The sequence below is a fragment of the Enterococcus sp. DIV0187 genome, assembly GCF_051713785.1.
GTDB classification, from domain to species: domain Bacteria; phylum Bacillota; class Bacilli; order Lactobacillales; family Enterococcaceae; genus Enterococcus_A; species Enterococcus_A avium.
Genome location: NZ_JBIOQO010000001.1, coordinates 1,797,672 through 1,913,014 on the forward strand (window position 1 = coordinate 1,797,672; position 115,343 = coordinate 1,913,014).

General features: G+C 39.8%; 114 protein-coding genes, 1 pseudogene, 2 riboswitches and 1 other annotated feature (2 of these 118 cut by a window edge). Of the genes and pseudogenes, 25 read left to right on the plus strand and 90 right to left on the minus strand.

Annotated features, from left to right (window positions below):
- The 3 genes from IGI52_RS08770 to spxA form a co-directional block, all read right to left on the minus strand.
- A protein-coding gene (locus IGI52_RS08770; protein ID WP_311893693.1) for a competence protein CoiA crosses the window boundary here: on the minus strand, nt 1–172 show its start. The gene continues 827 nt to the left of window position 1, outside the view; the window shows 172 of its 999 coding nt (coding positions 1–172); it begins with the start codon at nt 170–172; the stop codon falls past the left edge of the window.
- A gap of 107 nt (nt 173–279) precedes the next feature.
- Nucleotides 280–924 carry an adaptor protein MecA gene (locus IGI52_RS08775; protein WP_016181497.1) on the minus strand — a complete coding sequence of 215 codons (645 nt, stop codon included), beginning with the start codon at nt 922–924 and terminating at the stop codon, nt 280–282.
- A gap of 236 nt (nt 925–1,160) precedes the next feature.
- Nucleotides 1,161–1,559 carry a transcriptional regulator SpxA gene (gene spxA, locus IGI52_RS08780; RefSeq protein WP_010739854.1) on the minus strand — a complete coding sequence of 133 codons (399 nt, stop codon included), beginning with the start codon at nt 1,557–1,559 and terminating at the stop codon, nt 1,161–1,163.
- Nucleotides 1,560–2,340: 781 nt separating this feature from the next.
- On the opposite strand from spxA, the gene IGI52_RS08785 reads away from it, so the two are divergent.
- Complete coding sequence (locus IGI52_RS08785; protein WP_438781077.1) at nt 2,341–3,060, plus strand: HAD family hydrolase; 720 nt, start codon at nt 2,341–2,343, stop codon at nt 3,058–3,060.
- A gap of 27 nt (nt 3,061–3,087) precedes the next feature.
- Here IGI52_RS08785 and IGI52_RS08790 read toward each other — a convergent pair whose 3' ends face one another.
- The 4 genes from IGI52_RS08790 to IGI52_RS08805 all read right to left on the minus strand — a co-directional run bounded on the left by IGI52_RS08790 (nt 3,088) and on the right by IGI52_RS08805 (nt 11,377).
- On the minus strand, nt 3,088–6,267 hold the full coding sequence (locus IGI52_RS08790; RefSeq protein ID WP_438781079.1) for an SNF2 helicase associated domain-containing protein: 3,180 nt from the start codon (nt 6,265–6,267) through the stop codon (nt 3,088–3,090).
- Nucleotides 6,268–9,390, minus strand: coding sequence for an AAA family ATPase (locus IGI52_RS08795; protein WP_438781080.1), 3,123 nt, complete (start codon nt 9,388–9,390; stop codon nt 6,268–6,270).
- Nucleotides 9,390–10,523 (minus strand): exonuclease SbcCD subunit D, encoded by a 1,134-nt coding sequence (locus IGI52_RS08800; RefSeq protein ID WP_438781081.1) that lies wholly within the window; start codon nt 10,521–10,523, stop codon nt 9,390–9,392. Before IGI52_RS08800 ends, IGI52_RS08795 begins: the two co-directional genes overlap by 1 nt.
- A gap of 224 nt (nt 10,524–10,747) precedes the next feature.
- On the minus strand, nt 10,748–11,377 hold the full coding sequence (locus IGI52_RS08805; protein ID WP_438781083.1) for a lysophospholipid acyltransferase family protein: 630 nt from the start codon (nt 11,375–11,377) through the stop codon (nt 10,748–10,750).
- A 75-nt stretch (nt 11,378–11,452) separates the two neighbouring features.
- Between IGI52_RS08805 and IGI52_RS08810 the strand changes: the two genes are divergently transcribed.
- Together IGI52_RS08810 and IGI52_RS08815 are read left to right on the plus strand one after the other, a co-directional pair.
- A complete protein-coding gene (locus tag IGI52_RS08810; protein WP_438782242.1) occupies nt 11,453–12,187 on the plus strand; it encodes a tRNA1(Val) (adenine(37)-N6)-methyltransferase in 735 nt (244 codons plus the stop codon).
- A complete protein-coding gene (locus IGI52_RS08815) occupies nt 12,177–12,452 on the plus strand; it encodes a GIY-YIG nuclease family protein (protein WP_016181490.1) in 276 nt (91 codons plus the stop codon). The genes IGI52_RS08810 and IGI52_RS08815 overlap by 11 nt, the downstream gene beginning before the upstream one ends.
- Nucleotides 12,453–12,485: 33 nt before the next feature.
- Here IGI52_RS08815 and IGI52_RS08820 read toward each other — a convergent pair whose 3' ends face one another.
- The 4 genes from IGI52_RS08820 to hisS all read right to left on the minus strand — a co-directional run bounded on the left by IGI52_RS08820 (nt 12,486) and on the right by hisS (nt 18,838).
- The gene (locus IGI52_RS08820) at nt 12,486–14,357 is read right to left on the minus strand and encodes an acyltransferase family protein (RefSeq protein ID WP_438781085.1); all 1,872 of its coding nucleotides are present in this window, start codon (nt 14,355–14,357) and stop codon (nt 12,486–12,488) included.
- Nucleotides 14,358–14,675: 318 nt separating this feature from the next.
- Nucleotides 14,676–15,554 (minus strand): YitT family protein, encoded by an 879-nt coding sequence (locus IGI52_RS08825; protein WP_034876875.1) that lies wholly within the window; start codon nt 15,552–15,554, stop codon nt 14,676–14,678.
- A gap of 155 nt (nt 15,555–15,709) precedes the next feature.
- Nucleotides 15,710–17,482, minus strand: a complete 1,773-nt coding sequence (gene aspS, locus IGI52_RS08830; RefSeq protein ID WP_438781087.1) for an aspartate--tRNA ligase — start codon at nt 17,480–17,482, stop codon at nt 15,710–15,712.
- 57 nt (nt 17,483–17,539) lie between these two features.
- Nucleotides 17,540–18,838 (minus strand): histidine--tRNA ligase, encoded by a 1,299-nt coding sequence (hisS, locus tag IGI52_RS08835; protein ID WP_438781089.1) that lies wholly within the window; start codon nt 18,836–18,838, stop codon nt 17,540–17,542.
- 1,028 nt (nt 18,839–19,866) lie between these two features.
- Between hisS and IGI52_RS08840 the strand changes: the two genes are divergently transcribed.
- Nucleotides 19,867–20,802, plus strand: a complete 936-nt coding sequence (locus tag IGI52_RS08840) for an aldo/keto reductase (RefSeq protein WP_438781091.1) — start codon at nt 19,867–19,869, stop codon at nt 20,800–20,802.
- 25 nt (nt 20,803–20,827) lie between these two features.
- Here the strand turns inward: IGI52_RS08840 and IGI52_RS08845 are convergent, their stop codons facing one another.
- The 3 genes from IGI52_RS08845 to IGI52_RS08855 all read right to left on the minus strand — a co-directional run bounded on the left by IGI52_RS08845 (nt 20,828) and on the right by IGI52_RS08855 (nt 25,004).
- Nucleotides 20,828–21,799 (minus strand): D-2-hydroxyacid dehydrogenase, encoded by a 972-nt coding sequence (locus tag IGI52_RS08845; RefSeq protein ID WP_438781092.1) that lies wholly within the window; start codon nt 21,797–21,799, stop codon nt 20,828–20,830.
- A gap of 594 nt (nt 21,800–22,393) precedes the next feature.
- Nucleotides 22,394–23,833, minus strand: coding sequence for a proline--tRNA ligase (proS, locus tag IGI52_RS08850; protein WP_176675008.1), 1,440 nt, complete (start codon nt 23,831–23,833; stop codon nt 22,394–22,396).
- 319 nt (nt 23,834–24,152) lie between these two features.
- Nucleotides 24,153–25,004 (minus strand): DUF368 domain-containing protein, encoded by an 852-nt coding sequence (locus IGI52_RS08855; protein ID WP_438781095.1) that lies wholly within the window; start codon nt 25,002–25,004, stop codon nt 24,153–24,155.
- Between the two features lie 289 nt (nt 25,005–25,293).
- Between IGI52_RS08855 and mgrA the strand changes: the two genes are divergently transcribed.
- Nucleotides 25,294–26,295, plus strand: coding sequence for an L-glyceraldehyde 3-phosphate reductase (gene mgrA, locus IGI52_RS08860; protein WP_438781097.1), 1,002 nt, complete (start codon nt 25,294–25,296; stop codon nt 26,293–26,295).
- Nucleotides 26,296–26,341: 46 nt separating this feature from the next.
- On the opposite strand, the gene IGI52_RS08865 is transcribed toward mgrA, so the two are convergent.
- Nucleotides 26,342–26,908, minus strand: coding sequence for an NAD(P)H-dependent oxidoreductase (locus tag IGI52_RS08865; protein WP_049219775.1), 567 nt, complete (start codon nt 26,906–26,908; stop codon nt 26,342–26,344).
- Between the two features lie 215 nt (nt 26,909–27,123).
- Between IGI52_RS08865 and IGI52_RS08870 the strand changes: the two genes are divergently transcribed.
- The 5 genes from IGI52_RS08870 (at nt 27,124) to IGI52_RS08890 (ending at nt 31,610) form a co-directional block, all read left to right on the plus strand.
- Nucleotides 27,124–27,651 carry a CDP-alcohol phosphatidyltransferase family protein gene (locus IGI52_RS08870; protein ID WP_438781098.1) on the plus strand — a complete coding sequence of 176 codons (528 nt, stop codon included), beginning with the start codon at nt 27,124–27,126 and terminating at the stop codon, nt 27,649–27,651.
- A gap of 100 nt (nt 27,652–27,751) precedes the next feature.
- Nucleotides 27,752–28,228 carry an MGMT family protein gene (locus IGI52_RS08875; protein ID WP_127979467.1) on the plus strand — a complete coding sequence of 159 codons (477 nt, stop codon included), beginning with the start codon at nt 27,752–27,754 and terminating at the stop codon, nt 28,226–28,228.
- A gap of 245 nt (nt 28,229–28,473) precedes the next feature.
- Nucleotides 28,474–29,688, plus strand: coding sequence for a phosphotransferase (locus tag IGI52_RS08880; RefSeq protein WP_438781100.1), 1,215 nt, complete (start codon nt 28,474–28,476; stop codon nt 29,686–29,688).
- Between the two features lie 18 nt (nt 29,689–29,706).
- The gene (locus IGI52_RS08885; RefSeq protein ID WP_438781101.1) at nt 29,707–31,053 is read left to right on the plus strand and encodes a 4Fe-4S dicluster domain-containing protein; all 1,347 of its coding nucleotides are present in this window, start codon (nt 29,707–29,709) and stop codon (nt 31,051–31,053) included.
- Nucleotides 31,053–31,610 (plus strand): BMC domain-containing protein, encoded by a 558-nt coding sequence (locus tag IGI52_RS08890; RefSeq protein ID WP_016181475.1) that lies wholly within the window; start codon nt 31,053–31,055, stop codon nt 31,608–31,610. Before IGI52_RS08885 ends, IGI52_RS08890 begins: the two co-directional genes overlap by 1 nt.
- 61 nt (nt 31,611–31,671) lie before the next feature.
- Here the strand turns inward: IGI52_RS08890 and IGI52_RS08895 are convergent, their stop codons facing one another.
- The 21 genes from IGI52_RS08895 to IGI52_RS08995 form a co-directional block, all read right to left on the minus strand.
- The gene (locus IGI52_RS08895; RefSeq protein WP_016181474.1) at nt 31,672–31,812 is read right to left on the minus strand and encodes a 50S ribosomal protein L35; all 141 of its coding nucleotides are present in this window, start codon (nt 31,810–31,812) and stop codon (nt 31,672–31,674) included.
- Entirely contained in the window at nt 31,805–32,377 is a 573-nt protein-coding gene (locus IGI52_RS08900) for a DUF1062 domain-containing protein (protein WP_016181473.1), read from the minus strand. The genes IGI52_RS08895 and IGI52_RS08900 overlap by 8 nt, the downstream gene beginning before the upstream one ends.
- 169 nt (nt 32,378–32,546) lie before the next feature.
- A complete protein-coding gene (locus IGI52_RS08905) occupies nt 32,547–33,377 on the minus strand; it encodes an AraC family transcriptional regulator (protein WP_016181472.1) in 831 nt (276 codons plus the stop codon).
- Nucleotides 33,378–33,558: 181 nt separating this feature from the next.
- On the minus strand, nt 33,559–34,743 hold the full coding sequence (locus IGI52_RS08910; RefSeq protein ID WP_102871548.1) for an acetate/propionate family kinase: 1,185 nt from the start codon (nt 34,741–34,743) through the stop codon (nt 33,559–33,561).
- 80 nt (nt 34,744–34,823) lie between these two features.
- On the minus strand, nt 34,824–35,540 hold the full coding sequence (locus IGI52_RS08915) for an MIP/aquaporin family protein (RefSeq protein WP_016181470.1): 717 nt from the start codon (nt 35,538–35,540) through the stop codon (nt 34,824–34,826).
- A 117-nt stretch (nt 35,541–35,657) separates the two neighbouring features.
- Nucleotides 35,658–36,776, minus strand: a complete 1,119-nt coding sequence (locus tag IGI52_RS08920) for a 1-propanol dehydrogenase PduQ (RefSeq protein WP_049219783.1) — start codon at nt 36,774–36,776, stop codon at nt 35,658–35,660.
- 14 nt (nt 36,777–36,790) lie between these two features.
- Nucleotides 36,791–38,176: an aldehyde dehydrogenase family protein gene (locus IGI52_RS08925; RefSeq protein WP_016181468.1), complete on the minus strand. Its 1,386-nt coding sequence runs from the start codon at nt 38,174–38,176 to the stop codon at nt 36,791–36,793.
- Nucleotide 38,177: 1 nt separating this feature from the next.
- Nucleotides 38,178–39,170, minus strand: a complete 993-nt coding sequence (locus tag IGI52_RS08930) for a cob(I)yrinic acid a,c-diamide adenosyltransferase (protein ID WP_438781105.1) — start codon at nt 39,168–39,170, stop codon at nt 38,178–38,180.
- 17 nt (nt 39,171–39,187) lie between these two features.
- On the minus strand, nt 39,188–39,451 hold the full coding sequence (locus tag IGI52_RS08935; protein WP_016181466.1) for a EutN/CcmL family microcompartment protein: 264 nt from the start codon (nt 39,449–39,451) through the stop codon (nt 39,188–39,190).
- Entirely contained in the window at nt 39,402–39,938 is a 537-nt protein-coding gene (pduM, locus tag IGI52_RS08940; RefSeq protein ID WP_438781106.1) for a PduM family microcompartment protein, read from the minus strand. Before pduM ends, IGI52_RS08935 begins: the two co-directional genes overlap by 50 nt.
- 67 nt (nt 39,939–40,005) lie before the next feature.
- Nucleotides 40,006–40,845, minus strand: a complete 840-nt coding sequence (gene eutJ / locus IGI52_RS08945) for an ethanolamine utilization protein EutJ (protein ID WP_016181464.1) — start codon at nt 40,843–40,845, stop codon at nt 40,006–40,008.
- 15 nt (nt 40,846–40,860) lie between these two features.
- Nucleotides 40,861–41,493, minus strand: a complete 633-nt coding sequence (locus IGI52_RS08950; RefSeq protein WP_137439790.1) for a phosphate propanoyltransferase — start codon at nt 41,491–41,493, stop codon at nt 40,861–40,863.
- Nucleotides 41,486–41,770: a BMC domain-containing protein gene (locus IGI52_RS08955; RefSeq protein WP_016181462.1), complete on the minus strand. Its 285-nt coding sequence runs from the start codon at nt 41,768–41,770 to the stop codon at nt 41,486–41,488. Before IGI52_RS08955 ends, IGI52_RS08950 begins: the two co-directional genes overlap by 8 nt.
- Before the next feature lie 130 nt (nt 41,771–41,900).
- Nucleotides 41,901–42,464: a BMC domain-containing protein gene (locus tag IGI52_RS08960; RefSeq protein WP_438781108.1), complete on the minus strand. Its 564-nt coding sequence runs from the start codon at nt 42,462–42,464 to the stop codon at nt 41,901–41,903.
- Nucleotides 42,461–42,838: a glycerol dehydratase reactivase beta/small subunit family protein gene (locus tag IGI52_RS08965; RefSeq protein WP_438781109.1), complete on the minus strand. Its 378-nt coding sequence runs from the start codon at nt 42,836–42,838 to the stop codon at nt 42,461–42,463. Before IGI52_RS08965 ends, IGI52_RS08960 begins: the two co-directional genes overlap by 4 nt.
- Nucleotides 42,828–44,663, minus strand: a complete 1,836-nt coding sequence (locus IGI52_RS08970) for a diol dehydratase reactivase subunit alpha (RefSeq protein WP_438781110.1) — start codon at nt 44,661–44,663, stop codon at nt 42,828–42,830. Before IGI52_RS08970 ends, IGI52_RS08965 begins: the two co-directional genes overlap by 11 nt.
- 38 nt (nt 44,664–44,701) lie before the next feature.
- Nucleotides 44,702–45,214, minus strand: a complete 513-nt coding sequence (locus IGI52_RS08975) for a diol dehydratase small subunit (protein WP_016181458.1) — start codon at nt 45,212–45,214, stop codon at nt 44,702–44,704.
- Nucleotides 45,215–45,227: 13 nt separating this feature from the next.
- The gene (locus IGI52_RS08980) at nt 45,228–45,896 is read right to left on the minus strand and encodes a propanediol/glycerol family dehydratase medium subunit (RefSeq protein ID WP_016181457.1); all 669 of its coding nucleotides are present in this window, start codon (nt 45,894–45,896) and stop codon (nt 45,228–45,230) included.
- Nucleotides 45,897–45,908: 12 nt separating this feature from the next.
- Nucleotides 45,909–47,570, minus strand: coding sequence for a propanediol/glycerol family dehydratase large subunit (locus IGI52_RS08985; protein ID WP_016181456.1), 1,662 nt, complete (start codon nt 47,568–47,570; stop codon nt 45,909–45,911).
- Nucleotides 47,571–47,589: 19 nt separating this feature from the next.
- Nucleotides 47,590–48,399, minus strand: coding sequence for a propanediol utilization microcompartment protein PduB (gene pduB, locus IGI52_RS08990; protein ID WP_016181455.1), 810 nt, complete (start codon nt 48,397–48,399; stop codon nt 47,590–47,592).
- Nucleotides 48,400–48,416: 17 nt separating this feature from the next.
- Entirely contained in the window at nt 48,417–48,695 is a 279-nt protein-coding gene (locus IGI52_RS08995) for a BMC domain-containing protein (protein ID WP_016181454.1), read from the minus strand.
- A 283-nt stretch (nt 48,696–48,978) separates the two neighbouring features.
- Here IGI52_RS08995 and IGI52_RS09000 point away from each other — a divergent pair, with 283 nt between their 5' ends.
- Nucleotides 48,979–49,875 (plus strand): PocR ligand-binding domain-containing protein, encoded by an 897-nt coding sequence (locus IGI52_RS09000; protein WP_016181453.1) that lies wholly within the window; start codon nt 48,979–48,981, stop codon nt 49,873–49,875.
- A 269-nt stretch (nt 49,876–50,144) separates the two neighbouring features.
- A riboswitch (cobalamin riboswitch) is annotated at nt 50,145–50,321 on the minus strand.
- 16 nt (nt 50,322–50,337) lie between these two features.
- On the opposite strand, the gene IGI52_RS09005 is transcribed toward IGI52_RS09000, so the two are convergent.
- The 16 genes from IGI52_RS09005 to IGI52_RS09080 all read right to left on the minus strand — a co-directional run bounded on the left by IGI52_RS09005 (nt 50,338) and on the right by IGI52_RS09080 (nt 61,865).
- Nucleotides 50,338–50,778: a EutP/PduV family microcompartment system protein gene (locus IGI52_RS09005; RefSeq protein ID WP_137440467.1), complete on the minus strand. Its 441-nt coding sequence runs from the start codon at nt 50,776–50,778 to the stop codon at nt 50,338–50,340.
- Nucleotides 50,779–50,780: 2 nt separating this feature from the next.
- Nucleotides 50,781–51,131, minus strand: coding sequence for a BMC domain-containing protein (locus IGI52_RS09010; protein ID WP_016181451.1), 351 nt, complete (start codon nt 51,129–51,131; stop codon nt 50,781–50,783).
- A gap of 172 nt (nt 51,132–51,303) precedes the next feature.
- Nucleotides 51,304–52,500 (minus strand): acetate kinase, encoded by a 1,197-nt coding sequence (locus IGI52_RS09015; protein WP_016181450.1) that lies wholly within the window; start codon nt 52,498–52,500, stop codon nt 51,304–51,306.
- A 47-nt stretch (nt 52,501–52,547) separates the two neighbouring features.
- The gene (locus IGI52_RS09020; RefSeq protein ID WP_438781111.1) at nt 52,548–53,555 is read right to left on the minus strand and encodes a class I SAM-dependent methyltransferase; all 1,008 of its coding nucleotides are present in this window, start codon (nt 53,553–53,555) and stop codon (nt 52,548–52,550) included.
- Between the two features lie 165 nt (nt 53,556–53,720).
- Nucleotides 53,721–54,101 carry a competence type IV pilus minor pilin ComGG gene (gene comGG / locus IGI52_RS09025; protein ID WP_367604396.1) on the minus strand — a complete coding sequence of 127 codons (381 nt, stop codon included), beginning with the start codon at nt 54,099–54,101 and terminating at the stop codon, nt 53,721–53,723.
- On the minus strand, nt 54,034–54,459 hold the full coding sequence (gene comGF, locus IGI52_RS09030) for a competence type IV pilus minor pilin ComGF (RefSeq protein ID WP_048718834.1): 426 nt from the start codon (nt 54,457–54,459) through the stop codon (nt 54,034–54,036). Before comGF ends, comGG begins: the two co-directional genes overlap by 68 nt.
- Complete coding sequence (gene comGE / locus IGI52_RS09035; protein ID WP_225844328.1) at nt 54,446–54,727, minus strand: competence type IV pilus minor pilin ComGE; 282 nt, start codon at nt 54,725–54,727, stop codon at nt 54,446–54,448. The genes comGF and comGE overlap by 14 nt, the downstream gene beginning before the upstream one ends.
- The gene (gene comGD, locus IGI52_RS09040; protein WP_127979479.1) at nt 54,705–55,160 is read right to left on the minus strand and encodes a competence type IV pilus minor pilin ComGD; all 456 of its coding nucleotides are present in this window, start codon (nt 55,158–55,160) and stop codon (nt 54,705–54,707) included. Before comGD ends, comGE begins: the two co-directional genes overlap by 23 nt.
- On the minus strand, nt 55,144–55,410 hold the full coding sequence (gene comGC / locus IGI52_RS09045) for a competence type IV pilus major pilin ComGC (RefSeq protein WP_438781112.1): 267 nt from the start codon (nt 55,408–55,410) through the stop codon (nt 55,144–55,146). Before comGC ends, comGD begins: the two co-directional genes overlap by 17 nt.
- Entirely contained in the window at nt 55,407–56,420 is a 1,014-nt protein-coding gene (comGB, locus tag IGI52_RS09050) for a competence type IV pilus assembly protein ComGB (protein WP_049219792.1), read from the minus strand. The genes comGC and comGB overlap by 4 nt, the downstream gene beginning before the upstream one ends.
- Nucleotides 56,380–57,330, minus strand: coding sequence for a competence type IV pilus ATPase ComGA (gene comGA, locus IGI52_RS09055; RefSeq protein WP_438781114.1), 951 nt, complete (start codon nt 57,328–57,330; stop codon nt 56,380–56,382). The genes comGB and comGA overlap by 41 nt, the downstream gene beginning before the upstream one ends.
- Nucleotides 57,331–57,421: 91 nt before the next feature.
- Nucleotides 57,422–58,072, minus strand: a complete 651-nt coding sequence (gene trmB, locus IGI52_RS09060; protein WP_016181441.1) for a tRNA (guanosine(46)-N7)-methyltransferase TrmB — start codon at nt 58,070–58,072, stop codon at nt 57,422–57,424.
- Nucleotides 58,073–58,181: 109 nt separating this feature from the next.
- The gene (locus IGI52_RS09065) at nt 58,182–58,964 is read right to left on the minus strand and encodes a phosphotransferase family protein (RefSeq protein ID WP_016181440.1); all 783 of its coding nucleotides are present in this window, start codon (nt 58,962–58,964) and stop codon (nt 58,182–58,184) included.
- An 89-nt stretch (nt 58,965–59,053) separates the two neighbouring features.
- Nucleotides 59,054–59,923 carry a D-amino-acid transaminase gene (gene dat, locus IGI52_RS09070; RefSeq protein WP_311893719.1) on the minus strand — a complete coding sequence of 290 codons (870 nt, stop codon included), beginning with the start codon at nt 59,921–59,923 and terminating at the stop codon, nt 59,054–59,056.
- A 3-nt stretch (nt 59,924–59,926) separates the two neighbouring features.
- Nucleotides 59,927–61,135, minus strand: coding sequence for an ABC transporter permease (locus tag IGI52_RS09075; protein ID WP_311893721.1), 1,209 nt, complete (start codon nt 61,133–61,135; stop codon nt 59,927–59,929).
- Entirely contained in the window at nt 61,128–61,865 is a 738-nt protein-coding gene (locus tag IGI52_RS09080; RefSeq protein WP_048720145.1) for an ABC transporter ATP-binding protein, read from the minus strand. Before IGI52_RS09080 ends, IGI52_RS09075 begins: the two co-directional genes overlap by 8 nt.
- A gap of 277 nt (nt 61,866–62,142) precedes the next feature.
- On the opposite strand from IGI52_RS09080, the gene IGI52_RS09085 reads away from it, so the two are divergent.
- From IGI52_RS09085 to IGI52_RS09105, 5 genes are all read left to right on the plus strand, one after another.
- Nucleotides 62,143–62,568, plus strand: coding sequence for an HIT family protein (locus tag IGI52_RS09085; protein WP_438781115.1), 426 nt, complete (start codon nt 62,143–62,145; stop codon nt 62,566–62,568).
- Complete coding sequence (locus IGI52_RS09090) at nt 62,569–62,949, plus strand: YtxH domain-containing protein (RefSeq protein WP_048720148.1); 381 nt, start codon at nt 62,569–62,571, stop codon at nt 62,947–62,949.
- A gap of 160 nt (nt 62,950–63,109) precedes the next feature.
- Nucleotides 63,110–64,039: a peptidylprolyl isomerase gene (locus IGI52_RS09095; RefSeq protein ID WP_016181434.1), complete on the plus strand. Its 930-nt coding sequence runs from the start codon at nt 63,110–63,112 to the stop codon at nt 64,037–64,039.
- A gap of 100 nt (nt 64,040–64,139) precedes the next feature.
- Nucleotides 64,140–64,967 (plus strand): NUDIX hydrolase, encoded by an 828-nt coding sequence (locus tag IGI52_RS09100; protein WP_048720149.1) that lies wholly within the window; start codon nt 64,140–64,142, stop codon nt 64,965–64,967.
- Nucleotides 64,968–65,148: 181 nt separating this feature from the next.
- Entirely contained in the window at nt 65,149–65,628 is a 480-nt protein-coding gene (locus IGI52_RS09105) for a hypothetical protein (protein ID WP_016181432.1), read from the plus strand.
- Nucleotides 65,629–65,654: 26 nt separating this feature from the next.
- Here the strand turns inward: IGI52_RS09105 and IGI52_RS09110 are convergent, their stop codons facing one another.
- From IGI52_RS09110 to IGI52_RS09130, 5 genes are all read right to left on the minus strand, one after another.
- Entirely contained in the window at nt 65,655–66,059 is a 405-nt protein-coding gene (locus IGI52_RS09110) for a hypothetical protein (RefSeq protein WP_048720150.1), read from the minus strand.
- 54 nt (nt 66,060–66,113) lie between these two features.
- Nucleotides 66,114–66,929 carry a prenyltransferase gene (locus tag IGI52_RS09115; protein WP_438781116.1) on the minus strand — a complete coding sequence of 272 codons (816 nt, stop codon included), beginning with the start codon at nt 66,927–66,929 and terminating at the stop codon, nt 66,114–66,116.
- Nucleotides 66,930–67,211: 282 nt separating this feature from the next.
- Nucleotides 67,212–68,279 (minus strand): 23S rRNA (adenine(2503)-C(2))-methyltransferase RlmN, encoded by a 1,068-nt coding sequence (rlmN, locus tag IGI52_RS09120; protein WP_049219802.1) that lies wholly within the window; start codon nt 68,277–68,279, stop codon nt 67,212–67,214.
- A 173-nt stretch (nt 68,280–68,452) separates the two neighbouring features.
- A complete protein-coding gene (locus IGI52_RS09125) occupies nt 68,453–69,235 on the minus strand; it encodes a glycyl-radical enzyme activating protein (RefSeq protein WP_438781117.1) in 783 nt (260 codons plus the stop codon).
- Nucleotides 69,236–69,250: 15 nt separating this feature from the next.
- Entirely contained in the window at nt 69,251–71,599 is a 2,349-nt protein-coding gene (locus IGI52_RS09130) for a formate C-acetyltransferase (protein ID WP_438781118.1), read from the minus strand.
- Between the two features lie 174 nt (nt 71,600–71,773).
- Between IGI52_RS09130 and IGI52_RS09135 the strand changes: the two genes are divergently transcribed.
- On the plus strand, nt 71,774–72,532 hold the full coding sequence (locus IGI52_RS09135; protein WP_438781119.1) for a DeoR/GlpR family DNA-binding transcription regulator: 759 nt from the start codon (nt 71,774–71,776) through the stop codon (nt 72,530–72,532).
- Nucleotides 72,533–72,567: 35 nt separating this feature from the next.
- Here IGI52_RS09135 and IGI52_RS09140 read toward each other — a convergent pair whose 3' ends face one another.
- The 19 genes and pseudogenes from IGI52_RS09140 to IGI52_RS09230 all read right to left on the minus strand — a co-directional run bounded on the left by IGI52_RS09140 (nt 72,568) and on the right by IGI52_RS09230 (nt 94,365).
- Nucleotides 72,568–73,659 (minus strand): PTS fructose transporter subunit EIIC, encoded by a 1,092-nt coding sequence (locus IGI52_RS09140; RefSeq protein WP_311893727.1) that lies wholly within the window; start codon nt 73,657–73,659, stop codon nt 72,568–72,570.
- Between the two features lie 124 nt (nt 73,660–73,783).
- Entirely contained in the window at nt 73,784–74,095 is a 312-nt protein-coding gene (locus tag IGI52_RS09145) for a PTS fructose-like transporter subunit IIB (RefSeq protein ID WP_438781120.1), read from the minus strand.
- A 24-nt stretch (nt 74,096–74,119) separates the two neighbouring features.
- On the minus strand, nt 74,120–74,581 hold the full coding sequence (locus IGI52_RS09150; protein ID WP_127979495.1) for a PTS sugar transporter subunit IIA: 462 nt from the start codon (nt 74,579–74,581) through the stop codon (nt 74,120–74,122).
- A gap of 4 nt (nt 74,582–74,585) precedes the next feature.
- Nucleotides 74,586–76,532 (minus strand): BglG family transcription antiterminator, encoded by a 1,947-nt coding sequence (locus IGI52_RS09155; RefSeq protein ID WP_438781121.1) that lies wholly within the window; start codon nt 76,530–76,532, stop codon nt 74,586–74,588.
- Nucleotides 76,533–76,829: 297 nt separating this feature from the next.
- On the minus strand, nt 76,830–79,241 hold the full coding sequence (locus tag IGI52_RS09160) for a DNA translocase FtsK (RefSeq protein WP_438781122.1): 2,412 nt from the start codon (nt 79,239–79,241) through the stop codon (nt 76,830–76,832).
- A 106-nt stretch (nt 79,242–79,347) separates the two neighbouring features.
- Nucleotides 79,348–80,175: a transporter substrate-binding domain-containing protein gene (locus IGI52_RS09165; RefSeq protein WP_016181427.1), complete on the minus strand. Its 828-nt coding sequence runs from the start codon at nt 80,173–80,175 to the stop codon at nt 79,348–79,350.
- 23 nt (nt 80,176–80,198) lie between these two features.
- A complete protein-coding gene (locus IGI52_RS09170; RefSeq protein WP_016181426.1) occupies nt 80,199–80,834 on the minus strand; it encodes an amino acid ABC transporter ATP-binding protein in 636 nt (211 codons plus the stop codon).
- A gap of 13 nt (nt 80,835–80,847) precedes the next feature.
- Nucleotides 80,848–81,489 (minus strand): amino acid ABC transporter permease, encoded by a 642-nt coding sequence (locus IGI52_RS09175; RefSeq protein WP_016181425.1) that lies wholly within the window; start codon nt 81,487–81,489, stop codon nt 80,848–80,850.
- A 199-nt stretch (nt 81,490–81,688) separates the two neighbouring features.
- Nucleotides 81,689–81,914, minus strand: a binding site (T-box leader).
- An 80-nt stretch (nt 81,915–81,994) separates the two neighbouring features.
- Nucleotides 81,995–83,086: a DUF871 domain-containing protein gene (locus IGI52_RS09180; RefSeq protein WP_016181424.1), complete on the minus strand. Its 1,092-nt coding sequence runs from the start codon at nt 83,084–83,086 to the stop codon at nt 81,995–81,997.
- Nucleotides 83,087–83,105: 19 nt separating this feature from the next.
- Complete coding sequence (locus tag IGI52_RS09185) at nt 83,106–84,494, minus strand: glycoside hydrolase family 1 protein (protein ID WP_438781123.1); 1,389 nt, start codon at nt 84,492–84,494, stop codon at nt 83,106–83,108.
- 90 nt (nt 84,495–84,584) lie between these two features.
- A complete protein-coding gene (locus IGI52_RS09190) occupies nt 84,585–85,847 on the minus strand; it encodes a PTS sugar transporter subunit IIC (RefSeq protein ID WP_016181422.1) in 1,263 nt (420 codons plus the stop codon).
- A gap of 18 nt (nt 85,848–85,865) precedes the next feature.
- Nucleotides 85,866–87,008 (minus strand): GNAT family N-acetyltransferase, encoded by a 1,143-nt coding sequence (locus IGI52_RS09195; protein ID WP_016181421.1) that lies wholly within the window; start codon nt 87,006–87,008, stop codon nt 85,866–85,868.
- A gap of 11 nt (nt 87,009–87,019) precedes the next feature.
- Nucleotides 87,020–87,349 carry a PTS lactose/cellobiose transporter subunit IIA gene (locus tag IGI52_RS09200; protein ID WP_204371491.1) on the minus strand — a complete coding sequence of 110 codons (330 nt, stop codon included), beginning with the start codon at nt 87,347–87,349 and terminating at the stop codon, nt 87,020–87,022.
- A 23-nt stretch (nt 87,350–87,372) separates the two neighbouring features.
- Complete coding sequence (locus IGI52_RS09205; protein WP_016181419.1) at nt 87,373–87,690, minus strand: PTS sugar transporter subunit IIB; 318 nt, start codon at nt 87,688–87,690, stop codon at nt 87,373–87,375.
- A gap of 120 nt (nt 87,691–87,810) precedes the next feature.
- A complete protein-coding gene (locus tag IGI52_RS09210; protein ID WP_438781124.1) occupies nt 87,811–90,489 on the minus strand; it encodes a sigma 54-interacting transcriptional regulator in 2,679 nt (892 codons plus the stop codon).
- 92 nt (nt 90,490–90,581) lie between these two features.
- Nucleotides 90,582–91,076 carry a TetR/AcrR family transcriptional regulator gene (locus IGI52_RS09215; RefSeq protein ID WP_438781125.1) on the minus strand — a complete coding sequence of 165 codons (495 nt, stop codon included), beginning with the start codon at nt 91,074–91,076 and terminating at the stop codon, nt 90,582–90,584.
- Nucleotides 91,077–91,427: 351 nt separating this feature from the next.
- A pseudogene (tnpA, locus tag IGI52_RS09220) lies at nt 91,428–91,751 on the minus strand (IS200/IS605 family transposase); the annotation flags it as partial.
- Nucleotides 91,752–91,979: 228 nt separating this feature from the next.
- Complete coding sequence (locus IGI52_RS09225) at nt 91,980–94,055, minus strand: DNA topoisomerase III (protein WP_438781126.1); 2,076 nt, start codon at nt 94,053–94,055, stop codon at nt 91,980–91,982.
- Entirely contained in the window at nt 93,994–94,365 is a 372-nt protein-coding gene (locus IGI52_RS09230; RefSeq protein ID WP_016181415.1) for a DUF1033 family protein, read from the minus strand. The genes IGI52_RS09225 and IGI52_RS09230 overlap by 62 nt, the downstream gene beginning before the upstream one ends.
- Before the next feature lie 360 nt (nt 94,366–94,725).
- Here IGI52_RS09230 and IGI52_RS09235 point away from each other — a divergent pair, with 360 nt between their 5' ends.
- Together IGI52_RS09235 and IGI52_RS09240 are read left to right on the plus strand one after the other, a co-directional pair.
- A complete protein-coding gene (locus IGI52_RS09235) occupies nt 94,726–95,973 on the plus strand; it encodes a multidrug efflux MFS transporter (protein ID WP_137439769.1) in 1,248 nt (415 codons plus the stop codon).
- Nucleotides 95,974–96,041: 68 nt separating this feature from the next.
- A complete protein-coding gene (locus tag IGI52_RS09240; RefSeq protein ID WP_225844329.1) occupies nt 96,042–96,290 on the plus strand; it encodes a hypothetical protein in 249 nt (82 codons plus the stop codon).
- A 159-nt stretch (nt 96,291–96,449) separates the two neighbouring features.
- On the opposite strand, the gene mnmA is transcribed toward IGI52_RS09240, so the two are convergent.
- A complete protein-coding gene (gene mnmA, locus IGI52_RS09245) occupies nt 96,450–97,568 on the minus strand; it encodes a tRNA 2-thiouridine(34) synthase MnmA (RefSeq protein WP_034876776.1) in 1,119 nt (372 codons plus the stop codon).
- A 182-nt stretch (nt 97,569–97,750) separates the two neighbouring features.
- Here mnmA and IGI52_RS09250 point away from each other — a divergent pair, with 182 nt between their 5' ends.
- The 3 genes from IGI52_RS09250 to IGI52_RS09260 are packed head-to-tail and all read left to right on the plus strand — an operon-like array spanning nt 97,751 to nt 99,502.
- Nucleotides 97,751–98,125: a GntR family transcriptional regulator gene (locus tag IGI52_RS09250; RefSeq protein WP_049221065.1), complete on the plus strand. Its 375-nt coding sequence runs from the start codon at nt 97,751–97,753 to the stop codon at nt 98,123–98,125.
- Nucleotides 98,125–99,009, plus strand: coding sequence for a hypothetical protein (locus IGI52_RS09255; RefSeq protein WP_438781127.1), 885 nt, complete (start codon nt 98,125–98,127; stop codon nt 99,007–99,009). The genes IGI52_RS09250 and IGI52_RS09255 overlap by 1 nt, the downstream gene beginning before the upstream one ends.
- Complete coding sequence (locus IGI52_RS09260) at nt 98,999–99,502, plus strand: PH domain-containing protein (RefSeq protein WP_438781128.1); 504 nt, start codon at nt 98,999–99,001, stop codon at nt 99,500–99,502. Before IGI52_RS09255 ends, IGI52_RS09260 begins: the two co-directional genes overlap by 11 nt.
- Before the next feature lie 45 nt (nt 99,503–99,547).
- Here the strand turns inward: IGI52_RS09260 and lepB are convergent, their stop codons facing one another.
- The 7 genes from lepB to IGI52_RS09295 form a co-directional block, all read right to left on the minus strand.
- Nucleotides 99,548–100,090, minus strand: a complete 543-nt coding sequence (lepB, locus tag IGI52_RS09265) for a signal peptidase I (RefSeq protein WP_016181409.1) — start codon at nt 100,088–100,090, stop codon at nt 99,548–99,550.
- A gap of 152 nt (nt 100,091–100,242) precedes the next feature.
- Nucleotides 100,243–100,848 carry a metallophosphoesterase gene (locus tag IGI52_RS09270; RefSeq protein WP_216453508.1) on the minus strand — a complete coding sequence of 202 codons (606 nt, stop codon included), beginning with the start codon at nt 100,846–100,848 and terminating at the stop codon, nt 100,243–100,245.
- A gap of 441 nt (nt 100,849–101,289) precedes the next feature.
- Entirely contained in the window at nt 101,290–101,934 is a 645-nt protein-coding gene (locus IGI52_RS09275; protein WP_016181406.1) for a hypothetical protein, read from the minus strand.
- A 349-nt stretch (nt 101,935–102,283) separates the two neighbouring features.
- Complete coding sequence (locus IGI52_RS09280) at nt 102,284–102,631, minus strand: DUF1831 domain-containing protein (protein ID WP_016181405.1); 348 nt, start codon at nt 102,629–102,631, stop codon at nt 102,284–102,286.
- Between the two features lie 66 nt (nt 102,632–102,697).
- Nucleotides 102,698–103,849, minus strand: coding sequence for a cysteine desulfurase family protein (locus IGI52_RS09285; protein ID WP_207486910.1), 1,152 nt, complete (start codon nt 103,847–103,849; stop codon nt 102,698–102,700).
- A 70-nt stretch (nt 103,850–103,919) separates the two neighbouring features.
- Nucleotides 103,920–104,891, minus strand: coding sequence for a ribose-phosphate diphosphokinase (locus tag IGI52_RS09290; RefSeq protein ID WP_016181403.1), 972 nt, complete (start codon nt 104,889–104,891; stop codon nt 103,920–103,922).
- A 122-nt stretch (nt 104,892–105,013) separates the two neighbouring features.
- Entirely contained in the window at nt 105,014–105,565 is a 552-nt protein-coding gene (locus IGI52_RS09295; RefSeq protein WP_127979509.1) for a hypothetical protein, read from the minus strand.
- 99 nt (nt 105,566–105,664) lie between these two features.
- Between IGI52_RS09295 and IGI52_RS09300 the strand changes: the two genes are divergently transcribed.
- Entirely contained in the window at nt 105,665–107,572 is a 1,908-nt protein-coding gene (locus IGI52_RS09300; RefSeq protein ID WP_438781129.1) for a M13 family metallopeptidase, read from the plus strand.
- 92 nt (nt 107,573–107,664) lie between these two features.
- Here IGI52_RS09300 and IGI52_RS09305 read toward each other — a convergent pair whose 3' ends face one another.
- Nucleotides 107,665–108,402: a hypothetical protein gene (locus IGI52_RS09305; RefSeq protein WP_438781130.1), complete on the minus strand. Its 738-nt coding sequence runs from the start codon at nt 108,400–108,402 to the stop codon at nt 107,665–107,667.
- A 22-nt stretch (nt 108,403–108,424) separates the two neighbouring features.
- Nucleotides 108,425–109,150, minus strand: a complete 726-nt coding sequence (locus tag IGI52_RS09310) for a hypothetical protein (RefSeq protein ID WP_438781131.1) — start codon at nt 109,148–109,150, stop codon at nt 108,425–108,427.
- A gap of 179 nt (nt 109,151–109,329) precedes the next feature.
- Nucleotides 109,330–109,426, plus strand: a riboswitch (THF riboswitch).
- Between the two features lie 35 nt (nt 109,427–109,461).
- Between IGI52_RS09310 and IGI52_RS09315 the strand changes: the two genes are divergently transcribed.
- Nucleotides 109,462–109,992, plus strand: a complete 531-nt coding sequence (locus IGI52_RS09315; RefSeq protein ID WP_016181398.1) for a folate family ECF transporter S component — start codon at nt 109,462–109,464, stop codon at nt 109,990–109,992.
- 184 nt (nt 109,993–110,176) lie between these two features.
- Nucleotides 110,177–111,076, plus strand: a complete 900-nt coding sequence (locus IGI52_RS09320) for an oligosaccharide biosynthesis protein Alg14 (RefSeq protein WP_438781133.1) — start codon at nt 110,177–110,179, stop codon at nt 111,074–111,076.
- 267 nt (nt 111,077–111,343) lie between these two features.
- Here the strand turns inward: IGI52_RS09320 and aroD are convergent, their stop codons facing one another.
- The 4 genes in view from aroD to IGI52_RS09340 are tightly spaced (at most 34 nt apart) and all read right to left on the minus strand, a layout consistent with a single transcriptional unit that may run on beyond the window.
- Nucleotides 111,344–112,090, minus strand: a complete 747-nt coding sequence (gene aroD, locus IGI52_RS09325) for a type I 3-dehydroquinate dehydratase (RefSeq protein ID WP_438781135.1) — start codon at nt 112,088–112,090, stop codon at nt 111,344–111,346.
- A gap of 34 nt (nt 112,091–112,124) precedes the next feature.
- Entirely contained in the window at nt 112,125–114,182 is a 2,058-nt protein-coding gene (locus IGI52_RS09330) for an FAD-dependent oxidoreductase (RefSeq protein ID WP_438781136.1), read from the minus strand.
- Between the two features lie 23 nt (nt 114,183–114,205).
- A complete protein-coding gene (locus IGI52_RS09335; protein ID WP_438781137.1) occupies nt 114,206–114,850 on the minus strand; it encodes a hypothetical protein in 645 nt (214 codons plus the stop codon).
- Nucleotides 114,828–115,343, minus strand: the final stretch of a protein-coding gene (locus IGI52_RS09340) for a hydantoinase/oxoprolinase family protein (RefSeq protein WP_438781139.1). The gene runs 1,608 nt beyond the window's last position; 516 of the gene's 2,124 nt are visible here — the last part of the coding sequence; the start codon falls outside the window, past its right edge — the gene reads right to left on this strand; it ends in the stop codon at nt 114,828–114,830. Before IGI52_RS09340 ends, IGI52_RS09335 begins: the two co-directional genes overlap by 23 nt.

Here is a 115,343-nt window from a genome sequence, read left to right on the forward strand (position 1 = left end):
CTTCACTTAACCCATAGCATTCTGTATTCTGACTATGTGCAAAGTGAGGAATCTTGATTTTTCCTGCTTTACGAATTAATTCCTCACCGCAGTCTGGACAAAAAAACTGCTGTTGATTATCGCTTTCAACTGCACTGATCATTTCTTTTTCCTTAGTGTAAGCAAACAACATTCTTCTCACCTCAAAAAAAGATACGCAATTAGAAACAGAAAGATTTTCAAATTTCAGCAAGCTAAAAAAAATACCACCATTCGAATGAACAGTGGTACTTGAACTATTTAATTAAAATGAGCACGAGTAATCTCGATCGCATCACGCTGCATCAAAAGTTTTCCGTATTCTTCCAACATTTCTGTTGAAACAGAGGAATTTTGAGCGTATTCTAAGACTTCAGCAATAACATCTGATAAACCGAATTCACCAAAAATCTCAGGGTCAAAATAAATCTGCAAATAATACTTCTCATTCAGTAGATATAAATCACACCAGGCTTCATCTAAAAAGTGATAGCTTGCTAATTCAATCATATCCTCAAAACTATTCAATTGAAAAACCCGTAAGCGGCTGGTTTTTTCGTCTTCTTCAAGACTTTCAGAGTTCGCTAAAATTTGTTGACGAATCAATTGATCAAAATCGCTTGCTTCGAACTCTGTTGAATTGTTCATTTTGTTGATGTCTTCTGGCGTCAGGTTTTTACTAATAAATAGTTCCAATCCGTCATTTTTCGGAAGGACTTGGAAAGTAACCGCCTCACTACTTTTGAACTCATCCTCAATATCGACTTCCTCTAAAATACTATAGAAGAAAGATTCGATTTCCCGATGATTTCCTAACAAATCGAGAAAAGTAATTCCACGTTCGGCTAAATCCTCATTTTCAATAATGACTCGGATCGTATTTTCATTGATGTGTTCCATCTCCATCTTGGCACACCTCACTTTAAAGATAGATTATATGTTCATTGTAACTGATTCCGCTTAAAAGTAAAGAAAGCCGTCGAATTTTATTAAAATCCTATAAACAATGAGGTCATAAGATTTCAAGATCGCATTAGTCTGTAGTGAAACTTACAAGCTAAAAAAGGCGAGCATTTTAATCGTTACGCGTTAGACAGATAAATACACAAAAAAAATACCCCACTTTCCGCGGGGTATCTATTCTATAATCCAGCCATCAATTGGGCTTGACGTAATTCATATTGGCGAACATCACGAGGCAAGAAACGACGAATTTCATCTTCGTTAAAACCAACTTGTAAACGCTTCTCGTCAATCATAATCGGACGACGTAATAATCCAGGATTTTCTTTAACTAAATCCAATAATTCTTTTAGGGACAATTCATCTAAATCCATGTTCAACTTTTGGAAAACTTTCGAACGGGTCGAAATGATTTCTTCCGTTCCATCCTCAGTCATTTGTAAAATAGCCTTCAACTCATCAATGTTCAATGGCTCAGAAAAGATATTTCGTTCAACATAAGGAATCTCATGTTCCTGTAGCCAAGCACGTGCTTTCCGACATGATGTACAACTAGGGGAAGTATATAGTGTTAACATGCATATCACTCCTTTTCTTGACTCTCAATTTTTGTAACAGATAGTAGTGGTTTCCTACTATCTGTTTCTATTATACAGAAAAAAGGTAACAAAAAAAAGAGTTGGGTGTCTTTTTTTTTACAAATATTAACGTTATTTAATTTAATTCTCGACTATAACAACTGTCACGACAGTTTTAATTTGTCAAGATGAGAAATTAGTGGCGCCGCTCTCATTTGACCCCGTTCTATAACAGCTAAAAAAACTGTATTATTACTAATACAGTTTATGCAAAATTATTATATCAAATTAAAAAAATGAATTTTTTTATCTTTTTAATTTTGATAACCAATTCAATAAAAAAATATATTTATATTCATAAATCTTTTGTATATCAAGGCTTTATTAGAATGATTTTAAAATGGAAAATACATTCATAGATGTTGCTTATTATTTTATAGTTATTTTATTTTAATCTCTGAGACAGTTATCTGTATTAAATTTTCCATCAGGATTACTCGTTAAAAATAGATACAGCTTTCAAATATTCAAAAAAAATCAAAAATTTTATAGAGTTTCCAAAAATTGGTAGATCTTAAATTCCAGCTATTCTTTCTCTTCTCAATCATTATTTTTTTCCCGAAGAATATTTTTGATTGATTCCGGTTCATGTTTTTTTCATTACTTTGCTACTCGAATAACATAACAAGAATTATATTTTTGCGCCACTTTTTTGCTCAGTCCAAATAAAATAATTATTTTTTTGCTATAATAAGTTTATTGAAACCTTAGGAGTGAGTAAATGATTCAAGGAATAGTATTTGATTTAGATGATACCTTATACAAACAACAAGCCCCTTTTGCTTCTGCTATCAACGATTTGTTTCCGACTTTTCCAGAAAGTAAGATGAACGCTTTGTTTATTCGTTTCCGCTATTATAGTGACCTCCACTATATGAAGTCGATCACAGGAGAATGGTCTTTAGCAAAAATGCGTTATGAGCGAATTCGTCTGGCACTAGCTGATTTTGATTTTGTTCCAAGTAAATCTGAATTGGAGACATTCCAAGCGGCCTACGATCACACATTAAAAACAATCACATTACCATCTGAAATCAGTGATTCATTAACCTTCTTGAATCAACAGGATGTTCCTTTAGGTCTGATCACAAATGGACCGGTATTGCGACAGAAAGAGAAAATTAGCGCGCTGCAATTAGCTCGTTGGATCGCGCCTGAAAAAATGATTATTTCAGATGCGGTTGGTATTCAAAAACCAGAACCAAAAATTTTTTCTTTGATGGAAACACGATTGAATTTGGCACCTGAATCACTTTTATATATTGGTGATAGCTTTGAAAATGATGTCATAGGCGCTAAGGCCGCTGGCTGGTCCGTTTGGTGGTTCAATCACCAAAATCGTAAAATACCAGAAGGTCAAAGCGCTATTTTTGAAAAAGAAATCAAGAACTTTGAGGATTTGAAATCTCTTCTGACGAACCAAAAAAGTATGCCGCATTGAACGTGGCATACTTTTCTTTTTCTATTTCTATTCGCCTAAACTTAAAATCATGCGAATATCCTCTTCTGTAAGTTTATTGGTTTGTTCTTCATTGCCTTGGATGACTTTCTGGAACAGCTCGCGTTTTTCTTGCTGCAGTTGATTCATTCGTTCCTCGATCGTTCCTTCAGCGATCATGCGCCATACCTCGACGACCTTCTTCTGACCAATCCGGTGAGCACGTCCTGCCGCCTGTTCTTCGACTGCCGGATTCCACCATAGATCGTAGAGAATAACTGTATCCGCCCCAGTCAGGTTCAGACCGGTTCCTCCAGCTTTTAGCGAAATCAAGAAGACATCTTTTTCTCCTGCATTGAAGGCATCCACCATTTTTAGGCGATCAGAAACTTTAGTGCTGCCTCGCAAGTAGAAGCTAGTAATTCCTTCTTCCGCGAACTCTTCTTCAATGATTGACAGCATGCTAGTAAACTGCGAGAACAATAATACTCGTCGCCCATTTTCTTTCGCTGCTTGAATCAGATCTTTCACTTGATCCAGCTTACCAGATCCTCCTTCATACCCTTCCATAAACAAACGAGGATCATCACAGATCTGACGCAAGCGAGTTAAACCAGCTAAGATACTTACACGCTGTTTTCGGAATGTCGCTGAATCCATTTGGTCGACCTCTTGCTTCATTCGTTTTAAATAAGCAAGATAGACCGTCTTCTGCTCTTCCGTCAAACTGCTCAAGACATTTGATTCGATCCGCTCAGGCAATTCCTGCAAGACGGTATCTTTATCGCGTCTCAGAACAAACGGTTGAATCATCTTAGCAATTTCTGGAACAGCCATTTGACGGAAACGTCCGATCGGTGGGAAGAATCCTGGCATGATCGTTTGGAATAATGACCACAGCTCTTCCAGATTGTTCTCGATTGGCGTACCACTCAACGCGAAGCGATGCGGAATCGATAAGTTTCGCAAAGCGCTGGAAGTTTTCGTCGAGGCGTTTTTCACCATCTGGGCTTCATCAAGAATCATGTATTGATAACCCATCTTTTCATGGAGATCAATATCCTGACGCAGACTTGCATAAGACGTAATAACAATCTCTTCAGCCTCTTCAAGCAACTGCTCCCGTTCGCTACGATTGCCTGAAATAACTGATGAACTTAAACTTGGCGCAAACTTCTTGATTTCCGCCTGCCAGTTATAGACCAGACTCGCTGGCGTGACAATTACCACTTTGATTGGTTGCTGTGCTTTTTCCGCCAATAAGAAAGTGATTACCTGAATCGTTTTCCCAAGACCCATTTCATCAGCTAAAATTCCGCCAAAGCCATAATCGCTCAGCATTTTCAACCAGCGAAAACCTGACTCTTGATAAGGCCGCAATGTGGCATTAAGATTCTCTGGCAAAGCCACTTGATAATCCTCTGGATGAGTCAAATCCTGCACCATCGCAGTAAAGCTTTCGCTGAACTGTGCCTGCGGATTATCCTTCAACCGCTGTTCTAGCATAATCCCTTGGCTCTTCGGCAAGCGGATCAATCCATCCTTCGCGCTAATTCTTTCCCGCAGCTGACCGATCATTTCACTGGTTTGCTGGAAGGCCTCTGAATCAAAGGAGAGCACCTCGCCATTATCCAACGTGTAAAAGCGATCCTTCCGCAGCAAACTGTTCAAGACCTGGTCAATTTCATTATCATTGATTCCCGTCACATCAAACTTGATATCGAGCCATGATCCTTCCTGATCAACCTCGATTGTTGGTTGGAATTCTTCACCGTCTAAGAAGAGCTGACGCAGCTTCTTGCCCATACGCACTTCAGCATATCGTCTAAACTCTTCCACTTCGACTTTAAAGAAGTAATAAAGATTGTCTTTAATCGGTAATTTCTTTTCAAAGCCCGTATCGATTTTTTGATACCGGTACGTAGTAAAGAGATCCAAGATTTGTTTTTCCTTTTTACGATCTCTTAAAATCTCGACATTATTAGGCAGCTTGGGCTGATGCGCCTCATTAGTAGAGAAATAAGCATTGCCATAATGAAACTCAGCTTCCGCCTTTATCATTCCTTTGATCTTTCGAAAGATGACGACCGCACGCAACGGTTCCTCCTTCATGATCTCTGCCACATCATCGGTAACAATTACTCGACCAATTTTCCGTAAATATGGAAAAACGTCTGTAAATAATTGCGAAAGTTGTCGTTGCTCATATGCGATAACCGGTTCTTTCAGCCGCTTCATCAGCTGCTTCAGCGTAATGTAGGTTTCCTGCTGCTCATGAGTCATCAAATAATAGGAATTTTCAACGAAGCCTAAGAAATAATTACTATAATAATTGGTGAAGCCATCCTCGATGGTTAGACCAAAATCATTTTCTCCACGTTTTTCCAAAGTGAATGAAAGTGGTAGCTCTTGTCCCTCATGCACTTCAGAATAGGTTTTTTCACCTAGTTTAATACTTAAATTTCCAGTCTTTTCCATCGCTTCCAATAATTCTTGAATCCGATGAACCGGCAATAAAAGATAACGCTTGTCTAGTTTACCTTTGACCTGTAGACCAGCTTTCCCTAATAATTGATATGTTTCACTGACTCCCACTAAATCTTCAATCAAATCTCGACATTTTGGATCAAAGGCACCCGCCTCGATCTGGAATTTATATTGTTTGTTTACGGTATAGGCTGAATCGGTCTGATATGCGTGTAAAAAGTCATATAAGTTCTTCACGATATAGCTGCGTTTGTTCAAATGACTGCCGATACGCAGCGACACCGCCAAAACATCCAATTCTGGGTGATAAGGATTCGTTGGAACGGCCTCCACCACAAATTCAACAAATAAGGACTGCAAGGGCTCTGCTTCCTTTTCCAATCTTGAAAAGCCTTGATTTAACAAATCAGCAAAAGAAATACTGCTCTCCATTTTTTTCGGCAAGACAGTCTCTGGCTTGATTACCCGCGAAAGACCTTTTTCCCGTAAATATAATTCAACCGCTACTGTATGTTTGCAATAACCATGCTCTTCCCAATACGGGCAGGCACAAATATCATTTTCTTTTCCACTGCCATCTAAATCAACCAGATAAAGTTCACTGCCTAATACTTCACCATGCCAAACACGACGAGCCGGATCTGCCTCAACGGATAAGACCCGCCCCTCTTTTAAATACGTTCTGCCGCGTTCGATCACTTTTTCTGGAATACTCCATCTCATTTACGTTTCACTCCATCCTTCTAGCTGGTAACGAATACTGCTGCGTCCCGTTCCGCTAGTTTCCACAATAATTTGTTGTGGGATACGTTCTTTCAATTCTCGTACGTGACTGATAATGCCGATCATCCGTCCCGCATTTTCAATGCTTTCCAAGGCTTCCATAGCCATCTCCAACGCTTCTTCATCCAATGATCCAAAGCCTTCATCAATGAACAAGGCTTCAATCGCAACGCCGCCAGCCTGACTCTGGATCACTTCCGCAAGTCCCAAAGCCAAGGATAACGCTGCGATAAAGCTTTCGCCGCCAGATAAGGTATGAGAGCTACGCGTTGCGCCGGCATTGTCATCATAAACATTGATCTCAAGCCCAGTATTTCCTTTCGATCGACCGGTTTCCTGCTTCAACTCAAAACGATAGCGCCCCTTGGTTAGCTGATTCAGCTGCTGATTGGCACATTGCAGAACCTCGGCCAAATACCATTGCAGGACATACCGCTCTAAGCTGATTTTTTGCGGATTATCTCCGTTCATCGTTTGATAAAGCTGCATCATTTGGCTTAATTCGTCCAATTGCTCCTTGCTTTGCGCCTGTAGATCTTCAATAGTTTCAATCAACGTGCGTTGTTGCTGTAGCTGACTTTCTTTGGCATAATGCTGCTGTTGGAATTGAGTAACTTCTGCTTCACAGCTTGTCACTAAGGTTTGCAGCTCATCCAGCTCTGGTTTCTCTTGATCCTTGATTACTTCTGCCAACCGTGATTGGCGATCTTTTAGCAGTAAGAGCTGTTGATCGAAATCTGTAATCTCTTGTTCTAAACTTAAAAGATCAATGGGCGCTGATGCTAACTGTTCAATAGCTAAATTTGCATCTACCAATTGCTGTTGCAGTGACGTTTGAAATTTTTCTAGGTTCTCCCCTGTCTCTTGCTGTTGCTTAGCTAATAGCTTATGATTTTCCTGCAGACGGATATGCTGCTGCTCAAGTTCCTTCACTAAGGCTTGGTGTGCCTGCAGGTGAGTGTGATACTCGTCTATCTTGCCCTGCAGTTCAACGATATGTGCCTCCAAAGTCGGCAACTGCCACTCTTTGGTTTGCTCCTCAATACTGGACAATCTGCCCTCTAAGGTTTGCAGTTCACCTTTCACAACATTTAAGCTAGTCTCGCTCTCAAGTTTTTTAGCTTGATTATTATCAATCTCTGCCTTCAGGTCAAGCAAGGTTTGTTTCGATTCGTTAATCTCAGCTAAACGTTCATCCGTTTCTTTTTGACGCTCCCTAAGAAATATCACAAGCTCCGATAAATCGGCTTCAACTTCCAGCTGGTAATAATCGGCAAAAGTGGCCTGAAGAGTATTGATTTGCTCTTCTTGCGCCTTTTGCGCCGCCGACCGATCCTCCTGTAATTGATCAAAGGTTTTTATTCCAACCTCATACTGAGCCTCTGCCTGTTCCCGAATCAACTCTAACTGCTTAATTCGCGCTTCCTGAGTTTCTAGCGCCACCTGTAATTGTCCCAAATTATCAGTGGTCAACTCAGCGTGCTGGGCTGGATTCGGATGCTCCTTTGAACCGCAAACAGGACAAGGTTCTCCCGGAAGCAAATCCATACTTAATCGGGCAATTTCCGCAGAAGCCCACTGACTTTTCAACTTCTTATAATCTGCCACTTCACTTGTTAATTGATTGCTTGTACGACTGGCTTTTTCAACCAATTGAGCCAGCTTGATCTGCTGGTCCTCTTCTTCCTCCTGTTGATCGAAAATATCTTTGGCTGATTGCTGCAAGTGAGTCACCGTCTGTTGAAACTGTAGCTCCTCATAACGACGATCCTGCCACATTTTTTCCGTATTTTGTTTGGTCTCCAGCAGTTTGATTTTTTCTTCGTGAACCTTTATTTGTTGAATAATTTCTGTTAAGTGCTCCTGCTGTTTCGCCTGTTTATCTGTCAGTTCCGTTTTTTGTTTCATCAGCTGCTCTTTTTGCTTGACCAAAGGCAATAAAGCGTTCAAGCTTTGCAGCTGCTGCTCTTTGGTTTGCCACTCGGCACTTTGCTGCTCAAAATCAGTCGTTTGTTTTTGGCACTCACTATATTGCTGCTCTAGCTCAGCTGCACGTTGCTGATTCTCAGTTGCTTCATCGGTCTGCTGAATCTGCTGCTTTACCAACTCTTGGATGCGATCATAGGTTGGACGAATTTTCTCAAGTTCTCTCCCATGTACCAATTGTTTCTTCTTTTCTTCCTGATGTGGCAAATCTGCTTCGATTTTTTGAAGCTGTTGACGAGTTTCCTGTTCCTGCCGGAAGCTTTCAGAAAGCTCCTTTGCTCTTTGAAGCTGCTGTTGAAGGGCCTTTTGTTTAGCCTGTTTTTCCGCTAACTCCGTCTGACTTTTCAAAAGCTCTTGTTCTTCCAATAGTAAATACTCACGAGCAAGATTTAGCGACTCCTCATAAGTCACACCTTTTTCAGCAAGGACTTGTTGAAATAATTGATCAATACGAGTAGTCATTTCACTGACTGATTTCTCTAGCTCACACTTTTGAAGCTTCAAATTTTCTGTGAATTGGCGATAGAAACTAGTGCCGAACAAACTCCGCAGGACGGTTTCCTTCTCAGTACTATTCGCATTGAGGAACATTCGAAACTCTCCCTGAGGCAGCATCACGATTTGGCGAAATTGATCCTTTTGCAGATTTAAAATCTGATAGATGACTTCGTTCACTGCATCCACCTTGGTATAGGCCTCAGCCTCTTGACCCTTATCATTAAAAATACTCAATTGAACCTTTTGATTTTTGGTCGTCTCGCCTTTGCCGTTTTTCTTGGCTAAGGTCTGCTTCGGCCAACGTTCAATAGAATACTTTCTTCCTTGGTGCTCGAAAATGAACTGCACCCGAGTTTCTTCAGTTGGCTCAGCAAAGGAGGAACGAATCTCGTTTGATGAACGAACACCGCCAGATGCATCGCCATATAAAGCAAAGGTGATCGCGTCAAAAATTGTGGTCTTACCAGCACCGGTTTTCCCGCTGATCAAAAATAATGGCGCCTCTGTCATTTCGTCAAAATCGACTTCTTCGTGAACAAACGGACCAAAGTTTTCCATAATGATTTTCTTTGGAAGCATTACTCCTCGCCTCCTTTTTTCAGGATCGTGTGTAAGCCTTCTTCAATCCATTTTTTTTGTTTAGCTGTCATTTCGTTCTGAGAAACTTCTGTAAAGAAATCCTTTGTTAGATTAACTGGAGATTTCTCTTTAATATTTTCCTTTTTCAGACGCTTCTCAACAGCTGTTTCAAAGCCATTCGCACGTTCTACCTGAATGATCCGAGGATAGACCTGGCGCAGTTGGTTCATTAAATTGGGAATCACCGCTCGATCCTCTAATAGAATCGACAAATAGTCCTCCCGATTAATCGTGGTGTAAAAAGCTGGGTCTAATAATTCAGCAAAACTAGCCTGCAGCTCTTGGATTTCATGAAGCGGTGTCAATGTCCGGAAGGAAAAGTCCATAGTATCTGTATCAACGATCCAAACACCTTTTGTTTGATCCTTTTCCGACAATGAGTATTTCAAAGGCGAGCCGCTGTAGCGAGCATTCGCCATTTTTAGCGCGTCCTTCCCATGGAGATGGCCCAACGCGACGTAATCAAAACATTCGAGTAACTTTCCATTGATCCCATCAAGTCCGCCAACTTCGATCTTCGTTTCAGAGTCTGTTTTGCTGCTGCCAGCAACAAAAAAATGACTGACTAAAATGTGTTTTTTATCCCGATCAAAGCTTTCCTGCATTTTTTCGATTACTTTCGGCATTGCCTGTTGAATCGTACGAAGCTCCGAATCTTCAAAGTAGATGCGCGCGTCCACCGGTTCAAAATAAGGCAATAGATAAAATTGGCTATTTCCCATTTCCACCGGAGTAAAAACTTCTTCTAAGCGAGTATGCAAATGAAACTGTGCTTGATTGAACCATGGTGTCCCTGTTGCTAAGCGAGTCGCACTATCATGATTGCCCGAAATCGCCAGTAATGGGAACTGCTGCGTTAAATTCCAATCAGCGATTGTTTGATTTAATAACCGAACACTCGCCTCAGAAGGAACAGAACGATCATATAAATCCCCCGCGATTACGATGGCCTCTACGGCCTCTTCTTTTGCGATTTTTAGTATTTGATCAAGAATATATGCTTGATCTGGCAACAAGTCATAGCCGTGCAGCTTTTTCCCGATATGCCAGTCCGCAGTATGCAAAACTTTCATTGATCCACCCTTTTCCTAATTAAGTCCTTCCCAAAAGTATAACACGATTCGCCATTTTTTTCCGCAAAGCAAGTGGATGTTGCTACAGGAACGGTTTATTTCTCAACTTTTATAAGATAAAGAAAGATCCATGCGTTTTTTTCAAAATTTGAAATCAAGCCAACAAAAATAGGTTCCAAGCTCGAAAATTGAGCTTGGAACCTTACTTTGTCGATAATCTGTAACTACTCGGCGTTTTTTTCTTTGGCAACATATTTGAAATTCGGATCAATCTCCTGATCCAGCTGATCAAAGGCTCCTTGAACACGACGTTCAACCTCGGCCAATCCAGCTTTATCCATTTTCTTGATGTCAGAAAGATCAATCGGATCACCAAAACGAATAATGACGGGGGTCCGTTTAAACAGTTGAGAGAATTTTGTAGGTCCCTGATAAACAGAAGGGACGATCGGCTTTTTCGATAAACGAGAAATTAACGCCATTCCGCCTTTCAGCTCAGAAGAATGACGGGTTCCACTTGGAAACATGATCAAGCTCTTATCCGAGTCCTTCAGCATTTTGACTGGTCGCTTCACCACACTTGGTCCTGGTTTGTCGCGATCAACAGGGAAGGCATTTAAATGCACCAGAATGAATCGCAAAATCGGATTCTTGAACAGCTCGGCCTTTGCCAGAAAACTAAACTGTTTAGGCGATGCGCCCAGAGCCATATAAACAGGGTCCCACCAGGTTCGGTGCGGCGCCACAAGAATGTAATTTCCCTCTGGTAATTTGTCTTGATTTTGGTAGTGAGCATTGCCGTTGACGACCGCCAAGATCGTTCGAGCTATGACGCGAATAAATTTAAAAAACATGATTTCTTCCTTTCAGTTAACTAACTAAACGTAGTATAATACAACGGTATGATTTTTTTAAGGGGGCAAATGAAATTGTTAAGAAATGGCGAACGAATCGACCAGCTTTATGCTGAAGATATCCAAATCATCCAAAGCTCGGAGGTTTTCTCATTTTCCATTGATGCCGTTCTATTAGCGAACTTTGCTCGTGTGCCAAAACGCGGAAAAATCATTGATCTTTGTGCAGGAAATGGCGCGATTGGACTTTTTTTAAGTCGAAAAACCACTGCCATGATTGACCAGATTGAGCTTCAACCTCGTCTTGCTGACATGGGCAAACGCAGTATTCTTTTAAATCAGCTGGAAAACCAAATGACGATGCACGAGCTGGACTTAAAAAAGACATTTGACGTTTTTAAAGCCGATTCTGCTGATTTAGTCGTCTGCAATCCGCCCTATTTCAAGGAATTGCCAACAAGTCAAAAAAATCCTAACCCGCATTTAGCGATTGCTCGTCATGAGATTCACGCGACTTTAGAGGATGTCGTCAGTGTCACTGCGAAATTACTAAAAATGAATGGCCGTTTCGCAATGGTACATCGACCGGATCGTTTTTTAGAAATCATGGACTGTCTTCGTGCACACCGGATCGCGCCGAAGCGAATCCAATTCGTTTACCCAAAACCAGAAAAAGAAGCCAATATTCTACTAATCGAAGGAATCAAAGACGGCAAAAACGAAGGTCTGCGTTTTCTTCCACCATTATATACCTATGACCAAACGGGCAGCTACTCTGCCGACTTACAGGAGATGCTTTATGGCAACTGATCAATTTTTTTATGTGTTACTTTGCAATGACCAAAGCTTTTACGGCGGTTATACAACAGACCTGTCCCGACGCCTGTTAGAGCATAATACAGGGACTGGTGCAAAATATACCCATCCTCAGAGTCGCCGACCAGTTAAGATGATTCACGCCGAACGCTTCGAAACCCGCAGTGAGGCCACTAAAGCTGAATCAGCTTTTAAAAAATTACCCCGCAGGCAAAAAGAAAAGTACTTGCGGGAGCATCAAGCAAAAAACGTTTTGTGAGTGATTCACAAAACGTTTTTTGTCTTTTTCAGTTTATTCGCCTTTTAGTATTTCCTTGGCGATCAATTGGCAGTAATGGATCGATCCAACATCATTCGGATGGACCTGGTCATCATAGAACCAATCTTGATGATCCTTACTGAAATTATACCAGTCAATCAAGTGAACATTCTTATAATCCTTGGCAGCGGCCTCTAGATTTGCATTCACATCATTCTGCCAACGACGCGTCGGCACATGAGTATTGATGATAAAGACTTGATGCTTGTCCCCTAGAACATTCATGATTTGAGCAAAGTCATCGAGATTGAAAGGTCCATTTGTTCCTAAACTCAAGAGAATCGTATCATTTAGCTCGCCCTTATCCTTCAAGGCTTTCAACAGTGGCGGACTATCCTTCAATTGCCGTCCGACTTCACCATCAACAACCATTTTAGGAAATATCTCTGTTAGTCCTTTGGAGCCTGCTAATAGAACAGAATCCCCAAAAGCCGTCACTTTCAGATTTTTTGCCTTCGTTATCTCACGATTACTTAGATTATATTTATCCGCTAAACTGGTTGGTGCTTCAGAACTATCTGTAGATTCTGCAGCTCCATTAGAATCGCTTGCGACCGTCTCCCCGTCTGTTTTCTTGGAAGCCTGCTTATTTTGTTCGATTTGCTTTTGTAACGCTTGTTGATTGGCATCAACTTTATTGGTTGGCGCGATAATCACACCAATCACTGCGATTACAGTGATTAAGCTAGAAAAGATAAATCCGATTTTCCTGCGACTTTTGATTGGTGCCCAAAAAGATTGTTTTAGTGAGGCAAACGTCTTACGGTAATTGAACCGGCGCAGCGGATTTTCAATATATCGATAAGAAAGTTCAGTAACAAAAAGAATTAGAATGACTTCCATAATCGTATGAAGAAAGGTATGATTCGCTACATTAACCTTTGCTTCATAGAAAATCATTACTGGATATTGATACAAATAGATCCCATAACTCCGTTTACCGATCCAGTCAAAGACCGGATTCGTCAACCAACGGTTCCAGCTAGCACCTGGATGGGCAGTGATAGCAACTAATATGACGCTCACTAAACTGACTAAAAACATACCGCCATAATAGATAAAGGATAAATCATCCCGCATAAATAGGAATGCCAGAACAAGGAGCAACAACGAGCCTAACCCAATTCCATTCAGTATTCGCTTAGCCTGTGACGGAATCTGCGGCTTCAAGCGCGTACTTGGCCAAATAAAAGCCAACGCACCTCCTAGCAAGATAGAAAACAAGCGCGTGTCCGTTCCATAATAAACCCGTGTAGGATCTTGTCCCGGCACATACAGCACAGCCATTAAAATTGCGGAGACCAAAGCGGCCGCGACAATCCCAAGGAAAACTTTTCCCTTGTTCTTCACCAACTTCATCAATAAAACAAAGATGATGGGCCAAAAAATATAATTCTGTGTTTCAACTGCCAACGACCAAATATGCGTAAAGGGCGATTCACCAGAAAATCGATCAAAATAAGACATTCCGTGATTGATCTGCCACCAGTTGTTCACGTAGAACAAACTGCTAATAACATTGCCCCGCAAGTTATTCAAAAGATTCCGTTGAAACAACGTTATGTACGCTGAAGCACCCACAAGCATCGTGACTAGCGCCGGGTATAGACGCTTCATACGCCGATAATAAAATTGCTTGATCTCAATACGACCAGTTTGCTTCCATTCCTGCAGCAGCAAATCCGTGATCAAATAACCTGAGACCACAAAAAAAACAGGAACCCCTAAGTATCCACCCCGCATTTGCGTAGGCAATAAATGATATAAAATTACGCCGATTACCGCTAACGAGCGAATTCCGTCAAACCCAGTAATATAGCGACTATGCTTTAATCTTTTTCCCATAAGTTTACTTTCCAACTTTACTATAGAATATCAAATTAACTATACGGATATTTTTCGTAAACTGCAACAATTTCTCCATAAAAAAAGTATTTCCTAAATATTTAAGTTTTTTTATTAAAATAATTCGATCAGAATGGCTTAATTCCTTTTATTTAGTTGGAGTATTTTCATATACGTAGCCATTAAAAATAGAACTGACAACTAGCTCTCATTAAAAAAATCCTTTTTCTAAAAAACATCTAAAGTAGACTTTTCTTCTACCTTAGATGTTCATAATTATTCTATCAGTCCTATTTGTCAAAACGCGACACTTAATCTTTAATCCATTGATTCTTCGTAAAAGCGCCCCATAATCCGTACGTTTTCCGAAATACTAACGAACGCATCGGGATCATTTTCCCGCATGATTGATTCTAGTAATGGCAACTCAAAGCGGGTAACTACAGTAAACAGAACGGTTTGCTTATCATGCTTATACGCACCTTCTGCTTCATTAATGATAGTTATTCCACGACGCATATGATCCTGGATTGAATTAATCACACGTTCTGGACATTTGGTAACGATCATCACCTGCATCTTCCGCTGCTTCGTATAGAGCGCATCGGTCAACTTACCACTCATAAAAATAGCTAAAGCAGAATAAAACATGTATTGCCAGCTGAATAGAATTCCCGCCATCAGCATGATCATCACATTGAAAATGATGGAGATTGATCCAACCGAAGACCCTGTTCGCTTACGAATCACGATGCTCAAAATGTCTAAGCCGCCAGAAGATAGACCATTCTTCAAAGCAAATCCAATCCCAACACCCATAATTGCTCCGCCAAAAATCGCACAGATAATTGGGTCCTTCGTCAATGTTGTCTGGGGAATAATATGAATGAAGAACGATGTTAAAAAAACAGTAATGAAGGTAAAAATCGTAAACTTATGACCAATCTTGAACCATGCCAAGAAAAATAAGGGCACATTGATCAAAAATAAGGTGATCGATACAGGCACGGTAAAACCGACAACCCGATCCGATAACGTTGTTAAAATTTGTGCAAAGCCGGTGGCTCCACTGGAATAGATATGTCCTGGCTGGTAAAAAAAGTTTACGGCAATCGCCGCTAAAAATGCATAAACAACTGCGACAGATAATCGGGTGGCATAATCGTGATGGGGCCACTCCTCTATCTTCTTTTTCATCATGTCCTGTCCGCCTCATTTCAAAATTTCACTCACATTATACGTATTTTCATGAAAAAAAGAAAGCACCTACCATGGAGGTAGGCGCTTCTCTTAGTATATTCTTAGAGTTCATGTAAAAACTTTAGAAAAACAGCAAATTAATGCCTGCTACTTTACTCTTCGATTTTCGTGACATCGATACTCAATTCGTAAAGCTGTAATGGTGACACTGTGCTTGGTGCATCAGTCATTGGTTCTGCTGCTTTCCCATTCTTAGGAAAGGCAATGACTTCACGAATGTTGTCTTCATTTGCTAACAGCATCGCAAAGCGATCCAAGCCAAGTGCGATCCCACCAATTGGAGGGAAGCCATAATCTAATGCTTCCAATAAGAAACCGAATTGTTCATTGGCACTTTCTCGTGTGAAACCTAATGTTTCAAAGACTTGCTCTTGCAGTTCACGGGTATTAATACGTAGTGAGCCGCCACCTAATTCATAGCCGTTTAAAACGATATCATAGGCTTGCGCATAGACCTTCTCTGGATGATCCTTCAAGTTTTCGATATCTTTTTCCATCGGCATCGTGAATGGATGGTGAGCAGAAACGTAGCGACCTAATTCTTGATCAAACTCAAATTGTGGCCAATCCACTACCCATAGATAATCGAAACGGTCTTCATCGATCAAGCCTAATTCTTTCCCAACTTTCGAACGAACCGCACCTAAAGCTGTTACGGCTGTTAAGAATTGATCAGCCGCAAACATCAAGACATCGCCTGCTTCGGCATTTGTTGCTTTCTTCAACTCATCACTGACACCGCCCATGAATTTCGCGATCGGCCCAGTTAATTCGCCGTTCTCATCCACCTTGATCCAAGCCAAGCCTTTAGCGCCGAATTGACCAACGAATTGACCTAAGCGATCCAATTCTTTACGAGAGTATTTATCCGCTGCGCCTTTTGCATTTAACGCTTTAACGACACCGCCATTATCTGAAGCCATACGGAAGACTTTGAAATCTGTGGCAGAAGCGATATCGGTCACATCAATCAATTCCATATCAAAACGAGTGTCTGGTTTATCAGAACCATAGCGTTCCATCGCCTCATCCCAAGTGATTCGTGGGAATGGCAATGTCACTTCAACACCACGCACATCTTTCATGACTTGCGCGATCATCGCTTCAGTATAATCTTGGATTTCTTCTGCTGATAAAAAGCTTGTTTCAATATCGATCTGGGTAAATTCTGGCTGACGATCCCCGCGTAAATCTTCATCACGGAAACAACGCACGATTTGATAATAGCGATCAAAGCCAGCAGTCATCAATAATTGCTTCAAAATTTGCGGTGATTGCGGCAATGCATAAAAATGCCCCGGATGAACACGTGAAGGAACCAAGTAGTCACGAGCACCTTCTGGCGTAGATTTAGCCAAGTATGGCGTTTCAATATCTAAGAAGTCATTATCATCCAAGAAACGACGAACTGATTGCGTCAAACGATGGCGCATCATCAAGTTTTGTGTCATCTTCGGACGACGTAAATCCATATAACGATATTTCAAACGCACTTCATCACTGATATTTTGTTCATCTTCAATTGAAAATGGTGGTGTTTTGGCACTATTTAGGATGACAATTTCTTCACCTTTGACTTCAAAATCACCGGTTGCCATTTTTTTGTTCACCGCACCAGCATCCCGACGAATGACTGTACCAGTGATTTCAACTACATATTCACTACGGCATTGATCCGCAATTTCCCAAGCGGATTTTGATTCTTCTGGGTTGAAGACCACCTGCACAATACCTTCACGGTCACGCAGATCAATAAAAATCAACCCGCCTAAATCACGACGTTTTTGTACCCATCCTTTTAATGTTACCTTTTGATCCATATACTCCTCGGACACTCGTCCACAATAGACTGTACGTCTAGCCATTTTTTCATTCCTCCATTTATTTAAGTAATCTTCCTTATTAGGTAAGATTTATTTCGATTAATCAAGTTTCGGCATAGTCATTTCATCATAGATCGCCGCAAAATCTTCATAGATATCCGTTAAAGGAAACGCCTTTTCTTCCCGTGTCGCTAAATCCTTCACGTTGATTACACCATTGGACAACTCATCCTCACCTAAAGTCAGGACCAGCTTTGCCCCTTCCTTATCTGCCGTTTTGAATTGAGCTTTCGCTTTACGTCCCATGAAGTCACGATCAGCAGAAAAACCAAAACCGCGAATCGCTTGAACAACTTTTAAGCTTTCCATATTTGTTGCTTCACCAAGACCAACAACATACGCATCCAGACTTGCTGCGCTTGGAATCATCACGTCTTCTTGTTCCAGCGTTAATAGAATTCGTTCAATTCCCATCGCAAATCCGATTCCAGGTGTCTCTGGTCCGCCCAACTCTTCTACCAAACCATCGTAACGTCCACCGCCGCATATAGTTGTTTGTGCACCCATTCCAGGAGCATCGCTCATGATTTCAAAGATTGTATGATTGTAATAATCCAATCCTCGAACCATTCGGTGATCGATTTCGTAGGAAATATTTAGGTACTCCAAGGTTTTCGTAACCCCTTCGAAATATTCCTTCGCGTAATCACTCAAATAATCCAAAATACTTGGTGCATCGGACACGATTGGCTGATCCTTGCGATCCTTACTATCCAACACACGCAGTGGATTCTCATGCAAACGTCGACGTGAATCTTCGCTCAGCTCTTCTTCATGCGCTTCAAGATAGGTGATCAGAGCTTGACGATAATTTGTCCGTGTTTCCTTATCCCCCAGCGTATTGATCACAAGACGTAATTGATTGATTCCTAATTGTTTGAAGAAATCCATCGCCATCGCCATAACTTCGACATCCAAGCTTGGGTTTTCACTGCCAAAGGCCTCTACGCCGATCTGATGGAATTGGCGCAAACGACCTTTTTGCGGACGTTCGTAACGGAACATCGGTCCAGTGTAATAAACCTTGTAAGGCTTCTTGAATTCTGGTCCATACAATTTATTTTCGACATATGCACGCACGATCGGTGCCGTTCCTTCTGGGCGAAGGGTCACATGACGATCTCCTTTATCATGGAAATCATACATTTCCTTAGAAACGATATCGGTCGTATCACCGACACTGCGCGAAATCACTTCGTAATGTTCAAAAATGGGTGTCCGAATTTCTTGATATTGGTAATCATTAAATACTAACCGAGCTGTTTCTTCGACAAACTGCCATTTTTCACTTTCTCCCGGTAAAATATCATTGGTTCCTTTTGGTCGTTGATAACTCATGGTATATCTCCTTTTTCATATTAATGTATTTATTTTTCTTGCCAGAAAAATAAGTTCGATTTTCAAGCCGTATGACATTCCTCTAAACTTTTCCAACTTATTTTTTGTTAAATCTTCATTCTCTTTCCTAACTATAATTACTGGGAAAAGAGGAACTGAAATCCTTTTTCATATTAATGTATTTATTTTTCTTGCCAGAAAAATAAGTTCGATTTTCAAGCCGTATGACATTCCTCTAGACTTCCTCAACTTATTCTTTGTTAAATCTTTATCCTCTTTTCTAACTATAATTACTGGGAAAAGAGGAACTGAAATCCTTTTTCATATTAATGTATTTAATTAGTTAATAAGACTGTTCTACAAATTATTCTCCATTTGATATTAAGCATATGATCGGCAGCTAGCTCAGCATCGTGGAAATCATTTTTCCAAAAAGCGGAAAAATGAACCTATCTTCGTACGCATATCATTCCGCTAAACAACACGATCAATCATTCCATTTAAAATAGTGAACATATATCGATCTTTTACACTGCGAAAAGCGGAACTGACAACTGACAAAAAAAACCCTTGCTCGAATGAACAAGGGCGAAAATATCGCGGTACCACCTATTTTTAAAAAGAGCTTCACTCTTTTTCTCGAGCAATTAACGCTTGCGTAACGGAGCGGCTTTGCACGCGCTCATCTCCAGACTGTCTTTCAATTACTTTTCACGAAATTGCTTTCAGCCAAGGCAATTTTTTCTGTACGCTTTTTCGTAATTTACTAGTTCCTTCTTAGATGTTTCATTGATGTTTTTATCTCTTCTTAAGCTACTAAAAAAAGACTTGAAAGTCAAGTAATTTCCGGTGATAAAAAAGAAGTTCCCGCTTTTCCCATGATAGTTATTAGACTGAAAAATATACGCTACTATCAAGCTTGGCAGGAATTAAAATAGATTAATCGCTTTTTTTAAAACTTTATCTTAAACTTGAAGAAGAAACGCCGTTGAAATTCTCTAACGGTAAGTAAAAGGAGCGAATGCGATATGTCAGATGTACGAATTGGAAAATCACGCGTTTATGCAAGCGATTTAGGTCTAGGAACAAATGCTGTCGGCGGACACAATATTCATCCAAACTTAAACGACGAAACTGGAAAAGATGTGATCCGAACAGCCATTAATAATGGAATTACAGTCTTAGATACGGCTTTTGCTTATGGCTATGGTCGTTCAGAAGAACTGATTGGTGAAGTCTTACAGGAGCCAGAATTTGACCGCTCACGCATTATTATTGCGACAAAAGCCGCACATGATCCAGAGAATAATTATCAATTCAACAACTCACCAGAATTTCTGCGAAAATCTGTAGAAGAAGCTCTCCAAAGATTACAAACAACTTATATCGATATTTTTTACATTCATTTTCCAGATGAAGCAACACCAAAAAATGAAGCCGTCGCTGCGCTGCATCAGCTGAAAGAAGAAGGAAAAATCCGTGCGATTGGTGTTTCAAACTTCTCATTAGAACAATTAAAAGAAGCCAACCAAGACGGTTATGTCGATATTGTTGAGGAACGCTATAGCTTGATTCATCGTGAACTTGAGGGAGAGCTTTTCCCTTATCTGAAAAAAAAGAGAATCAGCTTTGTTCCATACTTTCCTCTAGCTTCCGGCTTATTGACTGGAAAATATCAAAAAGAAGATCGTTTTGAGGAATCCGACCCAAGAAGCAAACGACCTGACTTCAATGGCGAACGCTTCACTGAAGTCATCGAAAAAGTAGATCAATTAAAACCAATCGCTAAAGCCTACGATGCGACTGTGGCACAATTGGTTCTTGCTTGGTATATGAAGCACCCACAAATCGATGTCGTCATCCCTGGTGCAAAACGTCCAGAACAAGTAGAGGCAAATGCCAAAGCGGTCGATATCCGATTATCCACGGAAGACTACGACAAAATAGATCAACTATTTAAATAGAAGAAACAAAGCATGACTTTATCCGTCATGCTCTTTTATTTACCACATTTTTCTCTTTCCCAGCTAGAAAAGCAGCAAAATTATCCACCGCAATAGCCATCAGGCGTTCTCGCGTTTCTAGTGGTCGCCACGCAATATGCGGAGTGATGAAACAGTTCTTAGCGGTCAGTAATGGGTTGCCCTTCTTCATCGGCTCGCTTGAGACCACATCAACACCTGCCGCAAATATTTTTCCTTCATTTAAGGCCTCAGCAACCGCTGCTTCGTCTAATAGTCCGCCGCGAGCTGTGTTCAACAAAATAACGCCATCCTTCATCTTCGCGATACTTTCTTGGTTAATCATTTCTTGAGTCTCTGCCGTTTGAGGTACGTGAAGACTGATGATGTCTGACTGCTGATAAAGCTCCTCCATAGAAACCTGCTGCGCCCATTCAGCCTGAGCTTCTTTTGGACGGTGATTCCAATAGATGACCTTCATATTAAACGCATGAGCAATTACCGCTGTCGCCTGCGCAATTTCCCCATAACCTACTAGTCCCATTGTCTTGCCCTGAAGCTCCATCAAAGGCGTTTTCTGATACGTGAAGTCAACACTCTCTTGCCATTCTCCCTGATGTACAGAAGCATTATGGACACCTACTTGGTTGGCAATCTCTAGTAAAAGGGCAAAAGTAAATTGCGCCACCGCATCCGTTCCATAAGCTGGAATATTCGTTACTGGTATATTCCGCTTTTCAGATGCTACAATATCCACCACATTGTAGCCAGTCGCGATGACTCCAATGTATTTCAATTGAGGAACGGCTGCCAAAATCTCCTCATCGATCGGTGTTTTATTTGTCAATATCGCTTCCGCATCACCGATTCGCTCAATAATTTCACTTTTATCCGTAAAAGAAGTACGCTCATAAACAGTCACTTCACCGAATTCTTCAAAACCTTGCCAGCTTAAATCGCCAGGATTTAACGCATAGCCATCTAGTACAACAATTTTCATCATTGGCCTCCTCTGTCTATTATTTCATTCAACAATAGCATTGATTCCATCTAGCTGCAAACAGGCTTCGGACATGTTGTCATTCTACCCACAAAAAAAGTGATTAAAAGATAGTCGCTTCCATCTCTTAATCACTTTCAATCGTTAGGTAGTATTCGATTCTAATAAGCTTTTCTATCAATATTGGGTCCAGATAATTTAATAGCGCGTCCAACTTTGAACAAACTTTGAACAATTGCGAAAAGTTAGACTGACAGCTAGCTCACAAGTAAAGAAGCCATTTTTCCAAAAAGCGGAAAAAATACTTTATCTTCGTACGCATACGATTCTGCTAAACCTTTCTATTTAACTATTCCCAAAACATTTATGTAGTTTTCTCTTTGAAAACACTGCGAAAAGCAGAACTCGCAAAAACAAGCCTGAGCCGATCAAATGTCTTTGATCGCCTCAGGCTCTAAGAATATAACCGCACAGATCAACCTTTTTGGGAAACCAAATTCCCGACCGTCCTGCTTACTGGTGGCTGATTGATTTAACAGTAATTGCAAAAACTCATTTTATATAAAAAGTGATTCTGTTGCGGACTTCCTCAAATTAATATGCGCGAGCAATCCAAACGGTATGCTTCGCAGGTTTTCCACTAACGATGTCGACTGTTTTTTCAACAGGCGGGTTAAATGGAATGTTTCGCGTCGTGAAGCCAGTTTCTTCTTTGATCTTGGCTTCTGTTTCTTCGGTACCGTCCCATCCGATCAAGACAAAGCCTGGAACTTCGCCAGATTCTTTTGATTTTTCGATATGGGCCTTCAATTCATCTAATGTGTCGATATCAGTGTGCTCGTTTTCGGTGTAACGTTTTTGCGCACTTTCGAATAAACGTTCTTGCATGACATCTAATTGTTCTACAATATAATCTTCAATACCGTCTAATGAAACGGATTCCTTATCATCTAAGTCACGCATTTTGATAACGGCTTGATTATTTTCTAGATCACGTGGGCCAAATTCGACACGTAATGCTGCACCCTTCAATTCCCACTCGTTGAATTTGTAGCCTGGTGTATTATCCGTAGTATCAATACGAACACGTAAACCTTTTGCTGCTAAGGCTACTTTTAATTCCTTTAAGCGATCTAAGATTTCTGGGTTCTTTTGCCAAGGTCCAACTGGTACTAAAATAACTTGTGTTGGTGCAACCTTTGGTGGTAATACTAATCCTTGTTCGTCACCGTGAACCATAATCAATGATCCAATCAAACGTGTCGAAATCCCCCAAGAAGTTGTATACACGAATTCGTGCTCATTGTTGCGGTTTAAAAATTTAATATCAAAGGCTTCCGCAAAGTTTTGACCAAGGTAATGAGACGTTCCTGCTTGGACGGCTTTCCCGTCACGCATCATTGCCTCTACAGAATAAGTATCTACAGCACCAGCAAAACGTTCAGATGGTGTTTTTTGTCCACGGTAAACAGGAATTGCTAACGTATTTTCGATCAAGGTTGCGTAGGCTTCTAACACACCCATTGTACGCTCACGTGCATTTTCTTCTGATTCATGAGCCGTATGTCCTTCTTGCCATAAGAATTCTGATGTACGCAAGAATGGCATGGTCTTTTTCTCCCAGCGGAAGACATTTGCCCATTGATTGATTTCGTAAGGAAGATCACGGTAAGAATTAATCCAATTCGAGAATGCATCTCCGATCAAGGTTTCAGATGTCGGACGTAACGCGTATGGTTCTTCCAATTCTTCATCGCCTACTTTTGTTAACCAAGGCAACTCAGGGGCGAAACCTTCTACGTGCTCTTCTTCTTTTTCCAAGAAATGTTTAGGAATCAGCATTGGGAAATAAACATTACGAATATCTTGGGTTTTTAGGTATTTGTTAAAGTCCTCTTGAATATGTTCCCATAATTCCCAACCATCAGCTTTAAAGATGATACAGCCACGAACAGGTGAATAATCCATCAAGTCAGCTTTTTGAATTGTTTGTAAATACCATTTAGAAAAATCTTCTTTTTGTAAGTTTGTCATTCATGCATCCTCCTAGAAAATAAAAATAAAAAAACCGTTCCATCCCTACATAATTGTAAGGACGAAACGGATAATTTCGCGGTACCACCTTGCTTGGTCAAAACTTGTTGACCCAACTTTCAGCTCCAATAACGCTAGAGTCGCGTGCTGCTTTCACAGCAATCAACTTTGGTAGGTTCATAAATTCCAGAGGGCGTGTTGATCTTTCAGACGGTGAATCAACTCTCTGCTGCCGATAAAATTTATTACTATTCCAAATGCTTAACACCATATTAAAGACTTCTCATCAAAAATGCAAGCCCTAAATTCAAATTTTTTTCTAATCTTCTGGAACGTAACGTTCTTCCAGTCGGCTCATCCACCATCCTAAAGCAGCACCTAAAATACATAAAACCGCGCAACCAAGGAATCCAAGGATGCCGATTCCGCTATAATCAGTCGGTACAATCATAACGGTCGAAGCAAAAACAATTCCTAAAATAAAATGATACATCGGTGCATAAAAATGGCTGAACACCCAGTCCATTACTTTAGATAAGCTTAAAACCGTAACCAATCCACCGATTCCGATCGGGATAATTACACCCATATCCACCGTTTTGAAGCCATCAGCCATCGATTTATACATACCCATATAAACCAAAAAATTTGAAGGGCTTAGTCCCGGAACGATCAGACCTAATCCAATCAATGTCCCCGCGATCATCCAAGTAAAGAAGTTTTGATCCACAGTTCCAAACAAGCTGGAACCCTTCCACAAGAATAAGAAACCAACCACAAAACTAACGACGATAATTATATAATCTTTGGTATCTCGACCTTTTTTTCCCGCTTCTTTCCATAACGCAGGAACCGTTCCAATAATACAGCCAACGAAGAACCATAGCATGATCGTTTCAAATTCGCCAAGTAAAAAGCTGACAGCAAAGGATAACACGAAAACTCCGGCTAATCCGCCCAGCCCAACAGGAATAAAGAACAAAACATTTTCTTTAAAGTTCTTAGTAATGTGGGCTAAAAAAGAAATAATTCGTTCATAAATACCAAATACTGCTGCCAACGCCCCGCCGCTGACACCCGGTAAAATAAATCCAGAGCCGATGAACATCCCTTTGATGAAGCGTAAAAACCAGTCGCTTTTATTCGGCTGTGTAACTTTTTCGTTTTCCATAAAAAAATAATCCTCATCTTTCTTTTATATCTTAGCCAGTGTAACGATAAAAAGAAACTGACGCAAGACCAACTCAGGGAGTTCGAGTGAAAACTTAAAGAAACTTTTGAGAATTTGATGAATTTCTTATAATCACCTAATAAATCATAAAAAGACCATCACTTTTATAAAAAATTTTTTTCTGTCTCACTTATAATCAGCTCTCTTTCTTTACAATCGTTGAAAAAAGCGGATAATCAGAAGTAAGCGTTTTAAAGAACGCGAAAATTTGTTTCTTAGGAGGTCAATTATGTATTTAGCAAATGAACAACGCTATGAGAAAATGGATTATCGACGTTTAGGAAAATCCGGTTTGAAACTTCCCGCGATTTCTTTAGGCTTGTGGCATAATTTTGGCGATGTTGACACTTTGGACAATCAGCGGGCCATTGTTCGAGCCGCCTTCGATCATGGAATTACTCACTTCGATTTAGCAAATAATTATGGGCCACCTGCAGGTTCGGCAGAAATCAATTTCGGACGAATCTTGAAGGAAGACCTGTTTCCATATCGTGATGAGCTAATCATCTCTTCAAAAGCCGGCTATTATATGTGGCCGGGACCTTATGGTGAATGGGGTTCCCGAAAGTCCATCATCGCCAGCTGTGAGCAGAGCTTGAAGCGTATGGGACTTGATTATGTAGACATTTTCTATTCTCACCGACCAGATCCTGACACGCCTTTAGAAGAAACCGCGCTGGCATTAGATCAGCTAGTTCGTCAGGGGAAAACCTTATACGTTGGGGTTTCAAATTATTCCACGGAACAAACAGCTGAAATCAGCAAGATTTTCCAAGAACTAAGAACACCTTTTATCATTCATCAACCACGATACAATATGTTCGACCGTTGGATCGAAGATGGATTGACCGATGTTTTAGCAGAGGAAGGAATAGGTACGATCACCTTCAGTCCCTTGGCGCAAGGCCTGTTGACAAATCGCTATTTACACGGTATTCCCGAAGATTCCCGCGCGCATCGTTCAGATAGTCCTTTCTTAACAGAAGACAACGTTCAATCTACCATAGAGGTGGTTAAACAACTAAATGACATTGCTGAAAAACGCGGGCAGACATTGGCAGAAATGGCCTTAGCCTGGAACTTGCGTCAACCGACCGTTACGAGTGTCTTGATTGGCGCGTCACGCGTCAGTCAATTAGAAGATAACCTGAAAGCCTTAGATCATTTAGACTTTAGTAAAGAAGAACTGACTCAAGTTGACGCTATATTAGCCAAACTAACTAAAAAATAAAAAAACTTCGAGGCTTTTCTGACATAGAGAGAGCCTCGAAGTTTCTTTATAATTTCTCGTAAACCGAATCTAAATATTCGATTCGTTCTTCCTCAGTAGTATTTTTAACAGCTCCTAGATGGTACCAGGAAATATTACGCATGCCGATATCTTCTAATGTCGTCGTCAACTGATGCTTATAACTGCGGGTACACCGCTGCTCTAAGCTGACCGTTGGCTGATCAGAGGTAGTAAAAACGACCACCGAATCAACCGATAAAAGCGGCTGAATCCCATTTCCACCATCAAAAAAAGCGAATTCATTTAACAGCACCTTATCAAGAAAGCCCTTTAAACTTGCGGGTGAGCTATACCACCAAATCGGAAAGATCAGAACCAGCTGAGTGGTTACCTTCAACAAATTCATATAATGCAAAACCAATGGATCTAAAACCGAACCGCTTTGATAAACTGCCAACTCTTCTTCCTTCATGACTGGATCAAAGCCGTCCTTATTTAAATCGATCACCTGATAGATTTTCTGATCTTGCTCCAACCCAGCGATCAGCTTGTTCAAGACAGCATGATTAAAGCTTTCCTTCCAGGGATGATCAATAATCAATGTTGTTGTCATTTCGCACTCCTCTTTACCCTTTTTATCAAAAATAGCACAAAATCATTGCATTCTGATTTCAGTTTGATTTCAAACTAGCTAAGATCATGATAAAGTTAAGTTATATTTCTGAAAATATCCTACTTTATTTGTTCATCCACTACCTTCAGTAGGGTTAGTAAAGACGAAATAATAGAAATTATTTTTTTATGCTTGTATTTAAGAAGGAGTCCTATATGAAATTCATTCCAAACATTATTACCTGTTTACGAATCCTCGCCTCGCTACTAATTCTCTTTGTACCAAATAAATGGTTCTTTCCACTTTATTTTTTTGCTGGACTGACGGATATGCTTGACGGTTGGTTAGCCCGCAAAATGAACTGGACAAGCCCCTTTGGTACGTTTTTAGACAGTTTGGCAGATTTACTTTTCTTTCTCGTCGTCATCGCAAAGGTTGTACTGACAATCACGCTTCCAGCTTTTCTTCTTTGGGGCGCATTATCAGTTGCACTCATTCGCTGCATTTCCTACTTGATCGGCTATTCTCGTTTTCATCAATTCACCAGTCTGCATACTTACTTAAACAAGTTAACCGGTCTGTTGCTCTTTTTATCACCGATTATACTATTACTCATTGCAATCAAAACCTTTGGGATCGTTCTTTTGACCTGCGCCCTTTTATCCTCAGTCGAAGAATTGATCATTGTCTCAACTACTCAGACATTAGATAAAAACGTAACAACTTTTTTTCAAAAAAAATAAACTGTCTCATTGCAGGGTCATTTTAAACTCGGTACACTATAGGTAGGAATTGCGCGCGTAATGACTACCTTATTCATAAAGAAGTTAGGAGGCGAATCTCATGGCAAATGAGGATCAAAAGGATTTTAATGCCATGCTAAACGAAGATAAAGGAATGCCGAAAATGCAGATCGTAACCGATGAAGCCACGATCAAACGCTATGGTGGAACAAAAATGTACTTTGCCCCACCACTGGATTACGATGCAATCATGAAACAAATTCCTTTTGGCAAAATTATCACAACAAGTGCCATCAGAGAGCATCTGGCCAAAGAAAATGACGGCGACTTTACCGAACCCATCACAGCCGGTGCCTTCATCTCTATCGCAGCTTGGGCTAGCGAGCAGCGCGACACGAATCCCACACCTTACTGGCGAACACTGAAGGCCAAAGGAGAAATCAACCCGAAATTCCCTGGCGGCGTGGAGGCCCAGATCGAAAAACTTGAGGCTGAAGGGCACAAAATCGTTCGCCGAGGAAGGAAAAACTTCCGTTATTACGTGGAGGATTTTGAAGAATCTATGTATGTACTCTAACCGTTTTCGTTTCGAGAACGGCTTTTTTTATTGTATTTTTTTGCTCACTTTTTTCAACATTTCCCTCTGATCCAAGCGCTCAAGGGCTTTTTGGGGAAAGCCTTTAGTGTGCATATTTTTATTATATATTTTCACTATAAGATTCGATAAAATTATTGATAGGATAGGATTTCTGTGAACACCACTGACATGTTGGCAACGCATGAAATTCCGAGATTAATGATTGCTCGAACAGGAGGAAAACGATGGAGATTAGTGAGCACACTCTTGCCAATTATTTGCTTCAGCGAACCAAACTTTTTGATCAAACTAGTCCCCTCATCGTGTCCGTTCTTTCCAACGAAAAAGACAAATACGTTGATGGCTATTTAAATTATCTCTATGTTCTAAAACAGGGAAATAAAAAATACATTGCCAAACATTCAAAAAAGACGATTTCCAGCGGCATCTCCCTTGCTCCGATTGACCCTAAACGGAATTATTTGGAATATATGACGTATCAATTACGGGCAGGTTTGGCTCCCCAGATGGTTCCAGAAACCTACTATGCGGACCCAGCGGCACATTTATTTATTATGGAGGATCTTTCTTACCTGACCGTTCTGCGTTTTGCCCTTTGTCGAGGTGAACAGCTGCCGCGGTTAGGAAAACAAGTCGGAGAATACCTTGCTAGAACACATGTAGCAACCTCTAAGCTGCGGTTGTCTGACGAGTATTGGCAAGCCTTAGCAAGCTATTTTAAAAATGCTGACATGCGAAAGATCATTACCGATTTTATTTTGAAGCCGCCGGTTAGAACGAATCAAGCGTTGACTTCCCATCAAGAAGGACTATTAGACATCTTGGACACTATTTTGCAGGATGCCGCAGTTAAGCGGGATTGGGAAGAATTGATTGAACGCGTGTCTAGTAAAGATGAATGCTTGATCCACGGTGATTTTCATTCTTCTAATATTTTTGTTTCACAAATATCCTTTAAGGTGATTGATATGGAATACACCATGACGGGCCCCTTCTCATATGATATTGGGTACTTCTTGGCAAATATCCTGTCACAATATTCGGCATTCACTATTAGAGGTAATGAATCCATGTGTTCGGATCTGCTGCAGGTAATCAAGGATACGTACCAAACATACTTCACTTTTTTTTCTAATAATATCAAAGGTGATCAACAGGAACAGTTTTTAGAGATTCTTCAAGACTCGCTTGGTTATCTGGCAATGGCTAACATCAATCGAATCGCAAATTTAGGAGAATTCCCTGATTTTGACAGTTTAATCAACCCACAAGAAAGCTTTTTAGCTAAGGGACTCTCTATGATGCTGGCACAGAAACTGTTGAAAAATAGACAGCTGCTAACCACACCTGAGGAAGCCTGCCAGCTGATCTGTACCACCCGAAACAATTTTTTAACTCAATTACCCGCAACAAATGAAAACGCTCTTATTTTAGCCTAAAAGAAATGAGGAACGAATATGCTATTGGATCAAATCACTGCGGCTGGGATTGTCGGTTGCGGCGGTGCGGGCTTTCCGACTGCTGTTAAGTACAACACCAAAACGGAATATTTCATTATCAACGCAGCGGAGTGCGAACCGCTACTTAAAACCGACCATTATGTAATGAACAACTATGCTAAGGAATGTGTTGAGGCCATCGCAGCAGTCGGTGAAATGCTGGAGGCGCAACATATCGTAATAGCGACTAAGGCCTACTATACGAAAGAAATCGCCGCCCTTGAAAAAGCCATTCAAGAATTAGGGGCTCCTGTCACGATCTTCAAAATGAAGAACTTTTATCCAGCTGGCGATGAACAGATTATGGTCTATGAGGTCACTGGGCGAACAGTTCCACCTGGTGGAATTCCCATTGAGGTCGGCTGTGTTATCTCAAACATCGCCACCATGCTGAATATCTATCAAGCACGACAGGGAAAAAACGTCACTCATAAACTGCTCACCATCACTGGTGCTGTCAGAGAGCCGAAAATTTTGGAAGTTCCCATCGGTACTTCTTTTGATGAGTGCTTAGCTTTAGCTGGCGGCACGACCTTAGATGATTTCATGTTTATTAACGGCGGACCAATGATGGGGAAAACGGGAACAAAAAAAGATTTCTCTCAACAAGTCGTCACGAAAACAACTTCCGGAATCATTATTATGGAGAAGCGGGATTTCATTTATGAACTCCATGAAAAAGAAATTCCCCAAATGATCAACAAGGCGCGGACCTCCTGTATTCAATGTCGCTTATGTACGGAGCTTTGTCCTCGTTATCAAATTGGTCATCCGATCCATCCTCACCGTGTGATGCGGCATTTGACGATCACTGATGTCCCAGATGATATCGATGATGATCCAATATGGAAAGAAGCGCTGCTTTGCTGCGAATGTGGAATTTGTGAAACAATTGCCTGTCCAATGGGACTTTTACCAAGGCAAGTAAATAAGTATGTCAAACAACGTTTAGCGGAAAAAGGTATCCGTTATAAGAAAGATGAACGGCCACTCACGCCTTCACCTATGCGAGACTATCAGCTGGTTCCGCCAGTGAAAATCTTATTGAAGGATGGGCTTAAGCAGTATGCTGATTTTACTATCGAAAAGCTTCAGAAATATGAACCGAAACAGGTTAGAATTCCCCTAAGAATGCACATAGGAGCTCCTTGCGAACCAGTCTTACAGATCGGGGATCGAGTCAGAGCAGGAGAGCTGATCGGCAGAAAGCCAGAAAAAGCTTTAGGTGCAGATATTCATGCCAGCATTGATGGCATTGTTACAGCTGTTAGTGCTAGTATTACTATTGAAAGAAGGGACAACTAATGAAAATAATGGATACGATTGGCTTTTTGGAATTAAACAGTATCGCGAAAGGAATCGAAGTTGTTGACTACATGCTAAAAGCCGCTGATGCCACCTTGATTATGGCCCGAGCGAGTTGTCCTGGAAAATACTATATTATGATCTGCGGACAGGTGGCAGCGATTGAACGCTCTATGGAAGTTGGTGTTGAACTGGGAGGGCGCTATGTCGTTGGAGAGCTGTTAATTCCTCGTATTAATCCGGCAGTGATTCATGCCATCAATATGGCTCAAGTTCCAGAAAAAGTTCATGCAGTCGGTGTTTTGGAATACTATTCAGCTACAGGCTCAATCATCGCCGCTGATTTTGCTGTAAAAGCCGCCGACGTTGAGCTCTTAGCGATTCAACTTGGGACAGGAATTGCTGGAAAATCTTTCGTTGTACTTACAGGAGATGTTGCCGCGGTCAAAGCTGCTGTCGAGGCTGGAGCAAATGGTGCACAAGATCAAGCGATGCTCATTAATAAAATCGTCTTATCCAATCCGCGTCCAGAACTGATCGACAGTTTGCTACAATAGTAAGAAAAACTCTGCGAGAATCATTCGATGATTTTTTCGCAGAGTTTTATATTGTGTTCATCTAGCTTAGTAATCTTTTTTTAACAGCGGGCAAATTTGCCTTATCTATATAAGCCGAGCGACTTTTCCCTTTTTTATTTTTTCCATTCCCCGTTAATTTCACTCGCTTTTTCAGTCCACGATGGGATTTCATCTTAGGCATTGATTGACTCCTTTTTAAGATTAAATAGAATCGTCTGTCGACTCCGCAGCTTCTCTTTGAAACATTCATTAGATAAGCCAATAATCTTCCCTTTCGAAATTAGCTGCTTCAGCTCATTGTTTGATAAGTTCAATTTTTCTTTCAAAATCTTGAAGAGCTTGATGTCCAATGGATAATCCGATTGAATTGTTACAACGACTTCCTCGTCTAGTTCAAATAGATCCCCCAACACCTCGTAGTCAATCGTTCGAATCACTACACCATTTTTCTTTAAGGTGGTTTTATCAGTCCCATATTTTTTTGAAAGTCCGGAATCATTCTCTTGAAAAAGAGCCAACAAATCAGAGTCTAGCTTATTCGTATGAATCCTCGATAGAATGGTTGAATTCCAGCTAGTCTTACATTTTTTACAATTATAGATTAGCCAAACATCCAAATATTTACCTTGGGCATTGATCCGAAACCTTTCCGAACAGGAAAATTCAGTATCCTCATTACATTTCTTGCAATGCCGAATGATTGTGGGCGTCTTTAAGCATGCCACTGTCCAAGTTACCTTTCGCACTTCACTCATCCTCTCTGGGCAAAATAGTTATCGCCCAGTATAAGGTGGAATCACCATTTCCATACTCTCACTCCTTTTTCAAAAAAAGATTCTCCTCTACAATAAATTATCTGTTTTAGATAATCCTATTGTAGAAAAGAATCTTCTTGTCGACTTCTGAATTCTTGCTCTATTCAACCGGAATGCACATGTCCAACTGTACATAATCATTTTCCCAATCAATTTTACGATAAATCGTCAACCCATATTTTTCACGCATCTGATAGCTGCTTTCAGGAAGCCAGATCCTAAAAAAACCCTGCATCACTCGGAAAATGTCTTCTATCTGACCTTTATATGGATAAATCGCATACGTGCCGCCGGTTATCACCATAGTGTTTTTCTCTTTGATTTCCTCATTAAGCGTAAAGCATAGATCACAAATACTGTGACCATCGATCGCTACGGCTGGATCATTATAGAATTTTTCGATCATCACAGTCGTGTCATCATAATAGGCATTCTCTTCGACCAACGCCGACCAGCTACTTTTCAACTCCGCATAATTGCCCAGCATTCTCTCATAAATCACATATAAATCATTTAATTCTTTTAATTCAACCTTCTTCTGATAATCTTCAAAGGTGTCCAAAACTTCTTGCTTCTGAGGATAGAAAGGATTTGAAATCGTCGACGCTTCCAATGATTTTCGATAGTCATTTGGTGAAAGCTGATAATGTTCTTTGAATAGGGAGCTGTAATTAGACGCACTATACCCGTAATCCAATCCGATGTCAGTAATTCGCTTATCCTTTTGAAGTTTTAGATCAATTGCACTTTGTTCGACTTTTAGACGTTTGATAAAAGAATAAACACCTTCGCCAGTCTCCTCTTTGAACATACGACAAAAATAATACTTTGAAAAAGATAGCTGGTTTGCGACATCCTCGATTGAGATCGGTTCTTCTAAATGAGCTAAAATATAGTCGATGCTTTTATTTACAAGGGCTTTTTTATCCAATCATTCCCCTCCGTTCTCTTTCGCTATCGCTTTTATTCTACCATTCAATGCTTTCTTCTAAAAAGTCGTTTTTTGATTTCTCACGCGTTTGATTACCAATAACTTTCTGTCTGCTTCAATCCAAAGAAACAACCTCCCGATTCTTTTAGAATAGGAGGTCGTTTTCTGTAAAAGTAATCAATTAAATCAAATGATACGTATCTCTGACGATCATTAATTCTTCATTTGTTTCAACTACTAGCACTTCTACCTTAGAGGTCTCAGTACTGATTCTTCTGTTATTTTTCTGGTTCATCTGTGGGTCCAGCTCAATTCCTAAGAAGGTTAAATTCTCACAAACCATTTCTCGAATGACGGAAGAATTCTCGCCAATTCCAGCAGTGAAAATCAAGACATCCACACCGTCAAGCTCTGCCGCATAAGCACCAATCGTTTGCTTCACACGACTAGCAAACATATCCAGTGCAAGCTTTGCTCTGTCATTTCCTTTTTCTGCCTCACTAATGATATCTCGCGTATCACTGCTAAATCCTGTGATGCCCTTGAAGCCTGATTCCCCATTCATTAGCTTATCCATATCATTAGCAGAAAGATTTTTCTCATTTTGTAAAAATGGAATAATCGAAGGGTCGATGTCACCGCATCTCGTGCCCATCATTAAACCTGCCAAAGGCGTAAAGCCCATTGAGGTAATGACCGATTTTCCGTCCTTGATTCCACAAATACTTGCTCCGTTTCCTAAATGGCAGGAAATAATCTTCAATGACTCTAATGGTTTTTCAAGACAATTAGCTGCTTCAGACGCCACAAATTGATGACTGGTTCCATGGAAGCCGTAGCGTCGGACACTATCCTCTTCATAAAATCGATAAGGCAATGGATAGATATAATTTTTAGCCTCCATCGTCTGATGAAAGGAGGTATCAAAAACAGCGACTTGCGGACAATCAGGCAAGTCCTTTTGCAATGCCTCGATACCGACCACATTCACAGGATTATGCAAAGGGGCTAATTTTCCTAACGCCTTGATTTTTTGTAATGCATCCAAATCAACTAAGCTAGATTTTTTGAAATCTTCACCGCCATGAGCCACACGGTGCCCTACGCCAGCAAGCTCCTGCAAACTGGTTAAAACATTTCTTTCCAGTAAAAAATGCAACAGAAATTCTATTGCCTCTTCATGAGTTTTTCCTTTAATAGTCGTTTTTACTTTTGCGTCCTTCAATGAATAAGAAAAGCCCATTTCCTCTTCTAAACCGATTCGCTCAAATAAGCCTTTGACTAACAATGTTTCCTCAGGCATTTCGAATACTTGAAACTTCAATGAGGAACTACCGGCATTGATCGACATAATTTTACTTGCCATAATTTCCCCCCTTAATAATAATGAAATCGTCCGTTACTCATTGAGTATCAGACGAATTCATTTGAATCCTTTTTTATAATTTATCCTATACCTTTCACTAACAAGGTCGCAATACATGCACCAATGATTGGTCCCACGATCGGAATCCATGCGTATCCCCAATTGGCATCACCCTTATTCGGAATAGGCATCAACGCATACATCAACCGCGGACCAAAGTCACGACAAGGGTTGATGGCATAACCAGTGGTTGATCCTAGTGATAGACCAATTCCGATCAAGACGAAGACAAGCATCAATGGTTGTAATCCAGGAGGAATATCAGCTGGCATTAATTGAATCGCTAATACGAAGAAACAAGTAGCAATGATTTCACTAACTAAGTTTAATGCTGTGTTTGGAATTGCTGGTCCAGTAGCAAAAATCCCAACGCTGTTCCCTTCTTCAACCGTTGTATTTTGAAAATGCGGCCAGAAGTGGATCGCTGCAATCAACGCCCCGACAAAAGCACCAGCAACCTGAGCCAAGATGAATGGTGCAACTTGCCCCCACTCAAAGGAACCAGCAACAGCAAATCCAATCGTTACTGCCGGATTCAAGTGACCTGGAGAACCGAAATGTCCACTAGCTAAAACACCCAGCATAACCGCAACACCCCAGCCCATTGCAATGTATAACCAACTAGCTCCGACGCCCTTTGCCAAAGTACCTTTCAAATTGACAGAACACCCAACACCTGAACCAAAAAGAATCAGAACAACCGTACCAAAAAATTCACCAAATACAGGACTATTCATAATGAGACCTCCTTATTCTTTTTTCTGACTTTCGCAACTGACACCCGACAATTTACTCATCTTCATTATAACGGTTTTCTCCCTTACAAAGTGATAAATTCTTGTCAGGAATAATGATTATTTTATGATATTTCGATAAATTTCTTTGATTTCTTCCGCTGAAAACTGAATTGGATTCGTTTTAAATGTCGTGTCATTTAATGCATTATTTGCGATAACATCTTCAGCAGATAATGCAGCTTCTTCCTGGATTCCAAAACTATTCAGCTTAATCGGTGCTTTACATTCGATCGCTAATTGTTGAACAGCCTGAGCAAGATTTGAAACTGCTAAATGGTCCGGCAAACTCGGTGGACATATACCAAGCTTACGAGAAATTCTTGCATAATTTTTTCTGGTTTCTTTATCCTTGCTGTTTGCTTGAATCACGTAAGGCAGCAGCATCGAATTGGCTAATCCATGAGGAACCTTGAAATTCGCTCCTACTTGATGAGCAATCGCATGACAAACTCCTAAGCCCGCTGCATCAAAAGCTAAGCCAGCCAAAGTCGAGGCTTCATGCATTTGAATCCGTGCATCCAGCTCCATCCCTTGATTCACACATGTCGGCAAAAACTGGAAAACTAATTCTGTCGCTTTTTCAGCCAACGCGTTTGTGTAATTGGTTCGATTTACTGAAGCTAATGACTCAAGCGCATGTGTTAACACATCTAGTCCGCTAAAAGCCGTAACTGATGGCGGGCTAGACATAACCAAACTTGCATCCAAAATCGCCTCGTGAGGAATGATCGCTTCATGAAAAATCGGATATTTTATTTTGTTTTGTGTATCGGTGATTACCGAAGCACTGGTTACTTCCGATCCAGTTCCGCTGGTGGTGGGGATAGCCACAAATCGCTTCACTTTATTGCCAGTCGTTCGTTTGTAGAAGAAAAGCATCGCTTTTGCTGTATCAATCGCCGATCCCCCGCCAACTGCGATAACCACAGTTGGCTTGTGTTTTGTCATTTTTTCGATTCCATCTACTACCGTTTCAATCGGAGGATCCGGTATAATATCAGAATAAATCTCGACCGTATTGGTTCGTTTTACATAACCTAAAATTCGTTTTAAGCTGTCAGATTCGGCTAAATAAGGATCACAGACAAAGCAGAGGTTTTCTTTTTCAAATTGCTGCAATCGTTCCAGACTGGCAAAGCCAGAATAAATTTCTGGTTTCATTGACCATTTTTTCAAAAAGAACGCCTCCTTTATCGTATTGAGAATCCATCAGTTAACACACAACGTCGTTTACGAGCAAAATCACGAGCGGAGGTGGTACATTCTCCAGTCGGTGTTGCGATCGTAAAGGTCGTTGGACCTTCACCGCCAAAGCCTAAACCGGCAAATGATGAACCATTCTTAACAAAAATCGATGTTTGAAATTTCTTCGCTGCAATATTCATCCGACCGACATTTTGAGAATGCATTGTCGCTGTATGATGGCGTCGATTCTCAATTTGCAGTGCAGTCGTTAATCCTTCGTCAAAATCGCTGACGGTAACGACTGGCAAAATCGGCATCAGCATTTCCTTCACTACAAACGGATGAATTTTATCCGCTCGCAAAATGATGACTCGAACGTCAAAATCTACTTTGATCCCGGCTTCAGCTAAAATATAGTTAGCATCTTTTCCGATAAATTTCCGGCTAGGGGCTCCATTCTCCATGATAGTCATATCTATCATTTTTTGAATGACCGCTTCATCTTGAACTAGATAGGCACCATTTTTCTCCATCTGTAGAATTAAATAATCCGCTACCTGGTCCACAACAACCACACTCTTTTCAGCCGTACACAAAATATTATTGTCAAAGGATGCACCAATAACAATGTCCTTTGCAGCTTTTTCGATATTTGCTGTCTCGTCAACTAGCGATGGTGGATTTCCTTCACCTGCTGCAATGACTTTCTTTCCACTTCTCATCGCTTGCCGTACTACACCTGGTCCACCTGTAATCGCCAGCAACGGTACATCCGGATGCTCCATCATTTCTTTTGCAGCTTCGATCGAAGGTTCAGTAATCGTCACAATTAGATTTTGAATCCCACAGGCCTCATAAATCAGCTCATTCATTTTGCTAACGACCCAGCGAGAAACCCTTTTGGCCCCTGGATGGACACTAAAATAGATCGCATTTCCTGCCGCTAACATACCGATTGCGTTACAGATTAGGGTTTCGGCTGGATTCGTACTAGGGGTCACAGCTCCAACAACACCGTAAGGAGATAACTCGTACAGGGTCATCCCGTTATCACCAGTTAATGCTTCCGTTCGCAGATCTTCCACACCTGGAGTTTTATTGATCGCTAACTGCAGCTTTTGGACTTTATCCTCGTATCGCCCCATTCCCGTTTCTTCTAATGTATCGCGAGCAATTTTTTCAACGTATGGCCGCATGCCATTGCGAATTGCCTCGATCACTTTTCTTCTTGTTTCTAGGGTTTGATTCTCATAACATTCTTGGGCAAATTTTGCCGCATGAATCGCTTCTTCAACTGTCTCAAAAACACCAAATTCCTTCATAGGAGATGTTGTTGCTTGAGCTTCCTGAAGAATTTTTTTGATGACTTCTTTTATTTCTTCTTCACGCATGTCAAATCTCCTTTAACTTCTCTAAACCTTTTTGAGCAATCGCCATATCTTCCTCGACCGCACCGCCGCTGATTCCTAAGCCGCCAATCACTTCACCTGCTGCATCTCTGATTACATATCCACCGCCAAACGTGACGATTTGTCCGTCAGTCAATGCTTCCAGCTGATAAAGATCCGCTGCTGGCTGAACCAGTTCACTTAGCTTATGCGTGTCGGTCTTCATCGCAACAGCTGAGTAGGCTTTTTTCTGTGCTAAATTTTCGCTAACCAGCAACGCACCAGCCATTCGATAAAAGCTGAACAGGTGTCCTGCCTTATCGACTAACGCCATTGAGACTGGGACGCCCAATTTTAATGCTTGTGCTTCGCAGGCTTGAAAGATCGCACAATTTTTATCTAAATTACTCGCTTCTATTTGTGATCCACTTTGTTCAAGGTAACGACGCAGGATCTCATTAATCAGCTGTTTTTCAGTCTCACATTGATCTTCCATCCGAGCAAAGATATACAAGCAATCAGATAGGCGATTAACAAATTTTCGTACCTCTTCCCGGATATCAACAGACTTGGACAGCTCTGTCAGCAATCGTTCGCCCCGCCGACAAACAGCTCGAGCAACATGTAACTGAGCAGCTGACAGTGTTTGGCCCGGTAAAATAAAACTATGCAATTCTGGTAAACGCTTAGTATACTGATCGATCCACGCTTCCATTTGGTGGATGTCATTTTCTCCAACCAACGTACTTTTCGCTTCCAGCTTTGCCATGTCTTGTTTTGTTGCAATTTCTGCGTTTAATTGGAATAGTTTATGCTGGACCCATTCTAAGTGTTCAATCGTTTCTGAATCCTTCGCCAATTTCTGAGCGACACTGACTTGAGCACAACATTCATCAAACGTTCCATAAGTATCCACGCGCAAATCTGATTTTTCTACTCGTGTTCCATCAAAAAGGCTTGTTGTTCCTTTATCTCCCGTTTTTGTATAAATCGCCATATACTTTCCTCAGCTCCCTAAAAATCAAACGTGTCAATAATTCCAACGATTGCATAATCAACAGCATCTGAAGGAGTCGAAAACAGTTTTCTGGCAGAAGATCCGCTGGTCAATAAGACGTAATCGCCAATGCCAGCCCCTACTGTATCCGCCGCCACCTGTTGGAAACGAATATCCTGTCGCTCAGCGTTAATCGGTTGAATAATCATCAATTTCTTTCCAACCAATGTTTCATCTTTTTGGGTCGAAACTACACTTCCAACTACTTTTGCCATCAGCATAGGGTGAACTCCTTTCTACAACAATGACTTTCTTTTCCTGCAATCGCTCCCTCGCCAAATCTGTAATGAGTTGATTGGATGCCAAAAGCAGAATATCCTCCTGCGTCAGCATCGCTACTTGTTGGTAGGTAATCACTTTTTTGGGAAATTGAAAATATTGTTTGCCTTGATTGTTAAGCAATGTCACACTGCATTCGTTGAATAATTCATTTGGAATCAAATCCGTGTTTGAAAAAGCCAGTTCAAATGTCAGGTGACAATCATAGTTATAGCTTTGATACAGCCACCTCACTAAAGGATCGTCACTGTCTTTTTTTATGAACCGCTCTAGAAATAGGACATCTACTTCACTCAAATGAATCTGCTGATTGTATAAAAAGCCTTTAATTCCTTGATTTATCTGGGAAGGGGTACGACAAGAAAGAAATAAGGTATTGTGTTCTCGCTGATTGATGATTGAAATAATACGCTCAACTAACTCGTCCATATTCTTACTCCCAATTCTTAGTGCAGATATCGTTTCTGTTCAATTGGATACTGCTATCGCTTCTTGCTCAATCAACGATTGGCGAAGAAGACATCGCAATTCCAATTGGTGTTACAAATTGAGGATATTTCGGTTTAAATACTGTTTGATTTAAATAATTTGAAAATTCCTTTTCAAATTCAGATAGGTAAGAAGCGCCGCCGACTACATAGATAGGTTCCGTTGGATGTTTTCGTAAAACATTTGCGGTAATGTTCGCCATACGCTGAATAACTGGACGGCAAATAATGAAGTTCTCTCGGTCACGAGCAGGATCACGTTTAATCTTCTCTGCCTCTTCGATCGAAATTCGATTATTACCAGCAATCACTAAGGTCATGTGCGTTCCCCCAGTGGGCTCGTCTTCTACAATGATCGGCTGTCCATTTTCAAAAATACTAATGCCCGTTGTTCCGCCGCCAACATCTACCACAGCTCCTTCATCGACATTTAAAACTAATGCCGCCGCTGTTGGTTCATCAACTAGCTGATCAGCTAACATATTCGCACTTTCGATGACATTAGCCACCACCCGCTTATTGTTCCCAACCGTTCCCGGCGGAATCGCCCCCGATGCTGCTTTCAAGGCAAAACCTAGTGTTTCCTCGGCTTGTTCCCGCAAACGATTGACGATTTGAACAGACTTTTGGTAATCAACGACTAATCCATCGCGAATGACATCGGCATACTCGAAGGCTCCAAAAACTGGTCGATTCTTCCCATCTAAAACAACCAACACAATAGAGGAAGTACCCAAATCGATCCCAACTTTATAGCCATCTTCAGGATCAAACTCCTGCGCTTGCTTCGTATTCACAAGTTCATGAAAAGATGTTAATAATTGATTGGCTTTTTCGATTGATTCCATACTTCCTCCTTTGGATTATTCTTTAATAATCCGTCCTCGTGTATTTGGCTGAATATCTGCAGCATTTGCTTCATCTGTATCTACGTGCATTTCTAAAACAAAATTCTTTCCTGGCCGCAATTCAACATCATTGAAAATCGTTTTTCGCGATCCTTCAAAAATTTCGACTGAAACCACTTGGCCCTGCTTTAAGCCCATTCGTTCCATATCCTGATTATTCAAATGGATGTGACGTTTCGCCACGATTGCCGCTGGAATAGTAACTTCTGCCGCCTCACTGCGCAACGTGATTTCAACCGCATCATCCAAATTTCCTGATAAGCGAATTGGTGGTTGAACTCCTAAATTTCGTGCATCTGTTTTAGAAATTTCAACCTGCGATCGTTTTCTCAATGGTCCCAAAATTCGAACTTTCCGAATTTCCCCCTTCGGCCCAACCAAAGTCACGGTTTGCTTTGCGGCAAATTCCCCCGGTTGTTTCAAAGGCTTCAAAGGCTCGAGTGTTTCATTAGGAAATAGAATAGTAAAGTGTTCTTCCGTTAAATGTATGTGTCGGTTAGAGATGCCAATTGGAAATGTTTCTGCTTGCATCTCCAATAACACTTCACGAACAATTTTTCTAATTTCCTCAATGCTGTAATTATTCATTGCCTACCTTAGGTACTAAAATGTCATCGACATCGCGATGCGGTCTTGGGATTACGTGAACGGAAACCACTTCCCCAACCTTTTCTGCAGCTGCACAGCCAGCATCTACTGCTGCTTTAACTGCTCCAACATCTCCGCGAACCATCACGGTAACTAAGCCAGAACCGATTTTCTCTGTTCCTACTAATGTTACATTCGCTGCCTTAACCATAGCATCGGCTGCTTCAACAGCACCAACTAGGCCTTTTGTTTCGATCATTCCTAATGCATCATTCATGTCTATTCCTCCTAAATTCGTCTATCATCCAACTAAACTAGTGAAAACTTTTTATCAATTACGATAAGTGTTTGCATCTTCTTCTGTAAATCTGTGCACTGTTGGACAGATATCACATTAACGTCTGTAATTACTTTTTCTTTTTCGAATCTGTAGCTTTTTTCGATCCTTTAGGTGGATTCTTTTTCTTCTTGGGCTGTTCTTTGATCGGTTCTTTTCTGATTAGTTTCTCTTCTACCGGATCTTTCTTAAGCGGTTCTTCTATTGGACCTTTTTCTATTGGAACTTCTTTCACTGGTTCTTCTTTAATCGTCTCTGTAATTTCCACTTTTTCAATCGGTTGTGGTTTTTCCTCAACCGACTCGATCACTGCTTCTGGCTGTTCAATCGTCTCAGCAGGTACATCAATCTTCTCCTCTTCCTTTTTAAAGAAGAAGTCTTCTAAGTTGTTTGCTGGACGAGGGATAACCAGTGAAGAAAGATACACATTATTTTGGACCGCTTTGGCTTTACCAGCATCAACCGCTGCCTTAACCGCCCCAACATCTCCAGCCACTTTAACGGTCATCCAACCGAAACCTTTCGCTTTTTCAACACCCAAGAGTTCTACATTCGCCACCTTGACCATTGTATCTGATACTTCGATTGCACTAGCTAGGCCTGTTACTTCAACTAAGCCAATTGCTTGTTTCATGCTTTCACCTCCATTGGATCAATTGATTTGAATGGCACACCCTTTACTAAACGTGCCGCATTCCCACCAAAGTTTTTTAAAATCAATGGTGGACAAGTTACAACTCGTTGAATCGATTGATAAGGAGTTTCTGGTGCCAAATTTTTATAATGAAGAACGACTTCATTGTTTACATAGCCGATTCCAACATTTAACGATGAGGTATTTGCCGCAACATAAGCAGCCTTTGTCGCTGTTGAAAAATTCTTTTGTTCTAAGCTATAAGGGATTTTTTCTTCTTCCATACCATAGAGAACAAATTGAATATCCTCAGTCGATGACCTATTATCAAGATAAATCAAGACTACAGGACGAACATTTAGCTCAAGCTCCATCAAATCCCTCCCTCAAATATGAAAGAATCAATCCGGTTGCCACAGCATTTCGCGGTCCCTCGATTTGTCGAATGTTTCCGCGACCTGCGACCAAGCCGTAATGAGAGAGTGCATTGGTTACGATCTGTGGTACTTCAAAATCTAAAGCCGATCCGCCGACAATGACTACAAATGGAATATCGCGAATACTTCCCGTTGGACTAACTCTTCGCAATGCTCGTAACGCATTCGTTACAAAGACTCGTTCTTTTGCTGTCTGCCGAACCAAGCGGATTTTTTCAATGGAGTCATCACCTGGAATCGGAACATAACCATCAGGTGTTACCACGACGACCTTAGCAAATAAGGACGGATCTAATGGTTGATCAAAGAATTGAACGGAACCATCCTCATGTCGAATATAGAAGATATTTTCAACCTTTGCCAGAGGATATTTTTTGATATCCTCAGCTAGATAAACATCCTCTAAACCTAGTTCCGATTGAATCAACATCGTTACCATATCGCCGGCGCCAGCCAAATGAGTGGCTACGATTCTCTCATCTTTTTTAATAATAGAAGCGTCGGTCGACCCGGCACCTAAATCCAAAATGGCTAGTGGAGCTGATGTTCCTGGTGTCGTTAGTGCACCTAAAATTGCTGCCTCCGCCTCCGCGCCGCCGATCTCAACCTTGATCCCTAAATCCTGCTGGATCGCATCAGCGATTTTTGACATCTGCAAATGATCCGATTTGACCATTGAAGCGATCCCTACCGCCTGCTCCATCGAAAATTCCCCAGCTAATCCGCCTTTGACACTAATTGGAACAAAGGTATCGACAGCCAGCAGATCTTGAATAAAGATTTGATTCACTGGTCGATCGGTTAACTCAGCCATGGTTAAACGAACTTTCTCCAGCATGCCGCCAACATTCGTGCCCGGTTCACCAGTCACGTTATCGATCACTTCAAACGCTGATACAGTTTCCATGATTTTTTCAGCTCCAGCTGAGATCCCCACAGTATTTCGCCGATTTCCACCAGTAATTTCGATTTTTCCAGCAGGAATAGTCCGAGCTTTGACATCGCCTTTTGGTGTTTTTATGACAACTGCCGAACGATTTCCGATTAAGGCCCGGGCAACTGGGACGATATTTTTGGTAGCCTCTGAATCAAGATCAAAGACAGTGGCAATTCCATACGGATTTGACAATTGAGAAACACCCCGACCTGTCTCAGCCACCTCAACTGCTGCCAGCATATTGACAGGAACTTTATCGATATACGAAACTTCATCGACAATCGGTATTTTTTTATCCAAGCGATTGTTCACTAAAACGCCGTCATCAGATTGCATAATTGCAGCAGTAATCAGATAGCCACTTACCACAAATTGATTAATTTGACGTGCTACATCATCAAAGTCAAAGGATTTTTCAATAATCAAAATGTAGGGCGTGTCACGCTTGCCGCTTTTTTCAAGTTCTTCAAAGCGAAGTGTTGTCCCAACCCCTAGTCCTAAACCACCTGGTGTTTTGGGATTATGACCGATCATGGTTGATTCTGTAATGATTGTTTCTGTGATTGTTTCCATCGCTACATCACCAATAACCGGTGTCGCCTCATTGATCCGAATCAAATCGATTTCTTCGATCTTTAAATGATTTTTAGCGCAAGCCTCATTGATCGCCTTATAGATACCAAATAAATTTTTCTTTGTTCCTTTTATTCCAGTCGTCTCCGCAATTGCTGATTCTAGGAATCGGACTTGTTGATGGTTATCAATTTCAACTAAAGCAACTTCAGTTGAGGAATTTCCAATGTCAATCCCAATTACACGTTTCATCACTCATTGCTCCTCTTCCTGAAATTCCGAACTAGAAATTAGTTATCACCTTTTAGTTTTTTCCGTTTTTCATAATGTTCTGCTGCTTCGCGAACATAAGCAGCACTGATTTTTGCACTGTATTGCGTTTCTAATTCGTTCGCAATATCTAACAATTCTTGTTTACTTGAACGGTAAGGTCGTAACGCATTATACATTTCCAATACGCGAGCATCAGGAACAGCCGTCAATTCAGACGCACGATCAAAGTTATTTGAGATCGTTTTTCTCCCTGCACTTGTAGCGATTTCGCCTTGTGCTTTTAAAATACGTGGGGTAATTTTCAAATCATCCGGCGTCAAAGAGCCATTCAAAACATTTTCCAATGTAATATCATCTAATGTTTTACCCGTTTTTGTTTTGATCCAATCAGGATGATTTTTTGCGATTGGATAATCAGCTACAGTTGCTGATCCAGAACTTACTGATGTTTCAGGTGCTGCACTTCCTGCACCGTTATTCATATCTTTTAAGATTCCTCGAACCAAACTTTCGATAGATTGCTCATTCATTCTAGTCACCTCACTATAAAGTTACAGAAATTTCTTCTGCTGGTTTTCCGATTACAACGTGTTTCGTTTCTTTAATATGAAGCAATGCTGACAATGCTTGATATTTTGGACGAGCCATTTGATCATTCATCATCGGTACCGGATTTGGCGATTCACCCTTAGCATACTTTGCAGCATTTTTCCCCATTGCCCGATAAGTTTCTAAAGTGATTAGCGGAGCTTGTGGGAAAAGCTCTAGATTTGATAACGGCTGCAAATCTTTTTGGTGAATGATGGACGTTCCCTTTGATTGAATTGCCACACAAACACCTGAACCAGATAATTTGTCACCTTCAACACCGGCAAAAGCCACATCCGAAGTACGATATACCTTAACAACCCGTGCTTTCAATCCTTCTTCTTCAATTCCGGCAATTACTTGCTTCAAAATTTCTTTGTGAGGGACACCAAGAATATTAGTTGTTTGTGATTCTGCAAATGCTGGTGCCACTGCAATAACTACTTCATCCTGAGAGTTTCCTGGTTGGGCAACACCGACAGATTTAAACCAATCGGATGATGCGGCAGGCTCTGTCTTTGCTTGTTTTTCAAACGCAACTGGTTGATCTCCTGTGTTCGCTTCCATTTCAGTTAGAACTTCTTTGATGATGGAGCGTAAAAGATTTTCATTTAGTTCTGTCATTTTTACTCCTCCTTAAATATCTTTCGGATTGATTGCTTTAGGGATTGCTTTTACTTTTTCCCATTCTGAACCGTCAAGTCGATATCCGGTTCCTGGTCCAGCATAATCATTCTTGTCATTGACAGCAGAGATTACATTCCAATCCGCATCAAATATTGAAGAAGTTTGTAAGAAATCTCCAGCTACACGTTGTTTCAATAGATTGAGCAAGCTGGTCGCTACATCTTCGAAGCCACTTTCTGATAATCCTTTTACCAGATCCAAACCAGTTGCACCTTGCGTTAATAATTCTTGCGCCGCTTTAATATCTTGAACCATGTCACGTTCCGGCATGTCTTGTGATCCGCGAGCATAGGTTGCTGCTTCCACTTCTTCATCCGTGATCGTTGGCAAGCCCAACTTGTCAAACAAGCCCTGCAACGCTCTTGCTGCTTTATTACGAACGGCAACCACGTCTTCTTCGCTAACTGGTCGTAATCCGCCATCCACTCTCAAGTCACGTTGAATGATATTGTAATCATCGAAATCATCTGCATCGAAGTTTGAACCTGCAAACATATTGTCATAGTTTGGTGTTGCAGAATAACCAGATGAAATGAAGTCTGTTCCTGGTAAGAACTGCATCAGCAAACGAGCGGTTCTACGAATATCCGAATGTGAGAAGGTTTGGTCATTTCCTGAAGCAACTTCTAAGTCAAGCAACATAGCAATTAAGTTTTCTGCTAAAATTGCACGAATTCCTGAAGGAACCGCTCCTGGAACACCAATACAACTAATTGAACCATTTTGTAGTCCTTGAACTCCGGCAGCTTTTGTTAAGAAAATACAGCGTGTTTCAAGATACAGCATTGATTTGCCTTCAGCATATCCCATCTGTACTTCTGAGCCTGTTCCAGAAGTAAAGCGCATTTTCAATCCGCGAGATGCGTAACAAGAGGCCAAGAAGCCTTTAGACCAAGGTGTATCGTCCCCATCGGTAAATACTTGTTCTGTACCATATACAGAGATTGTTTCAGCATAAGCAGTGAATCCGCGCATCCCTAAATCAAGCTCTGTTGCTTCTTCTAATGAACATTGAGTTAATACGCCTGGACGTCCAGTTTGTGAACCAACCATGATTGCCACTGCATTAAATGGTGCATAACGAGCTACGGCAACGGTTGTTTCCTGTTCATCAAATCCGCGCAACGCCCCTTCAGCCGCATCAGCAGCAATCTGAACTGGATTGTCTCGAACGTTGGTTACGTGAGATTGCGTCGTAGGACGACGACGGGCACGCATTTTTTGAACCGCCATCATCATTTCAACAACATTCATATAGCCGACAACTTCATTCAATTTCCCAGGTGTAGCTGCTGTGGTTAATTGAACGATTTCTTCACGAGAAATGTTTGGATCGACGATTTTATTCGCTAACTCTTTAGAAGGAATAGTCATTACTTCTTCCGCACGAGTCAAATCGATTCCATATTGCGCAATGTAAGAATCGATCAAGTCAAAATCCGCTTTGTCTTTTCCGTCAAGCTCAACAACTTCACCATTGACGATCTTGATACTTGGCTTAGGGTCGTTCGGGCTTTGCATTGCAATTAAACCTTCTTCTACCCATTCATCTACGAAACCATCTTGATTGACCGGTCTTTTTTCTAGTTCTTCAAATCGTTTTGATTTCATCTATTTTTCACTCCCACTCTTAAATGTATGATGGTTGATCATTTTTAGGCGTACTTCCCATTGTTCCCAATAATTGGCAACCGATGTCGCGTGCTGAAATAATTGCTTGACGTACAGCACCAGAATCGCCTGTAATTGTCATCGTTACCTCATTTGAGAAGCTTTGTCCATTTTGCGGTGTTGCGTAAGAAACTACGTCAACATTTGCAGATTTTAACGCCGTATCAGCCATAACAACACCAATTGCGGCAGGTGCACCCACTAAAATACCAAATGCTTTTCCAACTGGAGCGCCAAATACTTTATTGCATGCGTAACTAGCACGTGCCGTATATTGACACTCGATATGACCAGCTTCGTTTCCATATACATCACCAAATGTGCGGGTATCAACTTCTTTCAACGTAACTTCTACCGCACGCTTCACATCCGATACATCGTCGCCACCGAAGATCACGATCGATCCATGACCAGCTCCGCCTTTTGTATCTCGAGGCATTTCAATTAGGATTACTTCTGTATTTGTCGCTTTCACTGCTTCATCAGCAGCCATAATATGAGGTCCGGCACCAGTACGAGCACCAACAATTCCGATTGAACGATATTTTTTCTCTAATTTCATTGTTTCTAATAAAGATGAATCGACGTTAGCAATTACTAACCCAATTGTATCTCCAAACTCTGTTGCTCCTACAAATTCAGTTAACGCACATTGCTTTTCAATCATTTTTCGATCTCCTCCGTTAGTGTTTTTCATCTCATTTCCTGTTTCCATTTTTGCGAGCACGCGTTTCATGATCTCTTCGATCTTTTGATCAGTGTTTGCCATCAGCTATCCCACCCTTTCTATTCTGACTTAGGGAGCAAGCCTTCAACTTCAGTATGTGGACGTGGGATAACATAATTAGAAACAACTTCCCCTACCGCGTCAGCCGCAGAAACACCTGCATCAACAGCTGCTTTAACCGCACCTACATCTCCTCGTACCATCACAGTGACTAATCCAGAACCAATTTTTTCCGTTCCAACCAAGGAAACATTTGCAGCTTTTACCATTGCATCAGCTGCTTCGATAGCACCGATCAACCCCCTAGTTTCAATCATTCCTAGCGCTTCTTGTGGCATAAAACATTCCTCCTAATTATTTTGATAACACTTACATTTATAATGATAAACAAAAAAGATAGAACAAATTTGTCCTATCTTTTTGTCGGATTAATTCGAATGTTAAAATTTTGTTGCAGATTAGTGTCAAGACATTACTAAATAAACCTTAATCAGGGGTCAATTAAGTTCAAAAAATAGCAATATTTTGTCTTCTGCTGGTCAAAATAATGTTATTGGTATAAACAAGATTTAAAATAAAAATATGTTCTGGTAAAATGGTAGATGACTAGGAGGCGCTTACATGGAAAATATTAGTACATTGAATTCCCACAGTTCTTTGCAACTTTCCAAAACAATTCAGGATTTCGCACTTGCGGCAGATTTTGGTTCCGTCCTTGTTGATATACACGGAAAGGAGACTTCTGATCTTTATAATTTTTCTCCCTTTTGCCAGTTGATGCGCTCTAATCCAGAATTCAAATCCCTTTGTCAAAAATGCGATGCGTTTGGCGGTTTAGAGGCGTCAAAAAATGGTGACCCCTGTATCTATCGTTGTCATGCTGGTCTTACTGACATTTCATTACCTATCATCAGCAATAATCAATTAATTGGATTTGCTCTTTTCGGTCAGGTAGAGATTACTGATGATGACAAAAACCCATATACTCGTATCCATCCGATTGTCACCCATTGGGAAACTTCTCCTGAACTACGTCAAGCTAGAGGAAAAGTAAAAACAGTCAGTACTACCCAAATTGAATCCGCGGCTGCTTTACTCAAAACAATTGGCGACTACCACTTTAACGATTCTGATCCTCGTGAACAAATTAAATTTAACTTCCATCCAAGTAAAAAAGAAGCTAAAGATTCTATAATTTCGAAAAATGATGAAATCCGTAAAGCTATTTCATATATTGATACGAATTTAACAACAAATTTGACGCTCGAAGATGTTGCTAACCATGTTTATCTCAGCCAGTTTTATTTCAGTCGTTTATTCAAAAAAGAGATCGGTGTCAGTTTTATTACCTATTTGAATCAACAAAGAATTGAGCAGGCAAAAGTTCTTTTGACACAATCTAATTTAAGTATTAAGTCTATCTCACAAAATATCGGCTATTCACAAACTAGCTACTTCTGCAAAATATTCAAAGAACTTGTAGGTATGACACCTGTTAATTATCGGAAAATAAAATAAGGTATCTAAACAGTCGTAATACGGCTGTTTTTTTATATTGGAGCAGCTAGTTCTACTGTAAGGAAATTCGTTTTAAAACTGAGCTTATTTTCATATACACGTAAATCCATCCGCATCATTATCAATCATTTGTTCTAAATTAAGATTTCTCTTTTCTCTATAAAACCTGTGAGAAGTAGATCACGCAAAAAAGGTGAGGTATCTATGGAAGACACCTCACCAAATAAACATCAATTGACTATTTAAAGGTGAAATAATTCTCCCAATACAATTATCTCAGCAAAAGGACAGGTATCCTGACTTCGCTTCATCCTCCATCTCGCCTTCCCGAAAGTGGCCATTTGAGATTTTGTCTGCGTATACAGTAGAAAGGGTCTGTCAAGGATTCGCACCTTGTTCCCTATTCCAAATGCTCTTATTCAATTATTCACACACTCATGGTACCGCAGAATGTATTCGCTGTCAAAAATCTTTTGTTAATAAAAAGTTTTTTAAAGCAGAAACACCTTCTTGGTTAACAGTAGACAAAGAAAAAACTTTCTTCGCCCCCGCCAATCGTAATCGTTTTTCTGCTAAATCTAAATCTGCTTGATCATGATTCAAATCTGTTTTCGTAATGATTCCAATCATCGGTTTAGTAAAACGTGATGAAAAGCAAGGTGGAAAATAATTCTGACGATTCGTAATACTCTGAACAAGCGCGATGCAATCCGCACCAACCGCCGAACTGACTAACGCATTATAATAGAAACGATTTTCCAAAAACTCGCCTGGTGTATCAATCACATTATCTGTAAAGTATACTTGCTGCGTCTTATGATACTTGATCTCCCATTCATTCAAAAGCTGCATAAGGGTTGTTTTACCTGATCCAGTTTCTCCAATTAAAATGACTCGTTTCATCATTAAGTCCTAGTAATTTCTGCAACATCAAAATTCAATATTGCTGCAAGTGAATTCGTTACTTGTTTTAAGGCAAATTCGACTGAGGATACTTCTCCGATAATCACGACAGCTCCACTAAAGCGATCCATAAAACCTATAGAGACATTTCCTGATTTCTTGGCAATATCTGCACCAATAATTGATGCCTCACTCGGTGTAATCGTCAAAATACCAATGGCGTCACCTGAATGCTCCAGTCCTAATTTTTCAAAAACTTCTTCATTAGCATGGGGGATCAAATGAGCAAGCGTGACCTGTTTCCCAGGGACATATTCTTGAATCGAACGCTCGATATTTCTCTTTTCACTCATAAAAAGTCACTCTCACTTTCATAAAAAGTTTAGCACAAAAAAATAGCATAGTTTTGTTCTAATACAACAAAATTATGCTTTCAGATTTCTTCATCGAAAATTTCCTTACCTGCCTAAAGTTTATTCTTTCGATACAAAAAGCCTTCACCATTTTTGGCAAAGGCTTCATTGGTTATTTACTTAAGCGCTCAACGTCACGAGCGATCATTACTTCTTCGTCAGTTGGAATCACGTATACTTTTACGCGAGAATTTTCAGTTGAAAGTTCCGCTTCTTTTCCATGAATGCTCTTATTGATTTCTTCGTCGATTTCAATACCGAACCAAGTCATATTTTCTAAAACCATACGGCGAACAGGGTCAGCATTTTCCCCAACACCCGCAGTGAAAACAATAGCATCGACACCGTTCATTACTGAAATGTATTGAGCGATATATTTACGGATACGATCACAATAAATATCCAAAGCTAAAATAGCTTCTTCATTGCCTTCGTCAGCACCATTTTCGATGTCGCGCATATCACTTGAAATACCTGTTAACCCTAAAACACCTGATTTTTTGTTCAATACATCAATCATCTCGTTGATATCCTTGATTCCTGCTTTTTCCATTAGATATGGAAGCAATGAAGCATCAATGTCCCCAGCACGTGTTCCCATCGTCAACCCTGCTAACGGCGTGAAGCCCATAGATGTATCAACTGATTTTCCACCTTCAACAGCAGTAACAGAACCGCCATTACCAATGTGGGCAGTAATAATCTTCGTTTCTTCAATCGGTTTGCCAAGTAATTCAGCCGCACGTTCTGAAACATAGCGGTGACTAGTTCCGTGGAAACCATATTTACGAGCAGAATACTTATCATAATACTCTTTAGGAATACTATACAAATAGTTCGTTGCCGGCATTGTTGAATGGAAAGAAGTGTCAAAAACAGCCACACTTGTTACATTTGGCAAAATATGACGGAAAGCCTTGATTCCCATTGCATTTGCTGGATTGTGCAACGGTGCGAATTCACTTAGTTCTTCGATTTTTTCCAAGACCTCATCATCAATCAAAACAGAATCCTTGAAGTATTCACCGCCAGCTACTACACGGTGTCCCACACCGGTGATCTCATCAAATGATGTGATAATTTTTAGTTCGATTAATTGGTCTAATAGCATTTGAACCGCAACTTCATGATCTTTGATATCTAAAATTTGTTCAAATTTTTCTCCATCGCCATATTTGATGGTAAAGATTGAATCATTCAAGCCAATCCGTTCAACGATTCCTTTAGCAATTACTGATTCCTCAGGCATTTGATAAAGTTGCCATTTTAGACTTGAACTACCTGCATTGATTGCAATTGTTTTTGACATTTTAACTCTCCTTTATAATTGAAATGCTTTTAGCTCCTACGAGCAGTTTATAAATTAGAAGACTTCCAGTCCTCGAATTTTTTGAAGAACTCGGTTACTTGTTTTGGATCTTTTAATGATGGGAGATGAACGAGCAATACTTTTTCTGCTTGTTCAGCCGTTTCACCTTTTTTCTGTAACAGTAGAATACTCTTCCGTGAATGCTCAGACTTAAATAATTCATCTGGTAATTGGATGATTCCTTGCAATAGCACTTCATCTTTTAACCATTTTTGCAGTAACGGTCCCTGTTCAGTTTCTAAAAAATTACTTGGTACTAAGAAAAGACCAAAACACTCAGGCTTCACATAATTCATGGCTTGCTCCATCAATAAATGATGAGCATAGCTGTGTTCTTTTTCAGAATGAGTCGCAAACTTCTCCGCTTGCTGATCATTTGGATAATAACCTACGGGAAGATCACCGATCACATAATCAACTGGATCGATTAACAAGTCCTGTAAACTATCTTGATGGAATAATTTGATTTCTTCCTTCATCAATAAGCTATTTGAAGCTGCAATAGCAAGAAGTGTCTCATCATTATCCACACCGATTCCCTTAACTGAATAATCTGCTGCCTGTAAATTGATCAACACCGTCAGTAATAGATTTCCCATACCAACAGTAATATCTAAAATTTCTAATGATTGATTCTTTTTTAACGTTAATTGTTCAATTAGAAAAACAAATAAAAAGCCGATACTATCTGGCGTCAATTGATGGTTTGGCTGTAAGCTTTCCGTTTTTGAACCCTTAAGCAAAATCAATTGCGTTAATTTACGCCAATCTTCTTGCTCAAGCTCTAATCCTATTAATTTTTGATACAATGCTTCTACTTTTGTGACAGTATCAGCATCAGGTTGTTGATCAAGCACGCGTACTTTTGCATTGTCAACTAAGTTCTCCGTATTTTCGATGTAAGCGTCAAAAAAAGAAGTTCCTAGTGAATGCTGCAATGCGATGATCGCTTCTTCCATCAAAGAAAAAGCTGTTTCAATTTTTTCTGGATTCATCTTGCACCTCACAAACTAATATAACACTCACGATACCTGTTCTATTTTAGCGGACATATTGTAATTAATCAATCGCTTTCTTTCTTTTATTATTGATTTTCTAATTCAACCTAATGTATCTTTTACAAGATATTCCCCCTCATCAACGGGATACCACGAACTATATCAGTCAGATGAATTAGATGTGCTAATTTTTTCACAAAATTGATATGTTTTCTTTTTAATTTTCACATCAATTCTCACATAATCTTCCTCAGTTTCGTATGACAGCTCCCCCTTATTGAACTCCCACACACCCTCTTTTTCTTTTAATTTCGGATAGTCGGCTAAAAATAGTTCTTTTGCAATTTTAGCCTGATATAAGTGTTCAGTACGCTCCACCAGATCAGCTGTTTGATGATAACTTGTTGTTAAATTTAGCAGCAAAAAACTGAATAAAAAAATAGCCAATAAGACGGACAACAGCACTCCGCCTTGGCTATTTAAAGATCCATGTTCCTTCTTTCTTCTTTCCATCAACGAAGGTAACGATGAAATCCACACCATGATTATTTTCTTTGCACACAAATTGATTCACTCCTGTCAATAATGGTTGAAAACCATTGGATTGGCTTTTTACAATCCGCTGCTTATTTTTCTTAATTGTTACAGCAACTATTTCCCCTTCCGCGTTTTCCACTTCTCCATTAATTTCATGTGTTGTACTAGACAAATAGTTAACTTCCTCCAACTCATTGTCTAATTGAAGCAAAAACACTTCCCATTCTAATTGATGGTAACCGCTGATGGCTTGTTCCATTTTATTCGCATGTTTAATCAAACCAGACAACAACAATAAAATACCACTAAGCATCAAAAGTGCCACTAAACTTTCTAACAAGGTGAAGCCGCTACTTTTTGACAATCACGATTCCTCCTTGCTGGTGTATAGCTATCCCCTTTCCCATGGAAATCTCCATTTGTGAACTGTGCAATTCCAGAGAATGTAAACGGCATCGTCTTGTCTCAGTGTATAAATCACGATAATTTTCAAGAGTAGCTAACCGTTGGCGACTTTCTTTTTGCATTTGTACGGTAACGCCGACATAACTAGCTACAATAATCAATAAAATTGTTAAACTGACCAAGCTCTCTAATAGAATATATCCTTTATTTCCTTTCAAAACGACCACTTCCCATCTGAAACTGATAGGTGATAACTTTTCCTTCATCGGTAAAAACAACCTTTGGAATATTTCCATTTCCAGGCTGATCAGTAGAAACATTACCACTGCCAGCTTTAAAATAGATCGAATATCTGCTACCTAATTTAATTGATTTTGGAACGGGCAATATTCTCCATGATAATTCGGTATGATTGGTATAGAAATCAATTAATTGGGAACTGCTATTAAGACTAATTCGAGTTCTTTGATGATCTGCAATAGCCACTTGCTGCAAGTGCAAAGTAGATTTTTCAAATTGATAATAGAAAAAGGTTTTTTCCAATTGATGCTGCCAGCTTTTGATAGCAATCGTCGGCAACAATACAAAAGCACAAACCAAAGCTAAAACAATCAACGTCTCGATTAAGGTGAAGCCGCTAAATTTATTTCTTTTGTACATATTTATTATACTGGTCTTCACTAACATAACCTTTACTGACTAATTCACCTTCCTCTGGCTTACGTCCATAATCCAGTTCAAAGACTTCAATTTGTGTCTCAACAACTTTGACAATAGCAGCATCGCTCTTGTTGATCGCGCTTTCTTTTTGATTCATTAGTTTGGGTACAAATAACAGCAACAGCAGACTAATAATAAATAAAACAACTAACATTTCCAACAAAGTAAAACCTGAAAGCTTCTTCTTCACAATATCCCCTCCAAATTTGTTAAAGGCAGCAGCATTGTTAAATACAAGCTGACAATCAAAAGTGCAACAATTAGAAAGACAAGCGGCTGCAACCATGAAACCAAAAATTCTAATTGATTAAAAAAACGACGCCAAACTAATTGACTATAAGTTAATAGCTCCTTTGCTAAATTTCCGCGAGCCTCTCCCTGAAACACAATTCGACTGAATTCTTTAGTCAAAAAAGGATAACGTCCTAATTCTGCTGCTAAAGTATTGCCTTGTGCTAAACGGATTTTTAAATCAGCAGCAAGCTCTTGCATCAATGATTTTCCATCAATTACCAACAAACATTCAATAATCTGATTCAGTTCTAAACCTTGTTGAAAAAGCTTGCCCCATTCCAATGCGAAATAAGCTGAATAGTAATTGCTGAACAATGTTCCTACAAGTGGAATTTTCGCCAAGAAACGAAAGCGAACTATATAATTATGCCGCTTTCCCCAATTCCTCCAGCTGAGCATCAGTAAGACCAAAAAAAGAATTATTCCTAATCCAATCATAGGAACTGCTTTTATTAACTGTACAGAAAAGTCTTCTGCACGGATCATTCCGCTGGTCAATAGCTGGGGAAGTAAGAAAAAACGCATACCTAAAAGAATTACGATTAAGAAAACGAGTAAAAGCAGCGGATAGGATACAGCTTTTAGAAAATTTTCTCGCTGACGTTGAACTAAGCGCATTTGTTCAGCGATTCCTAATAGCGTTTGGGCCAAATCCCCATGAGTCTCCGCTAATTCGATTTGTAAGAGCTGGTCATTCGAATACCGCAGTTGGGTAAAGCTTAGTGCCAAACTTTTTCCCTGATGTAAATCTTGTTGAACGGCTTCCAAAATAGACGGTGCAAAAAGATTGGCATTGATAAAAAAAGCAAACGCCTGCTGCAAACTAAAACCATTTTGCAAGAGATCTCCTAATAGATGAACAAAGTCAACTCGTTGTTTTCTCGTCATTTGCTTTTTGCGCCACACGATTTAACCCTTCTTTCCAAGTAAAATGTACTTCCTCTTTATAAAATCGATAACTAGTCAATAACCCTACCGTTTCATTTACTGACAACAGTTCCTGATAAACAATTCCCTGTAAACATTCTTTGAGCAGTGTGGCTTCCCCACCCAGTTCAAAAATCCTCGCATGGGCAGACTCTAGGCTGGCCGCATGGATTGTTGCATACACACAATGACCAGTCAGAGCAGCTCTGATCGCTCCTTGAATCGTTTTCGTATCACGAATCTCCCCGATTATTAAAACATCGGGATGATGTCGTAAAGACAACTTAATCAGTTCATCGTAACTCTGATAAATTTTTTCGTTTACTTGTAACTGCAAAAAATCTGCTTCTTCAATCTCTACAGGATCTTCAATCGTGATCACTTGACCATCCATCTCTCGTGCCAATTTATACATTAAGGTTGTTTTCCCTGAACCTACGGGACCACAAAATAGGTATAAACCACGTTTTTTTGTGTGTTGCTGGAGAATTTCAATTTGCTCTGGTAAATGATATACTTCGGGACTGCGACCAAATTGATGCAGAAAACGAATAACTAAACTTTCTTGTTGTAAATAATTTCCAACAGTCGAAAGACGTAACCGTTGTTCACCATGAGGCAAGAGGTAGGAGATCGCACCAAGCTGAGCTTTTCGTTTTTCACTGACATCCATTTGACCCAAATATTTGAAACGATTGATCAACTGCAGGGCAGAAACCACACACATTTCATTATTAACATAGGATAGAGTCGAGTTTTTATGTTCATAGAAGGGACCTCTCCGAAAAAAGTAGCGGTACTTTTCACCTTGAGGTAATAAATATAAATCCTGCATTTGATGATCGAAACCATATTGGATCAATTCGTCTGAAAACTGTTCAATCTCCATTCCTTTCACCTCGAAAATAATATACGCAGAACATTTTCAATTCTTCAAAAAAAAGAAGATAAACCAAAAAAAGTTCATCTTCTTGTAGCAATTATTTTGTTTTGTCTTTAAAACGGGCTTCCACTCGGTAAATTCGCTGTCCTTTGCTTGAAAATTTTTCTTCATATTCGGTCATAATATTTCCTTCATAATTACTTTCATGCAAGTCTAACCAAACTTGTTCCAATGTCATACCGTATTTTGAAAAACTACTCAGTGAGTATTCGAACAATCCTTGATTGTCAGTTTTAAAATGAATCTCACCAGCAGGTCGTAAAATTTCCTCATCTACTGCTAAGAAGCTTGGTGAAGTTAAACGTCGCTTCTCATGTTTTTTCTTTGGCCATGGATCAGAGAAGTTCAAATATATTTGATCAACTTCACTATCAGCAAAATAATTTGTCAGCTCCGACCCATCAACATGCAATAATTGTAAATTTGGCAATTCTGCTTCAACTAATTTATCTAGTGCGATAGAAATCACACTCACTTGCATCTCAATTCCAATATAATTGATTTCAGGATGTGCAGCAGCCATTCCAGTGATGAATTGACCTTTCCCCATACCGATTTCAATATGGATCGGATGATCATTACCGAAACGTTCAGACCAGCGGCCTTTCCACGCTTCTGGTTCTTGTACAACATATTCAGGACGGGCAGCCAGCATTTCTGCAGCCCCCGGACGGTTTCTAACGCGCATTGTTTTCCTCCAAAAAGTTCTTTTAAAATAAAATCAATAACAGTATTTCCACGAACAAACCTATTTTATTCATCCGTTAATTGAACTTACAAAAAGCTGAACAAGACGTTCAGCTTCCAGCAAAAATTCGTTTTAATTGTAAGATTGATTGATTCATATGATGATATTCTTCTCGCTTATACTGACGAGCGATCTCTAGCAGCAAGCTCATTAAGCCATACCAGTATACTCGTTCCATATTTTCATCCGTCGGGCGAATCCCATAGCGGACGAGCCATTTACTCCAGCTGGATAATGGTACATAGTTTCCTAAAATCGTACCAATATCTAATGCTGGATCAGCGAACATCACTGAATCCCAGTCAACTAGATATAAATAGTTAGAACAAACCAACCAGTTCCGATGATTTACATCCCCATGAACAACGGTGTAATTCTTTTTAGCGTAGGTTGGGATGTTTTTTTTCAAATAATCATACACTAATTCAATAAAACCATTTTGCTCGATCATTGTCGGCAAATTCGCCTCATAATCAGCTAATAGTTGTTGTGGTGACACTTGACGTCCACCCATTTTTTTTAACATCACTTTCAATGATGGCGAGTGATGTAGATGATATAATACATCAACCACGTCATTTCGACGCGGAATTTCTTCTGGCTCAAGAATTCGACCATCCAACCATTCTTGAGCAGTCAGTGTATCACCATTACCTGTTCGTTTGATCCAAACAAGTTTTGGTGCGATTCCTTCACGAGATAAAGCCGCCAACATTGGGGTGGTATTTCGTTTAATGAAGACGCGATCTTCGTCACGATAGCCGATATACGTTTTTCCCGTATCACCTTTGATCGGCTGCACACGCCAGTCACTATCCAACTGAAACTCCATTCCCAAGGCCCTCCCCTAGCATTTTAAACGTATTTCCTATTTTAGTCGGGGAAAGTCGCTTCGTCAAGGGCATGTATGTTCTTCTTTGATTATTTTTCATCACGATGCGCCTGAACCGCTAAATTCACTGACTCGATATACGCGTTAAGAAGCTTTTTCGTCACTTTCCCTGGCGTCCCATCACCAATTGTTTGATTATCGATTTCAATGATTGGCATGATTTCGGCTACTGAACTCGTTTTAAAACATTCGTCTGCCGCAAGTAGCTCTTTTTCAGTGAATGCTTCTTCTTTCAATTCGATACCTAAAGCTTTTACCAATTCCCGAATTTTAATTTTTGCGATTCCTGGTAAAACAAGATTCCCGTCTGGATGGGTATAAAGCACTTCGTCTTTCACCATCCACAAATTTGATGCTGATGCTTCCGTTACAATGCCATCGCGTACTAAAACTGCTTCGTCATAGCCTTTTTGCTGTGCTTCATCTAAGGCCATGATATTGCCTAATAAGCTGATGGATTTGATGTCGCAATGCAGCCAGCGTTTATCTTCTACAAAACCAGCGCGAATACCGATATTCTGTTTCGCACTTGGGCGAGACGCAGGTTGAATATCAGCCATCAAAACCGGTTGAACTTCTTTCGGATCGGGAAAATCATGTAGTCGCGGTTTTGCTGTACCACGTGTTACTTGAAAATAAACTCGAGCATTTTCAAGTCCAACTTCTTGTGCTAGGCGATGCAGACGCTGACTTAATTCTTCTCTTGTAAATGGAAGTGTCATGCGAATTTTTTCAGCACTGACCCAAAGACGGTCCAAATGCTCCTTTTCCATATACATATACCCATCATAAATCCGAATCACTTCGTAAATACCGTCACCAAATTGATAACCGCGATCTTCTATATCAATCTTTACTTCTGATTCATCGACAATTTCTTCATTCCATAATACTTTCATTCACTAATCCTCCATTTTCTTTATTCTGGTCGGGAGATAGAACCAAGCAAACAAGCCAATTTCACCTAAAAGTAATACAAGTAAAGCGAAACTTCCGACAATAGACAAATGTATCATACTGCAAATGGTGAAAATAATTGCCGCGGCAGATAACAAAATGACCATTAACTGACGCAAAGCAGTCTTTTTATACTTGTGCGAAACTGGATAAAGCTGAGTCGCACTAATGTAATCAAACTGATTATACAAAGGAATCATTTGAAAACCTATTAAGTAAATAAACAGCATACTGACACCCGCAATAAAGCGAAAGTCATTCAACGAAAATAGCAATACACCGCCTACAATCAATAAACGAAAGAACAGTCCGCCAAATTCTGCTCCCCGCAGAGCTCTGCGGGCAAATAAATAAAGATACGTGTTTTCTTGCTTGAAGCGAATTCTTGCTAATAAACCGTCTAAATACTTTCTGCGTCGTACTTTTGCTTCAACTTCTGGAACATCAGTAAACAAATTAATAAATTGATAAATCCGATGCAAGCGAGCATTTTCCTGATCAATCATCTTACTCCAATCCAACAGTCGATCCTTTTCCTGCGTGATCGAAATGAACCCAAATACTGCTGAGAAAGCCAAAATCGTGCCGAGCCACGCTGATCCATATAAACTAGCAAAAATAATCACACCACTCACACAGAACCATAATACAGTCAAACGTTGCGTTTGCTCCCGTGTTTCTTGGTAGCATGCTAAGCGTTGTATTCTTAGATTTCCTAATTTTAGGCCCCAAAGCATTAGTAAGTAAAAGAAAAAGCTTACAAAACTTACTTGTTTGGCTAAAACCACTAATGGCAATAACACTCCGCAAATAAGCAGTTCAATTACGAATGGAAAAGCGATTGAATGACGTAAACCGCGTGATAGATAGTTCCCCATTTCCTTTTCTTTGGGTAATAAAAAGGTCATATCCGCTGGTTCAACTAAGGTCGCTAATTTACCAAATGGTAAGATAAACCACCAAATAATTCCTACGATTGGCAAGCTCCAAGGAAAATCTGTCGGTAATTGTTTTAAAAGATTTGAATAATAAAAGGCTAGTCCTCCGACTAAAAACAAGCACACCAAAACAAAATGATCATTCAATACGTAGCGCATATATTTCATCATTTTTTTCTGATGGCGTTGCCGCCTTAATAGAAAAAAATCATGCATGTTCTTTCTCCTTTGTCAACGCAATATAGATTTCATCCAAAGAGGAACCTGGCAAATTAAACTCCGCCTGCAATTCCTGCAAAGTCCCTTGTGCTCGTACTTCACCCTCATGCAATACGATAAAACGATCACAATACTTCTCTGCCGTTGCTAAAATGTGAGTAGACATCAAGATTGCGGCCCCTTGCTCCTTCATCGTTACCATCAGCTCTAATAGCGCATTGATTGCCAATGGGTCTAATCCTAAAAAGGGTTCATCGATGATATACAAACTGGGTTGGATTAAAAAGGCGCATAGAACCATCACTTTCTGCTTCATTCCCTTAGAAAAATTCACAGGGAACCAGTCTAGACGATTTTCCAAACGAAAGGTCTTCAATAATGATTCAGCCCGTTTCATCGCCTCATCCTTAGGAATCCCATATGCCATTGCGGTAACTTCGATATGTTCTCGCAACGTTAATTCTTCATATAATGAAGGTGTTTCAGGAATATAACCGATCTTTTTTCGATAGTTCTCTGGATCTTGCTGTAAAGTCAAGTCATCAACTGTAATAGTTCCCTTCTGCGGCGTCAATAATCCAATGATATTTTTGATTGTTGTAGATTTCCCTGCTCCATTCAAGCCGATCAAACCGATCATTTCTCCATTATGGACTTCAAAATTAATATCCTTTAAAACAGGCAAGTGACCGTAGCCGCCTGTAACATGCTGAATCGTTAAGCTCATACTTATCCTCCTAGTTCGTTTCACTCTATTTATACGAAAAACTAATGGCTTCTCATTTTCTAAATTTAAGGCAGAAATAGCCTCGCTGAAGCGGCACTCAATTTCATAGTTTACATTATAGCAGAATCCTATAAATAATTAATCTTCTCCCAACCTTTTCCAGCACAAGTATTACAAGTTATGGTAAAGTAAAAGAAGTATTTACGATCGCTTACCTGCTTTTTGCAGCAGCGGCACAATATAAAACAATATGAGTGAATGAGAAAGGATGTTTGCAATGGAAAATTGTATTTTTTGTAAAATTATTGATCAAGAAATCCCTAGCTACAAAATTTATGAGGACGAAAAAGTCTATGCATTTCTAGACATCTCACAAGCAACGAAAGGCCACACATTAGTTGTGCCAAAAAAACATGTAACTGATATTTTTGAATATGATGAAAATTTAGCCGCTGATCTCTTTACACGTATTCCTAAAATTGCCCGTGCACTAGAAAAAGCATTTCCTGAAATGGAAGGCTTAAATATCATAAATAATAATAAAGAGTTGGCGTATCAATCTGTTTTCCACTCACATGTTCATCTGATCCCTCGCTACAGTAAAAAGGATGATTTTTCGATTCACTTTGGTAATCATGCGGAGGAACAGTCAGCAGAAGAATTACAAGTGATCGCGGATAAGATCAAGGAGCAGGTGAAATAAATGAGTTTTTTTAAAGGAATTTTATTTGGTGCCGGTCTTGGAACACTCGGCGGACTTCTATTAGCGCCACGTAAAGGAGAAGAAACCCGGGAAAAACTGATCACTAATACGCGTGAACTCGTAGTATTAACGGATGAATTAAATGATAATCTGGCTGATTTTCGTGAATCTGTAACGAACCTAAAGGAAACCTTTGATACATTAGTTCCCGCCTTTAAATCTGGCGTGGAAAAGGATATCGAGGAATTTCGCTTCCAAGCGGAGCCGCGCATTCAACAGATCCAAGAACAAATTGACAAAATCAATCAGGCCTTGCCTGAAGTCGATGAAAAAAAAGTAATCAAGAAGGGCCGCTATTCTTTAGAGCGTCCGGCTGGATAGCAGTAACCAATTTATTTCATTAAAAATAATTATGCCTTTATTGTGAATTTTCTCGGAAACTATTTTTAATCCCCTTTCCTTTACATTTTTAGGTGTGTTATAGTTGAACAGGAATAACAAACAGATGTAAATTTTAATTTTTAGGAGTTGTAGCATAGAAATGAAGAAAAAGATTCTTTTAGCCACTACTGGCTTACTTAGTGTAATTGTTTTAGGGGCTTGTTCAGGAAGTTCTAATCAAGACATCGCAACAATGAAAGGCGGTAAAATTACCGTCGAAGATTTTTATAATGAAGCGAAAAAAGAACAATCGAACCAAAGTTTAGTACGTAACATGATCATCTATAAGGTTTTTGAAAATGCCTATGGTGATAAAGTCACAGACAAGCAAATTGACAAAGAATATAAGAAACAAGAGAAGCAATTAGGCGATAGCTTTGAAAGTCAACTACAATCAGCTGGCTATACAAAAAAATCGTATAAAGAATACTTGAAACAGTCTTTAGCTTTCCAAGAAGGATTAAAAGCTCATGTAAAAATTACTGATAAAGACATAAAAGCTGCTTGGGATTCATTCCATCCAGAAGTAACTGCTCGCATTATTTTAGCTAGCAGCGAAGATGAAGCAAAAGAAATCAAAAAACAATTAGATGACAAAGGTGATTTTGCAAAGATCGCTAAAGAAAAATCACAAGATTCAACAACGAAAAAAGATGGCGGCGAAATCAAATTTGACTCACAATCAACAACTGTTCCTTCTGAAGTTAAAGAAGCGGCCTTTAAGTTGAAGGATGGCGAAGTTTCTGATGTGATTACGGCAATGGATTCATCTACTTACCAATCAAGCTACTACATTGTTAAGATGGAAAAAAATTCATCTAAAGGCAATGACATGGATAAATACAAAAAGGAATTAAAACAAATCGCTGAAGACACTAAAATGGCTGATCAAACCTTCTCTTCTGAAGTAATTTCAAAAGAATTGAAGAAAGCCAACGTGAAGATCAAAGATGATTCATTTGAAAATATCTTATCTGACTTCTTAACAACAAATAGTTCAAATAAGAAAGCAACTGACTCATCAAAATAATTATGAGTAGTAAAGGGGAATTCCAAGCGGAGTTCCCCTTTTTTTATTATTCATGCTACAATAAGGTAGCGAATACTTATAAGAAATAGGTGAACTGTAGATGAAAAAATTTGCCTCTAAAGAAGCAGAAAAAGATTACTATGAGCACGAAGCAGATGAAGCGGAATTCATTGCTTGGTATAAAGAACAAGACCACCCCGAGTATGACAAGCCCTCAGTCACTGTCGATATCGTCATTATGGGCTATAACAAAGAAGAGGATCAATTAAAAATTTTACTAATTCAGCGACGCGGCAATCCTTATCGTAATTCTTGGGCACTCCCTGGCGGATTCGTTGAGCGCAATGAATCCACTAACGACAGTGTACGTCGCGAAACCGCTGAAGAAACCGGTTTAACTATCGGCCGAAAAAGTGTCGAGCAGCTCCATACCTTTAGTACACCGAACCGTGATCCTCGTGGTTGGGTGATTACTGTCAGCTATCTTGCATTTATTGGACAAGTACCTCCCACTGCTGGTGACGATACCCAAGATGCCCGCTGGTTTAATCTGGAACGGCACGGCGATACGATTTGCTTAACAAGTGATGATATTTCAATTGAAATTGAGCTTGAGGCTGGAAAATCAATCGGTAAAGATACTTTAGCCTTTGACCATAATGAGATTATCCGCAAAGCCTTCAATCGTGTTTTAAACAAAATGGATCACGAACCATTAATTTTACAGGTTTTAGGTGAAGAATTTACGATTACTGAAGCACGTAAAGTTTTTGCGAAATTTTTAGGCGTTGATTATAAAACCGTCGATCACTCAAATTTCAAAAAAGCAATGCTGCAATATTTTGATGAAATTGGCGAACGACCAGTCGGAATCGGTCGTCCTTCTAAGATTTATCGTTTAAAAGATGAAATTGGTGAAAAAAAATAAAAATTTTACTTACATGAATCATAAAAATCTGTATATAATGGAAAAAGCAAAAAATGACTTTCCATAACGCAGTGAAGATCCCAAGTGGCAATCGTAGCGAGTTATATGATTGCCTTTTTTTGCGTCTTGAAATTCATGACCTGTTTATGAATTCACCATATTTAAATTTAGGAGGATTTTAATGCCAAGTAATAAAAGAGAAAGTTTTGTTTATACGATAATGATGTGTTTTGTGATGGTGTTCTGGATGAGCTTATATAATATCGCTTTACAATCCGGTACAATCACTTTAGAGGTACTTAAAACAGCCTGGCTCGGTTTACCTTTGGGCTATTGCTGCGCTTTAATTCTGGACTGGTTTGTCGTTTCGACTACAGCGAAAAAAATCGCATTCAAAATCATGCCTACATTTGCTAGTCCTTTACGCAAAGTCTTAACCATTTCTAGCTGCATGGTTTTACCCATGGTCTTTTTCATGTCGCTTTATGGCTCTATTGAAGTTTTAAGCCATACACATGAATGGAACAAATTGTTCATTATGTGGGGAACGAACATTTTGAAAAATCTTGTGATGGCACTGCCATTTCAAATAATTATCGCTGGACCACTCGTTCGAAAAGTTTTCAGAAGACTTTTCCCTGTCGGCACGATTTTAGCGTAATATGAAAAAAATAACCGAAAGCACCTTCACGTGTGCTTTCGGTTATTTTGATTTACATAGATAGCTAATTGTTCCGTTAAGATAGCTAGCTGATTTTCTAGAATTTCCACACGTTTTTCTAATTCACCATTAGAAGCTCGCTGTCGCTCACTCTCCACTCTTCGGTTCGAGTAAAGTTTTGGTAAACCGGAGGATTCATACTGTTCCAACAATTGAGGGATTTTTTGATTATCAATTATAACTTGAGTCGTGATCAAAATTTCACCGTCATCATTCACCCTCCGATTTGTCCTTGTCTCCATACCCTCAAAAGCTTTAGGACCAATAACATATCCTGTCATCTCTTTGATGATCATTTGATTTTCTCTTAACCAGCCGTAAAATGTATTTTGATTAAGCCCGTATTCTCTCTTTACTTCAATTAATTTCATGACGTACCTCCTCTTCTTTTGTTAAAAAGATACGCATAAAAATATCATGAGCTTTTATTCCGCTATATTCGTCAAAATTTCTTGATACCGTTCAGTTGCTAACAGGCTAACCTGATCTTTTTTGCAGAAGTTTAATTTACGTAATTTAGGAACTACCCGTTCTACTACGATTTGATCGGCCACCGTTTTTTCCTGCAATACTTTAAAGGCTTCTTTGAACCGTTGGTCATTTCGTGCTTTTTTATAAAAGGACAAAACATAAAGGTAATAAAATAAATTGTACCCGCGAAATGGGTATTCTACTTGCATGAACAGCGTCCCAATTCCATAATGGCATGGACCAAGTGGAAGTTTCGTTTCCCAATGGCTTAATAAAAAATCCACCGCATCATCTAATTCAGTTTCCTCAACAAAATTTATCCGTCGGAATAATTCTAACGCGTTCAGAGTAGGCAAAGGATTAGAAAATTCCGTTTCTGGACCTTTGCCAAAATAGAATTTCTTGCACCACCACCCTCCATCTTCGTAGCGTATAGTCAATAAATGTTTCAGCGTTTGCTTCATTCGTGGATCATCTTCATGACCTAAGCGTACCAACAGTGTAGCCGCTGGAATTGTTTGACATGGGAAGACTGCTCCTTTAGGATAAAGCCGAAATTCTCCTGGTTCACGCCAGCTCTCCCATAGAAGCTCTGCTACTTTTTGCAGAATTTCTTCTTGCGGATTCATTCCCAACTCTAATAAATACTCCGCTGATTCTAAACACGAAAAGGGCGCTCCTTTTCCCAAGCGTCTATCCTCTGTCGTCCAATAATCCCAGCCTTGATCATACCGATGCTCTAAAATCGTTTGGATGTCTGTCTCGTTCATTTTTTTCTCCCATGAATGTATTTTTTTTGCCAGTCTCTTTTCAGATTGTTTCTAAATATGAGATTTATCTTAATACTTTGCTGCCTGAAAAAAACAGAACCGGCATTCTTGAAGACCTTTTCTTTTAAGTGTATCACAACTAATTAAGACTGAAGGGCCTATTTTTCCTTTCCACGATCTCCTAAAGGCATCATGTGGACCATCTCATAGTTAAACTTATATTATTAATGAATTTTATAAACACAGAAAAAAACTCTCCCGATATTGAGAGAGTCTGGATGCTTATTTGACTGTAGCTTTTTTCATTTGTTTACTACGTAATTGTCCACACGCAGCATCAATGTCTGTACCATGTTCTTTACGGATTACACAATTGATCCCATTCTTTTTCAATACATCGTAAAAGCGCAGAACATCTGCTTTACTACTGCGAGAATATTGATCGTGCTCACTGACAGGATTATAAGGAATTAAATTCACATAAACTAATTTTTTCTTATTCTTCATTAAGTCTGCCAATTGTTGCGCGTGATCTGGACGATCATTCACTCCTGAAAGCATAATGTATTCGAAAGTAACTCGACGATTTGTTTCTTCTATATAATAATCCACTGCTTCCATTAATTTTTCGATTGGAAAGCTGCGGTTAATTCGCATAATCGACGAACGAACTTCATTGTTCGGCGCGTGCAACGAAATCGCCAGGTTTACTTGTAAACCATTTTCCGCAAACTTCTTGATCTTCGGTACTAATCCGCTAGTTGAAACGGTGATGTGTCGAGCGCCAATCGCCATCCCTTTATCGTCATTAATGACATGAAGGAAATTCATAACATTATTGTAATTATCAAACGGCTCGCCAATTCCCATCACAACAACGTGAGAGACACGTTCATCTTCGCCGCGTTCGTCAAAATAGTGTTGGACCAACATGATTTGAGCCACAATTTCACCAGCAGTCAAATCCCGCTGCTTTTTCAACAAACCAGACGCACAAAACGTACAACCGATATTGCACCCAACTTGAGTCGTTACACAAACAGACAAGCCATATTCCTGACGCATCAAGACTGTTTCAATCATTAAATGATCCGGCAATTCAAATAAATATTTGACTGTGCCATCACTAGCTTCTTGTACAACTAATTGTTTTAAAGGATTGATGATAAAGTTCTCTTCTAGTAGTGCGATGGTTTGTTTAGACAGATTGCTCATTTCCGAAAACTCGCTCACACGACTTCGGTAAAGCCACTCCCAAACTTGAGTAGCGCGAAATTTCTTCTCGCCATGCTCTAGAAACCATTCAACTAATTCTTCTCTTCTTAAACCATAAATTGAGGGTTTTTCCAAGGTGTTTCCTCCTAATTCATTTAAACGAAATCATTTTTCAATGATTAATTTATAACTACGTTTGCTCTGTAATAGATGAAAAGTCAGCAGACATTCGCTACATACTATAACCGATTCACAAAGAGAAAACAATCAACTTTGGAAAAAAGAAAAAAATGAGCAGCTATAACCACTCATTCTAATCCGTCAATGTTCGCAACAATTTTTGCTGCTTCAAATTTTTCTTGAATTTCAGATAATTCCTTTTGACTTAAGGTTACCACATCCCGCATCTTGTATTCCCAGCCCAAATAATCATATTTGCTGCTACCATATTGATGGAAAGGCAATAAATGAACCTCCTTTATTTGACGTGCACTTAAAAACTCAATAATCTGCTGAATATTTTTTTCATTAGTTGTATAGTCGGGAATTAGTGGCACACGAGGAGTAACTTGGAGCTGCTCCTGAGTTAAAAGATAATCAAAATTTTCTTGAACCTGTTCAGAATTAACTCCGATTACTTTTCGTGCCTCAGATTGATCCATTATTTTCAAATCGAACAGTACTTGATCAATATAAGGTGAAATTTTTTTTAATCGCTCAACTGGAAAACAGCCAGTTGTTTCGATTGCTGTATGAATTCCGAGCTTTTTCAATTCTTTTAAACACTCTCCTGCGAACTCTGACTGGAGCAAAACTTCTCCGCCTGACAATGTTACACCACCACCAGATGTACGATAAAAAATTTCATCTTTTAGCACTTCCGTCAGTATTTCATCTACTGATCGCCAATCTCCGATTATTTCAGCTCTTCCATTTTTTATCCAAGTCGTTGGTTCAACCTTTTTTCGTGATTCAGGATTAGAACACCAAGGACAGCGTAACGGACAGCCTTTCAAGAAAACCAATGTACGAATTCCGCCACCATCATGAACAGAATAGCGTTGAATGTTAAAAATCAGTCCTTGCTTCATTCTTATCCCCTCGTTCTACAATTGATGCTCCACACGCGCAATAATATCGTCTTGAATTTGCTTATTTAAATCAACAAAGAAGGCGCTATATCCAGCAACTCGAACCAATAAGCCGGAGTATTTTTCTGGATGCTTTTGAGCTGCTAACAATGTTTCCTTTGATTGAACATTGAATTGGACATGTTGAATCTTCAATTTTGTAAAGGCCATTAAGAAGTCAGCAAATTTATTTAATCCTTGGTGGCCCTTCAATGTATTCGGTTGAAATTTCAGATTCAAGAGACTGCCATTTACAGTTAAGTAGTTATCTAATTTACTGACAGACTTCAATACAGCAGTCGGTCCTAAATGATCACGACCAACCATCGGAGATAAACCTCCGTCCGCTAACTGTTCTTGAGCTTTGCGACCATCTGGTGTTGCACCGACTGCTTCACCCAATGGAATGTGTGCTGAGACTGTGTAAGCACCTGGGATGAACTGCCCCCCTCGAACATTTTCATATTTCTCTAGTTCCTTTGCGTAATGCCGAAATAATTCTGCCGCAATGTTGTCTAATTCTTCATCATCATTACCAAATTTCTCAAAATCTTGAATCACATGTTTTTGTAGCTGTACATATTTTCCAGAATAGTTTTTCTCCAACGCATCAACCAACTCACTAAAAGTCATTTCCTTGTTCTCAAAAACCATTTTTTTCACAACATAAAGAGAGTCGCTCAGGTTCGCTTCCCCAATCCCTTGTACGCCAGAAAAGTTATAGCGAGCTCCACCTTCTGTAACATCCTTCCCTTTTTCTAAACAATCATCGATTAAAATTGATAAGAAAGGCGTTGGCGCATAGTGACGATGTCCCAGATCCACAATATTTGAGCCTTTGACTACTAATGACACATAATAATCAATCTTTTCCTCAATCGTTTCAACTAATCGCTCATAGGTCAGTGACGGATCATTTCTTAACTCGTACATGCTTAATTCCATGATTCGCAATAAATTGAAGAGAGCGATATCATGCAATCCATATGTTTTACCAGGAATAGATGTTTCTACACAACCGACTGTCGCATAATCACGCGCATCATCGAGGGACACTCCCTTACTCAAAAATGCCGGAACACAAACTTCATCATTGAATAGCTGTGGAATTCCCGTCCCCAAACGAATGGTCTCGACCGTCTTCAACAAAAATCTCCGCGGAATCAATTCATTCATACGAACTGATAAATTTGGCTGAGGAAGTAGAATCTCATGGTAAAGCTCTAGCATAACGAATGACAATGGATTGACTGCCGTATGTCCCAACTCATCTAGTCCACCTAGAACAACTGTGTACCCAGTGGGAAACCCAGCAAAACATTTTGCGCTGCTTTGGGAACGCAAAAGCACAACATCGTTTGTCTTGATATAAAAATCACCCAATACTTCATACAAGAATTCTTTAGCGACACCAGAATGCAGCGATGTTTCGTAAAATTGATACAAATACTGATCCATTCGTCCTAACGAAAGTGATGATGCATTTGATTCATATTGTCCAACAATGCTAGTCATCCATAACAATTGCAATGCTTCATAAAAAGAAGTTGGCTTCTCGATGCTCAATTTGCGGCACATTATCGAAATCGTTAATAATTCTTCTTTTCGTTGTGCATTTTTTTCGTGACTGCTCATCACTTCTGCTAAATCTGCATATCTTAAAAAATGGTCCTGCATGGCGCAAAAAATAATTTTACCTGCTTGATAAAAATGATTTTCAGGTTCTTCGTGGATTTTACTATCTAATATGTTAAGGTAGCCTCCTATTCCTCTTGATAAAATACCTGGAAAATCCATGATAATATGCCCCTGGCCCTTATCCGTTTGGTTCAATTTAAACACATCATCTTTTAAAGCATTCGTAACTTCTTCAGTTAACTCCCCATTAATAAAATCCTTCATAGAGCGATTTTCCCAATATGGATACAATTCTTCACGATAAATCTTTTTATCCGCTTCAGTAAATTCAAATTGATCCTGTGGTCTTGTTGCGATGGTATCAATTTCCTGCATAATCCAATACGGATCCATTTCTGGTGAAAGGATTCCTGAACGTGGTCGAACGGTTCGATTCCCTACCAATAATTCTCCTGCTCGAATACTGATTTTTACGTTTGCTAAAATATGCGCGACTGCTTTTGCACGCCGAATAATTGTTTCTTCACCTTCTGTCTGACGATAGCTTTCTGTATAAAGCAACGCACGCTCCAATGAAATCTGCCGTTTTTCTTTAAATAAATGTTCCTTCATCCTTTGAATTCGCGAATTTCCCTTTGCCATAATATTTGCACTATCTTTTTCATGATCAATGACTTCTGATTCCATTTCTAACTCCTCCTTGCTCTCTTCTATTCGTTTTTAGTATAGAAATATTTTTCGTTTGAAACTACAAGATTCTTTGAAATCCTAATAAAAAATTGGAATTATTCAATTTTTCCCAAGTTTTTTATTGTTTTTATTGGATTCTCGTGCTACGTTAGGAAAAAAGGAGGTGCCTCTATGAAGGCCGATGAAATTGCTCAGCGACGCAAAGAAATTACTGACCTTTTGTATCAGAAAAATGAACTTAAGGTCCGTGAATTAGTAAAAAAATTTCATGTCTCTGATGAAACAATTCGTAAAGATTTAGCATACCTTGCCCAAGAAGGTGTTTTAGAAAAACAACATGGCAAAGCTATTCTGATTAAAGAAAAAGAATTAGCTCCAGTTTTTCAACGAACCACTCAACTTTCAGAAAAGGAGCGTATTACACAAGCCGCTTTAGCTTTTATTTCTGAGGAAGATTTTACAATTGGTTTAGATCAAGGCAGCACTATTGCACTTTTAGCAAAAAAAATAATGCCGTTAAAAAAGAGACAGATTTTTACCAGTTCATTAGCGGCGATCCTCCAATTAGTGAATGGGACTCATAAGCTTTTTTGTTTTGGCGGTGAATATTCGACTGCAGATATGGCCTTTCGCAACAGTGGTAACGAAATCTACCCTGATATTCAATTCGATCTTTGTTTTTTTGGTTCCAGTGGTGTGAAAAATCGCAAAGGCTTTTGTACATCTTCTTTGATTGATGCTGAAACCAAACGACGAATGCTAAAAAAATCCACTAAAAAAATCGTTTTGCTGGATCATACAAAATTTGAGAAAACCTCTCTGGTACAAGTGGCTCCATGGTCCGAGATCGATGTCGTCATTACTAGCAAAGGACTTTCTTTAGATTATGAACGCATGATCAGCGCTTACGCAAAATTATTATTGGTTTAAAAAGATGTGCCGAAAAAAATTCGACACATCTTTTTTTACATAATCTCAATATCTAAGTCAAAATCGTCACCCTGACCAACACTTTGCAAATTTTCCTCAATAACTGGTTTCTTCAAAACAATCACGATTCCTGCTGTGATAACTGAGCCAATCAGTGTACCAAGAATATAAACCAATGGATTCTGTGCGACTGGCGCAACGATCCAGCCACCCCAGGGTGCTGGATTTCCTGCACCTAAAACCATCGCAATAGCGGCACCGATAGCACTGCCGATCATATTTGCAGGGATGCACCGAAGTGGATCAGCCGCTGCAAATGGAATCGCCCCTTCTGATATTCCTACCAGTCCCATAACAATCGCGGCCTTACCAGAATTTCTTTCCTCCACCGAGAATTTTTTTGGAGCAACAATCGTCGCTAAGCCCATCGCAAGCGGAGGGATGCAGATTGCCGCACCAATTCCTGCCATGATCGTCAAGGCAGTGTCACTTGGTAAGCCCGTCGCTGGATTAATTGTTCCCACCATTGCCGAACCAAAACTAAATGCCACCTTATTGATCGGACCTCCCATATCAGAAGCGATCATCGCTCCTAAAATAAGACCTAATACAACGAGGTTTCCGGTTCCCATCGACTCCAGCCATTTGGTTAAAGCGGTCATTAGTGAAGCAATAGGTTGACCAATCACCCAATACATCAATACGCCAACAATCAATGTCCCAAATAATGGGATAATAAAAATTGGTCCAAGTGAGCGGAGGCTTGATGGCAATTTGATTTTTTTCAAATAAAAGACTACGACTCCAGCAACAATCCCAGATAAAATTCCACCTAAAAATCCAGCACCAATATTACTTGCAATCAATCCGCCAATAATTCCTGGTGCAAGTCCTGGTCGATCCACCATTGAAAAGGCAATATACCCAGATAAAATCGGAACCATCATTCCTAGACCAGTGATTCCAATATTTGCAATATCTGCTAGCCAACCTTTATCCGGTACGGAAGCATTTCCTGAAAGCAAGACACTCAACGCTAATAAAATACCACCCGCGACAACAAATGGAATCATATACGAAACACCCGTCATCAAATTTTTTCTGGTATTTTTTAATAGTTCAATCATTCCGATTCCTCCTAGTTCTCTTAAAACATTCAATTCTTTAAAGAAAAATGGCCTGTTTCAACATTGTCTATCCTTCCGCTAAAGTATCGCCCTTTTTTCTGTTACTTTAAAACGGAATTGATCTCTACTTTGATAATTTTTGTTGTATTTTTTTGACGATCGCTTCCCCCTTATTGATGCAGTCTCCCGCACTCACACGAACAACAGGTTTTCCTTTGAAACGTTCTTCGTTTTTGATGCCGATGTTATTGGTTAAGATAACAGCTTCAGCTTCTTTGATTTGTTCTGGTGTCAATTCATTTTCTATTCCAATTGAACCTTGTGTTTCCACATTGATTTCTACATTATTCTTCTTGGCTGCGATTTCCAAACTTTCTGCGGCTAAATACGTATGAGCAACTCCTGATGGACAAGCTGTTACGGCGACTAATTTCATATATTCTCTCTCCTTTTGTAATATTTAGATGACAACGCCAGCTAAGCTATCGGTTAATAAATTGACAATTTCTTGATCACTTGTAGCCTGTTGCAAGGTATTCCGAAACTCCTGATGAACTAACTTTCTAGATAATCCTGCGATGATCTTTAAATGCTGATCTCCTTGACAATCCTCTGGTACGGCCAGTAAAAAAACTAAACCAACGTTTTCTCCATCCAGACTCTGCCAATCAACTTGTTTTGTTAATCGGCCAAAGGCTACTGTTGTTTCTTTGACATGCGGACTTTTTCCGTGAGGAATGGCGATACCAAATCCGATGCCAGTAGTTGTCAAATTCTCACGTTCTATTACACTTTCAACATAACCCGCATGGTCGTATAACCGTCCTTCCTGATTGATTCGTTCTGCTAAAATATTGATGGCTGTCATTTTTGAATCTGCCTCAATCGCTAAATCGATTAATTTTTCATTGATAACTTGCATGTTTCTACCTCCTGACAATATCGTGATAAATTTCTATTGCTTCTTTTTCAGAAAAAAATCGATTGAGCTGTTTCTCCGATTGCACAATTTTATGAATATCCGTGATGACACCGCGAACAAGTTTCCGATCACTTTTGGCAATACACATCAATAAAACGTATTGGACTTTCCGTTGATCCCAAATAATCGGCTGCTTTAATGTGACGATGGCAATTTTTGACTGCAAAACATTTCGTGGCGCAGCATGAGGAATCGCTACTCCTGTGGCTAGTGCCGTCTCGCCAATCGCCTCACGATCAAAAACTTCCTTACGAAACTCCGCCGTGACGATTTTCTTTTTCTCCAAATGATCAATCATCCAATTTAAACAGGTCTGTTTATCAGAAAAGCACTTGTGGGTATGAATAAATGTTCGATCAATTATCTTTTTCAAAAATGGGAACTCCAGAACCTCACTTTCTTCTGGTTCGCCTGAATAAAATAAAGTTGAGTAAAGTGAAGTAATGTTTACGATATCCTCTTGCGTCACTAATGGTGAAACTTGTATGACTGGTTTCTTCAGTTCCTTCAGTTTGATTGAAGTAATGATCAAGTCCACATTATCTAAAACTTTCTTGTAGAGCTTATCCACTGTCGTAATTTCTGCAATATCCTGTGCTGGTAAAATACGTTTGATCTTATTGAAAATCAACTCTGACGTTCCCATACCGTTTGGACAAACAATCAAAATTTTTTTTCCATTTTGACTTTTCTCTAAAGAAACCTGAAAATACATCGCCACCAAGGCCACTTCTTCATCATTAAAATGGACACCTAATTTTTCTTCTACGTTTGCTAACGCGTACCAAGTAGCACTGAATGTGATAGCATATTGATTTCTAATTTCCTCTACTAAGGGATTTGTAATCACGATACCCATTTTTAAACGATAAATCATGGGAATAAAATGACTCGTAAATCGTTCAGCTAATTGATGATCCTCCAGAAAATCAACCTGCATGATTTCACTCATGCTTTTCAGTATTTTATGAATCGTCACTGCATATTTTTCATAACTCTCTGGTTCTTTCGCTGTTAACTTCACCCCATAACCAACTAATTGACGATTTATATAGGACACATCTTCTTCGTAGTAATCAAACTCCGCTTTTTCCGCAATGTTAGCTACTAACTCATTCGCAATTAAATACGTATCAATCATTTTAATTTGATCAAATAAAAACTTCTTTTCTTCGATATGCTTTTGCTTGCTTAAACGAAAGCAAAATACTAGTAAACGAATGAGCAGCGATTTTAGATATTGGACGGAAAAATGGAATTCTGTTTGGTTTTTCACATGTTCCAATTGAATGAAAACTGCATTAACTAGCTTTTTCGGAAATATTCGAAAAAGAATTTCCTGTGTTGTTTCACGAAATAACTCTTCAGTAGTGATTCCATGAAAATCCAAGTAATCTTCACAAAAACGAAAAATGCTATTTTGGATCTCTTCTTCGCTACCGATAATATGTGTTCCACGCTTTGACGCGATAAGCGTGACACGATATCGTTCCACAATTTTCTCCAAATCACTTACGATCGAACTTGGACTCACATGAAATTGTTGTGCGAGTTTCTGTTGAGTCACAATCTCATCATCTATTAAAAGTTGCTTAGCGATCTGACATTGTCGATTCTGTGTTTCACTATTTACTTCTACTGTCGTATCCTTGATTTTTTCCAAAAGCTGCATTTTATCCGAAATAGTTCCTTGTAATTGAATGCCGATTCGTGGCTTCTTTTCTAAAACTAATGATTCATTTTTCAAAAAAGTCTGGATTTTTTCCAGATCAGAATAGATTGTTCGATTCGATTTTCCTAACTTTTCCGAATAAAAAGCAACTGGCAAATAGCTCTCATTCTGAACAAGTAAGTGGATTAATTTTTTTTGCCGCAGATTCAATCCTTTCATTTTTATTCCTCCAATTGTAAGCGCTTATCAATCTAACAAAAAGATAGCACAGGATTTTTCTATTGTATAACACATAAGCGTTACACATTAATGTTGAAATTGATTCATTTGCTCCTTTTTCCAGTAAGATGGAAAATTGTAATTTCACGAAAAGCTGGTAATAGTAGGCTTTTTCGGAAACAGAAAAAATATTGAACACATTGAAAAGAAAAATTAAACAGGTGAAAATCACTATCAATCTGCACATATGTGCATAAAAAAATCCTTGCCAGATAATTTGGCAAGGATGGATTTTTTTTATTCCTCTAATGGATTTTCTAGCTCTTCTTCTGCTTTTTGTAAGAGAACTTCCCGTGGCTTACTGCCTGTGGAAGGTCCAATCACGCCATGCTCCTCCAGTTCGTCCACGATGCGAGCAGCTCGGTTATATCCGATACGAAAGCGTCGCTGCAGCAAGGAAATGCTGGCTGTCTGCATGTCGATAACTAAAGCCTTTGCTTCTTCATACAATTCATCCTGCGGTGTTTCTGATGGCGAAGAAGAAGTTTCTTCTGTTGGCATCATTTTTTCTTCGTAGTGAGCTTCCTGCTGATCAGAAACAAATTCTACTACACGTTCTACTTCATGATCAGAGATGAAGGCGCCTTGAACACGAATTGGTTTGTTTTCTCCCATTGGTAAAAACAGCATGTCTCCACGGCCTAATAGTTTTTCCGCCCCATTACTGTCGATGATCGTTCGCGAGTCCGTTCCGCTGGAAACGGCGAAGGCGATTCGTGATGGCACATTGGCTTTAATGATCCCAGTAATAACATCGACACTTGGACGTTGTGTTGCAAGAATCATATGAATACCTGCAGCACGAGCCATTTGGGCTAAACGAGTGATAGCATCTTCAACTTCGTTACTTGCCACCATCATCAAATCGGCCAACTCATCCACGATAACAACTATAAATGGTAAAATCGGACGATTTTGCCCATCTTCTAGATTTTTTTGAATAACTAACTCGTTGAAGCCAGAAATATTTCGCACTCCAGTTGCCGCAAATTTTTCGTAGCGCTCTTCCATTTCCTGAACAACCTTTTGTAGGGCTTGTGCCGCTTTCCGCGGATTGGTTACAACCGGTGTCAATAAATGAGGAATCCCGTTATAGACATTCAACTCAACCATTTTCGGGTCAATCATCATTAATTTGACTTCATTCGGTTTCGCCCGCATCAAAATACTGGTGATAATTCCGTTGATTGAAACAGACTTCCCACTACCAGTCGAACCTGCAACTAACAAGTGAGGCATTTTAGATAGATCGGCGGTCTGAACCATCCCTGAGATATCTCGACCTAATGGTACTTCCAATAATTTATCTGGATGATTAGGCTGGGCTTCAATGATGTCACGGAAGGAAACCATGCTGATCGTACTGTTTGGCACCTCAATACCGATCAGTGATTTCCCTGGAATCGGTGCTTCCATCCGCACATCCTTCGCAGCTAAGGCTAAGGCAATATCATCGGTTAGGTTGACGATTTTGCTGACCTTCACACCAACGGCTGGTTGTACCTCGAATTTTGTCACAGATGGTCCTAAGCTGGCTTTCACAACCTTTGCATCTACGCCAAAGCTGTTGAAGGTTTTTTCTAGTACTTTGATATTTTGTTCGATTTTTTTGTATTCATCACTTTGATCTGCCGCTGGAATTGAATCGAGCAGCGTTGAAGGTGGTAGTTGATAATCATGATCTTCCGGTTCTGCGCTGATCTCGAATTCTAAATCACCGGGATCATCGATTTCTTCTTCATCAAGCTCCACTTTCTTCGTTGCTGCTGATGCCGCAGTTGCTGACAAAGGCTCTAAATTTTCTTGGAAGCCTTCGATTGGTACCAAAGTCATTTGCTCAGGTTCTTTATCCAACTTTTCTTGGCTTTCTTTTGCCAGTTGTTCGCCTGGGGTCAAGGAACGCACTCTGTTTTTTTCACGTTCTGCTTGTTCTGCTTCCATCTTTGCTTTTTCGGCTGCTTGTTTTTCAGCTTTAGCTTGTGCCCTTTGCGCTTGACGCTCTTCCTTTTTAGCAGCTTTTTGAGCTTTTTTCTCGTCTGATTCAGAGAATTTCTCCCGCAAGGTATCAACAAGATAGGCCAAATAATCGGTTACTTGGTTAAATTCTAAGAGACTGAACAAGAAAATACCAAGAATCAATAGTAAAACAGCGATCAAATAACTACCGACCTGTGATACTAAAAAGTGCGTCAAATTATAAAGTGCCGCTCCAAGCATCCCGCCGCCAACATTTTGGGTGATTTGATTTCCTAAAAAATCGACCATTAAAAGATCCCAAGTCGTCTTTAAAATATTTGGATCTTGGCTCTCCACTTTCATAAACAAACGGGCATGGAGAATCAATAAAATCCCTAAATAGAAAACACCGATACCGATCCAACGCCGTGGTTTAGTTATTCGCAGCTTAGTATTTTTCGCTACCAGCAGTGCTCCATAAAAGCCTAATAGCAATGCTAAAAACTGATAGGTATTGCCGCCAATCAAGCGTAATACATTTGCAATTAAATTTCCTAAGAAACCTAATTTAAATATGGCAAAGACTGTGAATAAAATAAATAAAAGCCCAAGCCCGATGATCAGGCGCTGTTCTTGTAGTTGTTTTTGCTTTTTCGTTTTTCTTTTTTTCTTTGTACGCTTTTTTTGCGCCATGTTATCCCTCTTTCCATTCTGTACCATTATACAAAAAAAAGAAGGCGAACAAAAGTTTTGCTCGCCTTTTCTTTTTGGTTAATTAAAATTTAAGGGGACGTTCTGATTACTCTTTTGGTAAAGACCATTCTTCACCAAACCATTTCTTAGAGATTTCAGCATATTTGCCGTTGTCCTGTAATTCTTTGAATGCACTATTAATTTTACTTACTAATTCCTTATCGCCTTTACGTGCGCCAACTGCAAAGTTTTCATTCTTGAAACCAACGTTGAAAATGTTGTATTCATCTAGTTTATTCGCCTTCTTCAAGTAGTAATCCGCATAAACCTTATCAATCAACACTCCGTCGATCCGACCATTTTCCAAATCAATCATTGCTTCATTGAAGCTAGCATACAAGGTTGCATCGTTTTCTTTAACGATGTCCTTCAAGGTTTTTGTCTCATTGTTAAAGGCTTCATAGCCAGAAGAACCTTCTTGAGCACCTAAGACTTTATCTTTCATATCTGCTGCTTTGGTGATCCCGCTGTCTTTTTTTGTGACCAAGACTTGTTCATTTTGCGCGTAAGGATCAGAAAAAAGCACTTTCTTTTCTCTTGATTTTGTAACAGTATAGCCATTCCAGATTAGATCAATCGTACCGTTGTCCAATTCATTTTCCTTCATTGACCAGTCGATTGGCTGAAAATCAGCTTTGATGTCATATTGGTCAAAAACCGCTTTTGCTAGATCAATATCAAAGCCTACGATTTTTCCATCCTCATCCTTGAAGCCCATTGGTACAAACGTATCATCTAAACCAATCGTTACCTTTTTATCCTTCTCAATGGTTTTCCAGCTGTCGTCACCGCTGGCTTCTTTCTTTCCACACGCGGCTAAACTCACTAAAGTCAAAACAGCCACCATTCCCAAAACCAATTTTTTCATTTTCATACTAACTCCTCCTAATATCGTTTTTATTTGATAGGTTCTACCTTCAATACCTTGTCACCAATTTCCTCAGCAAAATCTAAATCATGGGTTACGACGATCTGAGTCACACCGTCTGCTTTTAATTCTAAAATCAAGCTCGCTACTTGCTGACGTAACGCAGGATCTAATGCACTTGTTGGTTCATCGTATGCCAATACCTTGGGGTTCATCGCCATCGCCCGGGCAATCGCTAAGCGTTGCTTTTGCCCACCTGATAATTGATAAGGAAAATTATTTAATAATTCTTCGATATCCAATAATTTCGCTAAATGGTTCGCCTTGCTTGTATAGGTCTCTTTATCCTGCTTCAAGACTAATCGTGGTCCGATCGTAATATTATCCATCACACTCAAATGCGGAAATAATTGGAAATCTTGGAAAACCACGCCAACGACCTGCTCCTGTTGTTTCGAAGAAGTTGGATCAAAGGGGCTTCCATCTAATAAAAACGTCCCGCTGTCAGCTGTTTCTAATCCAGCCAGGGTTCTCAACAGCGTCGTTTTACCTCCTCCAGATGGACCGACGATGGCTAAGATTTGTCCATCAGGAATGACTAAGTCCAAATTATTAATCACTTTTTTACTACCAAAGGATTTGTTTACATTTTTTAATTCAATCATTTTTTCCACCTGCCTAACGATAATAATTCAAACGATTTTCTAGTTGTTTCAAGATAACTGACGTAACTCCTGTCAGCGCTAAGTAAATGATTGCTACACCGAATAACGGAAGTAAGGTAGTGTCACGCTCCATCGCAATTTTCCCCGCGCGCATAACGTCTGATAACCCAAGGATATAAACAAGCGACGTATCTTTCACTAAGTTGATCACTTCATTTCCTACAGACGGTAAAACAATTTTTACGACCTGCGGAATAATGATTCGCGTAATCGTTTGAACCGGTGTTAATCCGATCACCTTCGATGCTTCATATTGGCCAACTGGAATCGATTGAATCCCACCACGGAAAATTTCTGCGTAATAAGCAGCATAGTTCAATACAAAAGCAAACAACGCTGCATCAAAACGATCAAAAATGATTCCAACTAACGGCAATCCATAAAAAACAAAAATCAATTGTAATAATAGTGGTGTACCCCGCATAATCCAAACATAAAAACGTAAAATCCATTGCAACGGCTTAAACTTGCTCGCCAACCCGAATGATAATAAAATCCCTAGCGGCAATGAGCCTAATATGGTAAAAGCAAATAATTTCAGTGTTGTCGTTGCCCCTTGTAATAATTGCGGCATGACGTCGATCAAATAGTTCATCCCAATATCCCTCCATTTTTTCGAAAGTTGCACGGCCTTTCGAATCTTTCTCAAAAAACAACTAACGCCCCCTGGTATCTCTACCAGAGGGCGTTAAATACGCGGTTCCACCTCGTCTTTGTCCTTTTTTCGCAAAAAGGACCTCTACGGGTCAGCCGTTCCAGCGGGTGAAAATAAAAAAGTCCTTTAGTCGCTAGGACTAAAGGACGTAATCACGTGGTTCCACCTTTTTTCATCGCCGTCTCACAACGAACGATCTCAACTGGTCAATCTGACCTCTGCTGTAACGGGCGCTCCCGGATCAGCCTACTAAATTCAACTGATCGACTCAAAGATGTGGTTCACAAAACATTGCTGCCTCTTCTCACCTACCAGAGACTCTCTGAGAACAAATGAACTGCTACTCTTCTTTTCATTGTCGTTTGATTAAGTTGAGTCATACTTTACACGCCTTTTCAGGGTTTGTCAATAACGAACCTTCATCTTTTTATCATCTGTCTCAAATTTAATTATTAGGAACAAATTGAAATTTAGACCAAGGCTTCAAGAAATCCAACATAATCAGTTCTTCTGGCGGAATCTTTCCAACCAAATTTTTTCGTGAATCGCTATGGGGTTCTAGAACGATTTGTAATTCGTTTTTGTATTTGCCAAAATCATCATTTCCTACAACGACATCTCCCACTTGAAATTCTTGGGTGTTGTCATGAACAGGATTTGCAACATCTGCATACTTCACTCGAACCATTGTTGAGCGAACAGCAGTAGAAGTAATATCGCCGCGACGGAAATGCTTCGGATCAGCTACGATTTTACGTTCGATTTCTGTTGCTGCTGGCACAAATTCAATACCTAAGCTTACTTTATAACGATTAACTGCGGCTACTTTTTCTAGTTCCTCATCAGAAGCGTAGGCATTTCCGATAATCACGGTATCAATCAGTCCTGTCGCGAACATATGACGCGCCTGTAGATCGATCGGCAAATGACGATGCATCTCCAATGTCGGCAGTCCATCATTCACGTCCCATGGTCCATATTTCGCTTCATGACTTGTGATAAAAGCGGCTGTCTTGATCCCATGACCTTTGAAGCGTTCACTACAGCTGATGAAGAAGTCATATGGCAATGCCGAACCCTCTTGCGGATAAAAATTATGACAGCCATAAATGAATGGCTCGTTGGCTTCATAAGATAAAATGTTATCAAGATAAGCGACATTATTACTCATATTTAGCTCGATCGCTAAGCCTTCAGGATTATAACTCAGCATCGCTTCTTTGTTACCGTCAAAGCCTTCGTCTAAACGAATACCTTCAGCACCAAGCTCAGCGAAGAAGCTTAAATCATCGTATGAAATGCCTAAATCATCGAAAATTGATGGCGCAATATCCAAGATTGTTTCAAAACCAAGATCCTTCGCGTAATGAATGATACTACCAAATTTTTCGCTGACTTTTTCTTTGCCTTCTGTCACTTCCAGCATACTCATAAAAATTCGCGTATAGCCAAGCTCCGCCGCTTTCTTAATGTAGTCACGATCCGTCTGCGGATCACTATGATCAGGATAGACTGAAATACCTAGTTCACGTTTCACTTAAATTTCCCCTCCTTGATTACTCTTCTAAACCGTTTCTTTCGGTTACCTCTTTGAACCAGTAACCGGATTTCTTCACCGTTTTGATTTGTGTATGAATATTATTTGAAATGAAACCATAACGGTTCTTGTAAGAATTTAGCCAAGACCAGCAATCGATTGGTGTCCACATATGATATCCAAAGCAATTAGAGCCTTCTTCGATACCTTTATGCAGCCATTCTAAATGCTCTTGGACAAAATCAATCCGATAATCGTCTTCGATCATGCCATCAGCATTTTTGAAGCGCTCCTCATTTGAGACACCCATGCCATTTTCAGAGACATACCATGGAATATTTTTATAATTTTCTTTGATATTTACCGCAATATCATAAAGCGCTTTTGGATAAATTTCCCACCCGCGATCTAGATTCACACGACGTCCAGGCATATCGTAAGCATCATAATAACGGTCTGGCATCCACGCACCAACCGAATTTGGTGCTACATCAGGAGCCTTCACACGATTTGGATGATAGAAGTTCACACCTAAGAAATCAACAGTATTATTCTTCAAAATTTCTTTTTCTTCATCCGTGGTTTCCCATAGGACCTTGTCCTTCGTTAATAGCTCTTCTAATTCAGCTGGAAAATGTCCATAAATCGCTGGTTCTAGGAACATTTTATTGTTCCATAGCTCTGCAATCCTTGCCGCTTCTTGGTCTTCTGGCGCATCAGAAGCTGCGTAGGTAGGCGTAAGATTTAAAATTGTTCCGATTTGCGCATCTTCAATGTTCATTTTACGAAATGCTTGAATGGCTTTTGCGGATGCTAAGTTTAAATTATAAGCGACTTGTACTGCTTTTTTTCCATCAACGATATTTGGATAATGGAATTGGAATAAGTATTCACCTTCAACAACAACCATTGGTTCATTATGAGTTGTCCAGAATTTCACCCGATCGCCAAACAATTCAAAACATTTTTCTGCAAAACCAACATATAGATCGACTACTTTTTTTGATTCCCAGCCGCCGTATTTATCAAATAATTCTACTGGTAAATCAAAATGGTGCAGATTCATGACTGGAGTCATTCCTTCAGCGATCAACGCATCAATCACATTGTTGTAAAAATCTACAGCGTCCTGGTTAACTGTGTTCGTTTCTAAATCATCGATTAAACGACTCCATTGGATGCTCGTTCGTAAACTGTTCATTCCGATAGAATGCATCATTTGGATATCTTCTTTGTAGCTGTTATAAAAGTTGGAAGCGACGTCTGGTCCAACATGATTGTGGAATTTTTCGGGTTCGATCTCGAAGTGATAATCGAAGACATTGGCATGTTTTTTGTTAAAGCGTCCTTCACTTTGTGGGCCAGATGTTGCAGCACCCCACCAGAAATTCTTTGGGAAAGTTTTCATTGTAGATCTACCTCATTCTAAAAAATAGTTAGTAACCTCTGTAATAATAAAGGAGGTGGAATCCAGTGATCCGCACCCCCTTTGAATAAATTATTGTGCTTCTGCTACTTTTTTAAGCTCTTGTCTTGTTGCTAATGATACGAATGGCACGTACATCACAATTGAGATTACTAAGTTAACAGCCGCTAAAATTGCACCTGAGAAGCTTTGAGTTGCCAAGAATCCGCCAATGATTGGTGGTGTTACCCATGGTGGCATAACTGTTGCTGCTGGCACCCAACCAAAGCTGGTTGCAAAATACGCAGTTGAAATACAGATCATTGGTGTCAAGATGAATGGAATAAACATAATTGGGTTCAATACCAATGGTAGACCGAACATCAATGGTTCATTAATGTTGAAGATACCAGGTGCTGCAGCCAAGTTGTTTACAACCATGAACGGTTTGTTCTTACGTCCAACTAAATAGATAGCAATGATTAAACCAATTGTTACCCCTGTACCACCCATGTTTACAAATGAATCAACGAATGGTTTGTTAACAATGTAAGGCGCTGCTTTTCCTGCTGCCAACGCATTAGCGTTTGCTTCAATCGCTGGTGCATTGATTGCTTGCATGAATGGGTCGATCATATTGGCACCATGTAATCCAAAGAACCACAAGAATGGCGTAATGAAGGCAATTAGCAATGCTGAGCCGTAAGAGTTAGCTAAGCCCATGAATGGTTCTTGTACCAATGCATAGAATTCAGCAAACATATCTTTAACACCAAATCCGGCAATAATTGCTGCGATTAAACCAAAGATTGAAACAGTGATCATCGCTGGAAATAGAGATGCGAATGAACGGGCAACTGCTGGCGGCACGCCTTCTGGCATTTTAATAACTAATTTTTCGTTACCGACTAAACGAGTGAAGACTTCTGCCACTACGATACCGACGATCAATGCTACGAACAAACCAGAAGAGTTCATTCCGCTAGTTGCTGCACCTAAAGTAAAGAAAGAAGCAACAGATACGACCCCTGCACCTACTGGATCTTTACCATAATGATGTGCTAAGTTATAGGCAACTAGGAACGCGATGAAAACTGATAGAACACCAAATGTTCCGTTCCAAACAGCTCCACCAAAACCTGTCCAAGAATCCCCGCCAAAAATGCCGTTCATAAACTTACCGAAGGCTGGAATGCTTAGTGACAAGTTATTTAACATTACCGCTAATGCCCCTAAAATCATTAACGGCATTGTTACTGTAAAGGCATCCCGAATTGCGATCAAATGACGTTGATTACCGATCTTTGATGCATGTGGGATAAAGTGTTTCTCCATAAAATTGATAAATTTATCCATTTTTGTATTTCCCCCTATTTAAAAATAATCATAAAAACTTTGTCGACCTTTTGGAAAAATTTCAGCCGTAAACCCTTTGGCAGCTGTGACTTTGCCAAGAAAAACTCCTTCTGCTAAAGTCAATTCTCCCAATAATAATTCGCTCCACTCATGAATGGATGCTTTGATATCGCCTGCTTCATGTACTTTTTGACAAGTCCCCTGACTGACTAGCCAGCTACCAACATTCCAAGGACATTCCTTATCTTCAGTTACTTCTAAAATAATTTCTTTTTGGTTTATTGGAAGTTTCGGTAATAATTGCTTAATGTCGATAATTCGACTCATCATATAAGGTTCTAGAGTAATTTTAAGCTGCTCTTGTTCACGAAAACATTTTTCAATAAGTTCATGGACAGGTGCATAATAAAGAAATTCTTCAAATGATGAGACGTGGGATTTTAAGTACGTTAATAATTTTCGCAGTGCGAGTTCGTTTTCATAAGCAAGCTCATCTACTATCAGTGTGCTGCCTTGCATTCGATAAATAATGTAACCTTTCGCTTCACCAGCATCATCGTAAGCAACGGCATAAAATCGATGTGAATAATAATGATCTAGTCGTTCCCACCACCAGTCTTCACGTATCACTGTTCCATTCTGCTGTTGTTTCAATAAGCGCTGATAAATCGATTGGATCACCAGCTTCATCTGCTGCCAGGTTCCGCGTTTGACATTCCCCCTTCGTTCACTTGGTAAATAATTAAAGGCTAATGCTGGAATACGATAGATTTTTCTACGACTAGTCGGCTCGTATCCAAATTGACGATAAAAACTTTCAGAAAAAGGAGCAAGCTGGGATACTGCTACACCTTGTTCATAAAGATCCGTCAAGAGTTCAGGCATAATATTACTAACGCCGCCTTGCCCTCGATATTCTGGATAGCTGCTGACATAACCAACACCGGCCATTTTAACTCTTTCATTAAAAAGTTGAATTTCAAAATGATTCGCCATGACCAAACTTGTTAATTCACCATCGTGATACATGCCATAACTATCAGCATGTTCATAACGTGATAAGAAAAGCGGATCATCGATGATTGGTTGTTGTTTCCTAAAAGCGTATTCAATTAAACCTGTGATCGCTTTCAACGATTCATGATCACGAGCTAATTTCACGGGATCACTTCCTATTCGTTACCCAAACGTTTGTATAGATCAACGACTTCTTTTGCCATGTCGTTAAAGGTAATACTCGTCATTAAATGATCTTGACTATGAACAGCCAAAAGTGTCACGGTCATTGGATTTCCACTAGCTTCTTCAGTCAACAGCCCTGTTTGAGAATGATGTGCTTCTACTAAAGCTTGATCCGCTGCCTCAAGTTTTTCCTGTGCCAAAGTAAAGTTACCATCTTTAGCTGCTTGAATTGCTTCCATGGCATCGCTTTTAGCGTTACCGGCATTGATAATCAAGCCCATTACTGCTTCTAATTGTTCCTGACTCATTGTTTCGCTCATTTGCTTAGCTCCCCTTTAATTTCTTACTTCATTAGGCTTAGTGCAGTACCTAAAACAGCCTCACCATTCATCATGCCGTAATCTTTCATATCAATAACGTCAACAGGGATACCTTTATCCGCTAATTTTGTTTCAAACTGGCTCTTCATAAAACGAACTTGTGGGCCTAATAGTAAAACATCTACTGGTTTGCTTGCATCTTCTAATTTTGCATCCGCTTCCGAAGCTGAAACTGCGAAAATATCTGATTCTAACCCTTGAGCTTCAGCTGCTTTTTCCATTTTTGTAACTAATAAACTAGTGCTCATTCCTGCCGCACAAACTAACATAATTCTTTTCATATCTGACACTCCCTAATTTTTTTATTGTACACTTTATATAAAGCAATTCGCGTGCCAACTTTTTTTGCGCACACAAGCTGCTGTGATAAGGTTTTCAATTTACACACAAAAAAACTAGGATTACACACTGTGCAATCCTAGTTCAATTCGATTATCTTCTAGCGTCTTAACAATGTAGGCAATATCATCTTCTGTAAAACGTACACCGAACTGTTTTTCGATCATGGAGAGATTAGCAGCCGTTTGATTGAATCGCAAACGATGCTGTTGATGAAAATATTTTACATTCTCAAATGGCGGCCGCTCTTCGTTTTTCTTGATTTTGTCTACTAAGAAAGCAATATGCACACTCAGTGCTTGTATCGCTGTATTCTCGATGATCAGCTCTTGATCTTTGCGAATCATTTGTAGTACGTCGTCAATCAGTAAGAATAATGTCTTAACATCCAGTTCTGGAGAAAAGTTTTTTGTTAATGAATCAACCATCTCTGGCAGGGTAATGGTACTTCCTAACAAATCTTGAAATTCTAAGATTTTATCGCGTTTAAATAGATTCATCGCTGGAATAAATGGGATCTTTTGGTAATGGATCTCCATGGTGCCGACGATTGCCACGATATCTTTATGAGTGATCAACTGATCAATTCGATGCTTAAAGCTTTCTCGTTCTAAGGATTGCATTTGAATGATCTCAAATTCCTCTAAATTGACGATTTGCGAAACAACCTCATTTAATCGCTTAGAAACACCCTCACCAGTAAAGCAGGCGACGATGATCACTTTCTTTTCATCCTTTTGCGTAGGTTCTTCAAGACGAATCATTGTTTGGAACATAGAAATGACACTTGTGTAAATTTCTTCTAACGAACGACCTAATGTCGCTAAACGCAAGCTTTCCAGCACCAGCATTGTACTTGCCATAGAAATTACTCGAGTTCGGATACCCATCTCATGAAAGATCAGATTTCCAAAATTATTCGGCGATCCCATATCTGTCAATAAAATGATACCCTCTGAAAACTCCTCTTGTTTTCCTTGAATATAATTTTTGATCTGACCATACATTGCCTCTGTTCGTAAAGTCAGCGGCATATTAAAGGCAATACCATTGGAGGTTCCCAAAAGCTCCTGGACCGTCTCCAGCATACTGGAAGCAGTTGATTTACCATGCATGACAACCAATACTGCTACTTGTCGTTCGTCGACCTTTTGTGTCTCTTGATTATCCATCGTTAAAAACATCGTGATAAATCCGATTTCATCCAGCGGAATCATGATACTGTAGGCTTCCTCAATACGATTGGAAATTTCGATCGCCAATTGAAATTCTTTGGAATAGTTGCGGCGAATGCCATTTAAATTAGGATGTGAAATAAATTGATTGCCGCGAATTCGTTCAATCGTTGAATTGATGTGCAAAGCAAAAGCAAAGCGAACCTTTTCATCGTAATCACGATTCATTTGTACTGACGCAAAATCATAGAGATCATTCACTAATTTCCATAGATCATCAGAAATAATTTCCCGATAAGCATTGCTATGAGAAAGCTCTTCGACATAGGTTTCAAAATATTGATCAACATCATTGGAAATCAATTCTTCTAAATCAATCTCTGATAGGTTTTCACGACCAAGTTTTTCCAATTTATAGGTAATTGAATGATAAACTTCCATGTCTTTATTAGGGTCTTGACCCCAAACAACTTCTTCAGTGCCTGGCTTCAAAGTCAAATAGAGGTTTCGCTTATCCATAAATGGCATCAGCTTGTCTTGAACCTCATTCATACGCAACAAGCCTTTTTGTACGACCAGCGGCAAGTCTTCTTCTACGATCATTAATTTTTCTGATTCACTATTGGTTTGGTAGTGGAGGAAGGCTTTGGCGCAGACTAATTTTAAGTCACGTTTTAGCTGACCGATATTTCCTTCTGCATTATATAAAAGAAACGCTAACAGACTCCGCTTATCAATCGCAATCTCCTGCATTAATCGATTGGCTTCTTGTTGAAGAAATTCCTTAATGATTGCCAAGCGTTCATCCAAAGAGCGCTCAGCTAAAGATGGCAACTCAATTTGCATTGGGATACGTCTGTTGAAGGTAGATAGGAACATTGAGCTGGTTTCTGTTGTTGCTCCGATAATTTGTACAGAGGCTTGTTTTTCTTCGCCATCGCCTAATGAACGAAAAGTTCCCTTATCAATGAAGGTAAAAAGCATTTCTTGTCCTTCTGGAGGCAAGCGATGAATTTCATCCAAAAATAAAATACCACCGTTAGCTTGTTCCATTAGCCCAACTCTTGTTTCTTCTGCACCGGTGAAGGCTCCCCGCTTCACACCGAAAATGTGACCATAAAGCAGCTGTGGGTTTTGCGCATAGTCTGCACAATTGAAAGTAATAAATGGCGCATTTTCATCTAAGACCTTAGCTGAAACAGCAAAACGATACATACATTCCGCAAACATTGTCTTACCCGTTCCAGTCTCGCCAAAAATAATCGTATGCAACCCCCGAGGTGGGTATAAAATAGCCGCCTTTGATTTTTGAATCTGACTCTTTAAAGAATCTTCACGCCCGATTAAATTATCAAAATTAATATGTTGCTCGGTAGAAACCGTTGCGATTTGGAATTTCACTGGACGTCCATCAATTTTTTTTACTGTTCCGTCTTTAGTTAGTTCATTTAGATAACGGCTGACATTTGTACGGTCAACCCCCATTTGATCTGCCAATTCTTGTGCTGTCTGTTCGTTAGGATTTGCTCTCAATGCTTCTAGTACTTCATCTTTTCTCGATTTCAAAAAAATCCCTCCCGAAAGTGGTATAAACCATTTATATTGTAAACCTTTTCTTTTTGAATATCTACTAATTATCTTTGAAAGATCAGTTCCATCTAATGAAATGATTTGGTAATTTTATCCAATTCCTGAGCGATTTCCTTTTCAGAAATATCATTCATTAAGTAATGTTCCAGCAGCCCGACAATCCCATTGGCGTAGAAAATACTTGTCAGATATGAATGATCAGTCAGTTGCTCCATTAAATAGTCAATTTGATACTGAGCAAAAAATCCCTGTTTATCTGCATGAACTAGCCGCTTCAATTGTTCACGATGATCCGTGATATATTCAAAAGTCTTTCCTAACTTACGCTGACTATTCGTTTCACCGTTATCCTCACAGTATTCGACTAATTTCTGCATTTCATAAGCGATGCTTTTTTCAAGTAAATCGTCTTTATCGATAAAATGGAGATAGAACGTTCCACGATTAATATCAGCCACCTGACAAATTTGACTGACCGATATTTCTTCATAACTTTTTTTCGTTAAAAGTTGGTAAAAAACTGCTGTAATTGTCGTTTGTGTTTTTCGTTTTCGTCGATCCATTATTATACTCCGATCATTCATTAACTATTGTTCATTTAATCATAAATATAAATTTTGGTGCGTGAAACTTTTGAATAGTCCTCTTATTATAATGCACACGAGTTGATTAATCAACAGATGTTGATTTTTAAGACAAAAAAATGAAAACAGTGTTCTACGGTTTTTTATTCAATAAAATACCTTAACTTATTCATTTAGGTAAAGAAAAAGTCAGCGATTTTATTTGTTTTAAAGTAACTCATCCACCCGTGAAAACGGGTGGCTTTTTAACACCTCTAGAAGAGGTCACTGCTCGCGTACTCCATAAATGGAGCTTTTTAAAAGACCGCCAACCGCTCATCGCTCGCTACTTTATTTCTTTTTCTTCATTTTAAATGGATCGACGTATTCTCTTTTACTTATGCTATCTCGATTTCGATCCTCTGCTTCTTGTTCTCTTTTATATTTTGCAATTGTTTTCTGATTTAACCCTACTGTACTTACATAATAGCCTTTCGACCAAAAACTCTTATTCCCATATTTATACACTAAGTTTCCATGCTGCTCATGGATAAGCGTGGCGCTTCTTCCTTTTAAGAATCCCATGAAACTTGAAATGCTTATTTTCGGTGGCACTCTAACTAACATATGAATATGATCTGGCATGGCATGTGCTTCTATGATTTCTACCGACTGTGTGATAAACTTTTGTCGTCATTTGATGACATAGAAAAACTCCTTTCGATAGTATGAGCGGTTGGTAGCCACTTATTAGTATATCGAAAGGAGTTTTTATCGCTAAAGCTATCTCGTCCACGCGTAGAAACGCGCGGTTTTCTTGTTTCACTCGCTAACGCGAGCGAAACTGACTAAAGTCATTAACTAAATAAACCGCGAAGACTGCTCCGTCTTCGCGGTTTATGCCTAATCCTTATTTTCCATTGCTGCCTTTAATGCTGCAGCTAATGGACTTTCCTGTGGTTCCTCTTGATCATTGATTTTTTTCAATAAACGACGTTCTTCATGCTTCGTCATTTTCTTCGAACGTTCCTTCTTATCTAGCATTTTTTCTGTCGTTCCATCGTATTTACAACGGAAGTAAGAACCGTTCTTTCCATCAATGATCTCCATCTTGCGGTGACATTGCGGGCAGCGATGATTTGATACCTTTGGATCTTTACGGCGGCGATAATTACACTCTGGATTGGTACAAATATAAATTTTCCCATCTCGGGTATTCTTTTCTCGTAGTGGCGAACCACATTCTGGACATTTCTTCGCCGTAATGGAGAAATCCTGATATTTTTTATCGCTGTGCTTCACTTCACTGACTAGCTTCTTCGTGTCTGCTTCGATTTCTTGTAGAAATTGTTTGCTGCTATATTTCCCATTAGCGATTGACTCTAATTGCTTTTCCCACTTTTCTGTCAGCTCCGGCGTTACTAGCGAGGGATTTACTAATTCCAGCAACTGCTTGCCTTTTGGTGAAACTAATAAGCCTGTGTTGGTACGTTCCATCAATTCCGATTTAATCAGTTTTTCAATGATTTCCGCGCGAGTTGCTGGCGTTCCTAAACTATGCTTTTCCATTTGAGCCAGCAATGTTCCTTCATTCAAAGGTTTTGGCGGTGTAGTTAAGGCTTTTTCGATCGTAAAATTCGGTACGATCTTCATACCAGCTGTCCATTGAACAGCTTTTCGGACTTCTTCCGTAGGTTTCCAACCAGCTACCAAGATCTTGCTGTGACGGAAGGTGAATGTCTCCTTCTGGAAAGTTACCGTTACTTTTTGCTGACTCTCCTTATGGGCATCGGCGAATAATCCTAAAAATCGCGTCACGATCATATTGTAAATTCGTTGCTCATCAGTGGTTAACTTCTCAAAGCGTGGACGCTGTTCAGTTGGAATCAGTGCATGATGATCTGTCACCTTGTTATCCTGGAACACACGTTTCTGCTTCACTTGTGCTCCGTTTTTAATGTAAGTTTTAACCTCTGGCGCAAAATCACTGACTGCTTGTAACCGTTCCTTCATTGTTGCTTTCATATCATTGGTTAGATACTTGCTGTCTGTCCGTGGATAGGTCACAATTTTGTGCGTCTCATATAAGCTTTGAACTAGCGACAAGGTTTTCTTTGCTGAAAACTGATAGCGGGCATTGGCTTCCCGCTGAATTTCAGTTAGATCATATGGTAACGGTGCTGGTTCTGTTTTTTCTTTTTCTGTAATATCAGTGACTGTCCCTTTTTGCTGTGACAGCTCTTTGACTAATTTTTCTGCTGCTTCACGTTCCGTAATGCCATACGGATTCTTTTGATTGAGTTTAGCTTTCTGTCCATCCACCTCTAATGAAATGACAAAATAATTTTGGGGACGGAATTTTTCAATCTTCTTTTCTTGCTGTCGAACCATCGCAAGTGTCGGCGTTTGTACCCGACCCGCTGAAAGATTATCTTCATATTTTACAGTCAACGCTCGTGTAACATTCAAACCCACAAGCCAATCTGCTTTTGCTCGTGCTAAAGCAGAGTAATACAAATTGTCATACTCTTTCGCCGGCTTTAGATTTTTGAAGCCATCCTTGATCGCTTTAGTCGTTTGTGAGGAAATCCATAATCGTTTGACTGGTTTTTCAAACCGCACATACTCTAAGATCCAACGTGCAACCAGCTCCCCTTCACGTCCAGCATCAGTGGCAATAACTGCCTCTGAGATATCTTTTCGTTTCGCCAGCTGCTGGATTGATTTCAATTGTCCACGTGTCTTGGGTAGTGGTTTGATCCCAATATATTTGGGAATCATCGGCAATGTTTCCATCTGCCAGCTTTGCCATTCCTTATTTAGATCCTCTGGCATTTTCAGGCTCAATAAATGACCAAGGGCCCAAGTCACGACAACATTGGGTCCTTCAAAGTAATTTTTATTCTTTTGATTGGCGTTAAGCACCTTGCTCAAGTCTCTTGCAACGCTTGGCTTTTCCGCTATAATTAGCTGTTTCATAAAATTCCTTTCTGCTGTCAACCGTCAACGGCTGCTCGTCTTTTAATAACGCAAGACCCCAATACTGCTGCAAATAATCATCACACTCTTCACACCAGCGTTCGTCTTGGTCTTTCCAAAATGCACTTAAAAAATTATGTTTCGCATTACTATATGTATTGGTTTTTTGGAGCTCGCTCCAACGATGTTCATAATATGCTACAGCCGCGTCAAAATCTTCAAAAGTCGCGGTTTCTTGAATATCTTCTTGCCATTCTTCAAAGAACCACCAAGGTTCATTATCTCCATACATTGTTATTACTTGATACATCCCGTTACCCTTCTTTCCATCTCAATCATAAGTATCATGAAATAAAAATTCAAGAAAAATGTTTCCAGCTGATACAGGATCTTGAAAAAGTTCGTTCTCTACGATCCTTTTTCAGAAAAATATTGCTTTTTTCTTAATTCTATCGTAACACAAAGCGGCGGGATTTTACATGGTCCTTAAGAGAGTTATAATATAAATTGGATTTATTTGCTCTGTTTTTCGCAGGTGCTATTTTTTGCTTTCCAGAGATTAGCAAAATGGCCGGCTACGGAGCTTTTTGAATTTTTACATCAAAAGAATTTATTCTGTAGTTCATAAATAACCGCAAGTTTTATAAAATTGAAAGAAGGCCTTTTTAGTTTGAGTAAAATCAAAAATTCATTATTTCAACCTCGACCCACTTGGCAAAAGAATTTGATCGTTTTATGGTTTGGCACATTTATGGCCGGCATTGGATTTAGTTTGGTCATGCCCTTTATGTCCTTATACATTGACTCATTAGGAAGTTACAGCAACCAGCAATTAAACTTCTGGAGTGGAATTACCTTTTCTTCAACTTTTTTGGTCACCGCGATTGTATCACCTTTATGGGGACGCTTAGCTGACCAAAAAGGACGTAAATTGATGCTATTGCGTGCTTCTCTTGGTATGGCAATTGTGATTAGCTTGATGGGAACTGTGGGAAATGTCTATCAGTTGATTGGTCTGCGTTTACTTCAAGGTGTCTTTTCTGGTTATATCAGTAACGCCACAGCCTTAGTCGCAACTGGAACTCCACGAGAAAAAAGCGGACAAGTCCTCGGAACTTTAGCAACTGGTGCTGTCACCGGAAACTTACTCGGTCCATTAGTAGGCGGTGTTACTGCCTCAATTTTCGGCTATCGTTTGACCTTCTTTATCACCGGAAGTATTTTGTTTTTAGTCTTCTTGCTTAGTCTCTTCTTCGTTCATGAAGAATTCACCCCAGTTGAAAAAAACGATATGCTTCCTGCGAAAGAAATCTTTCATAGTTTGAAATATCCCCACGTTGTAATCGGTATGTTCGTTACAACCCTGATTATTCAAGCTTCAAATAATTCGATTAGTCCAATTATTAGTCTTTATATTAGACAATTGATGCACAATCATGGAAACGTCACACTCGTCAGCGGAATTATTGCTTCAATCCCGGGAATCGCTACTTTGATTGCAGCACCGCGTTTTGGTCGCTTGGGGGATAAAATCGGCAGCGAAAAAATTCTAGGTATCGGTTTAATCTTTGCAATGCTGGTTTTCTTGCCAATGTCTATCGTTACAAATGTTTGGCAATTGGCCTTTTTGCGATTCTTAGTTGGAATCTCTGACGCTTGTCTTCTGCCTGCTGTACAGGCCCTGATCACAAAGTATTCGCCGCAAGAAGCTGCTGGAAGAATATTCAGTTACAATCAATCCTTCCAAGCTGCTGGTAATGTTGTTGGACCGATGATCGGTTCTAGCGTTTCTTCGATCTTTGGATATCGAGGGGTCTTTATCTCAACCTCAGCTCTTGTGTTGACCAACTATCTATTGGTACATCGCAATACAAAAGAAATCAGCGAGAAGCTGCATCAAAGTCATCAAACGCATTAATTTCCGAGACTTCGAGACTTATTAATGGCAACTTTTTGAGTAGTTTTCTATACTAAGAAAGAATATGAATGAAAGAAGTGAAGAACATGCTTGAGGGACAACTAAAATTTCTCGATTTTTTCCTGAACAATACAATTGAAGGAAAAGAAGAGCAAGCAAAGGAAATCTTGGTTAAAAGCTTTGCGGATCAAGAAACTAATGCTTTAAGCTTAGAAGAATTTAAACAGCTACAGGAAAAGCTCTTTCCTTTGATCAAACCTGAAAAACTGAATGAAGTTAAAGTTGCAATGGCACATTTCGCTCAGAGTTTGGCATAGAAAAAAAAACATCAAAATTTCGGTCTTTTTCAAAATTCAGAAATAGCACAAAAAAACTAAAAGGAAGGTTCCCCTCCCTTTTAGTTTTTTTGTGCTATTTGTCACCTAAGATTAATCCCCTGATAATCTCATATAACAAAATGGTTACAGTTCTATACATTAAATATATTGTAATTCTTTTGTTTCTTGATAGGCATGATCAATCAACCCGCCGCCGAGACATTCCATACCATCGTAGAATACGACCGCTTGGCCTGGAGTGATTGCACGAACAGGATCATCAAAAATTACTTCCGCACGATCACCATCCAATAAACGAACCGTTACGGGTACATCTTGCTGACGGTAACGGAACTTCGCTGTGCATTTAAATTCCTTTGGCCGATCTTCATTCGTTGTGAAGTGGATTTCACTGGCATCCAAGCTTGTCGCATATAGTGCTTCATGATGGAAACCTTGACCAACATACAATGTATTGGTAGATAAATCCTTGCCGACGACGAACCACGGATCGTTGGTTTTTCCGCCGCCGCCGATACCTAAACCTTGACGTTGGCCGATTGTGTAGTACATCAATCCATCGTGTGTACCTTTTTCTTCCCCATCTAAAGTCACCATCTTGCCCTTTTTAGCTGGCAAGTAATTGCTTAAGAATTGTTTGAAGTTCTTTTCCCCGATGAAGCAAACACCGGTTGAATCTTTTTTCTTGGCAGTAGCTAAGCCAGCTCGTTCAGCGATTGCGCGAACTTCTGGTTTTTGCATACCGCCTAAAGGAAACATAGTTTTTGCTAGTTGTTCTTGCGAAAGTTGACTCAAGAAATAGGTTTGATCCTTGTTGTTGTCCACACCACGCAGCATGTGAACCACACCGTTTTCGTCTTTTTCGACTTGAGCGTAATGTCCGGTTGCCACATAATCCGCACCTAGTTCCATTGCGTAATCCAAGAAAGCTTTGAATTTGATTTCCTTGTTACACATCACATCTGGGTTCGGTGTGCGGCCTGCACGGTATTCTGCCAAGAAATATTCAAAGACTCGGTCCCAATATTCCTTCTCAAAGTTGACAGAGTAATAAGGAATCCCAATTTGGGCAGCGACTTTCGCTACGTCCTTATAATCCTCTGTCGCGGTACAAACACCATTTTCATCAGTGTCATCCCAATTTTTCATAAAAATGCCGACTACATCGTAACCTTGTTCCTTTAACAACAGAGCAGTTACTGATGAATCGACGCCGCCGCTCATTCCTACGACGACTCTTGTGTTGCTGTTAGACACAGTATCACCATCATTTCAAAATAGATTTCCGAAAACTCTACGATTTGAAGGTCGCAACTTTTCAGTATGACGAATTATACAACATAAATCTTAAATTTTCGATAGATAATTCTTCAGAAAAATTTTATTTGTCTTTTTGTATTGTTTGTATTAATATTTACAATACAAAAGGGAGTGAGCATATGATCTTAGAAATTGATCCTCGTTCTGAAGAACCCATTTATTTACAACTACGTAAACAAATCATTATCGGCATCGCTCAAGGTGAATTGCAGCCAAATGAACAGTTACCGACAGTCCGTCAATTTGCGGATGAACTAGGAGTAAATACAATGACTGTTTCAAAAGGCTATCAGCAACTGCGAGAAGAAGGCTACCTGATCACTGATCGTCGTAAAGGAACATTGGTCGCTCCTTTGCCGGTTGCCGCTAAAAAAACTAACGAAGAAAATTTAACATTACTGTTAGCAGAACTTTATTTAGCTGAACCTGATGAAAAAGCAATCCAAGAAAAAGTTCAACAGATTTTGACGAGTTTCGGAAAGGATGAGCGCTGATGTTATCCCCTATTATTTTAGTCATATTGATTTCTTGTAACTTTATCATGGCGTTTACAAATTCTTTAGCCGCTAAGCCCCACAATTATGTTATCGTGGAAAACACCTTTCCTGCTGATAAAATCAATGATCCGCTAGTACTAGCTTTCAGACGAAATTATCGAAAGCGTCAATTTCAACTGGCATTTCTATTGACTATCTTAGACTTAAGCTTGTTGATCCCTATGAAGGATTCTATTTTTATGCTGCTGTTTTTCATCCTTCTTTATATCACAATCGGTGCGGGATACTTCTTGCAAATTCGTTATATCCGTAAAGGGCATCAATTAATTGTAGACAATAACTGGCAATTAACCCAGCAGCCAATACAAGTCGATACCAAGCTTGTACTTGAGAAAAACCAAAAGCTTGTTTCACCTTGGTGGTTTGTTCTTTCATTTGTACTCCTGATTTTATTGACAGTACTTCTTCACCAGCGAGAAATGGGAAGTCTGACTTGGATTCTATTCGGCACAAACATATTTGTTTTACTTTTGTTTCTGGTAGGTTGGTGGGCAATCAGTCGACTGCCTGTGCGAGCTTTGACCAATGATTCAAAAATCAATCGGCAATATAACGATCTGACGAAATTTTACTGGTCAGCATTTATTACAGGTACGAGTTTCATTGTTCTGTTGATTATTTATCTGCCTTTGATTACTTTGGAATCTAGTCCGCGCCTCTTTAACCTATTGACGATTATTGAGTTTCTGGCGATTTTCCTTTTCTGCGGCTTTACCCTGTGGTGGCTGATCCGTTTGCGTAACAAACAGGATCAGTTATTGACTCAAACGCCCAGCTTTCGCTATACAGGCGATGATTATTATTGGCGCTATGGGATTTAACTACAACCCTGACGATCGTCGATTGATGGTTCCTGACCGTATCGGTTTGAATATCACGGTGAATTTAGCACGAATTGGTGGAAAAATTTTTATCGGCTTGCTGCCTATAGTTCTGATAGGTGTTATGGTGATCACCGTTGTTCCTTTATACATTTTAGACTATCATCCCGATCCATTAACCTATGAAACAAAGCAGGAAAGTGTTATTTTGGATGGCCCATTCTACCGGGAACGAAAAATTCCCTACAAGGATATAGAAAAAATGGCTCTGATTGAACGCTTGCCACGTGTTGGTATGAAAGTGAACGGACTGGCAACGGAGAATTACGCCATCGGCAGCTTTAAAGTTGCTGGAAAATCCGCCTCTCTTTTCGTGGACTATCAATCAAAACCAATTTTACAAATTCAGACAAAAAATCGAGATTACTATTATACCAACACAGATCCTACTGCTACCAAACAGCTCTATCAAGAAGTGAAGAACCATCAATAAATAAAAAATGATCCCACTCCAATTGCATGAAGTGGGATTATTTTTTTATTCAACGACGCCAATCCGATTGATTGGCCAGAAAACAAATTTTACATTAGTCAAAATATCCTTTTGATCGATCATTCCGATGATTCGTCCATCTTTTGAGATACGTCGGTTATCTCCCAGAACAAATAATTGTCCATCAGGAACTTTTTCGTAGCCAAACAAACCTTGCAGATCGAAATCAAAGGTCAATGGCTGACCGTCCGTCAATTTGCCTTTATACTCTTCTAAATATGGCTCATCATATTTCTTTCCATTAATGTAAAGCTGGTCGTCTTTGTAAGCGACGGTATCTCCAGGTAAGCCAATCACACGTTTCACATAATCGGTTCCCGGGTCATCCGGTGCTGGAAAAGTTACCACATCAAAACGATTGATCTCTGCATGTTTCAATCCAAACATCCGCTCACCATCATTCAGGTTAGGCTTCATTGAATCTCCAATCGCCTCTACAGGTGAAAATACGTAATGCCGTAACGCGATTACCGCACCTATCATAACAACATATAAAAGAACCGTTTTCGCAATTTCTTTAACCTTCACTTTTTTCCTCCCTTATTTAAATATCTCGTATGATCTTTATATTTAATTTACCATAGCAGCTCCGTCATGAAAACAGCCCGTTGCCTTTTTAAGCATTTATTCACTATCAGCATAGTCGTCAAAAAAAGACATCGATTTCTCGATGCCTAGGCTTATTTTAATTTTTTTATCTCTGCTTCTTTGTAATCCGCGATCTCATCGATCAGATTTTCTGAGATAGGTGTGCCAAAAGGTAACGGCTCTCTCAAAAAACCGCGTTCCGGTGCATCGACCCCAACATTAATGTCTTCAGCAATCGGCATACTATAGTTGTGAATGTGACCATGAAGGTTGCGAATGTTTAATGTCTTTCCGAGAAGCATTGGATAATGAGTCAAATAATACTGATGATGATTAAATTTTACAATTGCTCCAACATCATGAAACTCAAATTTGTTCTCTCCATTTGCAAGTTTAGGATCATGGGCAGCTAAATATCTAAAAAAGGTCCGTGAATCATGATTCCCTTTGATAAATACAATTTTTCCCGTTAACTGCACTAATTGCTCTAAAATATCCTTAAAACCCTTTTCATATAATGGGTGCATTGCAACATCACCTAAATGATAGACTGTGTCCTTCTCGTTGACAACATTGTTCCAAGCAGTAATCATTTGCTGATTCATTTCTTCGACAGAATCAAATAGGCGCGGCGCAAAGTCATTATCGCCTAAAAGATTTTCGTGAAAATAATGGGTATCTGATATAAAATATTTCATTCTAATCACCTACAAAACGAATTCTAATTCATATCTTTATTTTACCATCTCTGCTAAAAAAAAGCGCTGCTTGAGAAAAAGGCAGATTGACAAAGCAGGGAATAAAACTGACGGCTAACTCGAACAATGGGATTAACTTTTTCAAAAAGCAAAAAAGTTAATTCTATTCTCATCACGCCTATCATCGCACTAAACATCTTGAGAAATAATTTATGCTAAGTCCATTATTTTACTTTCCAACTAATACAAACTGCAAAAAGTGCGACTGACAGCTAACTCCTTCTAAAGAATGATTTTTCCAAAAAACAGAAAAAATCCTTCATTGTCGCTTCGCATACGATCCAACTAAAGTTCGCGTTATTTAACATATCAGCTAATCTTTATTTTTCTCGAACAAAGCAAACTGTGAAAAGTTGGACTCACAAAAACAAGGCTGCCAGTTTATACCTGGTAGCCTTGTTTTTGTAAAATTGCTTGATATTTCATTTTAATAATTGTGATGACCGCCTCAAGTTGTGTCAGATCTTCTACTTTGGTCGCATCGAATTCTCTTGTTCGTTTAAAGGATTTTCCTGTATCAATCAAATGAAAGATCTGGTTCCAACGTTCAAATTCAGAAAGATTATTGAGATTTGCAATCGGAAACGCTGCTCCATCACAAATTTCCCACAAACGGAAGATCAAAAAAGCTGTATCGACCACTTCCATTTTTCTTTTTTTCTTTTTACATTGAATGATAACCTTTTCAGGATTATATTTTAGGTACCAATCTAACAGAATAAAAAAAGCTTCCCAGCGATAGCTATCGCGGAACATCTTTTGTGTGTCGGGCATGTCACGAAAAATCAGAGGAATCAAATATTTTTTCTTATATTTCAAACAAGGAATCCCATCGATAAAGTAATCTACATAGCGAGTTAGATAACTATTCCCTTCATAATCACTGATATAGTAATCTTCGACACCGTATTTTTTTAACTCTTTTGTCAGGTTGGCACAGTCTTCAATTGAGACGGTCAGCCCCGACAAGAGACGGAAATCAGAAATAATTTTGTGATGCTCGATTGTTTGTATCTTGTGAACCAACTTCTCACCTTCATTTCCAACAATATTCTTACTATCAGTGTACCATAATCTTTTTAATTTGAAGCTCCTTAGCGTTAAAAAGATTCAGAAAAAAAGGTAAATATACTAAATTAGAAGTCGGATTATAATCGATGCCCCTTCGAATTAAGCGTTACCTAAAAATAATATCATTATTTTTAATGATTAAATAACTGATGCTTCTATTTCTTTTAAAATCCTTTTAGCAACCAACGCTTTTCTTCTACTTAAATAGAAAAAAGAAGAAGCTGTGACAAAAATCTTGTCACAGCTTCCTCTTTCGTACAAACGGTGTTCCAGAAATAGCTTCTGTCACAACCTCTCTCTATGATTAAATTTCTTCTTTAACAAACAATCCGCGATCAATCATACCATCCATCAGAAAGTAAAATTTTTCTTGGACCATTTCTTGTTTTGCATCTTTGAAAATATCTACAGCTTTTAGTCCATTCGCTGTTGTCACTGACATCTTCAAGGTACTGATATCTTTTGCCACCGTAATTTTCAGCTTAAAGCCTTCTTTACTTTGGGGAGTTGCTTGCAATGGACGAATTAATTGGAAATTGCCAGAGCTTGTTTCTGTAAAGCCGTTGTCACGCAATGTATACTTTTTAGCAGTAGGCGCTAATGCATATTGATATTTTGATCCCTTAATCGTTGCTGTCTTTGTAAATGCCATATACTCACCTCATCTTTTTCTTTCACTATTGATTATAAAGATAAGTATCAAGCATTTCAATCCAGATTATCTCTTCTTAGTCAGTTCCTGCAAACTGGTCACTAGCTGTTCTGCGAAATACTCGACTTGCTCCATCGTATTGCCATAGCCAAAGCTTACCCGTACGGATTCTTTTATTTCTGGAGCTTTTTTTCCGTACATTGCTTCTAAAACGTGGGATGGATCAATCGTTCCTGCTGTACAAGCAGATCCAGTGGAAACTGCGATACCTTGCAGGTCTAACTTCATCAGCAACAAATCATTATTGATTCCAGTAAAGCGCAAATTCAAAACATGCGGCAATTTATTATTCAAATCGCCATTCACCTGATAATCAATGTCTGCTTGATCCAATGTCGTTAACACTTTCTGGGTAAACTGTTCATACAACTCACGTCGTTTTTCCCGTTCTTCTTCTGTTAACAATTCAACAGCCTTTGCCATTCCGCAAATGCCAGCTAAATTCTCCGTTCCCGCGCGGCGTTTTTCTTCTTGCTCGCCGCCATGAAGCAATGGCGCTAATTGGGCTTTATCGCTTTTGAACAAAAAGCCGACACCTTTTGGTCCATTGATCTTGTGAGCTGAAATGCTTAGAAAATCAATGCCTAGCTCATGAGGACGAATAGACTGATTTCCATAAGCTTGAACCGCATCGGTGTGGAAATATGCCGGATGATCCTTCAAGCGTTCTCCAATCTCTTTGATAGGCATTAAATTACCGATTTCATTATTGCCGTACATAATTGAAACTAAGATTGTATCTGGACGCAAGCTGGCATCTAAGTCCTCTAAAGAAATATTTCCTTTGCGATCTACCGGCAAATACGTTACTTCAAAACCTTGTGTTTCTAAATATTTCATTGTATTGATCACCGCTGGATGTTCAATCTGCGTCGTAATCAAGTGACGGCCTTCCTGCTGGCGAGAAAAGGCTGTTTCCAAAATCGCGGTATTATCACCTTCTGTCCCGCCACTATTAAAGATGATTTCATGATATTTTACGCCGAGACTTTTACCGATGACTTCCCTCGCCATTTCCAATTTCCCAGCAGCTTGCCGACCAAATAAATGAACACTTGATGGATTACCGAATGTTTCTGTAAGGATTTCCGTCATTGTTGCGACTACTTCTGGATGCATGGGGCTCGTTGCCGCATGATCTAAATATATATTTTCCACAAACTTTCGAACCTTTCCCTCTGCGAAGTTTATTTTAATCGAAAAAAAAGAAAAGGGCAATGCTGCCCTTTTACTTAAAATCTTTTTGTTCCATCGTAAATAATGGGCTGACAGATTCATTTTCATGAATTCGTTTTACTGCTTCACCCATCAAATCTGAACAACTGATAATCGACAATTTTTTAGGATGGCGCTCAGGCCCAGTTAGAACAGAATCTGTAATACAAATGTCTTTGATGTCAGCAGCATCTAAATTTTCTTTTGCTGGAGGTGATAACAAACCATGAGAAGCACAAGCGACTACTTCCTTCGCGCCTGCCTTCCTTAACGTTTTCGAAGCATTGGAGAAAACTTCTCCAGTATTCAAAATGTCGTCTACCATGATACAACAGCGACCTTCTACATCTCCGATCACATACCCAGAATCTGGATTGCCTTCTTCAGCGACATCCACGATCGCGATTGCTGTATCTAAATATTCTGCCAAACTACGGGCGCGTTGAACACCGCTGTTTTTGGGAGAAACTACAACATAGTCATCTCCCACCATTCCACGGCGACGATAATAATGCGCAAACAATGGCATCGTAAATAAATTGTCAACTGGAATATCAAAGAAGCCTTGGACTTGCACAGTGTGTAAATCAAGGGTCAATACTCTTGTTGCACCTGCGTCTGAAAGTAAATTCGCAATCAATTTTGCTGTGATCGGCTCGTGAGGTTTAGCTGTACGATCTTGTCTAGCATAGCCATAATACGGCAATACAACATTGATCGTTTTTGCACTCGCTCGCTTCAAAGCATCGATCATGATTAATAATTCTAAATAATAATCATTTACTGGCTCATTGGTGGATTGGACTAAATAAACGTCATATCCCCGAACGGTCTCCTCTAAATTAATCGAGATTTCTCCATCACTGAACTGTTTGACCGTACTTTTTCCTAACGGTACGCCACAGACATCGGCGATTTTTTCAGCCAACGGTCTGTTCCCATTAAGACTAAAAATTTTAAACTTATCCTTACTTTCTTCTGACATGGTGTCCCTCCAAGTATTTTTGTACCACCAGTTTAACATATTTTGAGTTATTTGCTGTAGATTTTACTTTTTCAATACGAGGGGAACAACTGATTGTTCGGATTTTGAGCAGAACGTCATTACTATTTTATCTGAGAGACCAATGAAATCGTGCCATTTCCCCACTCCGCCGGAATCACAGCCTCACTCTTTCCCCAATTATCATGAATCTTGTAAAATCTTTGTCCAGCTGAATTCTCCATAAAGCCATGAACGACGACCCAATGATTTTTATAACTGCTGCCCAGCAGCTGCAAAAGACCGATCATGACCGGCTCTCCAGCTAAGATTCGTTTAGTCACCCGCTGCCAAGAACCCGCGACGGTGCCTCTTGCTCGATAAGGAATCCGATAACGTCGAAAGAAACGATTCAAGCCAAGTGAAATCTGTAGCGGAACTGTGGGAAAATCAATCGGTTGTAATAAAGGTTGTAGCGCATGAACGAGTTCTTCGTTCTGAGGACTGTTCTTTTCTCGTATTCCATTTGGCAAGCAGTCTGCATCCAGCTGATCCTGCCAATAAGCCAGCAATACACTACTGGCATAGGTGCCGCACAAAAATCCTTGCGGTGTCTTCCAGTCACGATAAATCTCAAAGCTCTCTAACTCGATCCACTGATTGATTGGATAATTCATTTTTTTCACCGCCAAATCATTTTCTTTTGTGTATCTTCTCAAGATATATCATAATGGATTATAACGGAAAGAACTAGAAAAAAGATGGAGGACACTATTTTGGACAAAACAAAAATCAAAGAAGATTTATATGAAGCAGTCAATGGTGAATGGATTAAAAAAGCGACAATCCCCGCAGACAAACCGGCAACGGGCGGTTTTCAGGATCTTGTGGATGGCATCGATGATCTATTAATCACTGATACAAAGAAAATGAGCGAGAATCCTTCCTTGATTCCAAATGATTTAATGAAGGAATACATCGCTTATTTCAATCTAGCCAATGATTATCAAAAACGCGATCAGGACGGTGCGGTACCTATGCTTCCCCTACTTCGACAAGTAGAAGCGTTAAAAGATTTGAATGACTTAGCAGAGCAATTAACTAACTGGGTTCTTGATGGACTGCCTTTACCCTTTGGCGTAGATGTAGACGCTGATATGAAGAATACAAAGATCAATGCTTTATTTGCTGGTGCGCCTAGCTTGATCCTACCAGATAAAACCTATTACGAAGCAGATCATCCGCAAGCGCCGCAGCTTTTGGCAATCTTTAAGGAAATGACGCTGAAGTTATTCGACTTGGCTGGTTATAATGCTGCTGCAGCCGAAAAAATCACGGACGAAGCTCTTCAATACGATAAATTATTGGCGCCTCACGTAAAAAGTGCTGAAGAAAATGCCGACTACAGCAAAATGTATAACCCTGAAAGCGGCGAAAAATTTATCCAGCATAGCCAACACCTTGATTTGAAAAACTTATTAATCGGCTTAATCGGCGAAGTTCCAGAAAAGATTATTGTGACCGAGCCGGCATTTTTCGAAAAACTTGATGAGTTAGTCAATCCAAAAACCTTCCAGCAAATGAAAAGCTGGATGCTGGTCATGACTCTTAATGCATTAACCGCCTATCTCAGCGAAGAATTTCGTCAAGTCGGTGGCATATACAGTCGTGCGCTTTCTGGTGCGCCCGAAGCTCGTCCACAGGAAAAAGCCGCCTTCTATCTAGCATCAGGTCGTTTTGATCAAATTATTGGCGATTATTATGGAAAGAAATACTTCGGTGAACAAGCCAAGAGAGATGTTGAACAAATGGTCCAACGCATGGTAGGCATTTATCAAGATCGCTTGAGCAGCAACACCTGGCTCAGTGAAGCAACTCGTGAGAAGGCTATCATCAAATTGAATACTCTAGGGATTCATGTAGGTTATCCAGAAAAAATTCCAGCAATTTATAACCAATTCAAAGTAACGACAGCAGAAGAAGGCGGAACACTGTTAAGTAATGCCTTGCATTTCAGTCATTTGAAACGTAAAGAGGATTTCAAAAAATGGAACCAGCCAGTCGAACGTGATGAATGGGAAATGAGCGCAGATACGGTCAATGCTTATTATCATCCATTCCGCAATATCATCGTCTTCCCAGCTGCGATTTTGCAGGCGCCATTTTACAGCTTGAAACAATCCAGCAGTGAGAACTTTGGCGGTATCGGAGCTGTGATCGCTCATGAAATCTCTCATGCCTTTGATAACAATGGTTCACTCTTTGATGAGTATGGAAATCTAAACAATTGGTGGACCGAAGAAGATCAAAAACATTTCCAAGCGTTAGCGGATCAAATGATTGCTGAGTTCGACGGTCTAGAAATCGCTGGCGGAAAGGTCAACGGTAAGCTGACAGTCTCAGAAAACATCGCTGATGCAGGTGGTCTAAGCTGTGCTTTAGAAGCCGCAAAGAAAGACAATAATGTGGATCTTGAAGGCTTCTTCATCAACTGGGCAACGATTTGGCGGATGAAGGCTCGGCAGGAATATACCCAATTACTCCTATCAATTGATGTCCATGCGCCAAACAAATTACGGGCCAATGTCCAAGTGAAAAATCTGGCGGACTTCTATCAAACCTTCGACATCCAGCCTAACGATGCGATGTACTTGGCTCCTGAAAAACGAGTTAGTATTTGGTAAAACAATTTTTTTGCAACAAACGAAAAGGCAGCAGGAAGCTACGACAAAACTTTTGTCACAGCTTCCTGCTGCCTTTATTTTCTTTGTACATACTATTTAATCAAGCTTTTTCTTAATTCCTGTCCCCTCTTCTTTCTCTTCGAATGATTGATAATCTCTTGGCTAACGATCGATTCACATTCAGTCTCAACGATGTCTCGAAAGCGGCGAACCCCGTTCTTTTGAAAAATCGTTAATCTCGTTAAAATTTCCATCAATGTAAAAAGTTCCTCGCACGACTTACAGATGTCCGCATTTTTACTAAAGGTCAGCTTGTGCTTCTTGCCATTGTCATCTTCAAAAACTGCTTTGAAGGAAAAATAAAAATCCTCCTTTTCCTCAAATGCCTTCTCACGGGATTTTTCAGACCAACTTTTTATCGCATAGGCCAATACTTCGTCAAATTTATCAAATGTAGGAGTTGAGGCAACACGAAAATACTTCATATCCGGCCGAACCAAACGCGTCATCTCTGAAAATTCCGCTCGACTCTTAAATAAACGACTTCGTACAATCTCCCATTCCTCGTATTCAAAGTAATCGTAAAAATATAGACAAAACTCACGCATTCTTTCACTTGGCCCGCAGGTTAAAAAAATCTGGCGAATCAAATCCTTACACATGAGGGAATAATCCTCCATCATCATCGCATTGCGCACCAGAAGCGCCATTCCATACTCAATCACCACATCTGCATTTTGCGTTTCTTCGTAGTACTGACAAATTCTCGTTTCTAAAGATTCTCTTTTCATTTGAAACAATTGTCGTTCCTGTAACGGCTGCACGTTCATTCCCCTTTCTGTTTACAAAATACTACAATTTTTCGATCTCATGACGCATACGTTGAAGAAAAGCCGCATCGTCAGCTTCATCCACATAGTAAGTAGTCTTTCTTGTACCGCGGCATTCAGGAAATACCACTTCAGCAAACTTGCGAATACCATTTTCTTCAAAGATTGTCAGCTTTGTCAATATTTCTAACAGCACCAAGAGTTTCTTTCTCGGTATACTGATATCTGCATTTTGAAATTTTAGCTTGTGTTTTTTACCATGTTCGTCTCTGAAAACCGTATGGTACTCATAACCATATCGCTCCTTCTCAGGACGATTTTTTTCATCGTCAACCCAGTAGTTCTCATAAAGCCAATCCCGTTTTTTATTTGTAGGGGCAGATGCTGCTCGAACATACTTCGTTTCAGGTCTAATCCTTCGTGTCCTCTCGGAGAATTCGGCGCGACTTTTGAACAATCGATCCCGCACATTTTCCCACTCATTATAATCAAAGAAATCATAAAAATATAGACAAAACTCACGCATTTTATCTGTTGGTTCTTTTGTTAAGAAAATTTCCTGGATTAAATCTTTGCAGACAAAGGAATAATTGGTCATCGTAATCGCATTAAAAACTAAAATCGCCATACCATATTCGATCACTGATTCTGAATCTTGTGTCTTAGAATAGTATTGCTGGATTCTTTTTTCAAGATTCACACGCTTCATTCTAAACAACTGACGTTCATTTAAAGCTTTCACTGCCATTCTCTTCTCTCACTTTCGCTTAGAATTTTTTACTCTATAATGATACCTCTAAATGAAGCAGAATTTTACCCAAGATTATTTATAAAAAAAAAGATCTAGAATTCTTTTCCCGATGAAATGAAAAGATTGTTTCCTTCTCAAATCTGTGCTAGTATTTTTGCGGGGACTTCCCCAAATAAATCAGAGTAGAAAATAAAGCGTTAAGTGCTGGAGGGATGGGATGTTGTCCTCTGGACGAAAGACTTTGTCTGCGGTTTTATTTTCGCATTCGCTGCATGCAGATGTAGCAGCTCTATAAGGAGATGCTAGAAATGAAAAAACACCTTGATGCTAGAAGCATCACAACTATGGCACTACTGATTGCCATGATGGTCACCCTGTCTCGAATATTAGGAATCGAGACGCAATTTCTTAAGGTCAGCTTTACCTTCATCCCAGAGATTATTATGGGAATGCTCTTTGGTCCATTTTGGACAGGCATTGGTTCTGTAATCGCTGATTTTGTAGGAATGTCGCTATTTGCAAAAGCACCCTTTTTCATCGGTTTTACCATCAACGCCTTTCTTGAAGGAGCCATCTATGGATACTTTTTCTACAAGAAAGAGATTACTTGGAAAAACTCGATTCAGTCAGTGCTGGTAACAACGATCGTGATTAACCTGATATTAACACCTTTATGGTTAGCCATGATGTATCATGTCCCATTGAATAGCTGGTTAATCTGGGCACCACGCTTAATCAAAACAGCAATTTGGATTCCTATTCAAGCGGTTATTACCTATTTCTTAGGTGGCGTATTACCCTATAAACAATGGATTGCTCGATTCAATCGTGCACACTAATTCTTTACAAATGATTACGTTTATGTGAAAGTAGTTATACAATTCACAGCATATAATCCTTTAGAGACTGTCTTATCCCATAGACAGTCTCTATTTTTGTGTTATATTTCCCAAGCATAAAAATCGTAAAACGTTATATAAAGCGCTATGATGAGAAAAATTTAATAAGAAAGCTGGGAGAAAAATGAAAAAATCTGACGTTTTAATTGTCCCTAAAGACCGCTCACTGTACTTTTTCCCCGCCATCTCTGAGATGAGTGTTTGCTCGGGGAAAGAGTTACTTGCAGCAAATAACGAATATTTACGCCAATACTTGAAAGACTTTCAACTAATTATATTTTTAGATTACGGTTTTGAACCAAAAATGGCCGCCAAGATTCGTCCTTTCACAAAAGCTAAGATTGTTCTATTTTTCTGGAATCACTTCAAATTGGAGCATTATCGCAAATTGAATGCCTCACAAAAAGAACCTGCGATCAATGAAATTTATCATTTCGATCCATTAGAGGCACGAGATCTAGGCTTGAAGCATAATAGTTCCTTTTACACTCAGTCTGTTGGCGAGCCGCTTAATGAAACGGATTATGATATCTTTTTTGGTGCCAATGATAATGGCCGAAAGCAGCAAGCAATGGAGCTTAAGAATCGCTTCGAATCACTAGGCCTTTCTACCTTCTATCATATTCTGCCTAATCGCGGTAATGAACAAGCCGGTTACCTACCCTATAGTGAGTATCTAAAATTGGTCAAGCGTAGTAACGGTATTCTGGAAATCCTACGTGCTGGACAATATGGGGTCACTCTTCGAACCTTTGAATCACTTTTCCTACAAAAGAAGCTAATTACCGCCAATGAGATGTTGCCTTTTTACCGACTTTACGATCCGAGAAATGTCTTTATGCTGGAAACAGATCTTAGCCAATTGACCGCTTTCTTGAATATTCCCTACCAGCCTGCCGATCAAGTACTACTTGATTTCTTTGAAGCAAAAAATTGGGTCAAACGCTTTGTAGATTACGATCCGAAGCTATTTGAAGAGTTCGAGTATTATCCCGAGCTGATGAGACATGCCAGTGCCTTGTAATTCTCAGTTTCCCAAGTCAAACGCCCTGTCACTTAATTAATTGACGGGGCGTTTGCTTGTGTAATTTTCTATAGTGTTTTTGATAGTTAACAGCGAAAACATTAAATCCTACTAAACTTTCCTTACTCCCCAGAATCCTGTTTAAAAGTCATCCTCACTTTCTAAGTTTCTTTCTATTCATCTAGAAAAAAAGAGCCTGGCCCCCTCTAAATAAGGGACCAAACTCTCTTCCTATTGTTCATTCACAATTTATATCATCGATTACTTTTACAATACTTCCAAGATCGAACGCAGCTCATCAACAGATACCTGTCCCGGAGCAGAAGCTTTTTTTGCTGCACCAAACGTTGCTGCTGAGCCAAACGTTGCGCCAGATACGCGACTGACAACACCTAAGCTGCCCATAGACATGGTAATTAGCGGACGGTCAGCATGTTTATGATACATTTCCTGTGTCGCATCCAGCAGGGTGATCACATCGGCAGTTGTTTGCGGCATCACTGCGATCTTACAGATATCTGCACCCAGCTCCTGCATTTTGCATAGACGCTCAATTATTACTTCTTTTGCTGGTGTCTTATCGAAGTCATGGTTGCACATAATGATTTTTTTATTTTTTTCATGAGCTAGTTCAATTGTTTGGCCTACACCTACCGCTGGCATGAATAATTCCACATCCAATAGGTCAAAGCTGCCTTCATTTAATAATACACGATACATCTCAAAATACTTCTCATCCGAAAGAGCCAGCTCACCGCCCTCTTGCTTTGTTCTAAATGTTACTAATAACGGCTTATTCAAAATTTTCTTAACCTGCTTTGAAAATTGAGCCGCAGCGGAAAAATCCAAGATGTCCTCATAGAAATCAATCCGCCACTCAACGATATCGCAATCGACCGTCGCAACAAATTCTGCTTCCTGAATGATTTCTTCTTTTGTTCTACCTACTAGAGGTACAATGATTTTCGGTTTTCCTTCACCTAATGTGACCGTATCAATCGTTACAGTTTTCATTCACATCTCTCCTAATCTCAACATTCATTCTATCCTACTGATAAACAGCCGTTACGGTCTGCTGTTGCAACAACGTTTGTTTTGTTCTCTTATCCTCCAGAAGTTCAATCGTCTTTAAGATATCTCTGGCTTCTCGAGTTCCTTCGATGATTCTTCGTGCGACCTTACTATCTCCTATGTTTACTAATGGAATATCCTCTGCTAGTGCATACGCCTGTAATTCTGGCAGCAACGGTGCATCAGCACGCATTCCAAGACAGATAAAGCCTAAATCAAAATTCAAATTTATCATACAACCGTTCTCATCTTCAACCAGAAAGTCAGACTTGTTAACCTGTGTTAGTTTTGTAGAAGTATAAACATTTACCTTATACTTTTCAACAATTTCCATCATTGCCAGCTTCGTGATCAGATCCAGATCTTTTCCTAATTCCCGTTGCATTTCAACGATACTGACCTTCGCGGCACCGCGTTCTGCATAATATTCCACAACATCCAGTCCAACTGCCCCGCCACCAATCACGACAATTTCCTTACCCTTGAATTCTTGAAAATTATCCATTCCATTCAGGAGATCAAAAATTGAAAACACTTTGCGATCCGCTTTTGCCAGCTCTTCATGTAAGCCATTGATTGGAGGTAGCAATGGTTTTGCTCCAGTGGCGTTAACAATAATATCCGGCTTAATAGATTCCAGAGCCGCTGGATTGAATGGTCGATTCTTGTGAATTTTCAGATTCGGCAATTCTTGACAACGATTGATTTGATAGCTGATAAAATCATTGATTCTTTTTTTATCCGGTAAGCGAGAAATCTCCTGCCCCAGTCCGCCTAAGTAATCCTTTGCTTCAAACAGCTCAACCGTAACACCAACTTCGGCTGCCGTTGCAGCAGCTTCCAATCCTGCTGTTCCGCCGCCAATCACTACCATTTTAGTTGGATTTTTTACTGGCCGCAGCTTGTATTGATCCTCATAATGTAAATCTGGATTTACCGTACAGCGAATAGGTCGTGCTTTGGCGATACGATGGTCGGCACAGCCGATATTACAGGATATACACTTTCTTAGTAATCCTTCCTTACCTGAAGCCACCTTATTGACCCAATTTGGTTCTGCAATCAATCCACGGCCCATCGCCAATAGATCAGCTTCCCCATTTTCAAGAATTGCTGTTGCTTGTTTCGGGTCACGAATATTTCCTGAAGTCATGACCACCTTCTCTGGATAACGCTCTTTGACTTCCTTCGCCATAAAGCTCCGCCAACCGTCTGCCAGATTCATCTTATCAATTTGGTATTGCAGGCTGTCATTCAAAGCCGCTGACACATTCAAGATATCAACTTTATCCACAAAATAATCCAAAATTTCCAAGGTATCCTGAACAGAATTGCCTCCCGGTAGCAGTTCATCCGCACTGAAACGCAAAGCAATCGGAAATTGCGGTCCGACACGTTTACGCACCGCATCCAGAACCAAACAAGTCAGCCGGGCACGATTTTCAGGAGAACCGCCAAACTCATCCGTACGCTTATTGTAAATCGGCGATAGGAATTGACTGAGCAGATAGGAATGCCCTGCATGGATTTCAACACAGTCAAAGCCTGAACGCTGTGCACGATCTGCCGCTTCAGCATACTTGTCGATAATGGCATAAATTTCTTCTGTAGTCAGTGGACGCGGCACTGGATTGCCCTTTTTACTGGGAACATCCGAAGCCGAAACTGGCTGATTTCCTTCCAATCGCAGTCCATAAGCAGAAGCACCAGCATGATTAAGCTGTACAGAAGTCGCCGCGCCATAAGCATGCATCCGTTCATTAAAGTTCCACAAGCCAGAAATATACTGGTCGTTGTCCATCCGCAGCTGCCGGGCGCCATTCGTGCCCATCGGATAATCGATGCAGGCATTTTCTAGGATAATCAGTCCGACGCCACCCTTAGCTCGTTGTTCATAATACGCTAAATGAGGAATACAGAAGGTCCCATCCATATTCGCAAAATTTGTGCCCATCGGCGGCATCACGACTCTGTTTTTCACTGTCATCCGCTTGATTGTCAGCGGCTCAAAAATTTTTTTATATTTCTCGTTCATACGATCTCTCCTTCACTCTCTTTCTATTCCAAACCTGCAACTGACTTCTCCATAACAGAGCGAAATTCTTCTATCGCTAACAAGCTCTCACGTGTATCCTCCACGTCCCACGAATAATCCCAATAATTCGGCAGAAAGGGAAGCTGCATTCGTTCCTTAACAAAGGCATGAGCCGCTATTTCTCGTGTCTGTCGCACTGCTGCCGTTCTTTTAAAGCCTAAAAACTGCATCGTTTCGACTCGTTCCAATTGCTCTGTCGTAGATCGAGTCTGTTCTTCTAACAGATGAAACAACTCATGCAGCAAAACTGCTTCCTCTAGCTGCGCCAACATTATGTTATGGTCACGAGCTATCTGCCTCAATGGCTGCTGATACATTCGAATGGTCTTCTTGTTTTTAGCAAGCTCCAAGGTCCCGCGAACTGTCTCTGTCTTGCCAGTTATTTCCTTTATTACCATGACACCTAAACGGTCGCACAGTTCGCTTGAATCTACAAAATCAACTGTCACAGCCAGCTGCTTACCATATGCAAGCGCACCATCAATATAGTAGCGGATCTTTTCTGTAGGGATTTTATGAAAAAAGGTATCCTTACGCAATTCCAGGTATGCTAAAAACCGATCATCTGTTTTCAGCTTTATGGCATCAATACTGCTGATTACATGCAATGATCAACAACTCCTCGTCTGTCTGATTACTCGCCATGTCCAAATCCACCAGCATCATCAGCTGTGAAAAATCCTGTGTCGCAAAATCCATCAATCTAGCACCGGCACAAATATAAAAATCCGGTCGAACGATCAAGTCTGATTTATAATTCGCCATATCCTCCCATAAGGTGCGTAAGGCTTCTAGGTAATTTTGAATAGACGTCTTGATGATTTGAGCATTCCCACGCTGCACCTTAATAAAGCCTTTATTGTCGATCACCCGGATAGCATTTCCAGTGGCTTCCTTTTTCCCAAAAATATAAAAATGTCTATTTTCCGCTAATAACTCGACACTTTCCTCTGTTCTTCTAAAATCATTTTCAGCAATGTCGCACGCTTCCTCAAGGGTACACTGCTTCGATAGATCACAGGTCTGTACCTCGGTAGATCCGGTTGCCATCGCAGTGACCTTCTGTGTTTGAGAATCAATATTGATATGCACCTCAACAGT

Excerpts from the sequence above, each read along its gene's own strand:
- IGI52_RS09320 (WP_438781133.1), top strand. The coding sequence starts at position 110,177 with ATGAAAAAATCTGACGTTTTAATTGTCCCTAAAGACCGCTCACTGTAC.
- IGI52_RS09010 (WP_016181451.1), bottom strand. The coding sequence starts at position 51,131 with ATGAGTGAAAAGAGAAATATCGAGCGTTCGATTCAAGAATATGTCCCT.
- IGI52_RS08885 (WP_438781101.1), top strand. The coding sequence starts at position 29,707 with ATGCTATTGGATCAAATCACTGCGGCTGGGATTGTCGGTTGCGGCGGT.
- IGI52_RS09185 (WP_438781123.1), bottom strand. The coding sequence starts at position 84,494 with ATGAAAACTTTCCCAAAGAATTTCTGGTGGGGTGCTGCAACATCTGGC.
- comGA (WP_438781114.1), bottom strand. The coding sequence starts at position 57,330 with ATGGAGATTGAACAGTTTTCAGACGAATTGATCCAATATGGTTTCGAT.
- IGI52_RS08950 (WP_137439790.1), bottom strand. The coding sequence starts at position 41,493 with ATGAATAATTACAGCATTGAGGAAATTAGAAAAATTGTTCGTGAAGTG.
- dat (WP_311893719.1), bottom strand. The coding sequence starts at position 59,923 with ATGAAAGTATTATGGAATGAAGAAATTGTCGATGAATCAGAAGTAAAG.
- IGI52_RS09145 (WP_438781120.1), bottom strand. The coding sequence starts at position 74,095 with ATGAAATTAGTCGCCGTAACAGCTTGTCCATCAGGAGTTGCTCATACG.
- IGI52_RS09005 (WP_137440467.1), bottom strand. The coding sequence starts at position 50,778 with ATGAAACGAGTCATTTTAATTGGAGAAACTGGATCAGGTAAAACAACC.
- IGI52_RS09255 (WP_438781127.1), top strand. The coding sequence starts at position 98,125 with ATGTTATCCCCTATTATTTTAGTCATATTGATTTCTTGTAACTTTATC.
- IGI52_RS09225 (WP_438781126.1), bottom strand. The coding sequence starts at position 94,055 with ATGAAACAGCTAATTATAGCGGAAAAGCCAAGCGTTGCAAGAGACTTG.
- IGI52_RS08795 (WP_438781080.1), bottom strand. The coding sequence starts at position 9,390 with ATGCTTCCAAAGAAAATCATTATGGAAAACTTTGGTCCGTTTGTTCAC.
- IGI52_RS08975 (WP_016181458.1), bottom strand. The coding sequence starts at position 45,214 with ATGAATGAGCAATCTATCGAAAGTTTGGTTCGAGGAATCTTAAAAGAT.
- IGI52_RS08910 (WP_102871548.1), bottom strand. The coding sequence starts at position 34,743 with ATGGCAAGTAAAATTATGTCGATCAATGCCGGTAGTTCCTCATTGAAG.
- IGI52_RS08845 (WP_438781092.1), bottom strand. The coding sequence starts at position 21,799 with ATGAAAATTGTTGTACTAGATGGCTATGCGTTAAATCCTGGCGATTTA.
- IGI52_RS08805 (WP_438781083.1), bottom strand. The coding sequence starts at position 11,377 with ATGTTTTTTAAATTTATTCGCGTCATAGCTCGAACGATCTTGGCGGTC.
- IGI52_RS08895 (WP_016181474.1), bottom strand. The coding sequence starts at position 31,812 with ATGCCTAAGATGAAATCCCATCGTGGACTGAAAAAGCGAGTGAAATTA.
- IGI52_RS09190 (WP_016181422.1), bottom strand. The coding sequence starts at position 85,847 with ATGGATAAATTTATCAATTTTATGGAGAAACACTTTATCCCACATGCA.
- comGG (WP_367604396.1), bottom strand. The coding sequence starts at position 54,101 with ATGGTGTGGATTTCATCGTTACCTTCGTTGATGGAAAGAAGAAAGAAG.
- IGI52_RS08915 (WP_016181470.1), bottom strand. The coding sequence starts at position 35,540 with ATGAATAGTCCTGTATTTGGTGAATTTTTTGGTACGGTTGTTCTGATT.
- IGI52_RS08930 (WP_438781105.1), bottom strand. The coding sequence starts at position 39,170 with ATGGCGATTTATACAAAAACGGGAGATAAAGGAACAACAAGCCTTTTT.
- IGI52_RS09015 (WP_016181450.1), bottom strand. The coding sequence starts at position 52,500 with ATGTCAAAAACAATTGCAATCAATGCAGGTAGTTCAAGTCTAAAATGG.
- eutJ (WP_016181464.1), bottom strand. The coding sequence starts at position 40,845 with ATGGAATCAATCGAAAAAGCCAATCAATTATTAACATCTTTTCATGAA.
- IGI52_RS09090 (WP_048720148.1), top strand. The coding sequence starts at position 62,569 with ATGAGTTTTTTTAAAGGAATTTTATTTGGTGCCGGTCTTGGAACACTC.
- IGI52_RS08880 (WP_438781100.1), top strand. The coding sequence starts at position 28,474 with ATGGAGATTAGTGAGCACACTCTTGCCAATTATTTGCTTCAGCGAACC.
- IGI52_RS08865 (WP_049219775.1), bottom strand. The coding sequence starts at position 26,908 with ATGACAACAACATTGATTATTGATCATCCCTGGAAGGAAAGCTTTAAT.
- IGI52_RS08815 (WP_016181490.1), top strand. The coding sequence starts at position 12,177 with ATGGCAACTGATCAATTTTTTTATGTGTTACTTTGCAATGACCAAAGC.
- IGI52_RS09115 (WP_438781116.1), bottom strand. The coding sequence starts at position 66,929 with ATGAACGAGACAGACATCCAAACGATTTTAGAGCATCGGTATGATCAA.
- spxA (WP_010739854.1), bottom strand. The coding sequence starts at position 1,559 with ATGTTAACACTATATACTTCCCCTAGTTGTACATCATGTCGGAAAGCA.
- IGI52_RS09280 (WP_016181405.1), bottom strand. The coding sequence starts at position 102,631 with ATGGCATTTACAAAGACAGCAACGATTAAGGGATCAAAATATCAATAT.
- IGI52_RS09000 (WP_016181453.1), top strand. The coding sequence starts at position 48,979 with ATGGAAAATATTAGTACATTGAATTCCCACAGTTCTTTGCAACTTTCC.
- proS (WP_176675008.1), bottom strand. The coding sequence starts at position 23,833 with ATGACAAACTTACAAAAAGAAGATTTTTCTAAATGGTATTTACAAACA.
- IGI52_RS09310 (WP_438781131.1), bottom strand. The coding sequence starts at position 109,150 with ATGGCAGTGAAAGCTTTAAATGAACGTCAGTTGTTTAGAATGAAGCGT.
- IGI52_RS09150 (WP_127979495.1), bottom strand. The coding sequence starts at position 74,581 with ATGCAAGTTATCAATGAAAAATTAATCGATTTAGCGATTGAGGCAGAT.
- IGI52_RS09165 (WP_016181427.1), bottom strand. The coding sequence starts at position 80,175 with ATGAAAATGAAAAAATTGGTTTTGGGAATGGTGGCTGTTTTGACTTTA.
- IGI52_RS09305 (WP_438781130.1), bottom strand. The coding sequence starts at position 108,402 with ATGAACGTGCAGCCGTTACAGGAACGACAATTGTTTCAAATGAAAAGA.
- IGI52_RS08955 (WP_016181462.1), bottom strand. The coding sequence starts at position 41,770 with ATGAATGATGCATTAGGAATGATCGAAACAAAAGGCCTAGTTGGTGCT.
- mgrA (WP_438781097.1), top strand. The coding sequence starts at position 25,294 with ATGTATTTAGCAAATGAACAACGCTATGAGAAAATGGATTATCGACGT.
- IGI52_RS09215 (WP_438781125.1), bottom strand. The coding sequence starts at position 91,076 with ATGGATCGACGAAAACGAAAAACACAAACGACAATTACAGCAGTTTTT.
- IGI52_RS08825 (WP_034876875.1), bottom strand. The coding sequence starts at position 15,554 with ATGAAAAAGAAGATAGAGGAGTGGCCCCATCACGATTATGCCACCCGA.
- IGI52_RS08875 (WP_127979467.1), top strand. The coding sequence starts at position 27,752 with ATGGCAAATGAGGATCAAAAGGATTTTAATGCCATGCTAAACGAAGAT.
- IGI52_RS09135 (WP_438781119.1), top strand. The coding sequence starts at position 71,774 with ATGAAGGCCGATGAAATTGCTCAGCGACGCAAAGAAATTACTGACCTT.
- IGI52_RS08960 (WP_438781108.1), bottom strand. The coding sequence starts at position 42,464 with ATGAAACAAGCAATTGGCTTAGTTGAAGTAACAGGCCTAGCTAGTGCA.
- IGI52_RS09315 (WP_016181398.1), top strand. The coding sequence starts at position 109,462 with ATGAAAAAACACCTTGATGCTAGAAGCATCACAACTATGGCACTACTG.
- IGI52_RS08870 (WP_438781098.1), top strand. The coding sequence starts at position 27,124 with ATGAAATTCATTCCAAACATTATTACCTGTTTACGAATCCTCGCCTCG.
- pduM (WP_438781106.1), bottom strand. The coding sequence starts at position 39,938 with ATGGACGAGTTAGTTGAGCGTATTATTTCAATCATCAATCAGCGAGAA.
- IGI52_RS08965 (WP_438781109.1), bottom strand. The coding sequence starts at position 42,838 with ATGGAGCTTGAGCTAAATGTTCGTCCTGTAGTCTTGATTTATCTTGAT.
- IGI52_RS09295 (WP_127979509.1), bottom strand. The coding sequence starts at position 105,565 with ATGAATTATCCAATCAATCAGTGGATCGAGTTAGAGAGCTTTGAGATT.
- IGI52_RS09155 (WP_438781121.1), bottom strand. The coding sequence starts at position 76,532 with ATGAAAGGATTGAATCTGCGGCAAAAAAAATTAATCCACTTACTTGTT.
- IGI52_RS09160 (WP_438781122.1), bottom strand. The coding sequence starts at position 79,241 with ATGGCGCAAAAAAAGCGTACAAAGAAAAAAAGAAAAACGAAAAAGCAA.
- IGI52_RS09260 (WP_438781128.1), top strand. The coding sequence starts at position 98,999 with ATGGGATTTAACTACAACCCTGACGATCGTCGATTGATGGTTCCTGAC.
- IGI52_RS08790 (WP_438781079.1), bottom strand. The coding sequence starts at position 6,267 with ATGAGATGGAGTATTCCAGAAAAAGTGATCGAACGCGGCAGAACGTAT.
- IGI52_RS09095 (WP_016181434.1), top strand. The coding sequence starts at position 63,110 with ATGAAGAAAAAGATTCTTTTAGCCACTACTGGCTTACTTAGTGTAATT.
- pduB (WP_016181455.1), bottom strand. The coding sequence starts at position 48,399 with ATGGCAAACACTGATCAAAAGATCGAAGAGATCATGAAACGCGTGCTC.
- IGI52_RS09065 (WP_016181440.1), bottom strand. The coding sequence starts at position 58,964 with ATGGAGTTTCAGTTGGATAGTGACTGGCGTGTGCAGCCGATCAAAGGT.
- IGI52_RS08855 (WP_438781095.1), bottom strand. The coding sequence starts at position 25,004 with ATGGAAAACGAAAAAGTTACACAGCCGAATAAAAGCGACTGGTTTTTA.
- IGI52_RS09200 (WP_204371491.1), bottom strand. The coding sequence starts at position 87,349 with ATGAGCGAAACAATGAGTCAGGAACAATTAGAAGCAGTAATGGGCTTG.
- IGI52_RS09130 (WP_438781118.1), bottom strand. The coding sequence starts at position 71,599 with ATGGAATCAGAAGTCATTGATCATGAAAAAGATAGTGCAAATATTATG.
- IGI52_RS09230 (WP_016181415.1), bottom strand. The coding sequence starts at position 94,365 with ATGTATCAAGTAATAACAATGTATGGAGATAATGAACCTTGGTGGTTC.
- IGI52_RS08980 (WP_016181457.1), bottom strand. The coding sequence starts at position 45,896 with ATGACAGAACTAAATGAAAATCTTTTACGCTCCATCATCAAAGAAGTT.
- IGI52_RS09140 (WP_311893727.1), bottom strand. The coding sequence starts at position 73,659 with ATGATTGAACTATTAAAAAATACCAGAAAAAATTTGATGACGGGTGTT.
- IGI52_RS09250 (WP_049221065.1), top strand. The coding sequence starts at position 97,751 with ATGATCTTAGAAATTGATCCTCGTTCTGAAGAACCCATTTATTTACAA.
- trmB (WP_016181441.1), bottom strand. The coding sequence starts at position 58,072 with ATGCGCGTTAGAAACCGTCCGGGGGCTGCAGAAATGCTGGCTGCCCGT.
- IGI52_RS09330 (WP_438781136.1), bottom strand. The coding sequence starts at position 114,182 with ATGAACGAGAAATATAAAAAAATTTTTGAGCCGCTGACAATCAAGCGG.
- IGI52_RS09290 (WP_016181403.1), bottom strand. The coding sequence starts at position 104,891 with ATGTCAGAAGAAAGTAAGGATAAGTTTAAAATTTTTAGTCTTAATGGG.
- comGD (WP_127979479.1), bottom strand. The coding sequence starts at position 55,160 with ATGTACAAAAGAAATAAATTTAGCGGCTTCACCTTAATCGAGACGTTG.
- hisS (WP_438781089.1), bottom strand. The coding sequence starts at position 18,838 with ATGAGTTATCAACGACCAAAAGGAACCAATGATATTTTACCGGGAGAA.
- aspS (WP_438781087.1), bottom strand. The coding sequence starts at position 17,482 with ATGGCTAGACGTACAGTCTATTGTGGACGAGTGTCCGAGGAGTATATG.
- IGI52_RS08785 (WP_438781077.1), top strand. The coding sequence starts at position 2,341 with ATGATTCAAGGAATAGTATTTGATTTAGATGATACCTTATACAAACAA.
- IGI52_RS09240 (WP_225844329.1), top strand. The coding sequence starts at position 96,042 with ATGAAAGAAGTGAAGAACATGCTTGAGGGACAACTAAAATTTCTCGAT.
- IGI52_RS09100 (WP_048720149.1), top strand. The coding sequence starts at position 64,140 with ATGAAAAAATTTGCCTCTAAAGAAGCAGAAAAAGATTACTATGAGCAC.
- IGI52_RS09020 (WP_438781111.1), bottom strand. The coding sequence starts at position 53,555 with ATGAATCCAGAAAAAATTGAAACAGCTTTTTCTTTGATGGAAGAAGCG.
- IGI52_RS08985 (WP_016181456.1), bottom strand. The coding sequence starts at position 47,570 with ATGAAATCAAAACGATTTGAAGAACTAGAAAAAAGACCGGTCAATCAA.
- IGI52_RS08800 (WP_438781081.1), bottom strand. The coding sequence starts at position 10,523 with ATGAAAGTTTTGCATACTGCGGACTGGCATATCGGGAAAAAGCTGCAC.
- IGI52_RS09080 (WP_048720145.1), bottom strand. The coding sequence starts at position 61,865 with ATGAGCTTAACGATTCAGCATGTTACAGGCGGCTACGGTCACTTGCCT.
- IGI52_RS08775 (WP_016181497.1), bottom strand. The coding sequence starts at position 924 with ATGGAGATGGAACACATCAATGAAAATACGATCCGAGTCATTATTGAA.
- IGI52_RS09170 (WP_016181426.1), bottom strand. The coding sequence starts at position 80,834 with ATGATTGAATTAAAAAATGTAAACAAATCCTTTGGTAGTAAAAAAGTG.
- IGI52_RS08820 (WP_438781085.1), bottom strand. The coding sequence starts at position 14,357 with ATGGGAAAAAGATTAAAGCATAGTCGCTATATTACTGGGTTTGACGGA.
- IGI52_RS08995 (WP_016181454.1), bottom strand. The coding sequence starts at position 48,695 with ATGCCACAAGAAGCGCTAGGAATGATTGAAACTAGGGGGTTGATCGGT.
- IGI52_RS08935 (WP_016181466.1), bottom strand. The coding sequence starts at position 39,451 with ATGCTGATGGCAAAAGTAGTTGGAAGTGTAGTTTCGACCCAAAAAGAT.
- IGI52_RS09110 (WP_048720150.1), bottom strand. The coding sequence starts at position 66,059 with ATGAAATTAATTGAAGTAAAGAGAGAATACGGGCTTAATCAAAATACA.
- IGI52_RS08840 (WP_438781091.1), top strand. The coding sequence starts at position 19,867 with ATGTCAGATGTACGAATTGGAAAATCACGCGTTTATGCAAGCGATTTA.
- IGI52_RS09270 (WP_216453508.1), bottom strand. The coding sequence starts at position 100,848 with ATGAAATATTTTATATCAGATACCCATTATTTTCACGAAAATCTTTTA.
- IGI52_RS08970 (WP_438781110.1), bottom strand. The coding sequence starts at position 44,663 with ATGAAACGTGTAATTGGGATTGACATTGGAAATTCCTCAACTGAAGTT.
- IGI52_RS09085 (WP_438781115.1), top strand. The coding sequence starts at position 62,143 with ATGGAAAATTGTATTTTTTGTAAAATTATTGATCAAGAAATCCCTAGC.
- aroD (WP_438781135.1), bottom strand. The coding sequence starts at position 112,090 with ATGAAAACTGTAACGATTGATACGGTCACATTAGGTGAAGGAAAACCG.
- IGI52_RS09125 (WP_438781117.1), bottom strand. The coding sequence starts at position 69,235 with ATGAAGCAAGGACTGATTTTTAACATTCAACGCTATTCTGTTCATGAT.
- IGI52_RS09205 (WP_016181419.1), bottom strand. The coding sequence starts at position 87,690 with ATGAAAAGAATTATGTTAGTTTGTGCGGCAGGAATGAGCACTAGTTTA.
- IGI52_RS08925 (WP_016181468.1), bottom strand. The coding sequence starts at position 38,176 with ATGCGTGAAGAAGAAATAAAAGAAGTCATCAAAAAAATTCTTCAGGAA.
- IGI52_RS09175 (WP_016181425.1), bottom strand. The coding sequence starts at position 81,489 with ATGAACTATTTGATCGACGTCATGCCGCAATTATTACAAGGGGCAACG.
- IGI52_RS08890 (WP_016181475.1), top strand. The coding sequence starts at position 31,053 with ATGAAAATAATGGATACGATTGGCTTTTTGGAATTAAACAGTATCGCG.
- IGI52_RS09105 (WP_016181432.1), top strand. The coding sequence starts at position 65,149 with ATGCCAAGTAATAAAAGAGAAAGTTTTGTTTATACGATAATGATGTGT.
- IGI52_RS09075 (WP_311893721.1), bottom strand. The coding sequence starts at position 61,135 with ATGCATGATTTTTTTCTATTAAGGCGGCAACGCCATCAGAAAAAAATG.